At 67.5% G+C, this 115343-nt stretch carries 90 protein-coding genes, 4 pseudogenes and 1 riboswitch (2 of these 95 cut by a window edge); of the genes and pseudogenes, 55 read left to right on the top strand and 39 right to left on the bottom strand.

The genetic code is table 11. The annotated features are described in order from the left end of the window. Nucleotides 1-1128 (top strand): annotated as a pseudogene (locus OED52_RS06110) (IS1380 family transposase) (it extends 265 nt beyond the left edge of the window). Between the two features lie 215 nt (nucleotides 1129-1343). On the opposite strand, the gene OED52_RS06115 reads toward OED52_RS06110, so the two are convergent. Then, on the bottom strand, nucleotides 1344-1934 hold the full coding sequence (locus tag OED52_RS06115; protein ID WP_264153778.1) for an AMIN-like domain-containing (lipo)protein: 591 nt from the start codon (nucleotides 1932-1934) through the stop codon (nucleotides 1344-1346). A gap of 124 nt (nucleotides 1935-2058) precedes the next feature. Between OED52_RS06115 and OED52_RS06120 the strand changes: the two genes are divergently transcribed. The 3 genes from OED52_RS06120 to OED52_RS06130 are packed head-to-tail and all read left to right on the top strand — an operon-like array spanning nucleotide 2059 to nucleotide 4147. After that, entirely contained in the window at nucleotides 2059-2796 is a 738-nt protein-coding gene (locus OED52_RS06120) for an ABC transporter ATP-binding protein (RefSeq protein ID WP_264153779.1), read from the top strand. Beyond that, the gene (locus OED52_RS06125; RefSeq protein WP_264153780.1) at nucleotides 2793-3548 is read left to right on the top strand and encodes an ABC transporter permease; all 756 of its coding nucleotides are present in this window, start codon (nucleotides 2793-2795) and stop codon (nucleotides 3546-3548) included. Before OED52_RS06120 ends, OED52_RS06125 begins: the two co-directional genes overlap by 4 nt. Further along, complete coding sequence (locus OED52_RS06130; protein ID WP_264153781.1) at nucleotides 3545-4147, top strand: TetR/AcrR family transcriptional regulator; 603 nt, start codon at nucleotides 3545-3547, stop codon at nucleotides 4145-4147. Before OED52_RS06125 ends, OED52_RS06130 begins: the two co-directional genes overlap by 4 nt. 68 nt (nucleotides 4148-4215) lie before the next feature. On the opposite strand, the gene OED52_RS06135 is transcribed toward OED52_RS06130, so the two are convergent. Next, the gene (locus tag OED52_RS06135; RefSeq protein ID WP_264153782.1) at nucleotides 4216-4989 is read right to left on the bottom strand and encodes a deoxyribonuclease IV; all 774 of its coding nucleotides are present in this window, start codon (nucleotides 4987-4989) and stop codon (nucleotides 4216-4218) included. 111 nt (nucleotides 4990-5100) lie between these two features. Between OED52_RS06135 and OED52_RS06140 the strand changes: the two genes are divergently transcribed. From OED52_RS06140 to OED52_RS06165, 6 genes are all read left to right on the top strand, one after another. After that, nucleotides 5101-5862 carry an SDR family NAD(P)-dependent oxidoreductase gene (locus OED52_RS06140; protein ID WP_264153783.1) on the top strand — a complete coding sequence of 254 codons (762 nt, stop codon included), beginning with the start codon at nucleotides 5101-5103 and terminating at the stop codon, nucleotides 5860-5862. Between the two features lie 93 nt (nucleotides 5863-5955). Next, a complete protein-coding gene (locus OED52_RS06145; protein WP_264153784.1) occupies nucleotides 5956-6717 on the top strand; it encodes an ABC transporter ATP-binding protein in 762 nt (253 codons plus the stop codon). A gap of 15 nt (nucleotides 6718-6732) precedes the next feature. After that, entirely contained in the window at nucleotides 6733-9264 is a 2532-nt protein-coding gene (locus tag OED52_RS06150; RefSeq protein WP_264153785.1) for an ABC transporter permease, read from the top strand. Between the two features lie 112 nt (nucleotides 9265-9376). Further along, entirely contained in the window at nucleotides 9377-10966 is a 1590-nt protein-coding gene (locus OED52_RS06155; protein WP_264153786.1) for an alpha/beta hydrolase family protein, read from the top strand. Then, on the top strand, nucleotides 10963-11478 hold the full coding sequence (locus OED52_RS06160; RefSeq protein WP_264153787.1) for an LppA family lipoprotein: 516 nt from the start codon (nucleotides 10963-10965) through the stop codon (nucleotides 11476-11478). The genes OED52_RS06155 and OED52_RS06160 overlap by 4 nt, the downstream gene beginning before the upstream one ends. Before the next feature lie 82 nt (nucleotides 11479-11560). Beyond that, complete coding sequence (locus OED52_RS06165; RefSeq protein WP_264153788.1) at nucleotides 11561-12547, top strand: hypothetical protein; 987 nt, start codon at nucleotides 11561-11563, stop codon at nucleotides 12545-12547. A gap of 21 nt (nucleotides 12548-12568) precedes the next feature. Here the strand turns inward: OED52_RS06165 and yidC are convergent, their stop codons facing one another. Genes yidC through OED52_RS06180 form a run of 3 tightly spaced genes read right to left on the bottom strand, consistent with a single transcriptional unit; the run spans nucleotide 12569 to nucleotide 15496 of the window. Next, the gene (gene yidC, locus OED52_RS06170) at nucleotides 12569-13621 is read right to left on the bottom strand and encodes a membrane protein insertase YidC (RefSeq protein WP_264153789.1); all 1053 of its coding nucleotides are present in this window, start codon (nucleotides 13619-13621) and stop codon (nucleotides 12569-12571) included. Between the two features lie 13 nt (nucleotides 13622-13634). Next, the gene (locus tag OED52_RS06175) at nucleotides 13635-14591 is read right to left on the bottom strand and encodes a glycerate kinase family protein (protein ID WP_264153790.1); all 957 of its coding nucleotides are present in this window, start codon (nucleotides 14589-14591) and stop codon (nucleotides 13635-13637) included. Continuing rightward, nucleotides 14591-15496 (bottom strand): beta/alpha barrel domain-containing protein, encoded by a 906-nt coding sequence (locus OED52_RS06180; RefSeq protein WP_264154601.1) that lies wholly within the window; start codon nucleotides 15494-15496, stop codon nucleotides 14591-14593. Before OED52_RS06180 ends, OED52_RS06175 begins: the two co-directional genes overlap by 1 nt. Before the next feature lie 323 nt (nucleotides 15497-15819). On the opposite strand from OED52_RS06180, the gene OED52_RS06185 reads away from it, so the two are divergent. The 8 genes from OED52_RS06185 (at nucleotide 15820) to OED52_RS06220 (ending at nucleotide 25388) form a co-directional block, all read left to right on the top strand. Beyond that, the gene (locus tag OED52_RS06185) at nucleotides 15820-16017 is read left to right on the top strand and encodes a hypothetical protein (RefSeq protein ID WP_264153791.1); all 198 of its coding nucleotides are present in this window, start codon (nucleotides 15820-15822) and stop codon (nucleotides 16015-16017) included. A gap of 116 nt (nucleotides 16018-16133) precedes the next feature. Then, nucleotides 16134-18209, top strand: a complete 2076-nt coding sequence (locus OED52_RS06190) for a hypothetical protein (RefSeq protein WP_264153792.1) — start codon at nucleotides 16134-16136, stop codon at nucleotides 18207-18209. A gap of 55 nt (nucleotides 18210-18264) precedes the next feature. Further along, nucleotides 18265-19218 (top strand): hypothetical protein, encoded by a 954-nt coding sequence (locus tag OED52_RS06195; protein WP_264153793.1) that lies wholly within the window; start codon nucleotides 18265-18267, stop codon nucleotides 19216-19218. A gap of 98 nt (nucleotides 19219-19316) precedes the next feature. Beyond that, nucleotides 19317-19679, top strand: a complete 363-nt coding sequence (locus OED52_RS06200; RefSeq protein ID WP_264153794.1) for a PadR family transcriptional regulator — start codon at nucleotides 19317-19319, stop codon at nucleotides 19677-19679. Then, nucleotides 19679-21022, top strand: a complete 1344-nt coding sequence (locus tag OED52_RS06205; protein WP_264153795.1) for a permease prefix domain 1-containing protein — start codon at nucleotides 19679-19681, stop codon at nucleotides 21020-21022. Before OED52_RS06200 ends, OED52_RS06205 begins: the two co-directional genes overlap by 1 nt. 50 nt (nucleotides 21023-21072) lie before the next feature. After that, nucleotides 21073-22005, top strand: a complete 933-nt coding sequence (locus OED52_RS06210; RefSeq protein ID WP_264153796.1) for a LysR family transcriptional regulator — start codon at nucleotides 21073-21075, stop codon at nucleotides 22003-22005. 152 nt (nucleotides 22006-22157) lie between these two features. Beyond that, the gene (locus OED52_RS06215) at nucleotides 22158-23486 is read left to right on the top strand and encodes an MFS transporter (RefSeq protein ID WP_264153797.1); all 1329 of its coding nucleotides are present in this window, start codon (nucleotides 22158-22160) and stop codon (nucleotides 23484-23486) included. A 3-nt stretch (nucleotides 23487-23489) separates the two neighbouring features. Then, a complete protein-coding gene (locus OED52_RS06220) occupies nucleotides 23490-25388 on the top strand; it encodes an FAD-dependent monooxygenase (protein WP_264153798.1) in 1899 nt (632 codons plus the stop codon). A 60-nt stretch (nucleotides 25389-25448) separates the two neighbouring features. Here the strand turns inward: OED52_RS06220 and OED52_RS06225 are convergent, their stop codons facing one another. Both OED52_RS06225 and OED52_RS06230 read right to left on the bottom strand, forming a co-directional pair. Beyond that, nucleotides 25449-26108 carry an SDR family oxidoreductase gene (locus tag OED52_RS06225; protein ID WP_264153799.1) on the bottom strand — a complete coding sequence of 220 codons (660 nt, stop codon included), beginning with the start codon at nucleotides 26106-26108 and terminating at the stop codon, nucleotides 25449-25451. A gap of 210 nt (nucleotides 26109-26318) precedes the next feature. Then, nucleotides 26319-26489 (bottom strand): hypothetical protein, encoded by a 171-nt coding sequence (locus tag OED52_RS06230; RefSeq protein ID WP_264153800.1) that lies wholly within the window; start codon nucleotides 26487-26489, stop codon nucleotides 26319-26321. Here OED52_RS06230 and OED52_RS06235 point away from each other — a divergent pair. Continuing rightward, nucleotides 26470-26838, top strand: a complete 369-nt coding sequence (locus OED52_RS06235) for a hypothetical protein (protein ID WP_264153801.1) — start codon at nucleotides 26470-26472, stop codon at nucleotides 26836-26838. The two genes, OED52_RS06230 and OED52_RS06235, sit on opposite strands and share 20 nt — an antisense overlap. A 311-nt stretch (nucleotides 26839-27149) precedes the next feature. On the opposite strand, the gene OED52_RS06240 is transcribed toward OED52_RS06235, so the two are convergent. After that, on the bottom strand, nucleotides 27150-28346 hold the full coding sequence (locus tag OED52_RS06240) for an FAD-dependent monooxygenase (RefSeq protein ID WP_264153802.1): 1197 nt from the start codon (nucleotides 28344-28346) through the stop codon (nucleotides 27150-27152). Between the two features lie 50 nt (nucleotides 28347-28396). Then, complete coding sequence (locus OED52_RS06245) at nucleotides 28397-29653, bottom strand: MFS transporter (protein ID WP_413247723.1); 1257 nt, start codon at nucleotides 29651-29653, stop codon at nucleotides 28397-28399. Between the two features lie 48 nt (nucleotides 29654-29701). Here OED52_RS06245 and OED52_RS06250 point away from each other — a divergent pair, with 48 nt between their 5' ends. The 4 genes from OED52_RS06250 to OED52_RS06265 all read left to right on the top strand — a co-directional run bounded on the left by OED52_RS06250 (nucleotide 29702) and on the right by OED52_RS06265 (nucleotide 33276). Continuing rightward, nucleotides 29702-30559, top strand: a complete 858-nt coding sequence (locus OED52_RS06250) for an IclR family transcriptional regulator (RefSeq protein WP_264153803.1) — start codon at nucleotides 29702-29704, stop codon at nucleotides 30557-30559. A gap of 76 nt (nucleotides 30560-30635) precedes the next feature. Next, entirely contained in the window at nucleotides 30636-31721 is a 1086-nt protein-coding gene (locus OED52_RS06255; RefSeq protein WP_264153804.1) for a cupin domain-containing protein, read from the top strand. Nucleotides 31722-31726: 5 nt separating this feature from the next. Next, complete coding sequence (locus OED52_RS06260; protein WP_264153805.1) at nucleotides 31727-32548, top strand: fumarylacetoacetate hydrolase family protein; 822 nt, start codon at nucleotides 31727-31729, stop codon at nucleotides 32546-32548. Nucleotides 32549-32562: 14 nt separating this feature from the next. After that, a complete protein-coding gene (locus tag OED52_RS06265) occupies nucleotides 32563-33276 on the top strand; it encodes a maleylpyruvate isomerase family mycothiol-dependent enzyme (RefSeq protein ID WP_264153806.1) in 714 nt (237 codons plus the stop codon). A 70-nt stretch (nucleotides 33277-33346) separates the two neighbouring features. Here OED52_RS06265 and OED52_RS06270 read toward each other — a convergent pair whose 3' ends face one another. From OED52_RS06270 to OED52_RS06280, 3 genes are all read right to left on the bottom strand, one after another. Continuing rightward, entirely contained in the window at nucleotides 33347-33766 is a 420-nt protein-coding gene (locus OED52_RS06270; protein WP_264153807.1) for an excalibur calcium-binding domain-containing protein, read from the bottom strand. A 191-nt stretch (nucleotides 33767-33957) separates the two neighbouring features. Then, complete coding sequence (locus OED52_RS06275) at nucleotides 33958-35844, bottom strand: 3-oxoacyl-ACP synthase III family protein (RefSeq protein ID WP_264153808.1); 1887 nt, start codon at nucleotides 35842-35844, stop codon at nucleotides 33958-33960. A gap of 45 nt (nucleotides 35845-35889) precedes the next feature. Continuing rightward, a complete protein-coding gene (locus OED52_RS06280) occupies nucleotides 35890-36723 on the bottom strand; it encodes a 3-oxoacyl-ACP reductase family protein (protein WP_264153809.1) in 834 nt (277 codons plus the stop codon). Between the two features lie 662 nt (nucleotides 36724-37385). Between OED52_RS06280 and OED52_RS06285 the strand changes: the two genes are divergently transcribed. Next, nucleotides 37386-38165, top strand: a complete 780-nt coding sequence (locus OED52_RS06285; protein WP_264153810.1) for an alpha/beta fold hydrolase — start codon at nucleotides 37386-37388, stop codon at nucleotides 38163-38165. Between the two features lie 67 nt (nucleotides 38166-38232). On the opposite strand, the gene OED52_RS06290 is transcribed toward OED52_RS06285, so the two are convergent. Further along, nucleotides 38233-43710, bottom strand: coding sequence for an ATP-binding protein (locus OED52_RS06290; protein ID WP_264154603.1), 5478 nt, complete (start codon nucleotides 43708-43710; stop codon nucleotides 38233-38235). A 753-nt stretch (nucleotides 43711-44463) separates the two neighbouring features. Here OED52_RS06290 and OED52_RS06295 point away from each other — a divergent pair. Then, nucleotides 44464-45663 carry a hypothetical protein gene (locus tag OED52_RS06295; RefSeq protein ID WP_264153811.1) on the top strand — a complete coding sequence of 400 codons (1200 nt, stop codon included), beginning with the start codon at nucleotides 44464-44466 and terminating at the stop codon, nucleotides 45661-45663. 104 nt (nucleotides 45664-45767) lie between these two features. Next, nucleotides 45768-46214 carry a hypothetical protein gene (locus OED52_RS06300; protein WP_264153812.1) on the top strand — a complete coding sequence of 149 codons (447 nt, stop codon included), beginning with the start codon at nucleotides 45768-45770 and terminating at the stop codon, nucleotides 46212-46214. 6 nt (nucleotides 46215-46220) lie between these two features. Here the strand turns inward: OED52_RS06300 and OED52_RS06305 are convergent, their stop codons facing one another. Further along, nucleotides 46221-46640 (bottom strand): CoA-binding protein, encoded by a 420-nt coding sequence (locus OED52_RS06305; RefSeq protein ID WP_264153813.1) that lies wholly within the window; start codon nucleotides 46638-46640, stop codon nucleotides 46221-46223. A 135-nt stretch (nucleotides 46641-46775) separates the two neighbouring features. On the opposite strand from OED52_RS06305, the gene OED52_RS06310 reads away from it, so the two are divergent. Further along, on the top strand, nucleotides 46776-47756 hold the full coding sequence (locus OED52_RS06310; protein ID WP_264153814.1) for a TauD/TfdA dioxygenase family protein: 981 nt from the start codon (nucleotides 46776-46778) through the stop codon (nucleotides 47754-47756). A 40-nt stretch (nucleotides 47757-47796) separates the two neighbouring features. Here the strand turns inward: OED52_RS06310 and fadD1 are convergent, their stop codons facing one another. From fadD1 to OED52_RS06325, 3 genes are read right to left on the bottom strand one after another with little or no spacing between them, the layout of a single operon-like run. Further along, the gene (gene fadD1, locus OED52_RS06315) at nucleotides 47797-49365 is read right to left on the bottom strand and encodes a fatty-acid--CoA ligase FadD1 (protein ID WP_264153815.1); all 1569 of its coding nucleotides are present in this window, start codon (nucleotides 49363-49365) and stop codon (nucleotides 47797-47799) included. Between the two features lie 43 nt (nucleotides 49366-49408). Beyond that, nucleotides 49409-50314: an alpha/beta hydrolase gene (locus OED52_RS06320; RefSeq protein WP_264153816.1), complete on the bottom strand. Its 906-nt coding sequence runs from the start codon at nucleotides 50312-50314 to the stop codon at nucleotides 49409-49411. Beyond that, complete coding sequence (locus OED52_RS06325; protein WP_264153817.1) at nucleotides 50311-51639, bottom strand: flavin-containing monooxygenase; 1329 nt, start codon at nucleotides 51637-51639, stop codon at nucleotides 50311-50313. Before OED52_RS06325 ends, OED52_RS06320 begins: the two co-directional genes overlap by 4 nt. Nucleotides 51640-51900: 261 nt before the next feature. On the opposite strand from OED52_RS06325, the gene ctaD reads away from it, so the two are divergent. Next, a complete protein-coding gene (gene ctaD / locus OED52_RS06330; RefSeq protein ID WP_264153818.1) occupies nucleotides 51901-53649 on the top strand; it encodes an aa3-type cytochrome oxidase subunit I in 1749 nt (582 codons plus the stop codon). A 50-nt stretch (nucleotides 53650-53699) separates the two neighbouring features. After that, nucleotides 53700-55253 carry a flavin-containing monooxygenase gene (locus OED52_RS06335; RefSeq protein ID WP_264153819.1) on the top strand — a complete coding sequence of 518 codons (1554 nt, stop codon included), beginning with the start codon at nucleotides 53700-53702 and terminating at the stop codon, nucleotides 55251-55253. Here the strand turns inward: OED52_RS06335 and OED52_RS06340 are convergent. Beyond that, nucleotides 55220-55915: a TetR/AcrR family transcriptional regulator gene (locus OED52_RS06340; RefSeq protein ID WP_264153820.1), complete on the bottom strand. Its 696-nt coding sequence runs from the start codon at nucleotides 55913-55915 to the stop codon at nucleotides 55220-55222. The two genes, OED52_RS06335 and OED52_RS06340, sit on opposite strands and share 34 nt — an antisense overlap. Before the next feature lie 176 nt (nucleotides 55916-56091). On the opposite strand from OED52_RS06340, the gene OED52_RS06345 reads away from it, so the two are divergent. The 4 genes from OED52_RS06345 to OED52_RS06360 all read left to right on the top strand — a co-directional run bounded on the left by OED52_RS06345 (nucleotide 56092) and on the right by OED52_RS06360 (nucleotide 61268). Next, nucleotides 56092-56940, top strand: a complete 849-nt coding sequence (locus tag OED52_RS06345; RefSeq protein ID WP_264153821.1) for an urea amidolyase associated protein UAAP1 — start codon at nucleotides 56092-56094, stop codon at nucleotides 56938-56940. Next, nucleotides 56937-57587: an urea amidolyase associated protein UAAP2 gene (locus tag OED52_RS06350; RefSeq protein ID WP_264153822.1), complete on the top strand. Its 651-nt coding sequence runs from the start codon at nucleotides 56937-56939 to the stop codon at nucleotides 57585-57587. The genes OED52_RS06345 and OED52_RS06350 overlap by 4 nt, the downstream gene beginning before the upstream one ends. Nucleotides 57588-57594: 7 nt before the next feature. Further along, nucleotides 57595-59565, top strand: a complete 1971-nt coding sequence (locus tag OED52_RS06355) for a 5-oxoprolinase/urea amidolyase family protein (RefSeq protein WP_264153823.1) — start codon at nucleotides 57595-57597, stop codon at nucleotides 59563-59565. 221 nt (nucleotides 59566-59786) lie between these two features. Further along, entirely contained in the window at nucleotides 59787-61268 is a 1482-nt protein-coding gene (locus OED52_RS06360; RefSeq protein ID WP_264153824.1) for a high affinity choline transporter 1, read from the top strand. Nucleotides 61269-61321: 53 nt separating this feature from the next. Here the strand turns inward: OED52_RS06360 and OED52_RS06365 are convergent, their stop codons facing one another. The 4 genes from OED52_RS06365 to OED52_RS06380 all read right to left on the bottom strand — a co-directional run bounded on the left by OED52_RS06365 (nucleotide 61322) and on the right by OED52_RS06380 (nucleotide 64445). Then, nucleotides 61322-62224 (bottom strand): type IV toxin-antitoxin system AbiEi family antitoxin domain-containing protein, encoded by a 903-nt coding sequence (locus OED52_RS06365; RefSeq protein WP_264153825.1) that lies wholly within the window; start codon nucleotides 62222-62224, stop codon nucleotides 61322-61324. Between the two features lie 187 nt (nucleotides 62225-62411). Beyond that, a complete protein-coding gene (locus tag OED52_RS06370; RefSeq protein WP_264153826.1) occupies nucleotides 62412-62723 on the bottom strand; it encodes an antibiotic biosynthesis monooxygenase family protein in 312 nt (103 codons plus the stop codon). A 92-nt stretch (nucleotides 62724-62815) separates the two neighbouring features. After that, a complete protein-coding gene (locus OED52_RS06375) occupies nucleotides 62816-63343 on the bottom strand; it encodes a hypothetical protein (protein WP_318841912.1) in 528 nt (175 codons plus the stop codon). Nucleotides 63344-63434: 91 nt separating this feature from the next. Then, on the bottom strand, nucleotides 63435-64445 hold the full coding sequence (locus OED52_RS06380; RefSeq protein WP_264153828.1) for an esterase/lipase family protein: 1011 nt from the start codon (nucleotides 64443-64445) through the stop codon (nucleotides 63435-63437). A gap of 96 nt (nucleotides 64446-64541) precedes the next feature. Between OED52_RS06380 and OED52_RS06385 the strand changes: the two genes are divergently transcribed. Genes OED52_RS06385 through OED52_RS06395 form a run of 3 tightly spaced genes read left to right on the top strand, consistent with a single transcriptional unit; the run spans nucleotide 64542 to nucleotide 66522 of the window. Continuing rightward, entirely contained in the window at nucleotides 64542-65426 is an 885-nt protein-coding gene (locus OED52_RS06385) for an alpha/beta fold hydrolase (protein ID WP_264153829.1), read from the top strand. Between the two features lie 24 nt (nucleotides 65427-65450). Next, nucleotides 65451-65597, top strand: a complete 147-nt coding sequence (locus tag OED52_RS06390; protein ID WP_264153830.1) for a hypothetical protein — start codon at nucleotides 65451-65453, stop codon at nucleotides 65595-65597. A 4-nt stretch (nucleotides 65598-65601) separates the two neighbouring features. Then, on the top strand, nucleotides 65602-66522 hold the full coding sequence (locus OED52_RS06395) for a phosphodiesterase (RefSeq protein ID WP_264153831.1): 921 nt from the start codon (nucleotides 65602-65604) through the stop codon (nucleotides 66520-66522). Nucleotides 66523-66564: 42 nt separating this feature from the next. On the opposite strand, the gene OED52_RS06400 is transcribed toward OED52_RS06395, so the two are convergent. Further along, entirely contained in the window at nucleotides 66565-68046 is a 1482-nt protein-coding gene (locus OED52_RS06400; RefSeq protein WP_264153832.1) for a stealth family protein, read from the bottom strand. A gap of 241 nt (nucleotides 68047-68287) precedes the next feature. Next, nucleotides 68288-68379, top strand: a riboswitch (TPP riboswitch). A 56-nt stretch (nucleotides 68380-68435) separates the two neighbouring features. On the opposite strand from OED52_RS06400, the gene OED52_RS06405 reads away from it, so the two are divergent. Together OED52_RS06405 and OED52_RS06410 are read left to right on the top strand one after the other, a co-directional pair. Further along, a complete protein-coding gene (locus tag OED52_RS06405; RefSeq protein ID WP_264153833.1) occupies nucleotides 68436-69200 on the top strand; it encodes a 3-oxoacyl-ACP reductase in 765 nt (254 codons plus the stop codon). Next, the gene (locus OED52_RS06410) at nucleotides 69200-70504 is read left to right on the top strand and encodes an LLM class flavin-dependent oxidoreductase (protein ID WP_264153834.1); all 1305 of its coding nucleotides are present in this window, start codon (nucleotides 69200-69202) and stop codon (nucleotides 70502-70504) included. The genes OED52_RS06405 and OED52_RS06410 overlap by 1 nt, the downstream gene beginning before the upstream one ends. A gap of 4 nt (nucleotides 70505-70508) precedes the next feature. Here the strand turns inward: OED52_RS06410 and OED52_RS06415 are convergent, their stop codons facing one another. Then, nucleotides 70509-71789, bottom strand: a complete 1281-nt coding sequence (locus OED52_RS06415; RefSeq protein WP_264153835.1) for a serine hydrolase domain-containing protein — start codon at nucleotides 71787-71789, stop codon at nucleotides 70509-70511. 176 nt (nucleotides 71790-71965) lie between these two features. On the opposite strand from OED52_RS06415, the gene OED52_RS06420 reads away from it, so the two are divergent. Beyond that, nucleotides 71966-73012, top strand: coding sequence for a zinc-dependent alcohol dehydrogenase family protein (locus OED52_RS06420; RefSeq protein WP_264153836.1), 1047 nt, complete (start codon nucleotides 71966-71968; stop codon nucleotides 73010-73012). A 1-nt stretch (nucleotide 73013) separates the two neighbouring features. On the opposite strand, the gene OED52_RS06425 is transcribed toward OED52_RS06420, so the two are convergent. Next, nucleotides 73014-75254, bottom strand: coding sequence for a glycoside hydrolase family 3 C-terminal domain-containing protein (locus OED52_RS06425; protein WP_264153837.1), 2241 nt, complete (start codon nucleotides 75252-75254; stop codon nucleotides 73014-73016). Nucleotides 75255-75395: 141 nt separating this feature from the next. Here OED52_RS06425 and OED52_RS06430 point away from each other — a divergent pair, with 141 nt between their 5' ends. Both OED52_RS06430 and OED52_RS06435 read left to right on the top strand, forming a co-directional pair. Further along, nucleotides 75396-77177 (top strand): TerD family protein, encoded by a 1782-nt coding sequence (locus tag OED52_RS06430; RefSeq protein ID WP_264153838.1) that lies wholly within the window; start codon nucleotides 75396-75398, stop codon nucleotides 77175-77177. Nucleotides 77178-77194: 17 nt separating this feature from the next. Then, nucleotides 77195-78844, top strand: a complete 1650-nt coding sequence (locus OED52_RS06435; RefSeq protein ID WP_264153839.1) for a nuclease-related domain-containing DEAD/DEAH box helicase — start codon at nucleotides 77195-77197, stop codon at nucleotides 78842-78844. Between the two features lie 78 nt (nucleotides 78845-78922). Here the strand turns inward: OED52_RS06435 and OED52_RS06440 are convergent, their stop codons facing one another. The 4 genes from OED52_RS06440 to OED52_RS06455 form a co-directional block, all read right to left on the bottom strand. Further along, on the bottom strand, nucleotides 78923-79273 hold the full coding sequence (locus tag OED52_RS06440; RefSeq protein ID WP_264153840.1) for a hypothetical protein: 351 nt from the start codon (nucleotides 79271-79273) through the stop codon (nucleotides 78923-78925). 12 nt (nucleotides 79274-79285) lie between these two features. Beyond that, complete coding sequence (locus tag OED52_RS06445) at nucleotides 79286-79873, bottom strand: DUF3558 domain-containing protein (RefSeq protein WP_264153841.1); 588 nt, start codon at nucleotides 79871-79873, stop codon at nucleotides 79286-79288. Nucleotides 79874-79964: 91 nt separating this feature from the next. Next, complete coding sequence (locus tag OED52_RS06450) at nucleotides 79965-80294, bottom strand: hypothetical protein (protein ID WP_264153842.1); 330 nt, start codon at nucleotides 80292-80294, stop codon at nucleotides 79965-79967. Between the two features lie 16 nt (nucleotides 80295-80310). Further along, the gene (locus OED52_RS06455) at nucleotides 80311-80892 is read right to left on the bottom strand and encodes a DUF3558 domain-containing protein (RefSeq protein WP_264153843.1); all 582 of its coding nucleotides are present in this window, start codon (nucleotides 80890-80892) and stop codon (nucleotides 80311-80313) included. 258 nt (nucleotides 80893-81150) lie between these two features. Between OED52_RS06455 and acnA the strand changes: the two genes are divergently transcribed. Continuing rightward, on the top strand, nucleotides 81151-83946 hold the full coding sequence (gene acnA, locus OED52_RS06460; protein ID WP_264153844.1) for an aconitate hydratase: 2796 nt from the start codon (nucleotides 81151-81153) through the stop codon (nucleotides 83944-83946). A gap of 469 nt (nucleotides 83947-84415) precedes the next feature. After that, nucleotides 84416-84553 (top strand): hypothetical protein, encoded by a 138-nt coding sequence (locus OED52_RS06465; RefSeq protein ID WP_264153845.1) that lies wholly within the window; start codon nucleotides 84416-84418, stop codon nucleotides 84551-84553. A gap of 90 nt (nucleotides 84554-84643) precedes the next feature. On the opposite strand, the gene OED52_RS06470 is transcribed toward OED52_RS06465, so the two are convergent. The 4 genes from OED52_RS06470 to OED52_RS06485 form a co-directional block, all read right to left on the bottom strand. Further along, on the bottom strand, nucleotides 84644-85630 hold the full coding sequence (locus OED52_RS06470; protein ID WP_264153846.1) for a linear amide C-N hydrolase: 987 nt from the start codon (nucleotides 85628-85630) through the stop codon (nucleotides 84644-84646). Nucleotides 85631-85807: 177 nt separating this feature from the next. Further along, complete coding sequence (locus OED52_RS06475; RefSeq protein ID WP_264153847.1) at nucleotides 85808-87547, bottom strand: alpha/beta hydrolase; 1740 nt, start codon at nucleotides 87545-87547, stop codon at nucleotides 85808-85810. Nucleotides 87548-87668: 121 nt separating this feature from the next. After that, a complete protein-coding gene (locus OED52_RS06480; protein ID WP_264153848.1) occupies nucleotides 87669-89372 on the bottom strand; it encodes an alpha/beta hydrolase in 1704 nt (567 codons plus the stop codon). Nucleotides 89373-89433: 61 nt separating this feature from the next. After that, nucleotides 89434-89583, bottom strand: a complete 150-nt coding sequence (locus tag OED52_RS06485; protein WP_264153849.1) for a hypothetical protein — start codon at nucleotides 89581-89583, stop codon at nucleotides 89434-89436. Between the two features lie 324 nt (nucleotides 89584-89907). Between OED52_RS06485 and OED52_RS06490 the strand changes: the two genes are divergently transcribed. The 3 genes and pseudogenes from OED52_RS06490 to OED52_RS06500 all read left to right on the top strand — a co-directional run bounded on the left by OED52_RS06490 (nucleotide 89908) and on the right by OED52_RS06500 (nucleotide 92749). Beyond that, nucleotides 89908-90531, top strand: coding sequence for a hypothetical protein (locus tag OED52_RS06490; RefSeq protein WP_264153850.1), 624 nt, complete (start codon nucleotides 89908-89910; stop codon nucleotides 90529-90531). Nucleotides 90532-90579: 48 nt separating this feature from the next. Then, the gene (locus OED52_RS06495; protein WP_264153851.1) at nucleotides 90580-91035 is read left to right on the top strand and encodes a hypothetical protein; all 456 of its coding nucleotides are present in this window, start codon (nucleotides 90580-90582) and stop codon (nucleotides 91033-91035) included. 86 nt (nucleotides 91036-91121) lie between these two features. After that, nucleotides 91122-92749: pseudogene (locus OED52_RS06500) on the top strand (IS1634 family transposase). A 371-nt stretch (nucleotides 92750-93120) separates the two neighbouring features. Here OED52_RS06500 and OED52_RS06505 read toward each other — a convergent pair. The 4 genes and pseudogenes from OED52_RS06505 to OED52_RS06520 all read right to left on the bottom strand — a co-directional run bounded on the left by OED52_RS06505 (nucleotide 93121) and on the right by OED52_RS06520 (nucleotide 96220). Next, nucleotides 93121-93735 carry a TerD family protein gene (locus OED52_RS06505; protein WP_264154604.1) on the bottom strand — a complete coding sequence of 205 codons (615 nt, stop codon included), beginning with the start codon at nucleotides 93733-93735 and terminating at the stop codon, nucleotides 93121-93123. A gap of 138 nt (nucleotides 93736-93873) precedes the next feature. Continuing rightward, nucleotides 93874-94341 (bottom strand): annotated as a pseudogene (locus OED52_RS06510) (TerD family protein); the annotation flags it as partial. A gap of 87 nt (nucleotides 94342-94428) precedes the next feature. Then, nucleotides 94429-95550: a DUF475 domain-containing protein gene (locus OED52_RS06515; protein ID WP_264153852.1), complete on the bottom strand. Its 1122-nt coding sequence runs from the start codon at nucleotides 95548-95550 to the stop codon at nucleotides 94429-94431. Between the two features lie 91 nt (nucleotides 95551-95641). Continuing rightward, nucleotides 95642-96220, bottom strand: coding sequence for a TerD family protein (locus OED52_RS06520; RefSeq protein ID WP_264153853.1), 579 nt, complete (start codon nucleotides 96218-96220; stop codon nucleotides 95642-95644). A 560-nt stretch (nucleotides 96221-96780) separates the two neighbouring features. On the opposite strand from OED52_RS06520, the gene OED52_RS06525 reads away from it, so the two are divergent. The 4 genes from OED52_RS06525 (at nucleotide 96781) to OED52_RS06540 (ending at nucleotide 106152) form a co-directional block, all read left to right on the top strand. Further along, a complete protein-coding gene (locus OED52_RS06525; protein ID WP_264154605.1) occupies nucleotides 96781-102174 on the top strand; it encodes an AAA domain-containing protein in 5394 nt (1797 codons plus the stop codon). Beyond that, nucleotides 102171-103934: a DEAD/DEAH box helicase family protein gene (locus OED52_RS06530; RefSeq protein WP_264153854.1), complete on the top strand. Its 1764-nt coding sequence runs from the start codon at nucleotides 102171-102173 to the stop codon at nucleotides 103932-103934. Before OED52_RS06525 ends, OED52_RS06530 begins: the two co-directional genes overlap by 4 nt. After that, nucleotides 103934-105148 (top strand): hypothetical protein, encoded by a 1215-nt coding sequence (locus tag OED52_RS06535; protein WP_264153855.1) that lies wholly within the window; start codon nucleotides 103934-103936, stop codon nucleotides 105146-105148. The genes OED52_RS06530 and OED52_RS06535 overlap by 1 nt, the downstream gene beginning before the upstream one ends. 149 nt (nucleotides 105149-105297) lie before the next feature. After that, the gene (locus OED52_RS06540) at nucleotides 105298-106152 is read left to right on the top strand and encodes an HNH endonuclease (protein WP_264153856.1); all 855 of its coding nucleotides are present in this window, start codon (nucleotides 105298-105300) and stop codon (nucleotides 106150-106152) included. A gap of 90 nt (nucleotides 106153-106242) precedes the next feature. On the opposite strand, the gene dndA is transcribed toward OED52_RS06540, so the two are convergent. Then, a complete protein-coding gene (gene dndA / locus OED52_RS06545) occupies nucleotides 106243-107394 on the bottom strand; it encodes a cysteine desulfurase DndA (RefSeq protein WP_264153857.1) in 1152 nt (383 codons plus the stop codon). Nucleotides 107395-107554: 160 nt separating this feature from the next. Between dndA and dndB the strand changes: the two genes are divergently transcribed. From dndB to OED52_RS06570, 5 genes are read left to right on the top strand one after another with little or no spacing between them, the layout of a single operon-like run. Next, a complete protein-coding gene (dndB, locus tag OED52_RS06550) occupies nucleotides 107555-108682 on the top strand; it encodes a DNA sulfur modification protein DndB (RefSeq protein WP_264153858.1) in 1128 nt (375 codons plus the stop codon). Beyond that, the gene (gene dndC / locus OED52_RS06555) at nucleotides 108679-110208 is read left to right on the top strand and encodes a DNA phosphorothioation system sulfurtransferase DndC (protein WP_264153859.1); all 1530 of its coding nucleotides are present in this window, start codon (nucleotides 108679-108681) and stop codon (nucleotides 110206-110208) included. Before dndB ends, dndC begins: the two co-directional genes overlap by 4 nt. Further along, nucleotides 110205-112178 carry a DNA sulfur modification protein DndD gene (gene dndD / locus OED52_RS06560; RefSeq protein WP_264153860.1) on the top strand — a complete coding sequence of 658 codons (1974 nt, stop codon included), beginning with the start codon at nucleotides 110205-110207 and terminating at the stop codon, nucleotides 112176-112178. Before dndC ends, dndD begins: the two co-directional genes overlap by 4 nt. A 4-nt stretch (nucleotides 112179-112182) precedes the next feature. After that, a complete protein-coding gene (gene dndE, locus OED52_RS06565) occupies nucleotides 112183-112563 on the top strand; it encodes a DNA sulfur modification protein DndE (protein ID WP_264153861.1) in 381 nt (126 codons plus the stop codon). A gap of 3 nt (nucleotides 112564-112566) precedes the next feature. Then, nucleotides 112567-114048, top strand: coding sequence for a DNA phosphorothioation-associated putative methyltransferase (locus tag OED52_RS06570; RefSeq protein WP_264153862.1), 1482 nt, complete (start codon nucleotides 112567-112569; stop codon nucleotides 114046-114048). A 678-nt stretch (nucleotides 114049-114726) separates the two neighbouring features. On the opposite strand, the pseudogene OED52_RS06575 reads toward OED52_RS06570, so the two are convergent. Beyond that, a pseudogene (locus tag OED52_RS06575) lies at nucleotides 114727-115343 on the bottom strand (IS1380 family transposase) (it continues 776 nt past the right edge of the window).

Consider the following 115343-nt stretch of genomic DNA (forward strand, 5'->3'; position numbering starts at 1 on the left):
TCGGTGCGGTGGCCTCCGACCCGACCGTCTCCCGCCTGATCAGCAGGTTGGCCGCCGACACCGACACCGCACTGGCCGCGATCGACCGGCCGCGCCACCGCCCGCTCCCACGCCTGGGCCGCTGCCGGCACATCGGCTCCCGACCATGCCATCGACGAAGCGCATCCGCTGGTCCTCGACATCGATGCCACCCTGGTCACCGCGCATTCCGAGAAGGAACAGGCCGCCCCGACGTTCAAGCGAGGGTTCGGTTTCCATCCGTTGTGCGCGTTCGTCGACCACGGCACCGGCGGTACCGGTGAACCCGTCGCGATGCTGCTGCGGCCGGGTAACTCGGGATCGAACACCGCCTCCGATCACATCACCGTGGTGCAGGACGCACTCGCACAGTTGCCGCTCGACCCGGCATACCGGGTCGGGAAGAAGGTACTGGTCCGTATCGACGGCGCCGGCGGTACCCACCACCTGATCGAGTACCTCACCAAGCGTCGCCTATCGTACTCGATCGGATTCGGGTTGACCGACGCCCACGCCGACGCGATCGATCTGGTTCCGGAACAGGCATGGACCCCGACCTACGACGCCGACGGGCAGGTCCGCGACGGTGCCTGGATCACCGAGATCACCGACCTACTCGACCTGTCCACCTGGCCGAAAGGCATGCGGGTGATCGTCCGGAAGGAGCGCCCACACCCCGGTGCGCAGTTGCGGTTCACCGACCGCGACGGCCTACGCCTGACCGCGTTCGTGACGAACACCCGCCGCGGTCAGCTGCCAGATCTGGAGTTGCGGCATCGGCGACGGGCTCGGTGCGAGGACCGGATCCGGGCAGCGAAAGCCACCGGCTTGCAGAATCTTCCGTTGCACGGTTTCGACCAGAACCGCATCTGGTTGGCGCTCGTGCAACTGGCATGCGAGCTGCTCGCGTGGATGCAGATGCTCGCCTTGACCGAGGTTCCAGCGCGGCGGTGGGAACCGAAACGGCTGCGGCTGCGGTTGCTGTCGATCGCCGGGAAGATCGCCCGGCATGCCCGCCGTGTTCGTCTGCGACTGGCTGCGACAGCTCCGGATGTCGATCTTCTCGTGGCCAGCCTGAACCGGCTCGCAGCGCTACCTGCGCCTGCGTGACCTGCATGTACCAGTTTCATCGAGACGAAAGGACACGATTTCCGGGGCCGTGGACCCCGACGCCACCCGACCGTGTCGGGCAGTCGACCGTGGATGCACGCCGGATCCACGGTTTCCACACCCAATCCGAGACCGCTCAGGCCGGCACGCGGTCCGCGCGAAAGATTGAGGTTAGGCCGAGGAGGTAACGGAAACGACGTCCGATGAGCCGCCGGTCAGCGGGCGACGTCGATCACCACGCGCGTCGGGTTCGTCAGCGAGTACACCGTGAACGGGGTGCCGCGTTCGGCGATGCCGACGAACGACTGGGTCACGCCCTCGAAGACCCCCGAGCCGGTGACCTCGACGACCGACCCGCCCGGTTCGGCGACGAGCGGGTCCGGCCCGCCGTACGGTTCGAGGCCGATCTCGAAGGGGTAGGTCGAGCCGTCGATGAGGACCTCGAGCACGGCGTCGCCGGAGACGGCGACCTCGTTGCCGCTGCCCTGTTGCGTCGCCTCGTTCACGTAGCCCACGCGCCAGCCCGGTGTGCCCTCACCGGCGAGTTCGTAGACAACGCGGTCGAAACCGTCGTGGCGACCGGTGCGGATCTCGACGACGGAGAGCCGGGCGTCCTCGCTCGCGGGGGACACCTTGTCCTTCGTGTCGCCGGGCACCTCGGCGGACGCCGATTCGCGGACCGAGGTGGTCGCGGGGTTCGCGATCGAGGCCGCGGGCGACGGCGTCGGATCGTCGGACTCGGCGGAGCACCCCGCCAGGACCAGGGCGGTTGCGGTGACGGCCAGGGCGAGACGGGTGTGCTTCATGAGGCTCATGGTACGTCGGGCCCCTCGGGGACCGGGCGGGCCTCGCGGGGGTTGACCGGATCGATACGCAGGGCGCACAATTCGGTCGGGCGAGAATTTCAACACTCGATGAATTGAGTGGATCATGAACGTCGACTCCTCCGCGAACGCCGTGGACATCCGGGATCTGTGCGTGCGACGCGGCACCCACCGGGCCCTCGAGGACGTGACCGTCCGCGTCCGTCGCGGTTCCATCACCGGTCTGCTCGGCCCCTCCGGCTGCGGCAAGACCACCCTCATGCGCTCGATCGTCGGCACCCAGATCGTCGAGTCCGGCACGGTCACCGTCCTCGACCGGCCCGCCGGCAGCGCCGCCCTGCGCCGCCGCATCGGCTACGTCACCCAGTCGCCGAGCGTCTATCCCGAACTGACGGTCGTCGAGAACGTCACCTACTTCGCCTCCCTCTACGGGAGGAAGGGGACCGCGGTTGCCGACACGATCGCGGCGGTGGGCCTCACCGACCACGCGCAGAACCGCGCGGCCGCCCTGTCCGGCGGCCAGCTCGGGCGGGTCTCGCTCGCGTGCGCGCTGGTCGGGGATCCCGAACTGCTCGTCCTCGACGAACCCACCGTCGGCCTCGATCCGCTGCTGCGGGCCGAGCTGTGGGAGCACTTCCGCGCCCTCGCCGACCGCGGCACCACCCTGCTCGTGTCCAGTCACGTCATGGACGAGGCCGACCACTGCGACGAACTCGTCCTGCTGCGCGAGGGTCGGCTGATCGCCCAGCTGACCCCCGGGGAACTGCGCGAGCGGACGGGGCAGCCGCGCCTCGAGGACGCCTTCCTCCGACTCATCCGCGACCGGACGGGAGCACCGTCATGAGCACCGTCGTCTACGCCACCACGACCACCCGCATCCTGCGTCAGCTGCGCGCCGACCACCGCACGGTCGCGATGATCGTGCTCGTCCCGAGCCTGCTGATGACGCTGCTGTACTTCATGTACCAGAACGTGCCCACCGGCCCGGGTGGGGTGTCGCTGTTCGACCGGATCGCCGTGACGATGCTCGGCATCCTCCCGTTCGTCGTGATGTTCCTGGTCACCTCCATCGCGATGCAGCGCGAACGCAGCTCGGGCACCCTCGAACGGCTGCTCACCACACCGCTGACGAAACTCGATCTGCTCGCCGGCTACGGCAGTGCCTTCTCGCTCGCGGCCGCGGTCCAGGCCGGTCTCGCGTGCGCCGTGGCGTTCGGTCTGCTCGACGTCTCCAGCGCAGGATCGGTGTTCTGGGTGCTGGTCGTGGCGATCCTCGTCGCGGTGCTCGGCGTGTCCCTGGGGCTGTTGTGCAGTGCCTTCGCGCGCACCGAGTTCCAGGCCGTGCAGTTCATGCCGGTCATCGTCATCCCGCAGTTCATGCTGTGCGGGCTGCTCGTGGCCCGCGACGATCTGCCCGACTGGCTGCGATGGATCAGCAACGTCCTGCCGCTGAGTTACGCGGTGGAGGCGCTGCAGGAGATCACCGTGCACCCCGGTGTCACCGGCATCATGGTGCGCGACCTGATCGTCGTCGCCGGGTTCGCGGCGGCCGCCCTCGCGCTCGGTGCGGCGACACTGCGCCGCCGCACCCCGTGACCGACACCGTCCGCCGGCCCGGCCGCCGGCCGGGCAACTCCGGGGCGCGGGACGACATCCTCTCATCGGCACGGGAACTGTTCGCCACCAACGGGTTCGATCGGACGACGGTGCGGGCGATCGCCGCCCGTGCCGGGGTGGACCCCGCGCTCGTGCACCACTACTTCGGTTCCAAACTGCAGTTGTTCACCGCGGCCATCGCGCTGCCCGTCGACCCGCGTGACGTCCTCGCTCCCGTCTACGAGGCGCCGGCCGAGAAACTGGGATGTGCCCTCGTCACCGCCCTGCTCGGGGTGTGGGACTCTCCGCACCGCGACGCGGCCGTCGCGATGTTCCGCGCGCAGATCGCCGGTGACGACGGCGGTCTCGTACGGTCGTTCCTCCTCGAGGTCGCGCTCGCGCCGCTGCTCGACCGGATCGACCATCCCGCCGGGAGTGGCCGGCTGCGCGCCGAACTCGTGGCGACCCAGATGACCGGAATCATGCTGGTGCGCTACATCCTCTGCCTCGAGCCGCTCGCGTCGATGCCCTCCGAGTGGCTCGTCGATATCGTCGCTCCCACCGTGCAGCACTACCTCACCGGCGACCTGCCCACCTGACGTCCGCGCGCCCTGCGGACCGGAACACGGTGTCTGCACGGTGTTTCCGTCCGTGGGGCGCGCAAGGATCAGGTCGACGTGTGCTCACGCAGGAAGGCGATGTCGTCGGCGAGCCCCTCCGCCGGGGTCTCCAGCACGATCGGCGCGTCCGCCCGCGCCGCGATCTCCGCGAGCAGTTGCGGATCGATCGTCCCCTCCGCCAGATTCGCGTGCCGGTCGCGCGCCGAACCGAACTCGTCGCGGGAATTGTTCAGGTGCACCAGATCGATCCGGCCGGTCGTCGCCCGTACCCGGTCGACGACGTCGACGAGTTCCTCACCCGCCGCCCAGGCGTGGCAGGTGTCGAGGCAGAAACCGGGACCGTAGTCGCCGATGGCGTCCCACAACCGGCCGATCGCATCGAGATGGCGGGCCATCGCGAAATCACCCCCGGCGGTGTTCTCCACGAGGATCGGGACGGCGAAACCACCCTTGTCCTCCTGGCGTTCGAACAGCTTGCGCCAGTTCTCCACCCCGACCCGCACGTCCTCGCCCTCCCGGACGTGGCCGCCGTGCACGACCAGCCCGAAGGCGCCGATCCGTGCCGCGGCGTCGGCGTGGTCGGCGACGGCCTTGCGCGAGGGCATCCGCACCCGGTTGTTCAGGCTCGCCACGTTGATCACGTACGGCGCGTGCACCACCACGTCGATGTCCGAGGCGAGGATCTCCTCGGTGCGCGGATGCTCACCGGGTTTCGTCCACTTCTGCGGGTCCGAGAGGAACACCTGCACCAGATCGGCACCGAGATGCTCGCCCTGACCGATCGGATCGTCGTCCTGCCGGACGTGCGCACCTATCCGCATGAGCCACAGAGTAGGGGAGGGTCCCGCCTGCCGGGACCGTTCCGCGCGCCGATCCCCGGAATCCGGTCGACTTCCGGGGGACGACATGCGGACGGCAGAACAGGAGTACCGATGGGCACCCTCGACGGGAAGATCGCGCTGATCACCGGCGCAGGTCAGGGAATCGGCCGCGGCGTCGCGCTCGCCCTGGCACGCGAGGGTGCGGCCGTCGCCGTCACCGGCAGGACCGAATCGAAACTCGTCGACACCGTCGAGGAGATCCGCGCCCTCGGCGGCGACGCCGAACCGATCGTGTGCGACATCTCCGATCTCGACCAGGTCACCGCCACCGTGCAGCGGACCGTCGACCGGTTCGGCGGGATCGACGTCCTCGTCCTCAACGCGAGCCTCAATCCGCTCGGTCCGCTCCTGGGCCTGAAGCCGTCGCTCATGGACAAGGCGTACCGGACGGGCCCGCTCGCCGCGCTGCACGCCATGCAGCTCGTGCACCCGGTCATGAAGGCCCGCGGCGGCGGCTCGATCGTCACCATGGTCACGTCCGCGGCGGTACGGTGGGACACGAGCGGCTACGGCGGGTACGCCTCCGTGAAGGAGGCCCTGCGTTCGCTCACCCGCACCGCGGCCTCCGAGTGGGGCGTGGACGGCATCCGCGTCAACGCAGTCGCCCCCCATGCGCTGTCGCCGGGGCTGAAGTGGTGGACCGAGACGAATCCGGAGGAGGCGGCGGAGTTCGTGAAGTCGATCCCGCTGCGCCGCATCGGCGATCCCGAGCAGGACATCGGGCGGGCCGTCGCCTGGATCGTGAGCGACGAGGCCCGGTACCTGACGGGCGCGACGGTCCCTCTCGACGGCGGGCAGGCGCGCTGGTCCTGAGGATCCCCGGATACCGTACGGTCGTATCCCCGACTCGAAGATCCGGGTACTCCCGGATGGTGAACTTCCCTTCGTGACGGAAAGATATGGGCCATGCCAACGCACTCGGCCCCAGCAGCCCGCGCCCAGAACCTGAAGAAGATCTACGGCTCCGGAGAGACCGCCGTCCACGCCCTCGCCGGGGTGACGGCGGACTTCGCCGCCGGTGAGTTCACCGCCATCATGGGTCCGTCCGGATCCGGCAAGTCGACGCTCATGCACTGCCTCGCCGGTCTCGACAGCGCGACCTCCGGTTCCGTGCTCATCGGCGACACCGACCTGACGACCCTCTCCGACAAGGCCATGACCCAGCTGCGCCGCGACCGCATCGGGTTCGTCTTCCAGGCGTTCAACCTCGTCCCCACCCTCACCGCCCTCGAGAACATCACCCTGCCGCTCGACATCGCCGGCCGCAAGGCCGACAAGGAGTGGCTCGACACCGTCGTCACCCGCCTCGGCCTGCGCGAACGTCTCGACCACCGCCCCGGCGAACTGTCCGGTGGCCAGCAGCAGCGCGTCGCGTGTGCCCGCGCCCTCGCCGGCCGGCCCGAGATCATCTTCGGCGACGAGCCGACCGGCAACCTCGACTCCCGCTCGTCCGGCGAGGTGCTGTCCATCCTCCGCGCCGCCGTCGACGAGTTCGACCAGACCGTCGTGATCGTCACCCACGACCCGCGGGCCGCCGGCTACGCCGACCGCGTCGTGTTCCTGGCCGACGGGCAGATCGTCGACGAGATGCGTGAGCCCACCGCCGACCGCGTGCTCGACCGCATGAAGCAGTTCGACACCGTGTCCGTGGCTCCGGTGGCGGAATAGGAGACCGTCGCGACCATGAGTGGAAACCCCATCCGCAGGGTTGCCCTGCGCAACCTCGCCGCGCACAAGGTGCGGCTCGCACTCACCGTGCTCTCGGTGGTGCTCGGCACCGCCTTCATCACCGGCTCGTTCGTCTTCACCGACACCCTGCAGCGCACCTTCGACGACATCTTCGGTGACGTCGCCCAGGGCGTCGACGTCCGCGTCACCACCGAGCAGTACGGCGCCAACGGCGTGCCCGTCGAGGACGTCGACAGGATCGCCGCCCTGCCCGGCGTCGCCCGCACGTCCCCGTCGATCGACGGCGGCGTCATCCTCCTCGACTCCGAGGGCGCCGCGATCCAGACCGGCGGTGCCCCCGCCGAGGGCTACGCCTACATCCCGCCCGACCGTTTCGTCGGTACCCCGCAGACCTTCGTCCAGGGCGTCCCGCCCGCCGAGGACGGCCAGATCGCGATCAACGAGAGCGCAGCCGAACGCGGCGACCTCACCGTCGGCAGCAAGACCACGGTGCTGACGATCTCCAAGGGCATGGTGCCCGTGACCGTCAGCGGCATCTACGAACTCGACGCCGACACGGGCGGTTACGTCGGTGTGCTGTTCACCGAACAGCAGGCGTCCGAACTGTTCAGCGACGGCAAGCACGTGTCGTACATCGACGTCGCGGGCGACGGCTCGCTCAGCGACGACCAGCTGCGCGACGAGATCGCCGCCGCGGTGCCCGACATGAAGGTGCAGACCGGTGAGCAGGTCGCCGAGGAGACCAAGTCCCAGGTCTCCGAGGCCCTGAACTTCCTCAACTACTTCCTGCTCGCCTTCGGTGCCATCGCGCTGCTCGTCGGCACGTTCATCATCTACAACACCTTCTCGATGATCGTCGCCCAGCGCCTGCGCGAACTCGCCCTGCTCCGCGCCATCGGCGCGAGCCGGCAGCAGGTGGGCCGCTCGGTGACCCTCGAAGCGGTCGTCGTCGGCATCATCGGCAGCGTCATCGGTATCGGCGCGGGTGTCGCCCTCGCCTACGGGCTGCGGGCCGCCCTCAACGCCGCCGACCTCGGTCTGCCGTCCGGTCCGCTGCAGCTGTCGCCGCGCACCGTGATCGTCGCGCTGCTCGTCGGCATCATCGTGACCGTGGTCAGCGCCTACGCCCCGGCCCGCCGCGCGACGCACGTCCCGCCGGTCGCTGCCATGCGCGAGGAGTCCACCGCGACCGTCGAGTCGCTGCGCATCCGCACGATCGTCGGCATCCTGTGCGCCGTCGTCGGTGCCGCCCTCGTCGCGTTCGGTTCTCGGGGAGTCGGCGGCGGTGCCGCCGCCACCGTCGGTATCGGTGCGTTCCTGCTGATCCTCGCGGTGCTGTTCGCCGCACCCGCCCTGTCGCGTCCGGTCGTCGGTGCGCTCGGCGCGGTCTTCGCGCGGCCCTTCGGTGCGGTCGGCCGGCTGGCCCGCACCAACGCCACCCGCAACCCGCGCCGCACCGCGGCCACGGCCTTCGCCCTGACCCTCGGCCTGATGCTCGTGTCCGTGATCGGCGTGTTCGGCTCCTCGGCCAAGGCCAGCGTCGACGCGCTCGTCGACACCGGCGTGAAGGCGGACTTCATGCTCACCGGCCCCGCCGCCTTCGGTGTGCCCGCACCCGCGGCGGAGGCGGTCGGCAAGGTCGCCGCCGTCGAGGAGGTCGTGCCCCTCTACGGCTTCCAGGCCAAGTTCGACCCGAACGACGAGAACTTCGAGTTCGGTGCCGCCGCCGGCGGACCGATCCAGGACGTCGTCGACCTGAAGATCGAGTCGGGCAGCGTCGAGGTGACCGGCAACGAGATCCTGCTGTCGCAGACTGCGGCGAACGACCACGGTGCCCGGACGGGCGCCACCGTGTCGCTCACCGACCGCAACGGCGAAACCGTCGAGGCGACGGTCAAGGGCATCTTCGCCGACAACGACCAGCTGATCGGGCCGTGGGTGGTCTCGCAGCAGATCTACGAGCAGCTCACCCCGCCGACCTCCCGCTCCGCGATGGTGGTCCTGATGAACACCGTCGACGACTCCGACGCCACCCGCGCCGCCATCGAAGAGGCCGTCAAGGAGTACGTGATCGTCCAGGTGCTCGACCGGGAGCAGTTCAAGGGTCAGCAGGCGCAGCAGATCGACATGCTGCTCGCCATCCTCTACGGTCTGCTCGCCCTCGCCGTGGTGATCGCCATCCTCGGCATCGTCAACACCCTGGCGCTGTCGGTGGTGGAGCGCCGCCGGGAGATCGGCATGCTCCGCGCGGTCGGTATGCAGCGCGCCCAGGTGCGCCGCACCATCTACCTGGAGTCGCTGCTCATCGCGGTCTTCGGTGCGGTGGTGGGTGTCGTGCTCGGCCTCGCCTTCGGCTGGGCGTTCGTGCGGACCCTCGCCGATCAGGGCCTCGACATCATCTCGGTGCCGTGGTCCCAGGTGGTCGGCATGCTCATCGCCTCCGGCATCATCGGGGTGCTCGCCGCCCTGTGGCCGGGGCAGCGAGCGGCCAAGACCCCGCCGCTGGAAGCGATCAGCGACGTGTAGACAGGCGAGTTCTCCACAACCGGGGAATCCATCCACAGTCTCGGGCCGCGGAGCGCCGCGGGCCCGAGGCCGTTCGCGGCCCTCTAGGCTGCCGCGGCAGGGGGTGGTGATCGTGCTGCTACGCGATCTGACGGAATGGGATCCGGACGCGCTCGACCGGCTGGGGGACGAGTTGGGGCGCTGCGCCGGGGAACTCGACGCGGTGTCCGACTCGGTGCGCCTGCGGGCACACTTCGGTGGACGCTGGACGGGCGACGCGCACGACCGCGCGGCGGAGGCTCTGGAGCATCGAGGTACGGGGATTGCCGCACAAGCAGATTCGTTCCGACGGGTGGGGCGCTACGCGCAACTCGTCGCGCCACGGCTGCGTGCCCTGCACGCGGAACTTGCCGAATTACGTTCTCGCAGCGGCCCCCTCGCGGACGACGACCCGCACCTGCGGGACCTCCTCGATCGCGCGGCCCTGCTCGACCGGGAGGCGAGCGCCCTGCTCGCCCACGAAACAGACCTGCTCGCCCCGATTCCCGGGAGCGAGCCGGAGTCCGGGGACGGCCCGGTTCTTCATGCGGCCGCACCCCGGTCCCTGCCTGCACTTCCGATGCCACCCGGGGCCGGTACCGATCCGGGGGAGGTGGCGCGGTGGTGGAACGGTCTCGACGACCTCACCCGCACCGCACTGATCGCCGAACGTCCCGAGCACATCGGTGGTCTCGACGGGATTCCCGCCACAGCCCGGGATCTCGCCAACCGGGCCCTGCTCGACACCGAACGGCATCGTCTGGAGGCGGTCGCCACGCGGCTGCAGGCCGAACTCGACGGGACGTTCCTCAGCGGCACCGTGTTCGACCGTCTCGGTGCTCCCGGCTGGTTCACCGACGCCGACGCCGGCCTGGAACAGACACGCCGCAAACTCGCCGCGCTCGACGCGATCGAGACGACCCTCGCCCACGGCGACCGGCAACTGCTCACCCTCGACCTGTCCGGCCGCGAGGCGATGGCGGCGGTCGCCGTCGGCGACGTCGACACCGCCGACCACGTCGCGGTGTTCGTACCCGGCGCGGGCTCCACCGTGCAGGGCAACCTCATCGGATACGACGAGCGCGTCGCCGCCCTGCGCGACGAGGCGCACCTCCGCCTCGCGGAGCACGGCCGGACCGACGAGTCCGTCGCCGCCGTGACCTGGCTGAACTATCAGGCACCCCAGTGGGGCTGGGGACTGGCGTTCACCGAACGCAGCCCCGTCTCGGATCTGGCGGCGCGGATCGCCGAACCCCGCCTCACCGGATTCCTCGACGGACTCGCCGCAGCGCGTGGCGACGACCCGCACGTCACCACCGTCGGCCATTCCTACGGTGCGCTCGTCACCGGCCTGGCACTGCAGAACACGGGGAATGTCGACGCCGCGGTGTTCATGGGAGCACCCGGGATCGGCACCGGCGACCCGGCCGACCTCCGGATCCCGCCGGGCGCGGCGCATCTCGTCGAAGCCGCCCGCGATCCCGTCGCCGACACCGGCACCTTCGGCGGCGACCCCAGCTTCCTCGACGGCCTCGTGCACCTGCCGTCCGGGCCCGGCACCACCGCGGCGGGCGTTCCGCTCGCGGGAGTCACGGGCCACAGCTCCTACCTCGACCCCGGTACCTCCAGCGCCCACCACATCGCGGGGGTCGTCGCCGGCATCCCGATGGGGCGCGCGCGGTGACCGCCCGACGCCTCGGTGATGCGGCCCGGACCGCTCTCGCCTGCGTGGCCACCGTCGTGTGCGCGACGATCCCGACCACAGGATGTACGACGGTCGTCGCCCCCACGGCGCGACCCGCACCCGTCGCCGCGACCAGCACCGGGGCCGTCGAGTTCTACACCGCCGTGCACCGCGACGTCCTCACCGCGCTGTCCGCCGAATTCCCGGAACTGGCCTTCGAACCCCGCTACGCGAGCACCACCGCCGGGTGCACGCTGCCCGACGGAACCGCCGGGGTGACCGTGCACCTGCCGATCCAGGGATCGGACGCTCCCGTGCCCGTGGCCGAACTCGACCGCGCCGCCGCGGTGTTCGAGCGGACCGCAGCGCGCGCAGGCTTCCGCGACCGGCAGGTGCTGCCGCCCGACACCGGATTCACGATCCGGTTGTTCGCCGCGGACGGGTCGTACATCACATTCGGCAGCTACATCGCCGCGACCGTCGGACTCACGGTCGGCTGCTACCGGGAGTGAGCCATCCTGTCGGCTAGGCTCGTTCGAGCGGTGCTCCGTCCGGGCACCGCGGTTCGTCCTGGCAGTGTGAAGGGGCCGACTGATGCGACCGATCCTCGGCATCTCCGTCGACGACGGCGAGGTCTCCGCGGTCCTCGTCGACGCCGACGTCCCCGATCTGGGGCCGTTCGACTCGCAGAGCGGATTCGGTGCCCCCGGCGACACACCCGCAGCGGCCGCCGCGGCCGCCGCCACCGTGATGCTCGAACGCGCCGGGTCCGCCTTCGTGACCCCGGCCGTCGCCGCAGTGGTCACCGGACCGGAGAACGACGAGGACGCCGAACCCGTCGCGGAGGCCGTGCGCGGAGTGCTCGGCCCCGACGTCGAGGTCGACGTCGTCGTGCTGGACGAGGCGCGGCTCGCCTTCCTCGCCGGAGCCCCGGAACTGTCCGGCCTGTCGGTGCTCGCCCTGCACACCCGCACCTACGGCGTCGAATCCGCGTCGATGGTCGACGTGTCCTCCCGCGCGGTGCTGTCCACCGTCAGTCCCGACGGGGACGAGTTCACCCCCTACACCCAATCGCTGCCGGAGGCCATGGACGAGGCGATCGCCCGGGCGGGTCGCTCACCCGAGGCCGTGGTCTTCCTGGACCTGCGGCCCGAGGACGCGGCCGCCGCACGTGAACTGTCGACCGTCCTCGGGGTGCCGTTCGTGACCCCGCACGGCACCCCCTGGTACCGCGCGACCGGCGCTGCGCTCGCGGCGGTTTCGCGCCGGATCCCGGCTCCCGTGCTCGAACCGGCCGGGCGGCACCGCGGCACCGTTCTCATCGCGGCGCTCGTCGCGCTGGTCGCCCTGCTCGGCGGGGGACTGGCCGTCGCCGTGGTGAGCGGGGGAGGACCGGGACGCACCGCACCCGGTGTGCAGCCCGCGGTCGCGCCGCCGCCGTCCCCGGTGCCGCACCCCGAGCGCACGCCCGCCGCGGATCCGTGCGCGTCGGTCAGACCGGCCTCGTGGCCGGCCCGCGTCTCCGATCCGGACCCGAGCCCGCCGGATCCGTGCGCGACGGTGGTACCCACCACGCCGTGACGGCCTCCGCCGCCGTCCCCGTCACTCCTCGGGCTGCTCCGCACGGTGCCGGCCGGGCCGTTCCGCGCCGTGATCTCCGGGCCGTTCCGCGCCGTGATCTCCGGGCCGTTCCGCGCCGTGAACTTCGGGCTGCTCCGCGCCGTGCTCCTCGGGTTCCGGAGCACGGTGCCGACCGGCCTGCTGCTCGCTGTGCTCGGGGGCCTGCTGCGCGCGATGCTCCTCGCGACGACGGTGCCGCTCGTCTTCTTCCCGCTCCACCCGGGCGTACACCAGGTGCTGCTGGGCGTAGGTCCACAGGTTGTTGCTCACCCAGTACAGCAGGACCGCGATCATCAGGACCGGCCCGAACACCAGCGCGCCGAGCGGGAAGACCCACATCGAGATCCTGTGGAGGACGACGGTCGCCGGGCTGGCGAGCTCGGGGTTCTGCCGGGCGGCCGCGGCGCGGGCGTTGAAGTGCGTGGCCAGGCTCGCGATCACCATCAGTGGGACGGCCACCGCCGCGATGTTGCCCACCGTGGGGACACCGCCGTGCGCGCCGAAGGACTCCAGCACCGTCTCGGGGGTGCGGATGGCCACGGAGATCGGCACCCCGAACAGGCGGGCGTCGAGGAAGGACTGGACGTCGGCGACGCTGAAGACGTAGTTGGGGGTGTTCGCGTTCTCCTCGGCGGTCATCCCGAGCTGACCAAGCCCGGTTCCGGTGCGGTTGAACGACCGCAGCACGTGGTACAAGCCGAGGAACACCGGGATCTGCACGAGGGGCGGCAGACAGCCGCCGAGGATGTTGACGTCGTGTTCCTTCCGCAGCTTCTGCGTCTCGAGTGCCAGCCGCTGCCGGTCGTCGCCGTAGTGCTTCTTCAGGGCGTCGAGCTGCGGGCGCAGCCGCTGCATCCGCCGGGTCGTCCGCACCTGCCCGATCGCCGGTCGCAGCAGCAGCAGACGCAGGGTGAACACCAGGAACATCACCGACAGTGCCCAGGCGAATCCGCTGTCCGCACCGAGCACGGACCCGAAGATCTTGTGCCAGAACCACAGCACGGCGGAAACGGGGTAGTAGACGAAGTCGAGCACGACCGGTCCCTTCTCAGGAGTACAGCTCGCGACCGGCCCGCGTGAGTGCGGCGGTGTCGGAGGCGACGACGATATCGGCGAAACGGGAACGATAGTCCCCGAGGTCGTCGCCCACGGAGCCGACCACCGCGATCACGGGTGTGCCGCCGCATCGTGCGAGGATCGCCGAGACGATCTTCCCGGCCCGCGACTGGCTGTCGAGCCGGCCCTCGCCGACCACCACGACGTCGGCGTCCGCCAGGGCCGCGTCGAAACCGACCGCGTCGAGCACGAACTCCGCGCCCGATCGCAGCTCCGCCCCGAACTGCGCCCACATCCCGCCGGAGAAACCGCCGGCCGCACCGGTGCCGTCCACCGCGCGGGGATCCCGCGGCAACGACAGGGCCGTGGCCTCGAGGCGGCGCGTGAGCAGGTCGACGGCGGCGGGATCGGCGCCCTTCTGCGGGCCGAACACCCGCGCCGCGTCGGTGTAGCGGGTGGTGACGTCGGTGAGCACCGTGACCCGGGCGTCGCCGAGACCGCCGCGGTCGAGGATCGCGGTGATCGCGCCCGTCCCGCCGTCGCTGGTCGCCGAGCCACCGGCCGCGACGACGATGTGCCGGGCACCGCGCCGGGCGGCCTCGGCCATGAGCATCCCGGTGCCGTAGGTGTCGGCGGTCACCGCATCACGTGGGCCGTCGTGCGGGGTCGTCATGCCGCTGACGGAGGCGAGTTCGACCACCGCGGTCCCGTCGGGCGACAGCCCGAGCACGCCGCGGCAGGGCACCCGCCAGGGGTTCACGGCCTCGACCTCGACGTGTTCGAGCCGGAGGGGGCCGGTGAGTGCGGCCAGCGTGCCCTCGCCGCCGTCGGCGACCGGCATCCGCACCGCTTCGTGCCCGGCGGCCTCGGCGCCGGTGGCGACGGCCTCGGCGACCTCCGCGGCCGTGTACGTGCCCTTGAAGCTGTCGGGAACGACGAGGACCCGCATCAGCGGAGCACCCAGTCGAAGGCCTCCGCCTCGGACCGGGCGCCCTGCCGGGCCCGGGAGCGGTTCGGCTCGTCGAGTTCGGCGACGATGTCCTCGCCGAGCCGCACCAGCTGCCCGAACACCTCGGGGGTCAGCCAGGACGGCCGCGTCGCGAAGAGCAGGTCCTCGCTGGCGGTGTTGCCGCTCGCCCCGGGCGCGAACGGGCAGCCACCGAGACCGCCCAGTGCGCCGTCGACGACCGTGGCGCCCGCCGCGACCGCGGCGAGGCTGTTCGCGACACCGAGACCCCAGGTGTCGTGCCCGTGGTAGACGATCCGGCGGCCGGGGGACTCGGCGTGCACCCGCCCGATCAGCGACGACACCTGGCCGGGCACGGCTTGGCCGAGGGTGTCGGCGACGACGATGTCGGCGGCGCCGTCGGTGCGCGGGTCACAGGCGATCTCCAGCACCCGGTCGGGATCCACCGGGCCGTCGAACGGGCAGGTGAACGCGGTGGCCAGGCACAGCTGGATGCTGCCGCCGGCGTCGTGGGCGTGTTCGATCGCCGCGGGCATGGCGGCGAGGCTGTCCTCGGTGTCGCGGCCGATGTTGGCGCGGTTGTGGGCGTCGGAGACGGAGAAGCAGTACTGGAAGCGGCGGGCACCGGCGGCGATCGCCTTCTCCACGTGCCGCGGGGTGGCGACCCAGATCCAGCAGCGCTCCAGTTCCTCCTCGTCGAGCTCGGCGACCAGATCGAGGGTGTTGGCCATCGGCGGCACCAGGTCGGCGCGGGCCAGCGAGCCGATCTCGAGTTCGGGCACACCCGCGGCGAGCAACGCCCGGACGATCTCCACCTTGCGTTCGGTGGGCAGCAGCTTGCCGGTCAGCTGCAGTCCGTCGCGGAGGGTCACGTCGCGCAGGATCACGTCCGTGCCGGTCCCGACGGTCCCTCGTCCCACCACCGCTGTGTTCGCCACCGCTGTGTTCGCCACCGTCGGGTTCGTCCCAGCCGTGTTCGTCCCGGCCGTGTTCGCCGCCGCTGTGTCCGTCACCGTTCCGCCTCCCGAATCGCCGGTCCTCGAATCGACCCCTCGAATCGACCCCTCGAGTCGACCCCTCGAGTCGACCCAGTATCCCCGGGTTGCAACGTGAACACGATCGGCGGACACACCGGAAGAGCTCCGGAGTGGTTGTGACGCATACCACTATCCTCGGTCTTCTGTTGGTCATCGCCTGGAGGTGAGGAGAAATGACGACGGTCCTCGCGAAGGTACTGCTCTGGGTCGCTCTGCTGGCAGGACTGATCGGCGCAGGTGCAGCCGTGTACCGGCTCCACGTCCACGCGACGGTCGCCGCGCTCATCGTCGCGTCGGTCGCCGGGCTGGTGCTGTTGCGGTTGCGTGCCGAGGCGCGTGACACACCCGACCGCGACACCGCCGTGAGCTGACCGGTAACGGACCACCCGGACTGTAGGGTGGACAACCGGGCGTCCGGTGGTGACGCCTCGCGCGGAGGACGTTCCGCGACCGTCCCGCCGGGCGTGTGAAGAGGAGCAACGGTTCAGTGACGCTGTGGTCTCGTGCCTTGTCGGTGGACGAACTCGACAGTCGTCTCTGGGTGGAGCTGATGCCCTGGCTCGACCGCTACGGTTCCGCCCGCACCGCCGCACTCGAGGCGCTCACCTCGCAGAAGCGGTGGTGGGAGACCGAGTCGCCGGCCGAGACCGCCGAGCACTCCGAGATCCCCGAACTCTGCGCGGAGCTCGCCCACATCTACGTCGGCGACCATCCCGAACTGCGCTTCGCCGACGGTCTGCTGCGTGAGGACGAGGTGCCCGTCGCGGCACTCGATCTCGGTCCCGCCGCGTCGACCCTCGTCGCCCGGCTCCCGCACGCGCCCACGACCGCCGAGCTGTTCACCCGCAGCCCCGCCGACCTGCTCGCCGTCCGCGGCGCCGACCGCGACGCCGTGGAGGAGATCGTGTGCGCCGCGCTCGTCGCGACCACGCTGCGCGAGCCCGCCACCCTCGAGGCCGATCCCCGGGCCTCCAAGGTCCCGGCCGCCGGGCTTCTGCTCGACGACCTCGCCGCCCTCGCCCGCTGGCATCTGCTCCGCGGGCTCGAGGACGCCCCGCTGCTGCACGCCGAGATCGGTGAGGGCGCACCCGAGGAGGTTCAGGACGCCGCTGCGCGCATCCGGGCTCTCACCGCCCGCGACCTGCCCGTCCCTGCACCCGCGGACCCGATCGCCGAACTCGTCGACTACCTGCAGAGCCTGCCGCCCACCGAGCGCGACGCACTGCGTCGACGGGTGGTCGGCAAGGTCGACGATCCGGGCACCCCGTCCACCTTCCCGTTCGGCACCGCCGTCGGCGATCTGCTCGCCGCGCTGCGCGCGGAGGTGCGGCCGGTCGCGTCGTTCGACCGCATCGTCCGCGAGCATTCCGTCCTGACCAGGACCGTTCCCGGTCTCGACGCACCGCTGTGGAAGGTGCTCGACCGGCTCGACGACCGCTTCGAGGTCGCCGACGGCTGGATCGCCGTCCCCGACCTTCCCGACGCCGAGAAGCAGACCCGCGGGCTGCTCTCCGAGTTCGAGTCCCCCAACGGTGTGGTCGAACCCGCCGCCGTGAAGGACGTGTGGTCGCTGCCCGACGGCGAGTTCGAGGAGTGGATGCGTTACTGCGGCACCACCACCTTCGAGGGCCGGGTGCTCACCCCCGCGGACGGTCTCGCGGGCCGGGCCGCGCAGGTTCTCGAGGTCCTCGGCGACCCGCTGTCGGCGGAGGAGATCATCGCCCGCTCGGGGATCAACGCCGACGCCCACACCCTCACCGCGGAACTGGCCGACGACGAACGGTTCGTCCTCGACGACGACCGCTGGGCACTGGCGACCTGGGCGGCCGATCCCGTCACCGCGGTGCGCAACCGCATCGCCCGCCTGGTCGACGCCCAGCTGGGTGTCGCCGAACTCGACAAGGTTGTCGCCGCGCTCGTCGAGCGGTTCGGCATCTCCGAGGACTCGGCACGCACCTTCGCCGCGGGAGGCGACTTCGAGCTCGTCGAAGGCACGGTGCGCCGCCGGCGCCGCACCCGGGTACCGGTCGGCGCACCGGAACGCACGCGCCGGCTCTACCGGATCGGCGACGCCTGGCGGCTGCGGATCCCCGCGACCCGCGACCATCTGCGCGGCGCGGAGTTCACGGTGCCGTCCGCGGTGGCCGCGCTCGCCGGGTGCGCGCCAGGCCACCATGTCGTGCTCGCCTCGCGGCTCGGCGGCCAGACCCTGCGGTGGACCGGCGCAGCGCCGGCCCTCTCGTCGATCCGGCGATTCCTCGAGGACGTCGGGGTGGAGGAGGGCAACGAACTGCTGCTCGAGATCCGCGCCGACGCCCGCTTCGACGTCCTGCCGCTGCGTACCGTCGCCGACAACGCCGAGCCGCTGCGCAAGGCGCTCTCGCTGATCGGGCACACCGAGCCGGAGACCGTCCCGGAGGACGGCATCGCGGCGGCGCTGGCATCGGCGATCGGGCTCGACGGCGAGTCCCGGGCGCGCCGGATTCTCTCGGCCTATCGCGGTCGACGCGAGGCCGAGGTGGTGGCGCTGCTCGAGCAGGCATGGGTGCGCGGCGCGAACTGACACGCGACCGCCGGAGGACGGTGCGTTCGGCGGCCCGGCGTAGCACCATTGAGAAATGATCGACGCGAGAAATGCCGATGCTCCGGTTCCCACTGCGCCCGACGCCGTCGTGCAGGCCCTCGGTGGTGCCGTCGCCTCGGTGGAGGCCGCGGTCGTCCGCCTCGAGGGCGAGGAGGCCGCGCCGGGTCTCGTCGAGCGGGTGCTCGATCTCGCGGGCGCACCGCATCTGGGCGATGTCGTCGCCACCCACAATGCGCTGACCAGGGCCGCGGCGATCGTCGACCACTCCGGTGGGCTGCCGGACGCCGACTGGGTGTCGCTCGCGGACCTGGGGCCGGTCCTCACCCGCACCGTGGCGCTGCTGCGCACCCACGTTTCGGCGTCCCTCGACGGTCTCGACCCCGAGGATGCCGTCGGGGAGCACGTCGAGCTGCTGCAGAAGATCGCCGTGGACGGTGCGCTGGGGGAGACCCTGCAACTGCTCGTCCTGGTCGAGGACTGCCTGTTCCTGTGGCACCGGATCCGGCTGGCGCGCGCGAACGAGGAGACCGCACCGGTGGCGGAGGCCCGTGCCGCGCTCGCCGGTCACTTCGAGCAGGACGCCGTCCTGCTGCGCCGCGCTCGTGCCGCGCTCGCCCGCTTCGCGGAGGGCACCCCGATCGAGGTGGTGCGCCGCCTGTCCTCCGGTCGCACGACCCGGGTGCTGGCCGGGCTGCGGCAGGATCTCGACGACTTCCGGTGGGCCTGCCGCGCCGACGAGGCGGGCTGGCTGTCCGACGAGGATCCGGTGGTCGCGGAGGCCCTCGACTCCATCGACAGCCCGCTCAAGGCCGTCGGGGGTGTGCTCGGGGACGTCTTCGACCGCGGCCGGGCCCGGGTGGCCGGGACGTGGAGCCGTTCCGACGACACCGCTGCCGGGCCGGAGACCTCCACGGCGCCGGGCACCTCGGAGCCGGACACCTCCACGCCGGATGCTGCCACGGCGGACGGCACCGACACCCGCGACTGACACTCCCTGCCGGAGTTCCTCGGCGATCCCGCCCGACTCTAATACCTAGCTCTGCTAGGGTTACCGCTATCCATAGAACTACTAGGTATTAGGTCGGGATGTTCATCGAGAAGGATCTGGTCGCCGCCGCCGCGACCCCGCTCGTGCTCGGGATACTCGCCGAGGGCGAGTCCTACGGGTACGCCATCATCAAACGGGTCAACGAACTGTCCCGCGGCGAGATGCAGTGGACCGACGGGATGCTCTACCCGCTGCTGCACCGCCTCGAGCGGGCCGGGCACGTCTCGGCCACCTGGCGCACCGGCGACAACGGCCGGCGCCGCAAGCACTACGCCATCACCGATGCCGGACGAGCGGTGCTCGCCGAACGCGCCGCCCAGTGGTCGGTCGTCGCCGACGCCCTGCAACAGGTGTGGCGCTCGGCCCAGCTGCCTCCCGCCGCGGCGCCGGGGTGGGTGTGATGACCGTGGATGCGCACCTCGAATCCCGCATCGCCGACTGGCGCGGTTACGTCGCCGACCATCGGGTGATCGCCCCCGCGGACATCGACGAGATGGAAGACCATCTGCGCGAACAGATCTCCGATCTGATGTCCGTCGGTCTCACCGACGGCGAGGCGTTCCTCGTCGCGGTCGGCCGGATGGGTGGCGTCGACGAACTCTCCCGGGAGTTCGCGCAGGAACACTCCGACCGGCTGTGGAAGCAACTCGTTCTCTCCCGCACCGACCGGGGCGAGAACTCCGGCCGCACCGGGGAACTCGCCGTCGTCCTGGGCCTGGCGCTCGGTGCCGGACTCGCGGTGCGCGCAGGCTTCGAGTGGCTGAGCGAGAGCGCCCTGCTGCGCAACGCCGCCGTCCTGATCCTGCCCTTCCTCGCGGCCTACTTCGCGTGGAAGCGCACGATGCCGGCGAGAACGATTGCCGCACTGGCTGTTCCGTTCATTCTCGCTGCCGTGGTGCTCAACGTGTTCCCCTTCGAACCGGGCGGTGCCACCGAGATCGTCGCGGCGATCCATGCCCCGGTGGTCCTGTGGTTCGCCGTCGGATTCGCCTACACCGGCGGCGACCGGCGCTTGCACCGGCGGCGCATGGACTTCGTGCGGTTCACCGGCGAATGGGCCGTCTACCTGGCGTTGCTCGCGCTCGGCGGGGGAGTGCTCACCGGTCTGACCGCCGGTGCCTTCGACGCGCTGGGCATCGACCTCGAACCGTTCCTCGAACAGTGGATCATCCCCTTCGGCCCCGCCGGGGCGGTGATCGTCGCGGCCTGGCTGGTCGAGGCGAAGCAGCAGGTCGTCGAGAACATCGCACCCGTCCTCACCCGCGTGTTCACGCCGATCACGATCCTCATGCTCGTCGCACTGTTCGTCGCGGTCGTCGCCTCCCACAGCGTCGTCGACGTGGACCGGGGCCTGCTCATCCTCATGGATCTCATCCTCGTGCTCGTGCTCGGCCTGCTGCTCTACTCGATCTCGGCCCGCGACCCGTACGCCCCGCCGAACGTCTTCGACCTGCTGCAGATCGTGCTGATCGTCGCGGCCCTGGCCGTCGACGTGCTCATGCTCGCCGCCATGGCCGGCCGCATCGCGGAGTTCGGGTTCACCGCCAACAAGGTGACCGCCCTCGGCCTGAACCTGGTGCTCATGGTCGACCTGCTGTGGGCGGCGAAGCTCGGAATCTCTTTCCAGCGCGGCCGCTCCGGTTTCGCGGCCGTCGAACGCTGGCAGACGCGCTATCTGCCCGTCTACGCGGTGTGGGCGATGTTCGCCGTGGTGGCGATCCCGCCACTGTTCCGTTTCGTCTGATCGCCGTTGCTCCGCGCGGGGGCCCGGAGGCCGAGGACTAGGGTGGATCCATGGCGAAGACGGACGGCGCCCCCGCGTTCACGATGCGGCAGCTCGCCGCGTTCGTCGCCGTCGCGGAGTGGGGCACCATCACCGCGGCCGCCGACGCCATCCACATGTCGCACTCCGCCCTGTCCTCGGCCATCACCGATCTCGAACACGCCCTCGACGCCAAGCTGCTGGTCCGGCAGCGGGCCCGCGGGGTCAAGCTCACGCCCACCGGGCACGTCGTCCTCGAACGCGCCAAGCTGCTGCTGCACCACGCCTCGGAACTCGAGAGCGACGCCCGGTCGGAGGCGGGCGACGTCGTCGGCCGGGTCTCCGTCGGATGCTATCCCTCGCTCGGGCCCACCCTCCTGCCGCCGCTCATCGCCGACTTCACCCGCGCGCACCCGCGGGCCCAGGTGGACTTCCACGAGGACACCCAGAACCGGCTGACGGGTCTGCTCGCCTCCCACGACCTCGACGTCGCGTTCCTCTACGACATCGACCTCGACCCGGAGCTGGAGCGGATTGCGCTGTCGGTGCGCAAACCGATGGTGCTGCTCGCCACCGATCACCCCCTGGCCGGGGAGCAGGCGGTGGATCTGCGCGACCTCGCGGACGAGCCGATGGTGCTGCTCGACGCGCCCCCGAGTTCCGGACACGCACTGGGGATGTGTGCGGAGGCGGGTTTCACGCCCCTGATCGCCTACCGCACCCAGACCTTCGAGACCGCCCGGTCCTTCGTCGGTCGCGGTCTGGGCTGGACCCTCCTCCTGCAGCGTCCCGTCGGCGACATCACCTACGAGGGGCACGCCCTGGCTCTGCTGCCCATCGCGCATCCGCCCGCCGAACCGGTGAACGTCGTTCTCGCGCGGCGGAAGAACGCCCATCCGAGCCGCGTCGCCCAGGCCTTCGCGGACTTCGTCGTCGCGGCCCACCGAGGCTTCACGGCGCCCTGAGCTGCACGAACGGTCATTCTTCGGTATTTCCGGGGATATTCCCCATCTTTGTGCGCTTTTCAAACATATGTGACCGCGCTCAAATATCACCACTCGCGTCCGAACGCCCGTTAATTCGGACGCCTCCGGATCAATGCCTGGAGGGCACATACATGACCGTTCTCGATGCGACGCCACAGGCGTCGGCAGTGGCCGCGCGCAAAGCCGCGCTCGGCAGCTTCGTCGGTACCGCCATCGAGTGGTACGACTTCTTCATCTACGGCACCGCCGCCGCTCTGGTCCTCGGCCCGCAGTTCTTCCCCGGGACCTCCGAGGTCGCGGGCACCCTGGCCGCCTTCGCCACCCTCGCCGTCGGGTTCATCGCCCGCCCGATCGGTGGCATGGTCATGGGCCACTTCGGCGACCGCGTCGGCCGCAAGTCGATGCTCGTGACGTCCCTGCTGCTCATGGGCTTCGCGACCGTCGCGATCGGTCTGCTGCCCAACTACGCCTCCATCGGTGTCGCCGCCCCGATCCTGCTCGTCGCGCTGCGCTTCGTGCAGGGCCTCGGCGTTGGCGGCGAGTGGGGCGGCGCGGTGCTCGTCGCCACCGAGAACGCCCCGGCCGGCAAGCGCGGCCTGTACGGCGCGGCCCCGCAGATCGGTGTGCCCGCCGGTGTGCTGATCGCCAACCTCGTCTACCTGCCGCTGACGGCGTTCCTGCCCGACGGCGCATTCGAGGCGTGGGGCTGGCGAGTGCCCTTCCTGGCCTCCGCCGTGCTCGTGTTCGTCGCCATGTGGATCCGTCTCGGCCTCGAGGAGAGCGCCGAGTTCCGGGCCGCCAAGGACGCCCCCACCACCGAGCACAAGCTGCCGATCATCGAGGTGCTGACCCAGCACTGGAAGACCGTGCTCCTCGCCGGTGGCACCTTCATCGCCACCAACGGCATCGCGTACGCCTACATGGTCTACGTCCTCAAGTACGGCGAGAAGACCCTCGGCTTCTCCAACACCACGATGCTCATGCTGCTCATCGGCTCGTGCCCGTTCTGGATGGCCGGCATGGCCTACGCCGCCTGGCGCTCCGACCTGGTCGGCCGTCGCACCGTCTACATCCGGTCGTCCTCCGCGCTGGTCGTGGCCGCGGCCCTGTTCTTCCCGCTGATGGACACCGCGGTGCTCCCCGTCATGTTCGTCGCGATGCTCGGCCTCGGCTTCACCCTCGGCTGCTGCGCCGGCCCCCAGTCCGCCCTGTTCGCCGAACTGTTCCCCGCCCAGATCCGCTACAGCGGCGCCTCGCTCGGCTACCAGATCGGCGCCATCCTCGGCGGCGGCCTGGCCCCGATGATCGCGACCTCCCTGTTCGCCGCGACCGGCACGTCGCTGTCGATCACCGGCTACTTCGTGCTCATCGCCCTGATCAGCCTCGTCAGCATCCTGCTGCTCCGCGTGCCCTCCGCCGGGCACACCACCGTCCACAACTCCGTCGAGGAAGGTGCCTGACCCGTGTCGACCTACTACCACCCGCCCAAGTACCCTGCGTCGATCTTCGACTCGATGACCCCCGACGAGGACGCCCTGGCCGTCGTCGTGGTCGGCGCCGGCCCGGTCGGCATGGCGGTCGCCCTGGGCCTGGCCCAGCGCGGCATCCCGGTCACGATCCTCGAGGCGGCGGACCAGGTCTCCTTCGGCTCCCGCGCCATCTGCATCTCCCGGCACAGCCTCGAGGCCGCGGCCCGGCTCGGCTTCGGTGAGGAACTCGAGAAGATCGTGCTGCCGTGGGTCGGTGGCCGCAGCTTCTTCCGCGACCAGCAGGTCCTGCAGTTCCGCATGCCCCTGCGCGACTACGACGTGCGCCCGCCCATGATCAACGTCTCCCAGTCGGAGTTCGAACAGATCATGGTCGACACCATCGAGAAGAACCCGCTGATCACCCTGCACTGGCAGGCATCGATCGCCGGCATCCTGCGCGGCGAGGACGAGGTCACCCTCGAGGTCGACACCGCCGAGGGCAAGCGCCACCTGCGTGCCCGCTGGGTCGTCGCCGCCGACGGCGGCCGCAGCCGCATGCGCGAGCTCGCCGGTCTGCGTCTGCAGGGCACCAGCTACGAGGGCCGCTACGTCATCGCCGACATCCACTGGGAGTCCGACCTGCCGGCCGAACGCATGGTCTGGTTCGATCCGCCGAGCAACCCCGGTTCGACGATCATCATGCACAAGCAGCCCGGCAACATCTGGCGCATCGACTACCAGCTCGACCCGTCCGAGGACGCCGAGATCGAGACGCAGGAGGACGCGATCCGCGCCCGGATCGCCAAGCACCTCGACTGGCTGCAGAACGACCTGCCGTGGACCCTCGAGTGGAAGGGCTTCTACAGCGCCCGCGCCCTCGCACTCGACGAGTTCGCCCACGACCGGATCCTGTTCGCCGGCGACGCCGCCCACCTGGTGCCGATCTTCGGCGTGCGCGGCCTCAACTCCGGCATGGAGGACGCCGAGACCCTCGCCTGGCAGCTGGCCGCCGTCGTCCACGGCAACGCCGAACCGTCGATCCTGAAGGCCTACTCCTTCGAGCGGCACAACGCCTGGGAGCAGAACGTCGCCAACGCCGGCAAGTCCACGCTCATCATGAGCCCGGGCAGCCACGGCTACCGCACCACCCGCGACGCGATCCTCGCCCTCGCGGTGGGCCGCCCCGAGTTCGGTCACCTCATCAACCCGCGTCAGTCCAGCGCCACCCACGCCCGCCTGTCGCCGCTGACCTGGTCGGTCGCGCCCGGCACCGAGGGCGTGCTGCCCGGTGACCCGGTCGAGGACCGCCGCATCCGCGTCGCGGGCGAGGAGTCCTCGCTCAACGTGGCCCGCGGCAACGGCTTCGCGGTCATCGGCTTCGGTCTCGACGAGGCCGGTGCCACCGCGCTGGTCGCCGCCACCGCGGAGCTGGCGAAGGCCTTCGAGCCGGAGAGCTTCCGCACCCTCGTCGTCGACTCCCCGGAGGTGGAGGGCGCCACGTCGATCGACGCCCCCGATCTCGTCGAGGCGCTCGGCGCGACGGCCGGCGAGGCCTTCGTGGTCCGGCCCGACGGGCTGCTGCTGTGCCGCGTCCCGGCCGCCGAGGTCGCCGCTGTCGCCGGGCCGCTGCGCGCCGGTGCCGCCCCCGAAGGCCCGGAGCTGCCCGCCCGTCCGGCGGAGCAGACCACCCCGGAGGAGCAGCACCGCGAGAACGTGTGGCTGGGTCTGTCGACGGCTCTGGACCAGGTCGCCGAGAACGACCGGGAGGGCTTCCTCACCCGCCTGGCGCTGATGCTCGGCTCCCAGGTCGACCACCGGCAGTTCGAGGAGGCCATCGCCGCCGCCGCGGACACCTCCCCGGTGCGTGTCGAGGAGCTGGCTCCGCAGGTCTGACCCCCTCCTGCGCGGCCGCACGACGAGGCCCGGACACCCCGCGGTGTCCGGGCCTCGCCGTCACCCGAGGCCGTCGAGTGCCTCGGTGATGGGGGTGTCGCCGTTGTTGAACTCGATCGTCCGCCCCGCGGTACCGGGACGCTCGAGTACCGCGGCGACCACGGCGGCGACGTCGGCGCGGCTCACCTTCCCCTTGTCCTGCGCGCCGTGCCCCTCGATCTCGATGCGGCCGGTGGGCGGATCGAGCGTCAGGGCGCTCGGGCCGAGGATCGTCCAGTCCAGGTCCGTGCCGCGCAGATGGGTGTCGGCAGCGGCCTTCGCCTCCGCGTAGGCATGGAAGGAGTTGTCCTCGGGCACGCCGTGATCGGGGCGCGAACCGTAGTACGAGACCATCACGTACCGGCGGACCCCGGCCTGCTGCGCGGCGGTCATCGAGGCGATGGCGGCGTCGCGGTCCACCGCGTAGGTGCGCTGCGGGTCGCCGCCTCCGGCACCCGCCGACCACACGACCGCGTCGTGTCCCTTCACCAGATCGGTGAGCTCGGCGAGACCGAGCTTCTCGACGTCGGCCACCACCGGGGTGGCGCCGGCCTCGCGGACGTCGTCGGCGTGGTCGGGATTGCGGATGAACGCACTGGTCTCGTGACCGGCCTCGGCCAGCAACCGCTCGAGGTGCAACGCCACCTTGCCGTGGCCTCCGAAGAGTGCGATCCGTGCCATGGGTCCTCCTGACGACGATGTTCGGTACCCGACCAGCATGCCCCGAACGCGTCGCGGTGAATCCCGTCCCGTACCCGCCGAAGTACAGCAGATCGTCGAGTGCTGCCCGAATCGTCGCGGAAGAGGCCGTCTTCCGTACGGTCCTCCCGGCTCCGGCGGCTTCCACCGTCTTTCCGATCATGGCCTGGTCGGTCACGCCGGACATCGGTATCACGAGCAGTGGCAGCCCGTGGGCGAGTCCCGGAACGCCGTGGCGTGCCCGCCGTGCCCGACGACCGCCGAGCATTCCGGCACGAGTTCGTTGTGCGGCACGTACCGGTGCACGGTCGCATTCGCCGGAACCCGCAGGCCCGCGGGATCGATGGCCGGCCCGGTCGTCACCACGGTCTCCACGTGCAGCGGGGTCGAACAGGGGATCGCAGCACACCAGCAGCAGGTCGGCGTCGAGACCCCTTGCCCGCGCGGCGATTCCGGCGGGCCCGTGCCGGTACGACCCGTCGAACATCGCGTAGATGGTGTGGAACAGCACCGCGTGACGCACCCCGGTGCGTGCCGTGGCGTCGAGCGCACCGAACGACACGGCATCGACGATCACGAGATTCGTCTTCTCCCGGGATATCTCGTCGTGCACGTCGCGATCGACCTGCGGCGAGGTCGTCATCGCGACGAGCATCCGCAGCACGGACGGGGTGCTCAGCTGTATGTGGGAGTCCACTCGGGGGAGTTGTGACAACAACGGAATCCGAGACCGACGGCCTCCGCCGCGGCGCGCTGCGACTCGTGGCCGAGCACCCGCACCCGGTGTCCGCGACGGCACAGCTCACGTCCCACCGCGAATTCCGGGGATGGTTGCCGCCCCTTCGAAGGTGACGATCAGGACGCTCGCCACGTGCGACGCGGTCATTGCCCCGGTATGTGCCCGCCGCGGGTGGTGCCGGTAGCCCCGCACGAACGAAAACGCGCGAACGAGCGCGACGGAAAAGGACGGATGCCACCCGTGATCCGGGGATCACGGGTGGCATCCGGAGGGAAGGGAACCGATCAGCGGTTGCGATCGGAGCTGTAGCCCCACAGCCAGTCGGTGTACTTGTAGCTCGAGGTGTCACGGGTGCGGAACAGCTCGTTGCGGGCCTCGCGGCCGGCGCCGTCGAGGTGCCACAGGTCGCCCCACATGCGGCCGGTGGTGAGGATGCGGTTGCAGCGCGGAGCGCGCTCGGCGTTCACGTCCTGCAGGATCTTCGGCCAGTTCTTCGTGTCGCCCTGCAGATCCTCGGCGGCGTAGTCGGCGAGGCACTTGGCGTCCTCGAGGGCCATGACGGCGCCGGAGGCCAGATACTGCAGTGGCGGGTGCGCGGCGTCGCCGAGCAGGATCATGCGGCCGTCGACCCAGTTGTCGATCGGGTTGCGGTCGAACATCGGCCACCACCGGTCGGTCCACAGGTACTTCAGTGCGCTCTGGACACTCTCGTGGCAGTGGTCGTAGGCGTGCGCGAGTTCCTCGGGGCTGCCCCACATCTCCTCACCGCGCAGGAAGGCCGGCGACTGGAACACCGCAACCTGGTTGAGCATCTCACCCTGGCGCAGCGGGTACTGGATGAAGTGGCAGCGCGGGCCGATGTAGCCCACGACGTCCTCGATCTCCTCGTCGAGCGGGACCTCGTCCATCGGGAAGGTACCGCGGAAGGCGACGTATCCGGAACCGACCGGCTTGTCGTCGGACAGCTTCGGGCGCAGCCGCGAGTGCAGGCCGTCCATGCCGAGCGCGACGTCGCCGACGTGCTCCTCACCGTTCTCGAGGATCACGCGCACGGTGTCGCCCTCGGTGACCACGTCGGTGACGGTGCAGTTCGTGCGCAGGTCGGCGCCGGCCGCGCGGGCCGCGGCGACCAGCACCGAGTGCAGGTCGGAACGGTGCACGACGAAGTACACGCCGCCGTAGTGCTGCTGGTAGTCGCGGCCGAGGTCGACCTTGGTGAGGATCTCCGCGGTGACGGCGTCCCGGAAGACGAGGTTCTTGGGCAGCACGCCCTTGGCGATGACCTCGTCGTACACACCGAGCGACTGCAGGATGCGCGAGCCGTGCGGGCCGATCTGGAGACCGGCACCGACCTCACCGAACTCGGGTGCACGCTCGAACAGCGTGACCTGAGCGCCCTTCTGGGCCAGGGCGAGGGCGTTGGCGACACCGCCGATGCCGCCACCGGCGATGAGAACTCGTGCGTCCTTCAGTGCGGACATGACACTCCTTCGGGTCGTGAAAGCGGGGTAGAAGTGGTCTGGGATCCCGCTCAGTGAGCGGCGAGGGGGCGCACCGTCTCGTGACGGGCGGGGAACTTCTTCCAGATCACCGTCAGCAGCAGCGAGGAGATCAGCGCGCTGACGCCGAAGAGGACGAAGTTCGAGTGCGCACCGAGGCCGGCGGCGAGCAGCCAGCCGCCGATCTGCGGGGCCGCGACGGCGCCGATGCGGCCGACGCCGAGGGCCCAGCCGAGGGCGGTGCCGCGGAGGTGATCGGGATAGTACGAGGCGACCGCCGCGATGATCAGGGCCTGGGTGCCGTGGGTACCCACACCGGCGAGCACGAAGATCAGGTAGACGGTGGCGACCGGCGGGTCGGTCAGCAGCAGGAGCAGGGCCACACCGGCGACGAAGGCCGCGACGATACTCGTGGGCACCGAACCCCAGCGCACCCCGCCCCAGGCGGTGATGAACGAACCGGCGACGGCGCCGAGGTTCAGGGCCAGCGAGAAGGTCAGGGCGTTGCCCAGATCGGTACCTTCACCCTGCATCAGCTTCGGCAACCAGGTGCCCAGGCCGTACCACGCCAGCAGGGTCACCACGGTGACGGCGGCGAACATGATGCTCACGGTGCGGAACTGCGAACCGAGCAGGCTCCTGAAGCCGCCCTCGGAGTTGTCCGGATGGGTCTCGAGTGCCTCGTGCTTCGGCAGCACCTTGACCGCGAGCGGAACGAGGACCAGCAGCGGGACGAGCGCGAACGCGAACATCGGGCGCCAGCCCCAGTTCGGGATGACGGGGATGCCGACGAGCGCGGCGATGGAACCGCCGATCGGGACACCGGACATCATCATGGTGGCGACGGCGGCGCGCCACTTGTCCGGAACGAGTTCGGCGGCAAGGGCGTTCGAGGTCGGCACGAGGCCGCCGAGTCCGATGCCGGCGATCAGGCGCATGATGCCGAAGAGCACCGGTCCGGGGGCCACGGCGCAGAGGGTGGTGAAAACGGACAGGACGACGACGCATCCGATGACGGCCTGTTTGCGTCCGATCGCATCCGAGATCCGGCCCGCGAGGACCGCGCCGATCATCATGCCGACGAACGCGAGGCTCCCGAGGGTGCCGGCGGTCGAGGCGTTGATTCCCCACTCGTCCTGGAGGCTGGAGATGACGTTGCCGTAGACGATGAGGTCGTAGCCGTCGAAGACCACGAAGAGCCAGCAGACGATCACCGCGATCATGTGGGCGCGGGGCAGGGTGATGCTCCCGCCGGCCCGGCTCGGCGAGGTCTCGTGGGAAGGATGCATTCCTCAACGGTGGGCGCGCGGAACCGGACGATGCAATAAAGTTCTGCTATGCAGAACAAACCGATGGGCACGATCCGCAAGCCCACCTACATGCTGGAGTCGGTCGACAACGCCCTTCGCCTGCTCCAGTTGCTGCGGGATGCGGGAGCGATCCGGCTCAAGGACGCCGCCCGGGAACTCGGGACGGCCCCGTCGACGGCACACCGTCTGCTCGCCATGCTCGTCTACCGCGGCTTCGCGGTGCAGGACGAGAAACGGATGTACCACCCGGGCCCGGCGCTGGGGGTCGGGCCGGCGCGGCAGGGCTGGACCCGGGACTTCACCGACATCTGCCGCTCGCACATGGAAGCGCTCGCTGCGCTCACCGACGAGACCGTCAACCTCGTGATCCGCGTCGGCTCGCAGGCCCGCTTCCTCTGGACCGCCGAAGCGGCATCGATCCTGCGTGTGGGCGATCGACGAGGTCAGGTGCTGCCTGCGGAGCTCACCGCGGGCGGCCGCATCCTGCTCGCGGAACTGCCTCGACCGGTGCTCGAGCAGCTCTATCTCCGCCCCGCCGACGAGCCCCACATCGGGCAGGGACCGACCCCGGCCTACGAGTCCGACCGGCGGATGGCGATCGGGGAGTTCGAGGAGTTCGTGCACGAACTCGAGGCCGCCCGCAACGTCGGTTTCGCGGTCAACGTCGAGCAGACGGAGGAGGGCGTCGCGGCCTTCGGGGTGGCCATCCGCAACGGCCGGGGTGTCGCGATCGGGGCGATCACGGTGGCCGTGCCGGTCACCCGTTATCGCCAGCATCTGAGGGGACGGCTGGTCTCCCAGATGCAGGTGGCGGTGCGCGGGATCGAGGTCGACGTCGCCCATATTGCCGGATCGGACGTCCAGAATTCCGCACAGCAGAAATAGATGGCTTCGGGGGGTCGGGGGCACCTAGCGTGGGGACAGCGCCGGACAACGCTGCACCGTTGCCGAGAGGAGAACCATGACTGCCACCGAGCCGACCGCTGCCGAGCCGATCGATCCCGAGCTCCGGAAGCTGTACGACGACTTCGAGGCGGAGAACCTGAATCCGTTGTGGACCCAGCTCGGCGACCTCATGCCGATGGCGCCCACCTCCAAGGCGGTGCCCTTCGTCTGGAAGTGGTCGACGCTCTACCCGCTGGCGCAGCGCGCCGGTGATCTCGTGCCGGTCGGCCGTGGCGGCGAGCGCCGCGCCATCGCGCTGGCGAACCCGGGCCTCGGCGGCGTCCCCTACATCACCCCCACGCTGTGGGCGGCGATCCAGTACCTGGGCCCGAAGGAGACCGCTCCCGAACACCGCCACTCGCAGAACGCCTTCCGCTTCGTGGTCGAGGGTGAGGGCGTGTGGACGGTCGTCAACGGTGATCCGGTCGCCATGCGGCGCGGCGACTTCCTGCTGACTCCGGGCTGGAACTTCCACGGCCACCACAACGAGACCGACCAGCCGATGGCGTGGATCGACGGTCTCGACATCCCGTTCGTCCACTACACCGACACCGGCTTCTTCGAGTTCGGCTCCGACGGTGTGACCGACGAGAGCACCCCCGACATCTCCCGTTCGGAGCGGTTGTGGGTCCACCCGGGCCTGCGTCCGCTGGTCGGCCTCGACCGCAAGTCCAGCTCGCCGATCGCCTGCTACCGCTGGGAGCACACCGACCGCGCGCTGAACGAGCAGCTCGCCCTCGAGGACGAGGGTTACGCCGCAACCCCCGAGCCGGGCCACGCCGCGGTCCGCTACACGAACCCCACCACCGGCGGCGACGTCATGCCGACGATCCGCGCCGAGTTCCACCGGCTGCGGGCCGGCGCGCACACCCGCGCCCGTCGTGACGTCGGTTCGGTGGTCTTCCAGGTCTTCGAAGGCGAAGGCCGCTTCCATCTGGCAGACAAGAGCCACGACGTCACCAAGGGCGACATGATCGTCGTCCCGTCCTGGGTGGAGTGGTCGCTCGAGACCGACAAGGGCGTCGACCTGTTCGCGTTCTCCGACGCGCCGATCGTCGAGCGTCTGCATTTCAACCGCACCATCATCTCCGAAGGAGCCTGACCCTCATGCGACTCGCCACCCTCCGACTCGACGGCGGAACCGCCGCTGTCCGCGTGGACAGCGACTCGAGCGCCACCGTCATCGACGGCTACGCCGACCTGTCCGCCCTGCTGGCCGATCCCGAGTGGAAGTCGGTCGCCGAGAAGGCATCGGGTAAGACCGTCGACCTCGCCGACGCCGACTACGCCCCCGTCGTCCCCGCCCCGGGCAAGATCGTGTGCGTCGGCCTGAACTACGCGACCCACATCAAGGAGATGGGCCGCGACCTGCCGGAGTACCCGACCCTGTTCTCGAAGTTCAAGGAAGCCCTCACCGGCCCCTACGACGACGTGGTCGTGCCCGCCTACGCCGGCTCGCAGCTGGACTGGGAGGCCGAGCTCGCCGTCGTCATCGGCAAGCAGGCCTACCAGGTCGCCGAGGCCGACGCCGCGGAGTACATCGCCGGCTACTCGGTCATCAACGACTACACCATGCGCGACTACCAGTACCGCACGCTGCAGTGGGATCAGGGCAAGACCTTCGAGAAGACCAGCGGTTTCGGTCCGGTCCTCGACACCGACTACCAGCTCGGCACCGCCATCGAGACCCGTCTCGAGGGTGAGGTCATGCAGTCGTCGAACACCAACGACCTGGTGTTCACCCCGGCCAAGCTCGTCGACTACATCTCGCACATCGTCACGCTGCAGCCGGGCGACGTCATCATCACCGGCACCACCGGTGGTGTCGGCCACGCCCGCAAGCCCGCGCGCTACATCCAGAACGGTGAGGTCTGCGAGGTCACCATCGAGGGCCTCGGCACCGTCCGGAACAAGACGATCATCAAGTAGGAGCTGCACCGACCGTGGGATTCAACGATCTCGACCTGTCCGAGCGACTCCTCATCGCCCGGCGCGGCACGGCCTACCTGTCGCAGCGCCTGGCCGAGCTGACCGACGAGGAGCTCGACGGCCCCACCCTGCTCGAGGGGTGGACGCGCCGGCACCTGGTCGCGCACATCGGCTACAACGCCGCGGCGCTGTGCCGTCTGATGGACTGGGCGGCGACCGGTGTGGAGACGCCGATGTACGCCTCGACCGAGCAGCGGGCGCAGGAGATCGCGGAAGGCGCGACGCTGAGTCCCGCGGCTCTGCGGAACCTCTTCTCGCACACCATTGCTCGTCTCGACGAGAAGTGGCGTCACCTGCCGGAGGCGGCCTGGAAGTCCGAGGTCCGCACCGCGCAGGGCCGGCTCGTCCCCGCCGAGGAGACCGCCTGGATGCGCACCCGTGAGGTGTGGATCCACGCGGTGGATCTCGGCAACGGTGGTCGTTTCGGCGACTTCCCGCCGGTCGTGCTCGACTCGCTGCTTGACGACATCGTCGGCATGTGGCGCAGGAAGGAACTCGGTGCCGGTCTGGCACTCGAGGTCGAGGGCCGCGACCCGGTCCTGGTGAACCCCGAGGCCGAGACCTCCCACACGGTGCGCGGCGACCTGCCCGGCGTCGTGCGCTGGGCGGCCGGCCGTGGCGCCGTCGGTGTCACCGGTGGGGAGGCGACCCCGCCCCGCTGGCTCTGATCCGGCACCCCGACGAACGCGAGGGCCCGTCCACTGTCGAGTGGACGGGCCCTCGCGGTGTCGGGACGGGCTACTTGCGCGGATCCTTCTCGCAGCCGATGCCGTCGTTGTCGCGGTCGAGGTGCGGTCCGTAACCCGGATCGTTGCGGCGGACCGGGGCGGCACCGGCGTTCCATGCCTCGGTGCAGTTCTTGTACGACCACGCCTGGGCCGGGGGAGCCGACTGCTGCGGCGCAGGTGCGACGGCCTGCGGCGCGGGCGCGGGCGCCGGGGCGGGTGCCGGTGCCGGTGCCGGGGCGGGAGCAGGAGCAGGAGCCGGGAGGGGGGCCCACGGCAGCGGGACGTCCGGAACGGCCGATCCGGTCGGGATCAGGGCGACGATCTCACGCGGAAGCAGATCGGTGAGAGGCACGGCCGAGGCAGTGGACGGAACGACGGTGGCCAGGGCCACGCCTCCCAGCGTCGCAGCGACGATGCGGCGGAACTTCATGCGCAGAGCCTTTCTGTACTCCTCGTATCGATCCGGGAATGCCGGACTCGAGCGAAATGTCGCTTTCGTGGTACCGCATGTTACCGATACGTTTCGTGCACGCCGATCGGCCCGCCCGCAACCGGATGTTGCGAGCGGGCCGATCATCGCTCCGAGCCTGCCGGGGGACGGGCCGGACGTGTGTGGTGCCCCTAGACGGTGGTGGCGTCCTCACGGAACGGCACGACCACCCGCGGATCGACGCGGAGGACGGTGTAACCCGCCACGGCTCCGGCGCCGAACCCGGGCGCGAAGATGCGCACCGGCCGGGTGATGACGCCGTCGCGCACCGCGTCGTGGATGGCGAGCGGGATGCTCGCCGAGGAGGTGTTGCCGACCTTCTCGATATTGAAGTAGAGCCGGTCGGCGGACAGGCCCGCGTCCGCAGCGAGCTCGACGACCATCGTCTTGTTCGCCTGATGCGGCACGATCAGATCGATGTCGTCGAGGAGCGACCGTCCCGCGTCGTCGGGGGAGGGCAGCGTCCGGATCTCGTCGAGCATCTGGGTGAGATACCGACCGGCGAGCGACTTCACCTCGGGTCCGTAGACCGTGATGGAGTTGTCGAAGTCGGGGTTCGGCCAGATGATCGAGTTGACCTCGCTCGTCGGGCCGCTCGCGTAGCTGTTGAAGAACTCCACGTCGGGTTCCTCGCCCTCGCCCGCGGGCGAGACCAGGATCGCGGCGGCACCGTCACCGAAGATCATCCGGGACGGCCGGACACTGCCGATCTTGTCGGAGAACTTCTCCACGCACACCACGAGGACGGGTCGCTTCACCTGCTGCAGGATGCGGGTCGCCTCGGCGAGGCCGTAGGGCATGCCCGCGCACGCGGCGATCAGGTCGTAGGCCGCGTGGACCTGCCCGATGCCGAGCTCACCCGCGATCCACGTCGCGAGGGACGGGATCGGCCGTGCGCTGGTGCAGGTGCACGCGATCACCGCGCCGATGTCCTCCGGGCCGACCCCCGCGTGGGCGACGGCCTGCTTCGCGGCCGACAGCGCGAGGTCCTCGAAGGTGCCCGAGGTGTACCGGCGCTGCTCGATGCCGGTCTTGGCGGTGATCTCCTCGGCCGACATCGGTGACCAGTTGTAGGCCGTGTTGCGGATCAGGTCCTCGTTGGTGCACACCTGGTCGCCGTGCGCCACCGCGATCGCGGCGATGCGCGGCGCGACGGTGAACTCCGCGCGGACGTCGACGGCCGGATAGGGCGCCGACGGTTCGGCCGGCTCCGGCCGGGTGAACGAGGTGGCCGGCCGGCACCGGCCCGAGGCCGCCCGCTCGATGAACCGCTGCACCTCACGGGTGCGGGGATGGGAGACCACGACGTAGTCGTCGTCCCGCAGGTCCGCGACCCGGACGAGTTCGACGTCCTCGCCGTCCCAGGGCTGCCGGTTGTGCAGCACCATCGACCAGCGGCCCAGCGCCTCGAGTTCGGCGACGTCCTCGTGGCAGTCCAGGATCTCGTCGTATCCGAAGACGGGGAAATTCGGATCGAACCGCCGCAGCCGCATGGTGATGTTCTCCGGATCGGAGAGAAGCTGCGCGACAGTCGGTTTCACGATCGGAAGGTCACCGGCGAAGTGACGGCGGGCGCCGAACACCGCGAACAGGCGGTCGAAGATCCGATCCTCCGCGAGACTGTCCCAGGCGCGGGGGAGCTCGTGATAGGCGTCCTCGACGGCGGCGAGACGCTGTTCGGCGTCGGGCCAGGGCGTCAGGCTGGGCATGTAGACGTCGTCGCGGTTGCGCGGGACGTCACCCCAGCGGGTGACCCGCCGCTCGAACATCACGAGCGAGAAGCGGTCGGCCCAGAACACGTTGAGCGCCATGTCGCGCATGATCTCGAACTTCGACCGGTAGACGCCCTGGGCGTGCCGGGACAGGATCTCGGAGACCGTCGGCGCCTTGGTGTCGAAGTCCCTGCGGATCACCGCGTCGAGCTGGTCGACACCGGTGAGGACGGAGAAGTCCAGCTCCGGAAGGAAATTGGATGGGAAGACGATTCGGCCGTGCCGATTGAGCTCGAAGGATTGCATGTAACGGGGACCCGTTCGATTCGAAGTGGTGGAGGTGGCGGGACGTCACATGTCCAGGCCGCCGTTGACGCCCCACACCTGACCGGTGATGTACGAGGAGGCGTCGGCAGCGAGGAAGTGCACGACCCGGGCGATCTCCTGAGGGTCGGCGAGACGCTTGACCGGGATGCTGTCGGTGATCCGGTCGAGCACCTTGTCCGGGATGGACTCGACCATCTCGGTGGCGACGAAGCCGGGGGTGACGGTGTTGACGGTGACACCGATGCCGTTCGGATCCAGCTTGCCGTTGCGGGCCAGGTGGAAAGCGGCTTCCTTGGCGAGCGTCTTGGTGAGACCGAACAGTCCCGCCTTGGACGCGGCGTAGTTCGCCTGCCCGATGTTGCCGGTCTCGCCGATGACGGACGAGACGTTGACGATGCGGCCGCTGCCGCGCTCGAGCATGTGGTGCAGCGCGGCCTGCGCCAGGTAGAACGCGCCCGAGAGGTTGACGCCGATGACGGTGTTCCAGTCCTCGTCCTGCATCTTCAGGACGGTCCGGTCGATCGTGATCCCGGCGTTGTTGACGAGGATGTCGAGCCGACCGTGCGTGCGGATCACCTCGTCGATGGTGCGCCGGCAGTCCTCCGGGTCGGCGACGTCGCCGCGGTGCACCGAGTAGGTGACGTCCTTGCGGCCGTTCGCCTGCATCTCCGCGAGGAACTGGTCGGCCTGCGCGGTGTTCCGTCCGAAACCTGCTGCGACGGCGGCTCCCTGGCTCGCCAGGCTGCGGCTGATGGCAGCACCGATCCCGCGGGTGCCGCCGGTGACGAAGGCGACGCGGCCGAGGAGTTTGGTTCCGCTCGTGGCGATCTGCGGAGTGGGTTCGATGGTGCTGGTCATGTTGCTCTCCTCGCTGTGCGGGGACGACGACTCCGGCCGACTCCGGCCGGAAGGCGTGCGTGATTCCCCTGCTCCCCTGAATTGTTCGTGGGGCGGCACGTCCCTGGGCCCCCTCGACCCAGGGTGTGCCACCCGCCGGGCCCCGTAGGCCCGAATTCCCTGCGGCACCGATCATGCAGCATCTCGATCGTGTTGTCAGATGAAACACAATCGTGGGTCGGACCCTCGATTTCGCAGTCTTGATTCGAGAAATATTGGGAGAGAAGCGGATTGAACATAAGTCTTCTTTTACCCGCCGGTACGGACAGGGTGCCTGTCGGTCCGGGCGGGTGGAAGAGGCCGGGTGGGCGCTCGGGTCTGGCGCACGGTGTTACTCCGCGGTCAGAATTGGCGTGAAATGCACTGTGTATGTTCAAGAATTGGTCAAGTGATTTCGGAAATCATTGTGTTCCAATTCGATACACATCGGCTCTGCGGGCTCGGGGTGATGCGCGGTGAAGCATTCCGGATGCACTCCGTGCCACGGCGGAGTGAGGATCCGATCGGACATCGGAGCATTCCCCGGGCTGCGAAAAGTCATGCATTCCACGCCTGTGACGTTGAACACAACTCGTCCCGGCTGTGGTGTGACGCGCCCCAAAGAGGGATGCGAGGATGACGACGTGAGCCGAATCCATCTCGTCGAGACCTCCGTCGCCGAACTCGAGGTCCACGTCGACGGCGAGGGACCCGCCGTCGTTCTGCTGCCGTCCCTGGGTCGCGACTCCTACGAGTTCGATCCCATCGCCGAGGACCTCGCGGTAGCCGGGTTCACGGCCCTGCGTCCGCAGCCTCGCGGCGTCGGCCGCAGCCGTGGCCCCCTCACCGGCTTGGACCTGCACGACCTCGCCGGTGACGTCGCCGCCGTCCTCGAACATTTCGACGCCGCACCCGCCGTCCTCGCCGGTCACGCCTTCGGGCACTACGTGGCCCGGGTGCTGGCCGCCGACCGGCCCGAACTCGTCCGCGGCGTCGCGGTGCTCGCAGCCGGAGCGCGCCGGTTCCCGGCCTCGCTGACCGAACGCGTCGCCAAGTGCTCCGACCTGTCGCTGCCCGACGAGGAGCGCCTCGGGCACCTGCGGGACATCTTCTTCGCCGAGGGGCACGATCCGGCGGTCTGGCTCGACGGCTGGTGGCCCGACGCCATCGCCTCGCAACGCGCGGCCATGGCCGCCACCGACAAGGAGTCGTGGTGGACGGTGGCGCCGTCCCCGCTGCTCGACGTCCAGGCCGGTGAGGACGTCTTCCGGCCCGCCGAGACCCGAGACGAGCTCGTCGACGAGTTCGGTGACGACCTGGTGACCACCGCCCTCGTCCCCGGCAGCGGCCACGCCCTCGTCCCCGAGGTGCCCCACGAGGTGGCGCGGGCGCTGATCGACTGGATCCGCACCCGGCTCACCTGAACGGTGCACACGACGACGCGGCCCCCACCGGAACATTCCGGTGGGGGCCGCGTTCTGTCGCATGACGTTACGCCAGCGTGCGGGCCATACCGCGCTCGACGGCCGCGATGATCTGCGGCCGCAGTTCCGCCGCCGGCACGATCGCGTCGACCGAGCCGACCTGCTGTGCGCGCTGGATGTTGTGGATGGCCTCGAACTCGGCGGCCACCTCACCGAGCTTCTCCGACCGCACTGCGGTGCGCAGCGCGTTGAGCTCGACGTTCAGTCGTGCCTTCTCGCCGTCGTCGGCGGCCCGGATACGGCCCTCGAGCTCGACGATCCGCGGGTCGCTCGCGGTGCGCTTGTTCACGTCGCGGGTGAAGACCACCGCCGCGGCGGGTGCGCCGCCGAGCACCGAGGCGAACGAGCCCTCGACCGCGAGGACCTCCATGTTCTCGTTCAGGGCGCCCGAGAACACCACGAAGGCACCGCCGTGGTAGCGCGAGATCACCACGAACACGATGGGACCGTCGAAATTGACGATGGCCCGGCCGATCTCGGCGCCGTACTCCAGCTGGAGATTGCGCAGCGACTCCGGCGACCCGTCGAAGCCCGACAGGTTGGCGAGCACCACGAGCGGGCGGTTGCCGCTCGCCGCGTTGATCGCCCGCGCCGTCTTCTTCGACGACTTCGGGAACAGCGTGCCCGAGGTCCACTGGTCCGGGCCGTCCGTCGGGAACCAGCCCTTGCGCGGGATCGCGCGGGACTCGATACCGATGACCGTCACCGGGTTACCGCCGAGATGAGCGTCGAAGACCACCGAGGTGTCGGCGTCGGCCATGTCGGCCCACCGCTCGAGCACGGCGTGGTCCTGGTCGACCACCGCGCGCATCACAGTGCGGATGTCGAAGGGCTTCTTCCGGTCCGGGTTGGTCTCGGAGGAGAAGATGTCGCCCACCGTGGTGAAGTCGCTCGACGGATGCACGTGCGGGTAGACACACACGTTCCGGTCGACCGGGTCGGTGCTCTCGGCCTTGCGCGGGAACCGTTCACCCGGCGCCACGTACGCGTGAGCGTAGTGGGCGAACAGCGTCTCGATGGCTGCGCTGAGGTTCGGGGCCCAGTACTGCGCCTGCCCGTTCGGGCCCATGACGCGGTCGTAACCACCGATACCGAAGTTGTCCTCGGCGGAGACACCACCCGAGTAGTCGAGCGACTGCTTGCCGGTGAGCACCATCGCGCTGTCCGGGGTCATGACGAGGATGCCCTTGGTGTGCATGAGCATCGTCGCCTCCGCGTTCCAGTACGGCTGCGCACCGACGTTGATGCCCGTGACCACGACGTTGATCTCGCCGCCGGCCTGCGTGAACGTGATGATGCGGCGCAGGGCCCGCGACACCCAGTCCATGTTCTCGGTGCCCGACTCCATCGAGATGGTGGCGCCGGAGGACAGCGCGAACCACTCCACCGGGGCACCGAGGCTCTCGGCCAGATCGATCGCGGCGACGACCCGCGAGCACTCGGCCTCGGCGACCGTGCCGAGCGCCTTGGTGGGATCACCGAACAACGCGACCCGCTTCATGCCCTCCGGGTAGCGCGGCGTCGGGGTGTCGACGAGACCGACGATGAGGCCGGCGGTGTTGCGGCCGTACGGACGGTCGACCGGCACCAGCGTGCCCTGCTCGTCGAGGTCGTACTCGACGAAGGTGCCCTCGCTGCCGGTGAGCAGCGGGATCAGCTCGTACGGGTAGACGGTGCCGCGGGCCCGCGAACGCTGGACCTTCTGCGTGTACTCGTCGAGCGGCTGCAGCGGCTCCTTCGGCGGCTCGGTGACACGGACGATGACACCTGCACCCGAGCGGTAAGAGAAGCGCAGGGCCACTTCGTGTGCCGGCTGCGCCGGATCCTCGCTCCACGACCCGATGACAGTGATCTCCTCGAGCCCGGCACCGACGGTCAGCGGAGCTGCGTTGCGGGCGATGCGCTGCAGGTCCTCCATGTCGAGATCGACGGTCGGCCAGACGTACAGCACCACCCGGTTCGCGTCGAGGCGGCGTCCGCCCCGGCCGGCCTGGGCGCGGCGCATGCCGTCGAGCGAGCTCGCGAGGGCACGCTCGAAGGCCGGCAGGCCCACGATCCGGCCCGACTCGTCGCGCTGCGGCGTCAGGTCGCGCACCTCGGCGAGGGCGATGAACCGCTCGTCGGACGGGTTGTCGCGGGACACCAGGTGGTACAGGTAGGTGTCCGGGTTGGCGGGCAGCCGGGTGCCGTCGAAGTTCTTCAGGCGCCACAGGTCGAGGCGCTGGCCCGTGAGCGGGTGGATGTCGCGGATGTTGGTCTCCTCCGCGTATCCCGACTCGTAGGGCCGGAAGGTGAACACGTGCTCCTCGGCGTTGTCCGTGTGGCAGACCGTCACCGTCACGCGGCGCGCGCCGGCCGTGACCGGACGCTCGGCCAGAACGGACCGCAGGGCCTCGGCCTGCTCGTCCGCGTCGGCGGGAGCGTCGTTCCACGCCAGGTACAGGTCGATCACCAGATCCGCGTCGCCCGGAACCGGGGCGGCCGATTCCGCGACGGCGTCGAGCAGCGAGGCGAGCTCGGCCTGCGGGGCCTCGGCGGAGATCAGGTGCAGGCGGGTGCCGCGCAGATCGAAGTGGCCGGTGACCACCTGGTGCCCGCCGACGACGTCCGAGCGGACGTCCTCGAGGGTGCGGATCGTGTAGGCGCGGCGGGTGATGACCTCGAGCAGCGGGCCGGGAACCGCCTCGGGCCGGACGATCTGCTCGGCGAGCAGGTCGATCAGCGGCTCCGGGGTGGCGACCAGCGCCTCGATGCGCTTGTCGTAGTCGGCGGCCTGCGGGTGCTCGGCCAGGTACGCGAGCGAACCGCGCACTCCGTCGTAGACCTGCTCGCGGGCCTTGCGGATCACCGGCTCCTCGAAGTAGCGGTAGCGCAGGTTGCGGGCGGTGTCGCCGATGACCGGGAAACGGACCTGGGTCGCGACGATCAGGCGGTCGAGGACCTCGTTGAGCTCGTGCGAGATCCCGACCTCGGTGTCGTCGCGTTCGACCCAGCGGTCCAGCAGCGAGGTCACCACCGGCACGTACGACTCGATGCGCTCGAGCGCCAGGAACAGCCGGTAGACCGCTTCCTCCAGCTCGGGGGTGCGCTCGAGGTCGACGACGTCGTAGTGACGCAGCGCGCGGGCCAGCCGGGCACGGAAGCCCTCGGGCAGGCCACCGACCTCGACGTCCAGCGACTGCAGGTAGCCGTGGAAGAACTCGCGCGGGCTGTGGACCCGGTCGTCGCTGTTCTCCTCGGCCGCGGTCGGACGGTTGCGCGACAGCTCGCACACGTCGGCGAAGGTGGTGAGCAGCGCCAGCTCGGCCCGCACGAGAGCGCACGAGTCGATCGAGGAGGCGAGCCGCTCGTACTCGGCCAGCAGCGTCGCGGTGCGCTGGGCGGACACGTCGTAGCCGGTGACCAGGGCCTCGAGCGAGTGGAGGCGGGACAGGGCGTCGGCGGCGACGTCGTCGGTGAGCGCCGGCGCCGGAGCCGGGAACTCGACCCGCTCGACGGCCGCGGTGGCGACCTCCTCGGCGATCTGATCGACGCGCAGCAGCGGCGCACCGGCGTCGACCTGCGCGTTGACGACGGCGAGGATCTCGCGGACCTTGCCGGCGAACGGCGCGCGGACCGCGGTCTCCATCTTCATCGACTCGAGGACGACGAGCGTCTGACCGGCCTCCACCTCGTCGCCGACGGCGACGGGCACCGCGACCACGACGGCGGGTGCGGGGGTGCGCACCACACCGGCCTCGTCCTGGCTGATCTGGTGGCTGACGCCGTCGACCTCGACGAGGAAGTGCGCGGGTCCGGCGATGGAGACGACGTTGTGGCGGCGGCCGTCGAGGGTCAGCCGCGACTCGAAGTCGCTCAGCCGCTCGAGGTCGACGTCGAACTCGGCGCTGCCGGTGTCGACCCGGTAGCGGTGCGGACCGACCTGGCCGACGACGAGTTCGTAGGCCTGGCCCTGGTAGCTCAGCTCGATCTTGCGGCCGACGGTGTGGGCGGCGCGGGGGCGTCCGCCGCGGGCCGCGGTGAGGAAGGCTGCGCGCTCGCGTGCCTGCTCGCTGTCGTAGACGTCGACGGCGGTGGCGATCAGCGCGACGTCGGCGACCTTCGACGGGCCGGTCTCGGTCCCGGCGCCGGTGCGGTCGAGCCAGCCGGTGTCCGCCGTGGCCTCGATGACCTCGGGGCGGTCGAGCAGATCGAGCAGGAACGACTTGGTGGTGGTGCCGCCGTCGAGGACGACGGTGGTCTCCCGCAGGGCGGTGCGCAGACGGGCCAGGGCCTCGTCGCGGTCACGGCCCCACGCGATGATCTTGGCGACCATCGAGTCGTAGTCGGGCGGGATCACGTCGCCCTGGGCGATACCGGTGTCGACGCGCAGACCCGAGCCGAGCGGGAACTTCAGCAGTTCCACGGTGCCCGGGGCGGGGGCGAAGCCGTTGGCGGCGTCCTCGGCGTTCAGGCGGGCCTCGACGGCGTGCCCGAACTCGGTGGGGCACTCACCGGGCAGCTTCTCGCCCGCGGCGACGAGGATCTGCAGCTTGACGAGGTCGATGCCGGTGGTGGCCTCGGTGATGGGGTGCTCGACCTGCAGGCGGGTGTTGACCTCGAGGAAGGTGAAGATCTTCAGGTCCGGCTGGTAGAGGTACTCGACGGTGCCGGCGCCGGCGTAACCGGCGGCGCGGACGAGATCGGCCGAGACCTTGCGCAGGTGATCCGACTGCTCCTTGGTGAGCAGGGGAGAGGCCGACTCCTCGATGACCTTCTGGTTCTTGCGCTGGATCGAGCAGTCGCGCACGCCCGGCGCCCACACGTTGCCGTGCTTGTCGGCGATGACCTGCACCTCGACGTGGCGAGCATCGGTGACGAGCCGCTCGATGAACACGACGGGATCGCCGAAGGACCGCTCGGCCTCACCCTGGGTGCGTTCGAGGGCGAGTTCGAGTTCGTCCTCGGCGTAGACCTTGCGGATACCGCGGCCACCGCCACCGGATCGGGCCTTGATGATGAGCGGGTACCCGATGGCCTGCGCGTGACGCCGCGCGTCGGCGCGGGAGTCGACCGGGCCGCCCGACCACGGGGCGACCGGGACGCCGACCTTCTCGGCGAGGATCTTTGCCTCGACCTTGTCGCCGAGCAGGCGCATGGCCTCGGCGGACGGGCCGATGAAGGTGATGCCCAGACGGGCGCAGAGCTCGGCGAAGGCGGGATCCTCGGCGACGAAGCCCCAGCCGACCCACACGGCGTCGGCCTCGGCCTCGAGAAGGGCGCGCTCGAGCTCGGCGTGGTCGAGATAGGGGGTCGCGGCGGTGGCGGACGGGCGGAGGGTCACGCCCTCGTCAGCCTGGCGGACGAACATCGCCCGCCGCTCGGCCTCGGTGTGCAGAGCGATCGTCTTGATGTCGTGACCGTGCTCGGAGTTGAGCTCCCGGACTGCGCGGATGAGGCGTACGGCCGCCTCACCCCGATTGACCACTGCGATCCGCTTGAACATACTCGTTGCCACCGTTCTCCATGGTTGTGCGCGCATATGGGCGCGCTTATCGAAGCTCCACCCCAATGAGGAAAGCGAAACTGACCGCTGTGGGTTCCACGTCTCGTGCTGGCGACGCGAGCGGGAACATACAGCGGTCGGCTCCTCGTGGTTGGCATGGGCATGCGTGTTCGTCGTGGGTCCGCCGGGCAACTTCCGTGGTGTCCGAAGGACCGCGAACAGATCTCCACAGCAGCGGCCGTCGGTGACGGGCGCGTCCCCCGGGCGGAGGCTCCGTTCGGTAACAGCATGGCCGAAACATGAGGCTTTGTCACGTTTTGCCTCCCGGTGGCGTCCGGGTGTCGCGAGGCGCCCCGGCGTCCGGTGAGGATGCTTGAGGCGCAGGGCTTTTCGGAGGAAACCGGTGGTCGGAGGGGGTGGGGAGGCGCGAGAAGCCCGAAAGTACTGCGCAGTAACACTCGCGGGTAACTTGCGCAGAACTTCCGGTCTGATGCACAGGAGGTGTTGTTTCTGCTGGTACGCACCGGTTTTCGGGAGCGCACCCGGCTCGTTGTAGGCCTCTGTGCAGGGCTTTTGCGAGTCCGTTTCCGGCTGTGACATCTATCACGGACGATGGGCACGGGTGGATCACGGACGCAGCGGCACCACCGGCGCACCGACGTCGAAACCGACATTTCTCCCACAGGCCACGGCGCCCCGCCGCCGGATCTGGAACAGTGGATGGTGCACTGCGGACACCGGCGAGGAGGATCCATGGCCGAATCCGATCGACCCGACGTGCACGACCGCGAGGACGGTCCGGCCGACCGCCACGGCCGCATCGCCGACCACGTGCGCCGATGGTGCGAGAGCTGCACCATCGAGGGCCGGCACGCACCCCTCTCCGACGTCGCCGCCCTCGCTCTCGCCGCGGGCCGCCTCGACGACTCCACCCGGGCCGTCCTGGCCGCACGCCGTCGCGCCGGGCGGCGGCTGCCGACCCTCGGCGGTTTCGGTGAACTGCGCCGGCTGTCCGACGAGCACGCACGCCTCCTCGCACGCATCGCCGAACTGCGTCCCGGCGCCGCCCGCCTGGTGCTCGAACGTCGCGCCGCCGAACTCGCCAAGCGACTCAAGGCCGCGCGGAACACCGTCGTCCACTCCCCGTCGCACCACGCCCAGGGCGTACGGGCGGTCCGCCGCGACCGCCGCGACGGCCTGCACCTCGAGATCGAGCAGCGCGAAGCCCTCTTCGAGGCGCTCTGCCGCACCCCCGCGCCGCTGCCCGTCGCCCCGCTCGACCAGGCGCGCGGCACCGTCCTGTCTGTCGCCGTCGACCGTGTCACCCGCTGGTCCGAACGCACACCCTTCGCCGAGGCGGGCCGCCGCGCCGCCGAGCGGCTCGCCCGGGAGGTGCCCCGCGACGACGACCGCTTCGCCGACCGCTACGACACCCTTCTGTTCCTGGCGGGATCGCTCTACGACCGGATCGAATCGTCGGCGGCCTGGCGGTCGGAGTACTTCGAGGTCCAGCGCAGCCAGCTCGACCTCGTCGAGGAACTCACCCAGATCGCCGTCGACACCGTCGCGCTGCGCGACCTGCTCGGCGAACTGGACCAGGCCATCCGCGCCACCCCGGCCGCGCGTGCCGGGCTCGAGGCCCGCAAGGCCGCCCTGACCCCGGTGTGGGACCAGGTCCTCGCGCGCGTGACCGCCCTCGCCCGGATCGGCGACCTGCTCACCCGCGCCGAGGAACACCTGCACCTCGCGCACGTCGCCCACCGCACCGCCAGCCTCGACCAGCGCATCGACGATCTCATCGGGCGGTCGGGTGCACGCGAATTGTCCGCCGAGAACACCGAATTCGTCGGCGACCAGTTCGGCGCCGCCGCCGAGCTCATGGGCACCCTGCAGCACGCCCTCGGTGTGGACATCGCCGAGCTCACCACCAAGGAGCGACCGGCCGAGATGTGACCCGCTTCACTGGTGCATCCGACTGTTCGGTGGTAGCTTCCTCGCGTCCTATCGGGGGTCGGATGGCAGGGGGCGCGGTGGCGTCGCGGTTCGCGCGAGCAGGGATGACACGAGCAGGGATGATGCTGGGGGTCGCGGCGGTCGTCGCGGTGACGGGATGCACAGGAGCATCGAGCGTGTCGGTGGTCGACGACCCCGGCCTCGAGGCCGGCTTCGACTCCGTCCTCACCGACGGCCGGTCCCGCACCCTCGGTGAGATCACCGCCACCGCCGGAATCCCGTCCTGGGACCGGATGTACTACTTCCGCGTCCCGTTGCTGCGGAGCGACCTCGACCGCATGCTCGGCACGGCGGGCACCAGCTGGGACGGACTGCCCGGTGCCGACGCCGAGGGTGTGATGGTCTTCGTGTCCGGCGACGAGGTGGTGCACGCCGTCGTCGACCGCGAACCGGCGCTGTACCTCAATGGGTTCGCGACCTCCGACTCGACCGTCACGCCGGACTCCCTCGCCGGGATCCCGCGCGTCGCCGTCGAATCCATGGGGCGGTAGGGGCCCTCACGCCTGCTCGCGCTTGCGCCACTCGATGGCGGGGCAGGTGTCCATCACCATCGGCACACCCGCCGCGACCGTCCGCGCGAAGGCGTCCTCGTCGATCACACCGAGCTGGAACCACACGGCCTTCGCGCCGATCCGCACCGCCTGGTCGGCGAATTCCCCTGCCACCTCCGACTTCCGGAAGACGTCCACCACGTCGACGGGGAACGGGATGTCCGCGAGCGAGGCGTAACCCTGCTCCCCGAGGACCGTCGGCGCGCTCGGATGGACGGGCACGATGCGCTTCCCACGTTCCTGCAGCAGCGCCGCGATGCGGTGTGCGGTGCGTTCCGGGTTGTCCGACAGGCCGACGATCGCCCAGGTGTCGCACTCGTCCAGCATGAACGACACGGAACCGGGGTCCTGCCACGAGTCACTCATGGTCCCCACGGTACGCCGCGGTGTTCCGATCCGGCTGAACACAACCATCGACCCGGGCCTCCGATCGCGGTGGACTGGTCGGGCGTCACCGCACACCGATCGACCACACCGTCACGAACACCTCAGGGGGAGAGCATGACCATCACCGAACTCGACCGCGGATCCGTTACCGCGGAGGAGATCTACGCGGCCGGCGGGATCACCGTCACCAAGCTGGGCGAGCACATCGGCGCCCGCATCGACGGGGTCCGGCTGTCCGGATCGCTGCCGAGCGAGACGGTCGAGGCCGTCCGGTACGCGCTCGCCGTGCACAAGGCCGTCGTCTTCCGCGGCCAGGATCATCTCGACGACGAGGAGCAGTGGGCGTTCGCGGGCCTGCTCGGCACGCAGACCCAGTCGCATCCCACGGTCCACTCGAAAGGGAAGCGGTTGCTGCCCATCGAGGGCGCGGCGAACAGCTGGCACACCGACGTCAGCTTCGTCGACCGCATCCCGAAGGCCTCGATCCTGCGTGCGGTGGAACTGCCGCCCTACGGCGGGGCGACGACCTGGGCGTCCACCACCGCCGCCTACGATCAGCTCCCGGATCCGCTGAAGGCGCTGGTCGACAACCTGTGGGCCCTGCACACCAATCTGTACGACTACGCCGAGAAGTACGACGGGGGCGGCTCCGATCCCGCGCTCGACGAGGAGCGGCGCCGTTACCAGGACGAGTTCCGCCGCAACACCTACGAGACGATCCATCCGGTCGTGCGGGTCCACCCGGAGACGGGGGAGCGGACCTTGCTGCTCGGGCACTTCGTCAAGGAGTTCGTCGGTCTGAAGTCGTCCGAGACGACGGCGCTGCTCCAGCTGCTGCAGAGCCGGATCACCAAACTGGAGAACACCTTCCGCTGGGCATGGGCACCCGGTGACGTGGCGATCTGGGACAACCGCGCCACCCAGCACTACGGCATCGCGGACTTCGGCGACCACACCCGCCGCCTGCACCGCATCACCCTCGCCGGCGACATCCCGGTCGGCGTCGACGGCACCGCGAGCCGCGTGGTGCAGGGCGACGCGAGCGAGTACTCGGTGATCGAAACCCCCTCGCGTCTGCCCGGTTTCGGAGACTGACGCTTCGCGACCCCCGGCCCCGGCAGGTGCTGCCCGGTTCTCACACGGCCCGGTACTGCGCTCCGTCGCGGATCCACAGCACCCCGTCACCGGGGGTCGCGCCCTCGTCCTTGAGGGCGCGCTTGAGGATCTTGTTCGTCGCGGTGCTCGGCAGGTCGGAGGCGATCCGCACGTAACGCGGCCACGCCTTCGGCGACAGATCCGCCTGGGCTGCGAGGAACTTCTCGAATTCATCGCAGGACAACGCGCTTTCGTCGCGCAACACGATCGCGGCCATGATCTGGTCGCCGACGTGCTCGTCGGGCACCCCGTAGACGGCGACCCGGCTCAGCTGCGGAAGACGCTGCAGGATGCGCTCGATGGGTGCTGCCGCGAAGTTCTCGCCGTCCACCCGCATCCAGTCGGCGGTGCGCCCGGCCAGGTAGATCCACCCGTCGGCGTCCTTGTACGCCAGATCGCCCGACCAGAACATGCCGTCCCGCAGCCGTTCGTCCGTGGCCTGCGGGTCGTTGTAGTAGCCGGTGAAGAAACCGGCGCCCTGGGTGTTCACCAGTTCCCCGATCGCCTCGTCCCCGTTGAGCAGAGCACCGGTCTCGTCGAATCGCGCAGGAGGACAGAGCTGTACGGTGGCAGGGTCGTAGACCTCGACGCCGGGGAAGCCGCGCCCGATCGACCCCGGAGGGGTGCCCTCCTCGCGGGTGATGATGATGGCCGCCTCCGTCGAGCCGAAACCGTCCCAGACCGTGCAGCCGAACCGCCGGCCGAACTCGTCGATGTCCCGGTCGGTCGCCTCGTTCCCGAACGCCACCCGCAACGGGTTGTCGGCGTCGTCCGGCCGTTCGACGGTCGCGAGGATGTAGGCCAGCGGTTTGCCGACGTAGTTCATGTAGGTCGCACCGTAGCGGCGCACGTCGTCGAGGAACCGCGACGCGGAGAACGTCGCGGGTGCCATCGCGGCACCGCTGCACAACGACACGCACCAGCCGGCGAGGATCGCGTTCGAATGGAACAGCGGCATCGACAGGTACACCACGTCGTCGCTCGTGATCGAGAACCGCGGAACGAGGGTGTTGCCCGAGAACAGCACCATCATGTGCGGCAGCATCACCGGCTTCGGATCACCGCTCGTCCCCGAGGTGAAGATCAGCATGAACGGATCGGCCGGCTGCGCCTCCCGGAACGGTTCGAGCGGACCGGCCCCGTCGACGAGGGAGCGCCACTCGGATCCGGTCACGTCGAACACCCGCACGTCGCCGAGGTCGAGACCGTCGAGCAGCGGGGCGTGCTCGGGATCGGTCAGCAGCACCTGGCAGTCGGCGCGGAGGATGTCGCGGGCCAGCCCCTCACCGCGTCGCGTGTTGTTGATGCCGACCAGGGGGAAACCGCCCAGGGCGGCTCCCGCGATCGCGTGCAGCATGGCGGGGGTGTTGCCGAGGAGCGCGCCGACGTGCACCGGCCGGTCGTGGTCCATCAGCGACAGCAGGGCGGAGGCCTGCGCCGAGGCTTCCGTGAGATGTTCGCGCCAGGTCCGGTTGCCGCTGTCGTGGACGATGGCCGTGGTGTCGTCGTCGAGGAGTGCGCGGAGTGCCTGCTGGACGGTGTCTGCCATGTCTACCTCGGTCGGTGCGAAGGGAAAGGGACGGGCCGAGCTGTCAACGAGCGAGATGCCTGGTGAGGAACGCGATCTGGTGGCCGGCAGCCGGTTCGAACCAGTCCTTGCCGGGCCACACGTCGAAATGGTCGCAGGGATAGTGCCGCACCTCGGCGCGCGCCCGGAAGGCCGCCCGGGCGGCGGCGTGCGGGGGAGCGCTGCGGTCGAAGTCGGCGATCTGGACCAGCACCGGACACGCGACCGAGCCCGCGTGCCGGGCCGGGCGGTACGCACCGAGCGACAGCACGACGCTCGCGTCGATCTCGTTCCGCCAGGTCGGCCCGGCCAGGGACAGATAGTCCTCGTGATAGCCGTCGAGCGACATCGCCGCCGTCGATCCCGGCGGCCCGACGATCGGGATGGTCCGCGCCGCGCCCGTCCGGGCGGTCGCGAGGCGGCTCCGCAGGCCCGCGGCGGTGGACCGGAGCAGCACCGACGGCGGGTGGTGCCGCGCGGCGAGCGCACCCGCGGCCGGTCCGTCGACCAGCGGCGTCAGCGACACCACGGCCGCGACGTGCGGTTCACCCGCCGCGACCGTGAGGACGTGCCCGCCCGACAGCGACACACCCCACAGGACCACGCGGGAGGCGTCGGCGCCGTCGAGACCACGCGCCGTCGCGAGCGCCGCCCGGTAGTCGTCGAGCTGGGCGTCGATGTCGACCCGCTGCCGCACCCTGCCGCCCGACTCGCCGAAACCGCGGTAGTCGAACGCCAGCACGTGCATCCCGGCGGCGGCGAGCCGCTCGGCGAACGGGGCCAGCCCGGAGTCCTTCGTGCCGCCCAGCCCGTGCGCCATCACGACGACGGGAGCGCGTCCGTCCACGGTGAGGACGTCGATGGTGGGGGAGAAGTGCCAGGCGTGGACGGTCTCACCCGCGGACCGGAAGGTGACCGATCGCCGGGTCATGCGCGCCCCCTCGCGGTGGCCCGCGCCAGCCCGGCGGGCAGTTCGCGGGTGCGGATGTCGAACTCGTAGGCGAAGTAGTCGAGCTGCTGCGTGTGTCTCGGGCGGTCGAGCATGTGGCCCGTGTACCTGCGTTCGTCGTCGACGATCACGCGCTCCATCTCCTCCACCGGCGGCAGGGCGTACCGGCCGATCACGTAGGCCGCGATGAGCCGGGCCTGGCATTCGACGAACGGGAACAGCGTCGGGGTCGCCTGCGCGAAACCCGCGAAGGCGAGGTCCGGGATCCCGGGCAGGAAGATCCGCTTGTACAACCCGATCCGGTTGTCGGGGGCGCTGATGAACTCCGGGTCGAAGAACGGGAAGGTGATGTTGTAGCCCGTGGCGTGGACGATGACGTCGAATTCGGCGGACGTGCCGTCCGTGAAGTGCACCGTGCGGTCGTCGAGCCGGGCGATGTCGGGTTTCGGGGTGATGTCGCCGGAACCGAGACGCAGGGGCAGTTCCACCGACTGCGTGGGGTGGGCCTCGAAGAACCGGTGGTTCGGTGTCGGCAGGCCGTACCGTTCCGGCCGCCCCGACAGCAGCGGCTGCCCGAGCTGCACCACCTTCCGCTGCCAGGACAGCGGGATGTAGGGGAGGGTGCGGTAGAACTTGTCGGCCGGCCGGCCCGCGATGTACTTCGGCACGATCCACGCACTCGACCGCGTCGACAGGGTCACCTCGGTCTGCAGTGCCTTCGACGACAGTTCGACCGCGATGTCGGCGGCACTGTTGCCGAGGCCCACCACGAGGATCCGTTTGCCCGCGAAGTCGAGGGGCGTGCGCGGATCGACGTAATGGTGCGAGTGGATGATCTCGCCGGTGAAGGTGCCGGGGAAGTCGGGGAAACGCGGATCCCAGTGGTGCCCGTTGGCGACGACGAGGAAGTCGAACCGCCGGGTGCTGCCGTCCTCGAGGTCGAGTTCCCAGCCGCCCTCGGGCAGGCGGCGGGCGTGGCGGACACCGTTGCGGAACTCGATGTGCTCACGCAGCCCGAACGCGTCGGTGTACCCGTCGAGATATTCCTTGATCTGCGTGTGATGTGGGAAGTCCGGATAGGACTCCGGCATCGGATAGTCCTTGAACGACAACCGGTGCTTCGAGGTGTCGATGTGCAGCGAACGGTAGGCGCTGCTGTGACCGTTGGGATTGCCGAAGGCCCAGTTGCCGCCCACCCGGTCCGAACTCTCGAAACAGGTGTAGGGCACCCCGTAGTCGCAGAGCATCTTCCCGGAGGTCAGGCCGCTGATCCCGGCCCCGATCACCGCAGTGGTCGGTGTCGACATGCACCACCCCTTCGACGTGACGACGGTCACAACATAGGGCGTGTGCCCGATCGGTGCGAGGCCCTTCCCGGACACCGGGAACATGGGCCCGTCCCGGCTGCGGGATCCACCCGGATCGAGGGCACGAAACCCGGCCCGCCCGCGAGCGGAAGGGCCTAGTCTGAGGTCACCTGCATGCATCGCGGGCAGGGTCCGGCATGCGTCCGGCGCACCGGATCCGACCGCACCCGCTGCCACCCGGGGGTGGCTCGAGGAGGCCCGATGAACGCGGTTGTCGCTCCTGTGAAGCCCACGCGGCCCTATCCGCCGCGCGTGAGGTCCAAGGGATCGGTGATCCACGACCTCGTCACCACCACCGATCCGAAGACGCTGGGACTGATGTACATCGTGACATCGTTCTCGTTCTTCCTGTTCGGTGGCCTGCTGGCGCTGCTGATGCGCGCCGAGCTCGCCGTGCCGGGGCTGCAGTTCCTGTCGAACGAGCAGTACAACCAGCTGTTCACCAATCACGGCGGCATCATGCTGCTGATGTACGCGACCCCGGTCGTGTTCGGCTTCGCGAACTACATCCTGCCGTTGCAGATCGGTGCCCCCGACGTCGCCTTCCCGCGTCTGAACGCCTTCAGCTACTGGCTGTTCCTGTTCGGTGCCCTCACCGTGGCGTTCGGGTTCGTCACGCCGGGCGGTGCCGCCGACTTCGGGTGGACCTCCTACATGCCGCTCGCCGACGACGTCCACTCACCGGGCATCGGAGGCAACCTCTGGTTCCTCGGCCTGGCCGTGATGGGTCTGGGCACCATCCTCGGCGGCGTCAACATGATCACCACCGTGGTGTGCATGCGTGCCCCCGGCATGACCATGTTCCGGATGCCGATCTTCACCTGGAACATCTTCATCACGATGCTCCTGGTGCTCCTCGTCTTCCCCCTGCTGGCGGCCGCGTTCATGGGTGCCTTCGTCGACCGGGTGCTCAACGGCAACATCTACGACCCGGCCACCGGCGGTGTCCTGTTGTACCAGCACCTGTTCTGGTTCTTCGGTCACCCCGAGGTGTACGTCATCGCGCTGCCGTTCTTCGGCATCGTCTCGGAGATCTTCCCGGTCTTCAGCCGCAAGCCGATCTTCGGGTACAGCGGTCTCGTGTACGCGACGATCGCCATCGCGGCCCTGTCGATCGCGGTGTGGGCGCACCACATGTACGCCACCGGCGCGGTGCTGCTGCCCTACTTCTCGTTCATGACCTTCCTCATCGCGGTGCCGACCGGCGTGAAGTTCTTCAACTGGATCGGCACCATGTGGAAGGGGCAGATCACCTTCGAGACGCCGATGCTCTTCTCGGTCGGCTTCATCATCACCTTCCTCTTCGGTGGTCTGACCGGTGTCATCCTGGCGAGCCCGCCGCTGGACTTCCACCTGCACGACTCGTACTTCGTGGTCGCCCACTTCCACTACGTGCTCTTCGGCACCATCGTGTTCGCGACCTACGCCGGTATCTACTTCTGGTTCCCGAAGATGACCGGCCGCATGATGGACGAGCAGCTCGGACGGTGGCACTTCTGGCTGACCTTCATCGGCTTCCACACCACCTTCCTGGTCCAGCACTGGCTCGGTGACGAGGGCATGCCGCGTCGCTACGCCGACTACCTGCCGTCCGACGGGTTCACCACGCTGAACACCATCTCCACGGTTGGTGCGTTCATCCTCGGTGCCTCGACGCTGCCGTTCCTGTGGAACGTGGTCAAGAGCTACCGGTACGGCCAGGTCGTCACGGTCGACGACCCGTGGGGCTACGGCAACTCGCTGGAATGGGCGACGACCTGCCCGCCGCCGCGGCACAACTTCTACGAGCTGCCGCGCATCCGGTCGGAGCGTCCCGCCTTCGAGCTGCACTACCCGCACATGGTCGAGACCATCCGTGCCGAGGCGCACGTCGGCTGGGGCAGCGACAAGCACGAGGTGAACGTCCTCGAGGGCGCCGACCGCACACCGGGGGACATCCCACGGGAGTGAGTGGATCCCGGACCAGCAGTCGTCCACGACACCGAGGGAGCGGAAGCCGGATGAACGACGCCGAACGGGACGGATGCCCGCCCGCCGAAGTGGACGTCCTGATCGTGGGTGCCGGGATCTCCGGTATCGGGACGGCCTACCACCTGAAGACCGAGCGGCCGGGCACGAGCTTCGCGGTCGTCGAAGCCCGCGACTCCATCGGCGGGACGTGGGATCTGTTCCGTTATCCGGGGGTGCGGTCCGACTCCGACCTGCACACGCTCGGTTTCGAGTTCAACCCGTGGCGGAAGAAGCACTCCTACGCCGGCGGGGAGGAGATCCTCGAATACCTGCACGAGACCGTCGCCGCGCACGGCCTCGCGCCGTACCTGCATCTCGGCCACCGGGTGGTGCGGGCACGGTTCTCCTCGGACACCGGACGCTGGACCGTCACGCTCCGCCACACGCACGACGGCCAGGACCAAGAGGGCGGGGAGCACACGGTGACCTGCCGGTTCCTCTTCTCCGCCACCGGCTACTACGACTACGACGAGGGTTACACCCCGCCCTTCGAGGGCCGCGACGAGTTCCGCGGCCGGATCGTGCACCCGCAGTTCTGGCCCGACGACCTCGACCACCGCGGCAAACGGGTCGTCGTCATCGGCAGCGGCGCGACCGCCGTGACGCTCGTCCCCGCCCTCGCCGAGGACGCGGCACACGTGACGATGCTGCAGCGCTCCCCGTCGTACGTGCTCGTGTGGCCCCGCGAGAACAAGGTCGTCCACCTGCTGCGGAGCACGCTCCCCGAGGAGTGGGCCGACCGTGCCGTGCGACGGCTGAGCGTGCGTCTCCTGCACGAGCTGTACCGTACGAGCCGGCGCGCACCCGGCCTGTTCAAGGCGTTCCTGCGCCGCCGGATGACGCGCGTGCTACCCGACGACTATCCGGTCGACGTCCACTTCAACCCGTCCTACGAGCCGTGGGACCAGCGGCTGTGCGTCGCCCCCGACGCCGACCTGTTCGAGGTCATCGCCGCCGGGACGGCGTCGGTGGTGACCGACCGCATCGAGCGGTTCACCCCCACGGGCATCGCCCTCGAATCGGGCCGCGAACTCGAGGCCGACATCGTCGTCACCGCCACCGGCCTGAAGATGCTGCCCTTCGGGCGGATCGACCTCGAGGTGGACGGCACCCCCGTCGATCTGCACGAGTGCATCACCTACAAGGCCACCATGCTCACCGGCGTCCCCAACTACGCGTTCGCGTTCGGCTACACCAACTCGTCGTGGACCCTCAAGGTCGACCTCGCCGGACACCACCTGTGCCGGCTGCTCGACCACATGGACCGCCGGGGCTACGCCGTCGTCACCCCCGTCTGCGACGACCCGGCCGTCGGCGGGGAACCCTTCTGGGATCTGACGTCCAACTACATCCTGCGGGCGAAGGACATGTTCCCGCAGTCCGGTAGCGACGGGCCGTGGTCGATGGAGCAGAACTACTATCTCGACCGCGCACGGCTGATCGAGCAGCCCGTCGACCACCCGGCGCTGCGCTTCGAACGGGTCGTCCCGGCCGCGCGCGTCCCGGCCGGTCAGCCGACCTCCGAGGAACGCACCGGCACCTGAACGGCGTCCGGCATCAACTCGCCGGGCACACCGACGACGAGCGCCCGCGCCGCGCCCGTCACCGACGCCGGGTCACCGACGCCGAGGACGGTCAGCGCCGCCGTCGCCACGGTCTCCGGCAGGCTCGCATCCACCTCGCCGGTGTCGGCGCGGGTGGCGATCACCGATTCGACGAGCCGGAACGGCAGGTCGACGCGCGGATCGGAGGCGCCGACGAGCAGGGCCGCCAGCTCCCGGTAACGGAACATGAGGCGCTCACGGTCGCTGCGGAAGGACGCGAACGGCTCCGTGCGGAGCTCCGGCAGGTGGTACAGGGCGCCGAGATTCCAGCGGCCCGCACACAGCTGAGCGGCGTCGAACCACGCCAGCGCGCACAGGCGCACCTCGGGGGAGAGGGTGCCGTCGAGGTCGTCGGCGAAGTCGAGGGTCGGGGCGACGGTGTCCTCGAGCAGGGCGACGAGAATGTCGTTCTTCGTCGCGAAATGGTTGTAGAGGGACGCCTGGCGGATCCCCACGGCCTCGGCGATCAGCCGCGTCGACGTGGTGGCGAACCCGCGGGTGGTGAACAGCTCCGCGGCCGCGTCGAGGATCTCGGCGCGGGCGGTGTTCCCCGGCCGGCGCGGGGCGTGGAGGCGGGGTCGTCCTGGTCCTGCATGACTCACCCCTCCACAGTGGCACACCGAAAACCTCAGTCGCACCAACCCGTTCGAGCCGTGAGGGTTATGTCACCCGGACGAAACACACGACACGGAGACGTTACGCGCCGGTCATTCGCCGAAGACGCGCGATCGGAAAACTGTCGCTCGACAGTTTCCCCGACCGTCCCGATCGGAGTGCCATGACCGAGACCCTCGCGACCGCCACCACGCACGCTGCCCGTGCCCACGCCCGAGCGCAGGCCGGCACCGTCACGGACGCGATGCCGATCGTGCCCGCCTCCGCCTGGTCCACCCCACCCAACGGACGCGCCGCCACGATGACCTGGGCCGAGACCGTGCCCGGCGGCCGCTACGCGAGCAAGGTGCTCGCCCGCGGCACCCGCCTGCGCCTGCGTGATCTCGACGGCGCGGCCTGCGCCCACCTGCTGATCTTCCGCGCCGACGCCCCGCACGAGCGCCTCAACGTCGCCGACACCGTCAAGGTGCCGTGGCAGGCCTATCTCGGCCTCGGCCACCCGCTGCTGTCCGACCAGGGCCGGGTCCTCGCCACCGTCGTCGCCGACACCTCCGGTCGCCACGACGCCCTGTGCGGCACCACCCACCTCGCCGGGAACACCGCGAAGTACGGTGCCGGAGAACTTCATTCGGCGTCCCCCGCTGGACGCGAGCTCTTCACCGTCGCCGCCGCCAAGCACGACCTGCAGCCGCGCGACCTGCCGCCCTCGCTGTCCTTCTTCCACGGAGTGAAGGTCGAGGACGACGGCAGCCTGGTCGGCACCGGCAACGCCGGGGCCGGCGCCCACGTCGACCTGCTCTTCCACCTGCCGGTGATCGTGCTGATCGCCAACACCGCCCATCCGCTCGACCCGAACCCCGAGTTCGGCACCACCAAGCTCGAGGTGCTCGCCTGGCGGGCACCGGAGGAGCTGAACTCGCTGCCGAACGACGACCCCGAATACCAGCGCGCCGTCCTCAACACCGAGGACGCCTGGGCCGCCGCCACGATCGAAACGGAGAACCGCCAGTGACCCTCCTCGCCGAAACCGCAGACCTCGCCCTCGTTCCCGGCCGCGTCGTGCTCGACGAGACCGTGCCGCTGCGCGCCCCCTGGTCGGCGGTCGTCGCCGCCGGCGACGTACTCACCATCGTCGACCTGCACGGCAACCAGGCCGTCGACACCCTGATCTACGACGCCGCCGACCCCACCCGCCGTTACAGCGCCGCCGCCACCGTCACCGCCCAGCAGAACCTCTTCCTCGGCACCGGGTCCGTGCTGCGCGACGCCGACGGCGAACCGCTCATGACGCTCGTCGCCGACGAGGTGGGCAACCACGACACCGTCGGCGGGGCGTGCTCGCAGGAGTCCAACACCCTGCGCTACGGCCACCACACCAAGCACCAGCACGCCTGCGTCGAGAACTTCCTCATCGAGGGCGCCAAGTGGGGCCTGGGGAAGCGCGACCTCGTCTCCAACATCAACTTCTTCATGAACGTGCCCGTCGAGGCGGACGGCACCCTCGGCATCGTCGACGGTCTGTCCGCCCCCGGCAAGCGACTCGCGATCCGGGCCGAGCGCGACGTGCTCGTCCTCGTATCGAACTGCCCCCAGATCAACAACCCGTGCAACGGCTTCGATCCCACGCCGGTGCGCATGATCGTCACGCGCGAGGAGTGAGACAGCCATGACCACCAAGATCGCCGTCGAGCGTCCGGGGATGCTCACCACCGTCCAGGACTATCCGGGTCGCACCGGCTACTGGCAGATCGGTGTCCCGCCGTCGGGACCCATGGACGACCTGTCGTTCCGCCTCGGCAACATCGCCCTCGGCAACGACGAGGGCGCCCCCGGACTCGAGACCACCATGGCCGGCCCGGCCCTGCGCTTCACCGAGGAGACCGAGGTGTGCGTGACCGGGGCGCCCGCCACCGTCCGGGTCGACGGCGTCGTCGTCCCGCAGTGGCGGCCCGTCACCGTCCCGGCGGGTGGTCTGCTCGACGTCGGGGTGGTGTCCGGCCCCGGTCTGCGCGTCTACGTCCTCGTCCGCGGTGGCCTCGACGTTCCCGAATTCCTCGGCAGCGCATCGACCTTCACGCTCGGAACCTTCGGTGGGCACGAGGGCCGCACCCTCCGCGAGGGCGACATCCTCGTCGTCGGCGAGAACGTCACCGGTGCGAGCGCGCCGGTCCCGTCCGAGCACGTGCCCGCTCTGAGCACCCACTGGGAGATCGCGGTCACCGAAGGACCGCACGGCGCACCGGAATTCTTCACCCGCGCAGACATCGACACCCTCTACGCCACCGACTACGAGGTGCACTTCAACTCCGACCGCACCGGCGTGCGGCTCATCGGCCCGAAGCCGGAATGGGCGCGCACCGACGGCGGGGAAGCCGGCCTGCACCCGTCGAACATCCACGACAACGCCTACTCCATCGGCGCCCTCGACTTCACCGGCGACACCCCGATCCTCCTCGGCCCCGACGGCCCGAGCCTCGGCGGCTTCGTGTGCCCGGTGACCGTGGTCTCCGCCGACCGCTGGAAGCTCGGTCAACTCGCCCCCGGCAACACTGTCCGGTTCGTGCCCGTCAAGTCGCAGCACGCCGCGTCCCGCCGCGCACTCGGTGTCGCGCGTCGCGCCGGCCTGTCGCTGGTCACCTCGTCCGGCGGCGACGGCGACGACGGTGTCCTCGCCCGTCGCGACGGGCACACCGCCGTCACCTACCGCCGCAGCGGCGACGACAACGTCCTCGTCGAGTACGGCGACATGACCCTCGACCTGGAACTGCGGGCGCGGGTGCACGCCCTGCACCAGCGGCTCGAAGCGCAGCGTCCCGCGGGTCTGCTCGAACTCACCCCGGGCATCCGGTCGCTGCAGGTCAAGGTCGACCCCGACGTACTGCCCGTGCCGACCCTGCTCGGCCTGCTCGCCGAGGTGGAGGACACCATCGGCGACAGCAGCGAACTCGAGGTCCCCAGCCGGCGGGTGCGCCTGCCGCTGTCCTGGGACGATCCCGCCACCCGCGAGGCCATCCAGCGCTACATGCACGGTGTGCGCGCCGACGCCCCGTGGTGCCCGTGGAACATCGAGTTCATCCGCCGCATGAACGGTCTCGACACCGTCGCCGACGTCTTCGACACGGTCTTCGCCGCCGACTACATGGTCCTCGGGCTCGGCGACGTCTATCTCGGCGCCCCGGTCGCGACCCCGCTCGACCCCCGGCACCGCCTCGTCACCACCAAGTACAACCCCGCCCGCACCTGGACCCCCGAGAACGCCGTGGGCATCGGCGGCGCCTACCTGTGCATCTACGGCATGGAAGGCCCCGGCGGCTACCAGTTCGTCGGCCGCACCACCCAGGTGTGGAACCACCGGCACCCGCAGTCCGCCGGCCCGTTCGAGGACGGAACCCCCTGGCTGCTGCGCTTCTTCGACCGCATCTCCTGGTACCCCGTCGACCCCGACGAACTGCTCGACCTGCGCGCCGATCTCGCGGCCGGTCGCGGGGGCGGAGTGGAGATCACCGACGGCACCTTCTCGCTCGCCGAACACAGGAAGTTCCTGGCAGACAACGCCGCATCGATCACCGACTTCCAGACGACCCAGTCCGTCGCGTTCGCACAGGAGCGGGCGCGCTGGAAGGCGAACGGGTCCTGACGGATTCGATCCGCGAAAATCGTTGATCTGCCGTACATCTGACCGAAGAGATCTTAACGGCGACGTCACATCCGGTGCGTAAGGTTCCTGAGGAACGGTGCTCGTCGCCCCGACCGGAGCCGGGCTTCCTCCCGGCCCGGTCCCCGCAAGTCCTCTACTCGTTCGGACGCGAAGCCCAACGCAGCGCTCCTGCCGTCTGACCCTCTCCACACGGAGCTGCCATGATCATCACCGGTGTCGCCCTGTGCCTCGTCGTACTCCTCGGGGCCGGCTTCTACTCCACCCGCAAGGTCCGCGGGGAGGCCGGGAACTTCCTCCTCGCGGGACGCTCCCTCGGAGCCCCCGTCCTGGCCGTCCTGCTCATGTCCCAGGTCGTCGACTCCAACGCGACGCTCGGATCAGCCGATCTCGCAGCCGGATTCGGTTTCTGGGCCGGCGCGGCGATGCCGCTCGGCATGGCGGTGAGCATCCTGCTCGTCGGCCTGTTCTTCGCCAAGCGCCTGCGCGCCACCGGGGTGGTCACCCTGCCGGAGTTCTTCGCCCGGCGCTTCGGCCGCGGCACCGAGATCATGTCCTCGGCGCTCACCGTCGGCAGCTTCGGCATCCTGCTCGCCGGCAACCTCGTCGCCCTGGGTTACCTGCTGCAGTACTTCCTCGGCCTGAACTACACGGCGGCGGTCCTGGTCATCATCCCGCTCGTGCTCGCCTACACGATGGCGGGCGGCATGTTCGCCAGCGTCTACACCGGTCTCGTGCAATTCGCGGTCATGGCCGTCGGTATCGTCTCGTTGCTCGCCTGGGTCGCCTTCGTTCCCGGCTTCACCCACGGCGAGGGGCTCGGCATCGGCGATCTCGGTCAGCTCACCGACCCGGCGCAGGGCGCTGCGATCAACTGGGCCACCATCACCGCCCTCGGTCTCGGCAACCTCGTCGCCATCGACCTGATGCAGCGCGTGTTCTCCGCCAAGTCCCCGGCCGCCGCCCAGCGGGCCTGCTTCGGTGCGGCCACCGGCATCATCGTCCTGTGCGTGCCGCTGTCCTTCGTCGCCCTCGCCGCGGTGTCGATCGTCGGCGACACGGCGGGCGCCCCGATCCTGTACGTCCTGCTCGGCGAGTACACCCCGAAGGTGCTGTCGATCCTGGTGCTCTCCGGCCTGGTGACGGCCTCGCTGACCACCATCAGCGGTGTGCTGCTGTCCACCGCGACAGTCCTGGTGCGCAACGTTTTCCGTGTCGGCGGTGAGAACGCCGCGATGTCCTCGGACGTCATGAAGGCCACCCGCCTGTGCATGCTCCCGATGGCGGCCTTCGGTGCGCTCGTCGCCCTGCGTGTCCCGCAGACCGGCATCCTGCTCACCCTCACCTTCGACCTGCTGCTCGCCTCGCTGGTCGTGCCGTTCATCCTCGGCCTGTTCTGGTCGCGCGGTGACGGTCGCGCCGTGGTGGCCGCCGCGATCGCCGGCATCACCGTCCGCGTCGGCTTCTTCGTCCTGACCCCGACGATCTACGGCGTCGACAACACCCTGCTCTACATCCCCAACTCCCTGGTGACCTCCGAGGTCGACGGCTGGACCACCTTCCTCGGCGTCCTGGTCTCCCTGGCCGTGTACGTGACGGTCGCGCTGGTGCGCCGTCCCGCTCCTGTCGCCACCACCCCCGAGCCGGTCGTCGTCCCGGCCGCCCGACAGCCGGTAGCGGTGTAAGTTTGCCCGCCGAAACGAGGTTCGCCCCTGCTGCAGTGGGGGCGAACCTCGTTTCAGCGCGTCAGGCTCGCGGCCGCGGCGCGTCGTGCCGCCTTCCGCAACCGTTCCGCGACGACGTCGAACCGTTCGAGTTCCGCCCACGTCCACCGCACCACCTCGAAACCCGCGTCGCGGATCGCGTCCTGCCGCAGCTTCTCGTCGAACAACGCTCGCGAGTCGGTGTACTTCATCCGCCCGTCGAACTCCCCGACGACACCGTTCTCCCAGTAGAAGTCGACGCGGTAGCGGCGGCCGTCGGCCGTGACGATCTCGTGCTGCAGGATCGGACGCGGCAGTCCCGCCTCCGCGATCCGGATGCGCGACAACGACTCCCCGACGCTCTCGCTCCGCCCGTCCAGGAACGGCACGACGGCACGGGCCTTCGCGAGGCCGTGCCTCTGCCCGGAATCGGCGAGCACCCGGGGCAGGTCCGACGCGACGTCCGGATACAGCCGCAGGGCCGAGTCACCCACGACGACGGCCTGATCCCTCGGCAGCGTGCGGGCCAGATCGACGACCGTCCGTGCCGCCGACGTCACCGGCAGACCGTCGACGAGAACGACGTCGTCACCGAGTTCGGTCGGGTGCACATGGATCTGCGAGGTCATCCGTCCGTGGCGGTGCGGTGGCCGGGAGACGTGGACGTGTTCGAGCGGCACCGTCCACAGGTCGAGACCGTGCAGGGCCGCCGCGGAGACATGGCTCAGAACCGTTCCCGCGGAGAGCTGCCGGCCGAAGTGCCGTGCCCGGACACGGTGCACCCCGACCTCGCCGAGCGCGTCGACGTCCAATCGATGCAGGTACATGCCGCGTCCGACGCGGACGAGATCTCCGGTCCTGGCTGCCCTGCGGATGTCGTTGTCGGACAGGCCGGATGCCGTCAGGGTCGCGGTGGTGAGTATCGGTGGATCGCCCATGAGGCGATCGTCGCAGCCCGTGCGGATGCCGGAGCGCCGCAGAGCGGTCGCGGATGCATTCTGTGGATGAATGCCTATGCTGTGGAGAACCCGTGCGCTACAGCAGTTCGCCCGACGTACCGTACTTCGCCTGTGCTACAGGTGGGGCGAAATACGGTACGGCGGGCGGGAGTCTGCCGAGCAGTGACTACTTCTCGAAGACGATGTCCTCGATGAGGGTGTGCTGCTCGACCGCGGACGGAGCCTGCATGCCCGGGGCCTGGTCGTCGGAGTGCGACTTCTTGAACGAGTCCGAACGCAGCCACGCCAGGAAGTCCTCCTTGGAGTCGAACTCCATGGTGGACACGTAGGGCAGGCCGTCGGCTGCGGGACGGAGCAGGGTCGTGCGGTTGAGGCCCGGCACGCCGTCGAGCGTCGAACGCATGCTCTCGACGAAGACCTTCTCGAATGCTTCGGCGGTGTCGGCAGGAACGTCGATGCGGTTGGTGATGACGTACACGGTGGCCCTTTCTGAGATGTCGTGACGGGCCCGGGGGAGCCCACGGGAAATTATAACGACACCCTGTCGAGAACCTGTGGAACGTGCTGCTCTCAGCGCCGCACGACGTCGATCGTGCCCTGGCACACCGCGTTCTGGGTGTTGACGAACCACCATCCGCCCCCGGTCTGGACGGTGACGGTGAAGTCCACGGTGCCCGTCCCGGTCCAGGTGCGGTTGACCGGGATGCCCGGCTTCTGCTGCCAGGCCGCCTGGTCGCTGACACTACGGCCGGACTCGCCGGTGGTGCGGTTGTGCCAGTCGACGAGCACCTGCGTGCCGTACCAGTCGAGACCGAGGCTCGGGAACAGGCCGGCCGGGGGAGCGGGCAGTTCGTTGCCGCCGCTGAGCAGGATGGCGGGTTCGAGTTCGCCACCCGGGGGTCGGGACTCGCCCGACGACGCGGTGACCGTCCACGTGAACGGCGGCGCCCAGAACAGCGGGTTCTGGCTCGAACAGTGCATCGTCGTCGACGTCGGTGCCGCCGACGCGACCCCACCACCCATCCCGATCACAGCAGTGGCCACCGCACCTGCGGTGGCCACTGCCGCTCCTGCACGTCGTACTGCTCGCCTCGCCATGAACCCTCCTCGTCTCGACCACTCGGAACACGCTCTGTCGGTCTGCAACCTACCGGCCGGGAGAGCGGGGTTCGGCGGGAACGGCGGAATGTCAGGCCCCGGAGGTCTCTTCGGTGACAGGAGTGACCACGGGCTCCGGGCTCCAGCCGGTGATCGGCGGGACGAACACGCACTCGAGCGGTCCGGCCCCGCCCGGATCGAGGGCGTCGAGGACGAACCACGCCGCGTTCGGGTCGTTGACGATGCCGGCGTGTTCGACGAAGTCGTTCGCACAGTGGTCCTGGAGCACGATGTTCCGTGCGTTGGGGGCCTCGCGGTAGCCGCTGGTGTACGGCAGGACGATCTCCTCGTACCGCGTCATGATGTTCGTGTACGTCACCTCGTCGGCGTACACGCCCGCTTCCTGGATGGTGCGGATCCAGTCCGACCCGGCGAGCACCTGTGGACACGCACCGCAACCGAGGGCATGGACGAGATTCTCCATGTCCTGCCGCACGCCGAGGTGCCCGAACGCCTCGAACGACGCCGCGATGAGGAACGCGTGGCTGCCCTCGTAGACCGGACCCAACGAGATGTAGTCGTCGACCTTCTCGTTGCCGCCGAGGAACCTGACGTACCAGACCGGCATGAGCGTGCCCTGCGAGTGACCGACGAGGTCGACCTTCTCGGCTCCCGTCGCGGCGAGGACCTCGTCGACGAAGTCCGACAGCTGCTGCGCGCTCTCCTCCATCGGCAGCAGCCCGCCGACGGCGTTCAGCGGCCAGGGCAGATCGGCATGGTTGCCGTAGGTGAGCGCGAAGACGCAGTACCCCTCGTTGGCGAGGAGCGGACCGAGATACGACCAGTTGTCCTGCCTGTTGAGCACCGTGCCGTGGACGAGTACCACCGGATCGGGGTGTTCCTCCGACGGCGTGCAGTCCCAGTCGTTCGTGCCGAGCGCGTTGCCGTTCGGGTTGCCGAGTTCGTGGGCCAGCCCGTCCAGGAACGTCTTTCCCACCGGGAGCGGTGGACGATTCTCCTCGGCTGTCGCCGTTCCGGCCCCGAACACCGCAAACGCCGCGGCGAGCACCGTGGCGGTAATCGTGCGTAGACGCATCCCCATCCCCTTCGCCTGCGTTGATGGAGTCGAAAGTTAACAAGAATTCTCCGCTCGAGGCAGGATCGGTCCCACCTGTCGCTCCGACACGGGAGGACCCCGATGCCGCGCACTCCGTTCTTCGACTCCGCCACCGGCCGCGCTTTCCGTCGCAGCTACGACGCCGTCCTGGCGAAATGGCCCGACGGCACCACCGTCGACGACGTCCCCTCGCGGTTCGGTACCACCCGCGTCACCGCCTGCGGACCGGACGGGGCGCCACCCGTCGTGCTCCTTCCCGGTGGCGGCGCGACCTCCACGGTCTGGTTCGCCCACGCGGTCGCGCTGAGTGCGTCCCATCGGGTGTTCGCCGTGGACCTCATCGGCGACGTCGGGCGCAGCGTCCCCTCGGGTGATCCGGTTCGCACGGTCGACGACCTGCTCGACTGGCTCCGTTCGGTCCTAGACGGCCTCGGCCTCGCGCGACCGTCGCTCGTGGGTCACTCGTACGGCGCCATGATCGCCCTCGCCTTCGTACTGCGGGAACCGGACCGGGTGGACCGGTCGGTGCTGCTCGACCCGAACTCGTGCTTCGCCGGCATGAAACCCGGCTACCTGTTGCGGGCGTTGCCGACTCTCGTCCGCCCGACCGAGGCGCGGCAGCGTGCCTTCCTGGCATGGGAGACGGCCGGGGCTCCGCTCGACGCGGACTGGCTCGACCTCGCGGCCCACGGCGCACGCTTTCCGACGGGGAAGACGGTCGTGCCGAAGCGACCCTCCGTGACTGCGCTGCGTCGCCTGACTGCGGACACGACCGTCGTCCTCGCTCCGCACAGCCGGGTCCACGACGCCGCGACCGTGGCCCGCACCGTCCGGGAGGTGTCGCCCGTCTGCCGGGTCGTCGTGCTGTCGTCGGGCACCCATCACAGCCTGCCGATGCACCCGCGGGACGAAGTGGAGGCGGCTTTGCGCGAGGCCCTCGGCGAGGGTCGATCCGCAGAGAAGTGATCTAGATCACATATACTGAAGTGTGTGGAGTATGTGCTGGTCACCACGACGTTTCCCGCCGCGGGCCCGCGATTCTCCTCGCCGCAGAGGTCCGGCAACGTTGGAGACGTGGAACCGGCCTCGGTACCGTTGATGGCGATCGACCTGCCCGAAACGGGCGAATGGAAGTGAGACCATGGGCAGCTCTTCGGGTACAGAGCGCATTGCGGAATACCCCAGACCCTCGCACACCCTCCTCCACCTCACCGACACCCATCTCGTGGGTGGAGAAGAACGCCTCTACGGCGCGGTGGACGCCGACACCCGGCTCGGACAGATCCTCGACGACATCCGGGCGTCGCAGGTCAAGCCGGACGCACTCGTCTTCACCGGCGACCTGGCCGACCGCGGTCAGTCCGACGCCTACCGCAAGCTCCGAGACCTCGTCGAGCCGCTCGCCGAGGCGCTCGACGCGGAGATCGTGTGGGCGATGGGCAACCACGACGACCGCGCGACCTTCCGCACCCAGCTGCTCGACCAGGAACCGACGGGCGCGCCGATCGACCGGGTGCACGACATCAACGGCCTGCGCGTCGTCGTGCTCGACACCTCGGTTCCGGGACACCACCACGGCGAGGTGACCGCCGAGCAGCTGTCCTGGCTCGCCGACGAACTCGACACCACCGCCCGGTTCGGAACCGTTCTGGCCCTTCACCATCCGCCGGTGCCGAGCGTGTTCGACATGGCGGTTCTCGTCGAGCTCCGCGACCAGGCGGGCCTCGCCGAGGTGCTGCGCGGCACCGACGTGCGGGCCATCCTCGGCGGGCACCTGCACTACTCCACCTCGGCGACCTTCGCGGGCATCCCGGTGTCGGTGGCGTCGTCGACCTGCTACACCCAGGACCTCAACGTGCCGGTCGGCTCGCAGCGCGGGCACGACGGGGCGCAAGGCTTCAACCTCGTGCACGTCTATCCCGACACGATCGTGCACTCGGTGGTCCCGGCGGGCAGCTACGCCACCGTCGGGCAGCCGCACTCCGCGGAGGATGCAGAGCGTCTCCTCGCCGAGGCCGGAATCCGCATCCCGGAGAACCCCGACCTGACGGTGCGTATCTAGCCGGACCCGGCAGGACCGCAACGGTCCCGCCGGGTTCGCGTATCAGCCCGGGTAGTCGGTCTCCCAGGGCGCAGGGATCGGGTAGTACCGCTCGAGGAACTGCGTGACCTTCGCCGTCCGCAGCTCCAGGTCCACCTCGGGCGTGCTGCCGTCGTTGAGGCAGAACATGTCGAGCTTGCGCTTCGCGAGGATCGTGTCGAGTTCGCGCAGCCCGGCGTACGAGGTGGTGTCGACGTACTGCACCTTCGCCGTGGTCTGCTGCACCGCCCGACCGGTCATCAGCGCGTAGTAGTGGTAGAAGGAGTTCGTCACCGAGATGTTCTCGGCGCCGCGGAACTGGCTGGCCGCCGTCGCCGCGAACTCCTTAGGGAACTCGCGTTCCATCTCCGCCATGATCGACCGCCGCAGGGGCACCGGCGAGTGTTCGAGGTGCCGGGTGATCGTCACCCCGAAGCGTTCCTTCAGCAACCGGCGGTTCACGCGCGCCGAATTCTCGAACCCGCTGCGCGCGGCGTGGTTCCGGCCCAGACCGATCCGCACGTCGCATTCGACGAACTTGCTGACTCCGCCGCCGGTGAAGAACAGGCTCGGGCTCACGGGACGGCCGAGGAACATGTCGTCGTTCGAGTACAGGAAGTACTCGGACAGTCCCGGGATGTGGTGCAGCTGCGACTCCACCGCCATCGAGTTGTAGGTGGGCAGCACCGTCGGATCGGCGAAGAACTCCTCGCTGCGCACGAACGTCACCCGCGGGTCGTCGGCCAGCCAGGCCGGCCTGGGGGAATCGGTCGCGACGAAGATGCGACGCACCCACGGCGCGTACATGTGCACCGCGCGCAGCGCGTACTTGAGCTCGTCGATCTGCCGGTATCGCGCCGGTGAATCGTCACCCTCGCCGACGACGTAGTTCTGCATCAGCCGGGCACGCTCGGCCTGGAACGACTTCGACGATCCGTCGACCCACGAGAAGACCATATCGATCTCGAAGGGGACGTCCCAGGGATGCAGGTCGAACATTCCTTCGATGGTCGGCCACAGCTGCCCGTACCGTTCGACCGTCGTGCGGCGCATCTCGTCGCGCAGGGCGGTCTCCCGGCTCAGGGCGTTCGGACGCGGCATGATCACCTCGTCGTCGGTGTACGACCACAGTTCGATCTGCACACCGTTCGACGCGCCGTAGCGCAGACCGCTGGTCAGTTCCACCCGCGGGCGGAACAGCCGCAGGACCCGCGCCTTGCTGCGGTGCGACAGGCGACCGTCCGCGATCAGCAGCGGGCGGTGCTTCGACCCGACCGTCTTCGCGTAGAACGGCTCGGATCCGCACCCGTCCACGAGGGCGGTGAGCAGCCGCTTCCGGTCGGCCCAGTCGATTGCGAGGATCGGCCGGGTGGTCTCGTCGCGCACCAGCAGGTAGTCGATCCCGGCGTCGTCGAGTACCCGGCGCAGGAAGAGCAGGTCCTCGATCTGTGCCTGGTGCGGGGTCGTGGTGGTGATCGGGATGGCGTAGCGGTCCTCGAACCACACCGACTCCGGACGGCACGTGGGGGTGCCGTGGACGCGCGGCGGGGTGTCTCCGACGGGCTGCGGAAGGGAGACGTAGGAAGCATTGTGTGGGGCCGGCGGGTGCGTCGGAATCTCCTTTCGTGCGTCGGGACGGGAATGGCATATTTTAACGTGGATCTGAGCTAAGTGCTCGCCGTGAGGATGTGACGATCCCGTGAACCGGTAGCGGATGCCCGCGGCCCCGCGGTGTAGCCTGTGCCCAGGACTCGACACGGGGTGCCGGAAACGGCTGAGAGAACACCCGTCGAACCTGATCTCGATCATGCGAGCGAAGGGATGCCGAGCCGGCGAACGGGCCAGAGGTCCGTCGCTGTCACGCACCCTTCCCGACAGAAGGGAAGGCACGGAACATGTCCTTGCAGAACCAGGTCGTACTCGTCACCGGCGCCGGCCGCGGACTCGGCCGCGCCATCGCGCAGGCGTTCGCCGACGAAGGGGCCGCCGTGGTCCTCGACTACCGCACCAGCGGCGACGCCGCCCGCGAACTGGCCGAGAAGATCGGCGCCGACCGCGCGGTCGCGCTCCGGGCCGACGTCACCGACCGCGCCCAGGTCGACGCCCTGTTCGCGCAGGCCCGCGAGCACTTCGGACGCCCGGTCACCGCCGTCGTCAACAACGCCCTGCCGGACTTCTCCTTCAACGGCGACGCCCGCGACAAGGCCGACGAGATCGCCTACGGCGCGTTCGGAGCCCAGTTCGACGGCGTGATCGCCGGCGCCCTCAACGTCATCCAGGCGGCGCTGCCCGGCATGCGGGAGGTCGGGGGCGGCAGCATCGTCAACGTCGGCACCAACCTCGTCCAGAACCCGGTGGTCCCGTACCACGACTACACCGCGGCCAAGGCGGCCCTGCTGTCGCTGACCCGCACCTTCGCTGCCGACCTCGGCCCCGACGGCATCCGCGTCAACATGGTCTCCGGCGGTCTGCTGCGCACCACCGACGCGTCCGCCGCGACCCCCGAGGCGGTCTTCGACCTCATCGCCTCGTCCACGCCGCTGCGGAAGGTGACCACCCCCGAGGACTTCGCCGCGGCGATGCTGTTCTTCGTCTCCGACTGGTCGCGCGCCGTGACCGGCCAGAACCTCGTGGTCGACGGCGGTCTGGTGATGAACTGATGGCCGCACCCCGCAGCCTGCACCTCAACGCCTTCCTCTACGGCGTCGGACACCACTCCTCGGCGTGGCGGCACCCCGATTCGGCCGCCGAACGGCTCGGCGACATCGCCTGGTTCGAGGACCTCGCCCGCACCGCCGAACGCGGATGCCTCGACGCGGTGTTCTTCGCCGACGGGCACAGCGTCGACCCGAAGTACACCGCCGGCACCACCTGGTTCCTCGAGCCGATCACCGCGCTGTCCGCGATGGCCCGCGCCACCACCCGCATCGGCCTGGTCACCACGGTCTCGGCGAGTTTCTTCACGCCCTTCCACGCGGCGCGGATGCTCGCCTCGCTCGACCACATCAGCGGGGGACGGGTCGGTGCGAACATCGTCACCTCGATGTTCGACGAGGAGGCCCGCAACCACGGCTTCGACGCGCTGCCGCCGCACGCCGAGCGGTACGCGCGCGCAGAGGAATTCATCGAGGTGCTCTGCGCCCTGTGGGATTCCTGGGACGACGGTGCCCTGATCGTCGACCGGGAGGGCGGCCGCTATCTCGACGCCGAGACGATCCGCCCGATCGACCACCGCGGCAAGCACTTCCGCGTCGACGGACCGCTCACCGTGCCGCGCTGCCCGCAGGGCCGTCCGGTGCTGTTCCAGGCCGGAGCGTCGGAGACGGGCCGCGACCTCGCCGCGCGGCACGCCGAGGCGGTCTACTCCGTCGCCTGGGACATGTCCGCCGCCCTCGACTACGCCACCGACCTGCGCGCCCGGATATCCTCCGCGGGACGCGATCCCGGCTCGGTTGCGATCCTGCCCGGCCTCGTCACCTATGTCGGGCGCACCGAGGAGGAGGCGTGGGCGAAGAAGGCCGACCTCGACGCGTTCCTCGACGTCGACGCGGCCCTCACCCAGCTCGGCGTGTTCACCGGGCAGGACTACACCGGGCACGACCTCGACGCGCCGGTCGCCGACCTGCCACCCATCGAGGAGTTCACCGGACCGCAGGGCCGCTACGCGACGGTGCAGCGGATCATCGAGACCCGCCGCCCCACGCTGCGGGAACTGCTCGGCTACCTCGCGGCGGGCGGTGGACACGCCACGATGATCGGCACCCCCGAATCCGTCGCCGACAGCATCGAGGAGTGGTTCACCTCCGGCGCCTGCGACGGCTTCAACCTCATGTGCCCGGCCTATCCCGACTCGCTCGACGACTTCGTCGACCTCGTCGTCCCGGAGTTGCAGCGGCGCGGGCTGTTCCGCACCGAATATCCCGGGACGACGCTGCGGGACTCGCTCGGGCTGAAACGGGTCTAGCGGATCAGCCGCCCGGTGTGGGCGCCGGCGTGCTCGCCTCCGTTCCGGGGGCGCGCGCCGGGTCGCCCGGCGGCTGGTACTGCGAGCCGTAGAAGATCGGCAGGATGCCCTTGACGAGGGTCAGCGCCGAACCCTCACCCGAGGGCACCGCCGACAGGTTGGTGAGCACGACGATCGTCAGGTCGGTCTCCGGGTCGTGGCCCATGAAGGTCATGAAGCCCGGTAGCTGACCGTCGTGCCCGAGCAGCGGGCCGAACTGGGCCATGCCGAGCCCGTAACCGGCGGTGGCCGCCCCCACCGGCTGGATACTGTCGAGCCGGGTCTGCTGCATCCGCTCGTCGAGCAGGCCACCGTCGACGAGAGCCTGCACGTAGGTGGTCAGGTCGTCGGCGGTCGAGATCGCCGCACCGGCCGTCCAGCCCCAGGACGGGTTGTCGTCGGTGTGGTCGTTCGGCTTCAACGTGCCCGCGACCGCCTCGGCCTGTTCCTCCTCGGGCAGCACGGAGGTCTCGAGGGTGGAGACGTTGGTACCGAACATGTAGCCCCGCGGGTGCGGATCCGGAATCGACGCGTCGTCGATCGCCGGGAACGAGGTGTCCTCGAGCCCGAGCGGGGTGAAGATGCGCTCTTCGAAGACCTCCGCGATCGGCTTGCCCGTCAGCTCCTCCACGACCAGCCCCAGCAGGACCGTGTTGGTGTTGCTGTACTCGAACTTCTCACCGGGCGCGAAGTTCACCGGATAGGAGAACGCGATCTCCAGCAGCTCCTCCTGCGTCCACGCCTTGCCCGGGTCGTCGTCCAGCGTCGCGTTGAGACCGGGATCGAAGCTGTAGCTGGGCAGGCCGCTGCGCATCTCGGCAAGCTGCGCGATGGTGATCTCGTCGCCGTTCGGGACCCCCTCGATGTACGTCGAGATCGGGTCGTCGAGCGACAGCAGACCCTCCTGCGCCAGCTGCAGGACGGCCGTGACCGTCATCGTCTTGGTGTTGCTGCCGACGCGGAAGTGGTCGTCGGCGGAGATCGGCTCACCCGTGTCGAGATCGCCCACCCCGAACGTCCCGGTCCAGTCGCCGAGTTCGGGGGAGCTGACCTGAACCACCGCACCGGGGATCGCGTTGTCGCGCATCAGCTGCTCGACCGTCGACTCGACATCCGCCACGTAGTCGGGTACCGCCTGGTCCGCGGGGGTCGACGACGGTTCGGACGCGGACTCGGTATCGCCGGAGCTGCACGCCGCGGCGGCCAGTAACGCCACCGTCGCGAGCGACGCTGCGAGGATCTTCATGTGTGGTCCGCCTTCGGGATCGGAGGGCCCGGAACAACGAGGGCGTTGTCATCGTGCCACGGATTCGGACATTTCCAGCGGTGACGGGTGAATTTTCACCCTGCCGGTCCGGCCTTCTCTTCGGTAGACTCGTGCCATCCTGGAACGGACCGAATCCGCCGGCGGAGGGCCGAACGATGAAGGCACTGGTATTCCACGGACCGGGGAAACGTTCCTGGGAGGACGTCCCCGACGCACGGATCCAGGACACCACCGATGCCGTGGTCCGCGTCGACGCGGTCACCATCTGCGGCACCGACCTCCACATCCTCGGTGGCGACGTACCCGAGGTGACCGACGGCCGCATCCTCGGGCACGAAGCGGTCGGCACGGTGGTCGAGGTGGGGGAGGGCGTACAGACCCTCGCTCCGGGAGACCGGGTGCTCGTCTCCTGCATCACCGCGTGCGGCACCTGCCGATTCTGCCGCGAGAGCCGGTACGGGCAGTGCATCGGTGGGGGCGGCTGGATCCTCGGGCACCTGATCGACGGCACCCAGGCCGAACTGGTCCGGGTTCCCTACGCCGACAACTCGACCCACCGCATCCCCGATGGGGTGAGCGACGAGCAGATGTTGATGCTCGCCGACATCCTGCCCACGTCCTACGAGGTGGGTGTGCTCAACGGCTGCCTGCGCCCCGCCGACGTCGTCGTGATCATCGGAGCCGGACCCATCGGGCTCGCCGCGGTCCTGTCCGCCCGATTGTTCAGCCCCAGCCGCATCGTCGCAGTCGACCTCGCCGACAGCCGCCTCGACGCCGCGCAGGCGTTCGGCGCGAACGTCGTGATCAACAGCGGTCGCGACGACGTGGCCGCCGTGGTCCGCGACCTCACCGGTGGTCTCGGCGCCGACGTCACCATCGAGGCGGTCGGCTACCCGGAGACCTTCGAGCAGGCGGTCGCGCTGGTGCGGCCGTGCGGGCACGTCGCCAACGTCGGTGTGCACGGCAGACCCGCGACCCTGCACCTCGAGGACATCTGGATCAAGAACCTGACCATCACCACCGGCCTGGTCGACACCTACTCCACCCCGACTCTCATCGGCCTGGTGCAGAGCGGGCAGCTCGACACCTCACCGATGATCACGCACCGCTTCGCCCTCGACGAGTTCGAGGAGGCCTACGACGTGTTCGCCCGAGCGGGGGAGACAGGTGCGCTGAAGGTGCTGCTCACCGCCGACCGCTGACTCACGCCCGGTTCGCGGCGTCCAGCAACTGCTGGATCTGCTCGCGGCTCACCCCGGGCACGAACCCGACGATCCGCCCGATCGGCATCGACGACGCCATCTTCAGGACGCTCTCGTCGATGCCGGCGTCGCCCAGCGCCCCGAACGCCTGCGCGAGGATGTCCGCCGCCGCGGGATTCTCGAGCAGTTCCCCGATCGACGAGTCCATGCTCAGCGGCAGGCGCACCGGATCGCCCGGCACGTCGACCGTGCACCGCTGCCGGATGTCGCGGCTCGACGCCCCGATCTCCACCGTGTACGTGCCGCCCTCGACGATCCACGAGTCCACGCGGGTGTCCCAGTAGGCCAGATCGTCGCGGCGTACGGGGATCTCGACGCGCCGCGACTCTCCGGGGTCGAGGTGGACCTTGGCGAACCCCTTCAGCTCCCGCGGCGGCCTCGTCACCGACGACGACGGCAACCCCACGTACACCTGCACGACCTCCGCGCCGGCCCGCGACCCCGTGTTCGCCACCGTCACGCGGACGGTGAGATCGGCGTCCCCCGAGGCATCGTCCACCGTGGCATCGGAGTACCCGAAGGTCGTGTACGACAGGCCGTGCCCGAAGGGGAAGGCCACGTCGAGATCCCGCGCGTCGTACCAGCGGTAACCGACGTGGAGGCCCTCGCCGTAGCGGACGTGCCCGAGCTCGCCGGGGAAGTTCCCGAAGGCCGGGGTGTCCTCGAGCCGGACGGGCACCGTCTCCGCGAGCCGGCCCGACGGGTTCACCACCCCGAACAGCACGTCCGCGACCGCACCACCACCGGCCTGCCCGAGCAGCCAGCCCTCCACGATCGCCGGAACCCGGTCGGCGAACCCGCTGAGCCGCACCACACCCCCGTTCGACAGCACGACCACGGTGCTCGGGTTCGCCGCCACCACCGCGTCGAGCAGCGCCGTCTGGTTCGCGGGCAGCTCGAGATCGTCGCGGTCGAAGCCCTCCGATTCCAGCTCGGCGGGCACCCCGAGGAACACGACGGCGACGTCGGCGGTGCGGGCCAGAGCGACGGCCTCGTCGACGAGCCCGGCCGAATCCGACCCGTCCGCGGCGTATCCGGCGGCGAACGCCACGTCGTTCGCCGCGAGCGCCCGGATCTCGTCGAGCGCATCGTCCAGGCGGGTCGGGTTGATCCGCGACGACCCGGCGCCCTGATAACGCGGATCGCGCGCGAGTTCCCCGATCACGGCGAGGCGGGTGTCCGGGGCGAGTGGGAGCAGGTCGTCGTCGTTCTTCAACAGGACGATGCATTGCCCGGCGACCTCCCGGGCCAGGACGTGGTGCGCGTCGGCGTCGAAGGACGCCTCCGGATCGGCCCCGGTGACGGCCCGGTCCACCAGCTCCAGCACGCGGATCGCGGCGGTGTCGAGGAGCGACTCGTCCAGCTCACCCGCCCGTACCGCGGCGACGATCTGCGCGTCGGTGCGGCCACCGGTGGACGGCATCTCGAGATCCAGACCCGCCGCGAGGGCGGCCACGCGGTCGTCGACGGCGCCCCAGTCGCTCACCACCAGACCCTCGAAACCCCACTGCTCACGCAGCAGCTCCGTGAGCAGCCACCGGTTGCGGGAAGCGAACACCCCGTTGATGCGGTTGTACGAGCACATCACCGTCCACGGCTGCGCCTCACGCACGACCCGCCGGAAACCGCGCAGGTAGATCTCGTGCAGAGGACGGGGATCGACGTCGGCGGAGACCCGCATCCGGTCGGTCTCCTGGTTGTTCACCGCGAAGTGCTTGAGCGACGCGCCCACACCCTGCGACTGGATACCGCGCACCAGGGCCGTGCCGAGGATGCCGGAGAGCAGCGGATCCTCCGACAGGTACTCGAAGTTCCGCCCGCACAGCGGCGACCGCTTGATGTTGATGCCCGGCCCGAGCAGCACCCCGACCTGCAGCGCCTGCGCCTCCTCACCGAGCGCCCGGCCGACCCGCTCGAGCAGGTCCGGATCGAACGAACACCCCAGCGCGACGGCCGGCGGGAAGCAGGTCGCCGGGACGGACGCATTCAGGCCCAGATGGTCACCGCCACCGGTCTGCTTCCGGACTCCGTGCGGGCCGTCGGTGAGCATGATCGACGGAACGTTCTCCCGCGGAACCGCTTCGGTGGACCAGAAGTCGCGGCCGCTGGTGAGCGACGCCTTCTCCTCCAGCGACAGTCGCGCCATGGTCTCCGCGGGGGAGCGACGAGTCGATTCGGTCATGCTGCTCCTTCACGCGGAATCGTGCCGACGTCCGTGACCATATCGGGGGTGGTGACCATGTTGTCGGAGGGACGGTCGAGAATGTCCGATCGTGCCGGAAATTTCCCGGGAGCAGGACGGTCGGAGGTCGACGTGATGGAGATGAGCGCACTCGCGAGCGGGGTGGCGGTACTGCCTCGTGACCACCGGTGGGTGGTCGTCGACGTCGAGACGTCGGGCATCCGTCCCAACGCCCACCGGGTGCTCAGCGTCGCCGCTCTGGTACTGCGCGAGGACGGCTCCGTCGAGAAGGAGTTCTCCACCCTCGTCGACCCCGGCTGCGATCCCGGGCCCGTGCACATCCACCGGCTCACTCGCGAACGGCTCGCCGGCTCCCCGCGCTTCGAGGACATCGCCTCCGACCTCGCCGAGGTCCTCGACGGTGCCACACTCGTCGCCCACAACGCGTCCTTCGACTACGGCTTCCTCGACGCCGAGTTCCGGCGGGCCGGTGGTGTCCTCCCGGCGAACCACCGCCTGTGCACGCTGGCGCTGTCGAGGCGGCTCGAACTCGACGTGCCGAACTACAAGCTGTCCACCCTCGCGCAACACTGGCAGGTGCAGCAGCTCCAGGAACACGACGCCTACGACGACGCGCGCGTGCTCTCCGAGGTGTTCGTGCGCAGCGCCGCGATGGCGGAGAACCTGCAGCTGCCGCTGCCCGTCGTGGACTGCCGCCGGCGCCGCACCGTCTATCCCGAGTCCGTGCCCCGGGTGCCGTGTGCGTGGAAGAACCCCGGCCGGCTCACCGAGGCGGGTCTCGTGCAGGGCATGAAGGTCGTGATCACCGGCCCGACCGCCACCCCACGGGTCGCGCTCGCCAACCGCATGACCGAGGCCGGGCTCGAGGTCATGAACAACGTGAGCCGGCAGACCGGCGTCGTCGTCTGCAACGACCCGGGCACCCGGACCACGAAGATCCGCAAGGCCCTCGCCGAGGGCATCCCGGTCATTTCCGAGCAGCGCCTCGAGGAACTGCTCACCCGGGTCCTGCCCGGTGAACCGAAGGTGACGACCACCGTCGACGTCGCCCCCGCCCCGAAGGCCGACCCGCAGCCACGGCTCCTGCAGGGACACAAGCCGAAGCTGTGGGCCGGTCGCCGGGTGCTGCTGCTCGGCGGCACCCACCTGCAGGCGGTGATGATGCGCTCGCGCCTCACCCAGCTCGGCGCGCGGCCCGCCCTCAACTTCACGGCCGCGGTCACCGACGTGCTGATCCTCGAGGGAGGGGAAGCCGACAAGCGCATGGCACGGGTCGTCGAGCGGCAGCTGCCGATCCTGCGACCGGAGGACGTCGATGCCGCCGTCGAGAAAGGAGTCGTCCCGCCGCACATGCGAACCGAGTCGCGGCTGACGGCACCGGTGTTGTCCCGCGGTGAGGTCATCGACCTGCCGTCGAAGACCCACCGCTGGGCCGTGAACGTCGCGTGGAAGGCCGAGGCGCTCGGCGACGAATTCGACCTCGACGTCGTCGCCTTCCTCCTCGGCGCCGACGAGAAGGTCGACACCGACGACGATTTCGTCTTCTACAACAACCCGCTCTACGACGACGGGGTGGTGGAGCTGACCCTCGACGGCAGCAGCGAGCAGTGCGTTCGTGTCGACCTCGCCGAACTTCCCGACGAGTGCGAACGCATCGCCGTCGCCGCCGCGATCGACGACGCCCGCACCTTCGGTGAACTCGGGGCCGTATCGGTCAGCGTCGACGGCGACGGCGGAACCGCAGCAACCTTCGTGCTCGACGCCGGGACCACCGAACGCACCATGGTGCTCACCGAGATCTACCGGCGCGCCGGCAAGTGGCGGCTGCGTGCGGTGGGGCAGGGGTACGACGACGACCTCGCCGCGCTCGCGCGCCGGTACGGTGTCGACGTCGAGGAGTGACGGCGAGGAGAACTGTTGTGAGCATTCGTATCCCGGAACAGCCGCGGTTCGCGCACGCCACGGAGGAGATCGTGTGGCGTGCCCTGGTCGAGCAGCTGGGCCCGAACGACCTCGTCGTCGCCAACCAGCGCGTCACCGACCACGACAAGGACCACGAGATCGACTTCGTCGTCGCCCTCGACGGCTACGGCGTGATCTGCCTCGAGGTCAAGGGAGGGGAGATCTGGTGCGAGAACGGCGACTGGTACCAGCACCGCCGCAGCGGCCCGACGGTCATCGATCCCGTCGAGCAGGTCCGCCGTGCCATGTACGCCCTGCGCCGGTACGTCGACAAGGACCCGCGGTGGACGCACGGGCACGTGCGGTGGGATCACGTCGTCGTCTTCCCCAACAGCAGCTTCGCCCCCGACTTCGCGATGCCGGAGTGCCCGCGCTGGAAGGTCGTCGACCGCGACGACCTCGCCGGGATCGTCGGCCGGTTGATGAAGGTGCTCGTCGACCAGGCGGTCGCGAAACCCGGCATCGACACCGACGGTATCGGTGAGCTGGCCGAGGTGCTGTCCGGGCGGGGAATGCCGCAGCGCGACGTGGTGGCGCGGGCCCTGGAGAACGAGGACACCTGCGACGTCCTCACCGCGCAGCAGGCGACGATCCTCGATGCGACCCGGCTGCTTCCGCGCGTCGAGGTGCGCGGCGGGGCGGGGAGCGGCAAGACCTTCCTCGCTCTGGAGAAGGCCCGGCGGCTCACGCGTGTCGGCAAACGTGTTGCCCTGATCTGTTATTCGCACGGACTCGCGTCGTATCTGGCGCGGATCACCGCGACCTGGCCCCGCAAGCACCGGCCCGCCTATGTCGGGGAGTTCCACGAACTCGGCCGGCTGTGGGGTGCACCCGAAGGCCCGCCGGAGAGTCTGCGCACCGAGCAGACCGTGCACTTCTGGGAACACGAACTCCCCGCTCGCATGGCCGAACTCGCCGCCGAGTTGCCCGACGGGCAACGGTTCGACGCCGTGGTCGTCGACGAGGCACAGGACTTCGCCGACGACTGGTGGCGCCCCGTCCTTGCGGCCCTGCGCGACGAGGACGCGGGGGAGATCTACGTCTTCAGCGACGAGGGGCAGCGGGTCTTCGACCGGCAGGGAGTGCCCCCGGTCGACCTGGTGCCGCTGGTACTGGACCAGAACATGCGCAACACCAAACAGATCGCCGGTTCCTTCGTCCCGCTGGTCGGCCAGCGCATGCGACTGCTCGGCGGCGACGGTCCCGAGGTCCGCTTCGTGCCCTGTCCCGCCGACGAGGCCCTGAACCGGGCCGACGACGCGATCGACGAACTGCTCGACGAGGGCTGGCGTCCCGAGGACGTCGCCCTGCTGGCGACGGGAAGCCGCCACCCCGAGCAGGTCGAGCGGCAGGCGGCGGGCCCCAAGGCGTACTGGGAGAGCTTCTGGGACACCGACCAGGTCTTCTACGGCCACGTCCTCGGCTTCAAGGGCCTGGAGCGACGCGCCGTGGTGCTGGCGGTGAACGAATCGACGCCCCAGGACCGTTCACGCGAACGGTTGTACGTCGGCCTGTCGCGTGCCCGCGACCAGCTCGTGGTGTGCGGCGACCCCGACTACATCCGCCAGGTCGGCGGGGAGGAGTTGCTGGGTCGCCTGGGTGGGTGACGGGCTCGCCGCGTCGGTGCTGTATGGGAATCCGCGCACGAGTTGGTCATTTGCACAGGTTGTGGAGGGCTCGAATGACTAGCTCGGTAGCGGATGCGATCCGTTGTCCGGGTCGATGGCGCCGAGTTGGCGGGCCAGTTCGGAGTTGGTGTCGAGAAACGCCTCGCCGCCGGCAGCGAAGGCGTCGCGGAGCTGGGTGAGCGCATCGATGAACTGCTCGACGCGTTCCACGGCGGATTCGGGTGTCCCAGATGCCTTGCGTCGGTAACCGGCAGCAAGTTGCTTGGCGGACTCAAACTCGCCGAAACCCTCTGTCCTCGAGAGTCGGTGAGCTTGTCTACGTGCATCTTCGAGCTCTGTAAGCATCGCGCCGCAGATGCGAACGACTTGATCGACGACGCTGGGCTCGAGCCTGACGAAGTCCACCATGGCAACTCCTTGTCAGTCCTGGATGTACGGCTCAATGGAGGTAACGAATTCGTCCATCCCTATGCACCACTCATTCTCTGGTGCAGGTCCAGGATGGTCGGTGTTGTAGAGCCGGGTGATGAAGACGACCCCGAAGGTCGTCTCAAGCGCATAGGTACATGCATCTCTGATGCTCGAGTCGACTTCCAGGAGTGCTGGGCGACCGTTGATGCTGGTGTGGGTCGCAAAGTGGCCGTTCTTATCTAGTTCTTCTTCGAGTGAGACGTTTCCGGCAAGGATGTTTAGACCGTATCCGCGTCTTACCCCGGGGATGTAGTCCTCTTTGCTGTAGGTGCAGCCGAGAAAGGTGTACCAACCCATGGGCATGTCTGCGAGTTCTTTTCCTGTGGCGTCGTACCCCTCCGCTTCCATCACCTCGTCGGGGATGTCGTAGCAAGGGTCGAAGATGACGGGCGGGCGGCCGGAGTCGTCGGTGATGCGAGGGGCGCGGGTGGTGGTCGTAACCGCCTCGCTTGCCTCGACTTCCGCGGCCGGACTCGGACCGCATCCAGTTACCGCTTCCCCGATCAATGCGAGTGCGACGATCGCCCGCCTGGCCATGTTCCCCCGATCTTGCCGTACGTTTGCTCACGAACTGGTTGTTCGTGCGCGTTCCGAAGTTGTGTGAGTGTCTATTTCGTTCGCGGACGGGTCAGGTGTCCGGGGCGATGGCACCGATCCGACGAGCCCACTCGGAGTTGGTGTCGAGAAAGGCCTCACCCCCGGCCGCGAAGGCATCGCGGAGTTCGGTGAGTGCTTCGATGAATTGCTCGACACGTTCCTTCGCGGACTCGGGGGTTCCTGCCGCCTTGCGTCGGTAGCCCGCAGCGAGTTGTTTTGCCGACTCGAAGTCACCGAACCCCTCTGTGACGGTCAGTTTCTCTGAGACTCGTGCCGCATCTCGAAGTTCAGCGAGCATGATGTTGCAGAGGCGCACGATCTCGTCGACGACGTGGGGCTCGAGGCGAACGATGTCATTCATGATCTTCCTGCGTTGATCAGGCTTGGATGAACGTTTCCAAAGTGCGCACGAGATCTTTGAACCCGGCGCACCATTCGTCCTGAGGGACGGGGCCGGCATGATCTTTGTGATGTATACGGCTGAATCCCACCATGCCGAAATCGGTCTGCAGGAAGTATCTGCATGTATCCCTGGTGCTCGGATCGACTTCGAGTAGAGCGCGCCGCCCGTTCACCTGTGTTTCTTCCGCAATGGTTCCGTTCTTTTCCAGTTCCTCGTCGAGTGAGACGTTGCCTGCCAGGACGAGGAGGTCGTAGCGAGCCAAGACCCCTGGGACACTGACCGTTCCTTCGTACCCGCATCCGAGGAAGGTGTACGAACCCATCGGCATGTCCTCGAGTTCCTTGCTCCCCGCGTCGTACCCCAGGTCTTCCATCACCTCGTCGGGGATGTCGTAGCAGGGGTCGAAGGTGACGGGTGGGCGGCCGGAGTCGTCGGTGATGCGAGGGGTGCGGGCGGTGGTCGTCTCACTCGCCTCGATCTCTACCGCTGGACTCGTGCTGCACGCTGAAATCGCAGCTGCGACGAATACGAGCGCGAGCGTTCCCCACCTGCTCATACGACCCCCCGATCGAATAGTCGCGGAGACGTTAGCACAGCGCACGCGAGTGGTGGAGAAGCGCGGACGGACGCATCCATCCGCTCACGAAATCGTCATCCGCGCGCGGCACGACACGCACGAACGACCAGCCGGCGAGCGGATACAGAGGGCCGGGGAGCAGGTCCGGCGCTTAACCGACACCGGGTGATTGCCGCGCAGCGGAACGGGCTACCCATTCGGGTAACCACAGAAGAATCGCAGTCGGGAGGCACGGTCATGAGTGACGACAGCTTCGGCGCGCAGGACATCCTGAAGGTCGACGGCACCGACTACCGGATCCACCGGATCGACAAGGTGCCCGGTTCGGAGCGCCTGCCCTACAGCCTCAAGGTTCTGCTCGAGAACCTGCTGCGCAACGAGGACGGACGGCTGGTGACCCGCGACCAGATCGAGGCGGTCGCAGGCTGGGACCCCAAGTCCGAACACAACCCGGAGATCCAGTTCTCCCCGGCCCGTGTGCTGATGCAGGACTTCACCGGCGTGCCCTGCGTGGTGGACCTCGTCGCGATGCGCGACGCCATGACCACCCAGGGCGGCGACCCGAAGCGGATCAACCCGCTGATCCCCACCGAGCTGGTCATCGATCACTCCGTGATCGCCGACGTCTTCGGCCGCGAGGACGCCTTCCGGATCAACACGGCTCTCGAGTTCGAACGCAACCGTGAGCGCTACGAGCTGCTGCGCTGGGCGCAGGGCGCGTTCGACGGGTTCAAGGTCGTCCCGCCCGGCACCGGCATCTGCCATCAGGTCAACCTCGAATACCTGGCCCGCGTCGTGTTCACCCGCGAGGACACCGACGGCATGCTCGTCGCCTATCCCGACTCCCTCGTCGGCACCGACTCGCACACCCCGATGATCAACGGCCTCGGTGTCGTCGGATGGGGTGTGGGCGGCATCGAGGCGGAGGCGGCGATGCTCGGCCAGCCCGCGTCGATGCTCATCCCGCAGGTGGTGGGGTTCAAGCTCACCGGGGAGCTGCGGGAGGGCACCACCGCCACCGACCTCGTGCTCACCGTCGCGGAGAAGTTGCGTAAGACGGGGGTGGTGGGCAAGTTCGTCGAGTTCTTCGGCCCGGGCGTGGCGAACGTGCCGCTCGCCAACCGCGCGACCATCGGCAACATGAGCCCCGAATACGGCTCGACGATCTCGATCTTCCCCATCGACGACGCGACCCTCGACTACCTGCGACTCACCGGCCGCCCCGCGGACCGCATCGCCCTCGTCGAGGCGTACGCGAAGGAACAGGGGCTGTGGCACGACCCCGACCGTGAACCCGAGTACAGCCAGGTCGTCGAACTCGACCTGTCCACCGTGCGACCGTCCATCGCCGGACCCAAGCGACCCCAGGATCGCATCCCCGTCGCGCTCGCTCCCGACGCCGTCACCGCCCTGCTCAACGGCGAGGAGGTACCCGACGTCGTCTCTCGGATGCAGACCAGCGACGTCGACGAGGGGTCGATCGAATCGTTCCCCGCGAGCGATCCGGTGTCGGTGAAGGGTGAGGACACGAGCGCACCGCCGCGCGAACCGGTGCCCGACGAGGCCGACACGTCGGCGCCGCCGTCGAAGAAGGTCCCGGTGCGCATCGGTGACGGCGACGAGTTCGAACTCGACCACGGGCACGTCGTGATCGCCGCGATCACCTCGTGCACCAATACGTCGAACCCGTCGGTGATGATCGGCGCGGCGCTGCTCGCCAAGAACGCCGTCGAGAGGGGACTGCGCAGCAAACCCTGGGTGAAGACGTCCCTCGCGCCCGGCTCGCGCATTGTCACCGACTACTACGAGCACGCGGGCCTGACGCCCTATCTCGAGAAGCTCGGCTTCCACCTCGTCGGTTACGGCTGCACGACCTGCATCGGCAATTCCGGTCCGCTACCGGAGGAGATCGCGGCCGCGATCGACGAGAACGACCTCGACGTCTCGGCCGTGCTGTCGGGCAACCGCAACTTCGAGGGTCGCATCCATCCGCAGACGAAGATGAACTTCCTCGCGTCCCCGCCGCTGGTCATCGCCTACGCCCTCGCCGGGTCGATGCTCGTCGACCTGTTCGACGACCCGCTCGGCACCGACGCCGACGGCAACGACGTCCACCTCCGCGACATCTGGCCGACCACCCAGCAGATACAGGAGGTCATCGACGACTGCGTCCGCGCGGAGATGTTCGACTCCGGCTACCAGGACGTCTACACGGGCGACGAGACGTGGCGGAACCTCGACGTCCCCGACAGCGAGGTGTTCGAGTGGAAGGAGGAGTCGACGTACGTGCGGCGGCCTCCGTACTTCGAGAACATGCCGGCAGACCCCGAGCCGCTGCGCGACATCGAAGGAGCGCGCGTGCTGGCGCTGCTCGGCGACTCGGTGACCACCGACCACATCTCCCCGGCCGGTTCCATCCGACGCGACAGCCCCGCCGGTCGCTACCTGCAGGAACACGGAGTCGAGCAGTCGGACTTCAACTCCTACGGATCGCGACGCGGCAACCACGAGGTGATGATCCGCGGCACCTTCGCGAACATCCGGCTGCGCAACCGGCTGGTGCCGGACGTCGAAGGTGGCGTCACCCGCTACCTGCCGACCGACGAGCAGATGAGCATCTACGACGCCGCGCAGAAGTACGCCGAGGACGGCACCCCGCTGATCGTTCTCGCCGGCGTCGAGTACGGATCGGGCTCGTCCCGCGACTGGGCCGCCAAGGGCACCCTCCTGCTGGGGGTGCGTGCGGTGATCGCGCAGTCGTACGAGCGCATCCACCGTTCCAACCTGATCGGCATGGGTGTCCTGCCGCTGCAGTTCCCCGACGGCGAATCCGCCGAGAGCCTGGGACTGACGGGGGAGGAGGAGTTCACGATCACCGGGCTGGCCGGCAGCGACGACATTCCGGAGACCGTGCGCGTGCGCGCGGGGGACAACGAGTTCGACGCGACAGTGCGGATCGACACCCCCGCGGAAGGCGAGTACTTCCGCCACGGCGGGATTCTGCGCTACGTTCTCCGGCAGCTCGCGGAATAGCCCGGATACACCCGTCTGTACACCTGTCGGATTTCTGTCGTCCGAACGGATGATGGAAATCCGACAGTTCTTCTTCTATCGAAGGCAAGTTCCGGACGTTACAGTCATATTTCTCACAAGGGATGGTGGAGTCGGGTCGAGGTATCTCGTCGTGCTCGTGAAGCTGCAGTCGGTCTGATGGAGTTCGAGCCTCCTGCCGAGTAACCCGTACACGGCTCGATCTTTCGGATCTCGCCCCGTCCAACCTGATTCGGTATGAATGCTCGGAGTACGAGGGTGTACGGAGTGGCGGCTTGACACTTCTCGGAATTGAAACCTGCGCGCCGTCTCGATGTTCTCCATCGGTCAATTCGTATGGATGTGATGGGAATCACAGCGTGGCATGTTGGCGGTAATTCCGCGGGACGTCATCATTAGTGCCGTAATGTCCCTTACGGCATTGACCGTTCCCCTACGTTAGGAGACACATATGTTCGACGAACTCGCGGAGCTGCTCGACGGCGGCGCGGTCGAGACCCTGGTCGACCTGCTGAAGCTCGTCAGCAGCCTGTCGGACGTCATCGGCAGCGTCTCTGATCTGGCCAGCGGAAGCGCTGACGCTCAGTAGTCTCAGCTCCACGAATGAGCCCCGGAGACCTTGTCTCCGGGGCTCATTCGTTCGGGGAAGTCTTGTGCGGAGGAACCGCACACGCATTCACTATGGCATCGAGATGAAGGTCAACGGGTCGGCCTTCTCGAAGCGACCCGAAACATTGCCTGCGAGTCCACCTTCCAGGGCTGTGTCGCCGAGGAGGTCGAGCTTCCCCGCCGGCGCACCTTCGGAGAAGTCCAGCTCGTCGAGATCGACCCACACGATGTTGGGGCGCGTCGTCGACTCGAACACATAGCGCTTGTTGGTGAGATCGGCGACCGTCTGCCAGATCGTCTGCGACACGAACGGCTTACCCGGTGCGGGTGTTCGGAACGGCTGCGCGACGTTCCGGATGACGCTGAACATCCCCGCGATCGCCTGCACCCGGCTCTGTGGCTCCGGGAGTCGTTCGACGTAATGTGCTGCGCGAGCGAACCTGTCGGTCGCGCTGCCGGTTCCGCCGATCGGTTCGTCGCCGCCGAAGCCCCGCACCTGTTTCAGTAAGTCCAGCTGCTCGCCGTAGGCGGGGGAGTTGGTCATGACGGCGTAGTCGTGGCTGTGCCACACCGTCGGGGTGCCGTCGAGATACTCGATAACAGCGGAATCGCCCGTCGCGTCGTCGAGGGCGAGATGCACGGCCGGCACCTCACCGGTGGCCGGGTCGCCGAGCGGCACGACCTGCACCTGCGTCTTCTCGATCCACTCGACCGCCTCCGCGACGGTCGCGAAGTTGTCGAGGAAGTACTGCATCCACACGGCGACGCTGAGGGCGGGTCGGCTCTTGTCGTATGTCCCGTAGTCGGATTCGGTCAGCCACAGGATGTGGCCGCCGAGTCCCGCTTCGTTCATGCCGTCGACGGTCATCATGTCGTAGGCAGCGGCGACGACACTGCCGTACTTCGCCGTCCACGACAGGTGCCCGCCGACCCCGTCGTCGCGTTCGATCCCGCGGGGCAGGGACCACAGGTTGGTGGCCGTGTCGCGGTGGTAGTCCATGTTCCGTCCGACGAGCACGTCGCCGGACGGTCCGGTCCACACGACACGGGTGCACATATTCGACACCTTTCCGCGCACGGTGTACGTCACCTGTATGAAAGCCTCGCGCGGCGACATCGGGCTCGCATTCCTTGTCGCCGCACGAGGTTCGTGTGAAGTTGTATCACGCAGCAGACGCGATCGATGCCGTGGTGGGGACCGACGCGGGTTAAGCCCGGGGGTGAATTCCCGGTCTCACCACGAGCCGGAAACCAGCGCCTCGTGAATCCGCTCGACCCGCTCGTCGTCCTCGACCCCGAGGATGTCCGCCCAGAAGTACACGGCCTCGTCGGTGTAGGCATGGCCGTGCCCGCCGGGGACCTCGGCGGCGAACACCATGTCCAGGGTGACCTGCCAGAAGGTCACGAACGGGATCCACGTCATGCCCTTGTCGATGTCGGTGCCGCGCTCTTCCTTCAGCCAATCGGGGCGGTGCCGGATCAGGCGGGTGGACCACCACACGATCGGGTCGCTGGGATGCTGCCAGTACACGATGCGGGGGAACTCCCAGTCGCGCAGACCGTCGACGTCGGTCAGGTCGGCGGGGGTCGCGGCGAAGCGCACGTTCTGCCCGCCGTAGACGACGGGCAGGATCTCCCGGCTGCCGGGGTCGCGTGAATCGGTGATGCGGCGCCACTGCTCCGTGAAGTTCGGTGTGCCCATCCACAGTGCGCCGTCGGAACGGGTGATCATGTCCTGTGCCCCGGAGAACGCCGACTGGCCACCGTAGGAGCCCAGGGACTCACCGAAGAGAAGCAGCTTCGGGCGGCTCTCCGGGTCGAGGGTGCTCCACTTCGCGTAGACCGCTTCGAAGAGTGCGCGACCCGCGTTGCGGGGTGAGACGCGGTCGGCGAGGAACGCCAGCGGGCTCGCCAGGAAGGAGTACTGCATCGCGGCGATCGCCGAGTTCCCGTCTGCCAGGAATTCGAGGCCCGCCGCGACGTTCTGGTTGACCCAGCCGCGGCCGGTGGTCGTCACGACGGCGAGGTAGTCGCGGTCGAAGGCGTCAGTGCGCTCGAGCTCGGCGACCACGCGGGAGGCGAGGAAGTCCATCTCCCCGGTCTCCGACAGGTCACCGGCGTCGTCGAGAGCGCGGTAGCCCGCATACACGCGGATCGGCATCATCGCCGGCCGGCCGGTCGCGGCGGTGATCTCCTCCGGCGTCGGCCCTCCGGCGACGAACGTGCGACCCTCACGACCCAGCGAATCCCACGACTCGTTCGACGCCGGGGAGCCGGAACGCTCGGGTGCCTGCGGCTGCTCCACACCGTCGGCCGTTCCCTCGTCGACGGCCCGCGCCGACCCGTTCGCGATGCGCGCGATCTCGACGGTGAGGATGCCGTCCACCGCGAGGGCGACGACGAGCCCGACCACCACGACGCTCACCACCCGCGCGACCGGGGTCGGCAATACCCGGGTGACCAGCCGCGTCAGCGCCTGTGCGAGACGTCGCAGGCCACGGCCGATGACCAGCAGGAGCAACGCCACGACCAGCGTGACGGCCAGGACCCCGAGATAGTCCCAGCCGCTTCCCGGTTCCAGACCCACGAGTTCACGGCTGATGTCCTGCCACCACGACCCGAGGACGAGGAAGGTCGGCACGACCACCACAGCCACCGCCGCGAGCAGGTACCAGCCGATCCTTTTCAGCGTCGGCGACCAGTCCGTGACGAACCCGCACTTGCGCCCTACCCACGCGACCAGCACCCCGAGTCCGTAGCCCGTCACCACACTGATGCCCGTCGCGACACCCTGCAGATACCAGGCGCGGGGGAGCAACGACGGCGACAGCGACCAGCAGTAGAACAGCAACGCGACGGCCAGCCCCACCGGGTGGAAACGCGCGAGCCGGCGCAGCAGTCCGGCCCGGAAGCGGGCGGCGAACGACGGTGCGGGCTCCGGGGGCGCGGGTGGTGTTCCGAGGGTCGAGGTCATCGGCATCGCCTTCGTCGGATCGGTCGGGTCCTACGGGTTCGTAGGAGGATATGGCGAACTGACGGAATGCGAGGCCGTGGTACGGAAACCTAGCAGACGACGAAGCGCACTCCCGCGCCCGCTACTCCTCCTCGAGATGGGCGACGGCCTCGGCGACACGCTGGGTGTCGGCGAAGGTCCAACCCTCGGGTGAGGACACCGCGGCCCAGCCGTACGGGATGAGGTCCTCGTAGTTGTGGCCGTGCCCGACCGGGGGCGCCGTGCCGACCATGATGTCGGCAGCAACCTGCGCGAAGGTGACGATCGGATACCAGCGCATCGCCGGCGATCGGTCCGAGCCGGCCGGTTCGGCCAGCCAGTCCGGCCGCTCGAACAGCAGACTCGGGCCCCACCAGACCACCGGATCGGAGGCGTGCTGCAGATACAGCACCCGCGGATCCTCCCACGGACCGTCGATCGACTCCAGCTGATGGAGGCTCGACGCGAACCGCACCGCCATCCCGTCCTCGTAGACCGGCAGGACCTCGGGGGAACCGGCGTCACGGTTCGCGACGATGTTGCCCCACAGCTCGTTCGAGTTGGGCGGTCCGACGAACAGGGCGCCGTCGATGTCGTTGCGCAGGTCGGCGAGATCGTCGAAGGCGGCTTCGGCGGACTGCGAGCCGAGGCTCTCGCCGTAGACCAGCAGCTTCGGGCGCTGGTCCTCGGGAAGCTGCAGCCACCGCTCGTGGACACCGTTGATGAGCGCATCACCCGCGGCCTTCGCGGCCGCACCGTCGACGAGGAAGGAGATCCAGCTGGGGAGGAAGGAGTACTGGATCGCAGCGATCGCCGTGTTGCCGTTGTAGATCATCTCGATCGAATCGGCGGCCACAGGATTGATCCACCCGGTGCCCGTGGTGCCGGAGACCACCAGCACCTCGCGCTCCCACGCCTTCGTGCGGTCGAGTTCGTCGAGGATCAGCTGCACCTGTTCCTCGGTGGTGCCGTCGGCCTCCAGCCCCGCATACACCCGGATGGGTTCGCGCGCCGGTTCGCCGTTGAAGGCGGTCAGCTCCTCGGCATCCATACCGCCGGCGACGAACGTGCGTCCCTGTCGGCCGAGACTCTCCCAGGACGACGCCGACGCCGCGCTGCCCGACCGCTCCGGCACGGCCGGCTGTTCCACCCCGGGATCGGTGCTGTTGTTGTCCCCGGAGAACACGATGCGCGCAGCAGTGGAACTGCTCGCGAGGAGCACCTGGTCGACGAAGAGGAACACCGCGACCGCGATGATCACCGGGGCCAGCACACCGGCGGCCGCGACGGGCACGTGCAGCCGGGTCGCGAGGAACCGCGCGAACCGGCGCCCCATCCACCGCAGTCCTCGCGCGATGTAGAGGACGAGGGCGAAGATCGCGATGCTCACCAGTCCTGTCCGCAGGTAGGCGAAACCCGTGGTGTCCTCGATCCCCATGAGGGCGCGGATCTCGTTCTGCCAGTCCGCGGCGAACAGCAGGCTCACGATCACAGTCCCGAGCGCCAAGACGGCGACCACCACCTGGGCGATGAAACGGACGGTGTGGCGGCGCCGCCACCACGTCAGGTGCGGGGCGATCCACCGGCGCGCGGGGAAGGCGAGCAGCACACCGATCCCGTAGCCGACGATGCTCGTCACCCCGCTGACGAGCCCCTGGAAGTACCACTCGCGGGGGATGAGGGAGGGGCTCAGGCTCCACGCGAAGAAGAACAGGGCGACGACGAGGCCGACGAAGTCGAGACCGAAGACGGAGAGGTGGCGAGGGCCGTCTTCGACGGATTCGTCAGAAGAAGTGGGGACGTTCACGGCGCGACAGTATCTGTTACGGAACACAAGCGCGCGTGCGCGCGTGCAATCATGCCTTCGGCTACATCCGATCGGTGTCAGCCGCGATCGAGACCATGTGCTCCCGAGTCTTCCGCACCGCCCGGAGCGCGGCCGAGAAATCGTCGCTTATCACCTTCAGCACGTCTGCTGTGACCGTATCCGAGAGAGTGCCGAGTTCGGGGTCGATCATCTGGATACCGGAGGGATCGAGTGCTGCGAACTGGGGATTGCAAACTCGACGAGCATCTCGGCCGACTCGAGCGCGTCGGCCGTGACTCGTATGTTTGCAGAGAGCGTGTTGATATCACCAGGGGAAGGGATGGGGACAGGATGCATTTCCGACATACGTGATTCCTGGACCGCATGGTCTGCGAGCCCGGAGAGGCACGCGAACCAGGCAGTGGATGTAACGTGCCCAGGTGGTTGAGGTATCAATAAGGTGTGAAAGCTGACATACCGGTTACGACGGGGGCGGTTTCGTTTCGAGGGGACTGTGCACGATGGGGACGCGCCGTTGAAGACACCGGTATCGAACGCTCAGATATTGCGTGAGCTTGCAGACGACCAGCGGTGCGCTCGACGCGCCGACGATCTCAGAGATCTGGCGGATTGTCTTGAAAAGGGCGAGACTGACAGCTGGGCCGGCATCGACCTCCTCTCGGCTTTCCCCCCGTCGGCGACCATTTCGAACTCTCGATCCGCGGGTCCTCTCGAGCTGCTCGTCGGCACTTTCGCTGCACTTTCGGTGTTCGCTCCAGTCGCCTGGACCTGGTACAGCCTTCACCAGGCTTCCCGGGCGTATTCGGAGATGATCGGCAGCGGCATCGAACCGACCGACACATTTCTGGGTCTGTGGATTTCAGGATTCGAAGGATATCTCGGGGGTATACACACCCTCGTGCCGATGGCGGTAACGTCGGTTATCTTGATCATCCTTGCAGCGTTGTTGATGATCGGACACCGCTTTGCCGCCGCGGCCGAGGAGCGTCGTGCCGACAAGTCGGACGCCGAAATCGAAGCCCGACTGGTCAGCGCACTGTGCGGAGCGCAGCGAGAGATCGGCAGCCTGAACGCCGCCGACCCGACCGCAATCGAGGCGATCGTTCGGCGGTCGATCAAGCAGCTTTCGGAAGCGTAGGATGCCACTCGAGAAGGGATCGATCGGCTCAATGGAACTGTTTCCGGTTTGGAGACCGCTGCCACTACGTTGACCGAGGCGGCCAACGCGGCGAAGTCCTCAACCGAGGTGGTCGAGTTGGCCTCCGTCTCCTTGACCGAGGCATCCGACGAGAGTCAGCGCCGCATCGCGTCGACCCTGAGCGCATTCAGTGACAGTATGAGTGACCAGGTATCCAAGACGCAGAAGGACACCGTGGCGGCGATCTCCAGGTCCAGTGATGCAGTCAGATCGACCATCGATGATCTTGTCAACGGGGTTCGGCGTTTCGAAGCCGCGCAGAGCGCGGTGGCGTCCAGCTTGGATGCAATGGACACACGAAGCGCTGCCAATGCCCAGGACATGGTGGTGGCAGTGCAACATCTCCAGGACGCCGTACGCAGAATCGAGAAATCTCTCGTTCGTCACGAAAGCGCTATGCAGGCCCAAGCTTCCGACCCGAGTTGGCTCATGTTTTCGGGATGATCGACAGCTCACGTCTGTGACCTGCTGGTTTTCGTCGGGATCGGCCTGATTTCACGCACTAACGGCGCTGGTTCTAGGCTCGGCAAGTGGTGTTTGTCAGGAAGGTGCGCACCAAGTCCGGGGCCACGGCCGTGCAGATCGCCCGCTATGTGGGCGGTCGGCAGGAGATCGTCAAGCACATCGGTTCCGCGCATACCGACGTCGAACTCGGCATGCTGCTCGAGCGCGCCCGGGCCTGGCTCGAACCCGACCAGCAAGTCCTCGACCTCGGCGTCACCCGGCAGGTCCCGGTCGAAAAGCCCCTGGCCGGCGGGCAGAGCACCCTGTTCGAGCCCACACCCGGACCCGTGCAGGTGGATACGCCGGGACGGACGGAATCGACCGGGTCGGTGCTGCTGCGCCAGGTCTTGGTCGACGTCTACGACCAGCTTGGGTTCGGCATCCTCGGCGACACGGTGTTCCGGGACCTGGTGATCGCCCGGATCGTCGAACCCGGCTCGAAACTCGACGCCGGCCGGGTCCTACAGGACCTCGGGACGGATCCACCGAGCTACGCGACGATCAAACGCCACCTGAAGCAGATCGTCGACCGTGAGTATCGAGGCAAGATCGCCGAGCAATGCTTCGCCCATGCCGCCGAATCCGGCGGTCTGAGCCTGTTGTTGTACGACGTGACGACCTTGTACTTCGAGGCCGAAAAGGAAGATGACCTGCGCAAAGTCGGGTACTCGAAGGAACGCCGGGTCGACCCGCAGATCGTCGTCGGGCTGCTGGTGGACCGCACCGGTTTCCCGCTCGAGATCGGCTGCTACGAAGGCAACTCCGCCGAAACCCGCACCATCGTCCCGATCGTGCGGCAGTTCCAGGCCGCCATGACCTCGACGGGGTCGAGATGGTCGTCGCCGCGGACGCCGGAATGCTGTCCGCGTCCAATCTCGCAGCGCTGGACGAGGCGGGGCTGAAGTTCATCGTCGGCTCCCGCGCCACGAAAGCGCCTGGTGATCTCGCCTCCCACTTTCATTGGAACGGCAATGTTTTCACCGATGGGCAGATCATCGACACGATCACGCCACGGCACGGCCGCTCCGTGGTCAACAACCGCCGGCGACGAGCCGAGCCCGTCTGGAACGAGACGGACCATCCGAATGCGTGGCGGGCGATCTGGCAGTACTCCCGCAGCCGCGCCGCCCGGGACGAGAAAACACTCAACGCACAAGAAGCCCGCGCCCGGGCCGTGGTCGACGGGGACACCGCACCGAAGTCGACGCGATTCGTGAAGACGACTGCGAAAGGCCGGCGGCTGGACACTGCCTCGCTCGAACGCGCCAGGATGCTCGTCGGCCTGAAAGGCTATGTCACCAACCTTCCTGTCTCCCTGATGGATCCGAGCGAAATCATCGGTAAATATCACGAGTTGTGGCATGTCGAGCAGTCGTTCCGGATGTCGAAGACCGATCTGCGGGCCCGGCCGATCTTCCACCGCACCCGCGATGCGATCGAGGCGCACCTGACGGTGGTGTTCGCGGCATTGGCGGTCTCCCGGGTGGTGCAGGAACGCAGCGATCTCGCGATCGGCAAGGTCGTCAAGCTGTTGCGGCCGCTGCGGTCGGCGACCATCGCGATCAACGGCACCCGACACACGTTCCCGCCGCAGGTCGAGGCCGATATGCAGGTGCTGCTCGATCGGATTTCAGGTACCGAAATCACGCACTAACGAAATGAGCCAACTCGGGTCGGGTTCGGTTGTGACGAGAGTTGATTCCGATCGCTACAAGTTCGCACTCTTGGCATACCGGATGCTGGTCGCGAAGAGCTTGGACGCAACGATCGATGACGATTTCGAAGTCCCGCTGATGGAGGGATCGGATCGTGAGCAACTGTGCAACTTGTGGATGCGCTCGCGAGGACCGGCTGGAACGCGCCCGCAGATCTCCGAGTGGCTGAACGTTCTCGAGTCCGTTCGAGTCTGATTCACCGACCTGCCACTGAAGGCCTCCTGGTAATGGTGTCGAACTCTGTGGTCGACGGCTCTGGCGCTGCATCCTCCTGTATATGCAGCGCCAGAACTCGGGTTGGAAAGTGAGATTACTTGCTTCCGGGGGTCCAGCGCAGTCCCCAGTTGTAGGCTCGGTCCAAGTCCTCCTGATCTCCACGGATGTAGCGGACTTCTCGCCGAACTTGAATCTCACCGCCCATGTTCTCGAGTAGAGCGATCGCGCACATGGGCGCTCGATTGTCGCCGGAGTCCAACCGGACTTCGATCTCGGGTCCGGTTGTGCGGTAGAGCGTAACTACCCCGTCGGCTGCTGCCCAGTTAGGCACACCCTCGTAGATGTACGCGAATATGAGGACGCGCTTGAAGTTCTCCGGATTCGTCAGATTGATGAAGAGATTCTCGCCGCTTTCGATTGCTCCTGTCCGATCATCACCGTCCAGAGCGATGTACGGGGCGCGGTGCTGATTCCCGAAAGCTTCGCCGAGAGCCTGGATCACACCTTTCCGTCCGTTCGACAACTCGTACAGGCAGCCGAGATCGAGATCGATGCCATTGCTGCTCCCCATGAGGCGGCCCAGAAAGCCTTTGGGGGAGCTTTGCGAACTCCAGTTCAGATTGACCCGCATGATGCCCTGTTTTTCGCCGGCTTTCACAAGGCTTACAGAGTGGGTGTTCTGGTCGAGGGTGATCTTGGAGAGATTCACCGGTGGGGTCGACGGTACCGAAGGGGCTGCAGGTGTTGCGGCCGGACTGGGCGAGGCGACCGGCTTCGGGGTGGGAGTAGGTGGGGGAGTCGGTGCAGGAGGTGCCGGTCGGGTGACGTCGACCCCGAAGTTCGTCGCGAGTGCAGACAGTCCTGCGCTCCATCCTTGCGAAACGTTCCGGATCTTCCACGTTCCGTTTCGGCGGTAGACCTCCAGCAGAATTGCAGCGCGTTCGGACTGCAGGCCCTGTGCGGGTGCCTCCACGACGAGACCGGTCGGCTGTTCGAGGGTCACTCCGAGGCCGGGAACGGCTGCGAGTGTTCCGCTCACGCTGTCGTCCAACGCGACGGTGATCGCCAGGGTGTGGATGTCGGCCGGCACTCTCGTCAAGTCCAGCGCGATGCGATCGGCACCGATCATCCGGACAGCGCCTTCCGGAGACTTCGGCTGATTGTAGAAGACGAAATCGTCGTCGTTCCGTACACGCTGGTTCGGTGTGAGCTGGAAGGCCATCAAATCGACCGTTCCTTGACGGGCGCCGGTGACCGACAGGGTGGCGGTGCCGTCGTGGATGACCGTGTTGGCTCCGGGCTGCAGTGCGGGCATGGTGTTTCCGGCCTGACGGCCGACTCCTTTCAGCAGATATGGGTGTGGGCAGCCGGACGTCGCCGACTGCCCACACGTCGGGTCCTGTCAGGCGTTGACCGAGACGGTCTCTGCCTGCGGATCCTCGTCCGCGTCTGTTCCCACATCAGGATTGTTCTTGTTCCGGATGATGCTGGTGATCAGGGCCGCCAGAATCAGGAACACGCCGGTCAGACCCGAGACGAGCTCGCTGACGTGGTGGCCGATCGAGTAGAACAGGATGAACGCGAGTGCGCCGATCGCCCAGTGAGCGCCGTGCTCGAGGTACACGTACTCGGCGAGAGTGCCCTTGCGGACGAGATAGACGGTGATCGAGCGAACGAACATCGCGCCGATGAATCCGAGGCCGAGGGCGATGATGACGGGGTCCGAGGTGACCGCGAAGGCGCCGATCACGCCGTCGAACGAGAAGGACGCGTCGAGAACCTCGAGGTAGAGGAACAGGAAGAAGCCTGCCTTGCCTGCTGCCTTCGCGAGTTCGGACGGACCGCCGGACGTGCCCTCTTCCTCGTCGACGTTGAACAGCTCACCGAGCCCGTTGACGAGGATGTAGGTGATCATGCCGAGTACGCCCGCGATCATCACCGTCAAGGACTTGCCCTCGGGCGCGATGAAGGTTGCGGTGAGCACGAGGATAGCGCTGGCAACCACCACCGAGAGCTGGTCGAGTTTGCCGATCCGCTCCAGCGGACGCTCGAGCCAGGACAGCCAGGTGATCTCCTTCTCCTCGAAGATGAAGTCGAGGAACAGCATCAGGAGGAACATGCCGCCGAATGCTGCGATCTGCGGATGCGCGTCCGTGATCAGGGTTTCGTAGCTCGCTCGCCCGTCGGGGAAGTATGCGGCGCCGTCGGCCGGCGGATTCAAGGCCAGGTCGAGTGCTGCCACGGGTCCGAGCCCCGACGCGGCCCACACGATGATCAGCGGGAACACGAGGCGCATGCCGAAGACGGCGATGAGGACACCGATGGTGAGGAAGATCTTCTGCCAGAACTCGTTCATCCGCTGCAACACGGTCGCGTTGATGACCGCGTTGTCGAACGACAACGACACTTCCAGGACACCGAGGATGGCGGCGAGGAGGAGGGCCTGGGGACCGCCGTAGAGGAAGGCGACGACCAGGGCTACAACTGTTACGGCAAACGATGCGCCGAATATGCGCATAACCACGGACGTGGCCTTTCTCTATACGGGTGGAACGATCGGTGGGATGCCCATCGTGGCGAGCATCCCACCGAGGATGTCCTGGAGGAAACGAGGATCAGGCGACGTTGACGCCGTAGTCCAGCGCGATACCGCGCAGGCCGGACGCGTATCCCTGGCCGACGGCGCGGAACTTCCACTCGTTGTTGTAGCGGTACACCTCGCCGAAGATCATGGCCGTCTCCGTGGAGGCGTCCTCGGTGAGGTCGTAGCGAGCCAGCTCAAGGCCGGTGACACGGTCGACGATCCGGATGTACGCATTGCGAACGTGGCCGAAGGACTGTCCGCGGACATCGGCGTCGTAGATCGACACCGCGAAGAAGATGTTCGTGGCCTCCGGCGGCAGAGCGGCGAGGTCGACGTGGATCGACTCGTCGTCGCCGTCGCCATCACCGGTGAGGTTGTCGCCGGTGTGCTCGACCGTGCCGTCGGGGGAGGAGAGGTTGCCGTAGAAGACGAAGTGCTTGTCGGAAAGGACCTTGAGGTTCTGCCCGGTGATCAGCGCGGACGCATCGAGGTCGTAGGGAGCACCGGTGGTGGTGCGCTCGTCCCAGCCGAGACCGACCGTGATGGCGGTGAGATTGTCCGTGGCCTTGGACAGGGAGACGTTTCCGCCTTTTGCGAGTGAGACGCTCATACGAATCCTTTCGAAAAGCTGCACAGAAGGAGGTGCAGGGTGCTGCTCCTGAGTGCGTTACTGGGTTCCTACCGGCCAAGGGGTCGGTACGTATGCGGGACGAATCAGGGGCGAACGCCCGTGATCCGTGGAGCGCGCCAGAGTCGTTCTCTGGACGCGTGTTGATGACCAATCAACCACGTCGTACGGGCGGAACTCCTTCTACTGCTGCAACTTCCGGAGACGGCGTGCGCAGGGATCGCCGCGTCGCGTCGTCATCTCCAGCCCCCGACAGACTGACGTGCGAAAACATAGCAGGTCCGACTTGTTGCCGGAAGCAAAGGTCCACCCGAGTGTCGTGGAATTTCGGTCACCGGTGCATTTCGGCGCCAGCGTTCCAAGATCGAAGACTTGAACGTAACGATTCACAGGTGGGAAAAGATGTAGGGCATGTCGTGGAAAGGAGCGTTACGGGAGGTCGACGCCCGATCGGTATACCCGCGAGGGTGTTGTCGTATCCACTATCTATTGTGGTCAGCGATTGCTTCGTGCCGGAAACGGAGCGTCGTCGCAGGAGCGGGGTGGTTGTGGATTCGAGGGAGAACGATCCTGAACTGAAGGATCGCGTCCAACGTCTGTTGACCTTCTTGTCCGAACTCGTCAAAGCTCGTAGTGCGCCGGTCCGGCTTCTGGAGAAGCACAGAGGCACGTTCTCGCTCGACGAGGGGAATGTTGCTATCGGCCTGCGTACGGACGCAGCAGCCGGTGACATCGTGCTCAAGGCGCGACGGGTCCACCTCGAAGAGCCTCCGCTGCCCCCCGAGCGGATTGCGTCGTGGGTGCGTGGCGACATCGGCGACTCGAACGCAGAGCCCACCCTCGCTCCGGATGCTCCGGCGCCCGGTGACTTCGACGCATGGCTGCAGCAATGGCGTGCCTGGGCCGCCGTCGATCGGGAACGGCGCCCGGCCTGGCGCCTCTACACGTTCCTTCAGCGAGCGATGCTGGACCTGGAAGCCCAGCCGGAGTCGCTCGAGCTGGTGGTCGCCTCGGGTTTGCTCCAGATGTCCGCGGACGTCGCCGGCGAGCCGGTTCGGACGCACCTCATCACTCAGTCTGCGCTGGTCGAGCGGGACGCTGCATCCGGCGACCTGCTGGTTCGCCTCGATCCGGAAGCCGGTCCCGCACTCGAGGACACACAGCTGCTCACCGGGCTCACGGTGTTCGATCCGTCCGGTACCCGTACCCTGCACGAATCCCTCGCAGCCAGGGTGAGCTCGCCGGTGGATCCGGCGGCCAAGGTCTTCCTCAAAGATTGGGCGGATCGAGCTCTCACCACCGGCCTCGAGGTCGTCGAGCACGTGGAGGAGGCGCAGTCCACGGATCGCGTTCTTACGCCGGCTCCGGCGTTGGTGCTGCGCAAGCGTGGTGCGTATGCGCTGATCGAGTACTACGACCGCATGACCGCTGCTGCCACGGACGACACGACCCCGGTGCCTCTGGGGCTTGCGCAGCTGGTGGAGGCGATCGAACCCAAGGACCGTGTCGCCTGGCTCGATCGCACCGGATCGTCGTCGGCGTTGCTGGCCGAGGATCCTCTCTTCCCGCTGCCCGCAAACCAGGAACAGCGCGACATCATCGATCGTCTCGCCGGCGACAGTGGCGTCGTGGTGGAGGGGCCGCCCGGCACGGGCAAGACCCACACCATCGCCAACCTCGTGTCGGCGCTGCTCGCCCGCGGCCAGCGGGTGTTGGTCACCAGCGAGAAGGCGCAGGCGCTGCGAGTGCTCCGCGACAAGCTGCCCGCTGAGCTCCAGGAACTGTGTGTCTCGGTGACCGACGTAGCCAAGGGCGGCTCCGCCGAGCTCAATCGCAGTGTCAGTGAGATCGCCACGCGGAAGGCCCAGTTCGACCCGCGGCGGACCACCGACCGGATCGCTGACGTCGCACGGCAGAGGGATGCCGCGCTGAGCCGCCGCGCGACTCTGACGGAGCGGCTCCGTCAGTTCCGCGTAGCCGAGACCGCGACGCACACGATCGCTCCGGGCTACGCGGGGACCCCGGCGGAGATCGTCCGGAAGGTCGCGGCACAGCGGGCCAACCACGACTGGTTGCGTGGACCCCTCCATACCGAGGAGCCACCGCTCACCCACGAGGAGTTCCGGACCCTTCTCGCCCTCACGGAGCGATCCCGTCCGGGGCGCGCCACCCGGCGGCAACAGCACTTCCCGGACTTGGGGCTGCCCGAACTCTCCGAACTCGAGCAGGCGTGCGCAGCCGTCCACAATGCCCCCCGGCCGGACGGTGTGTCCTCTGCGGGTCTCCTGCGGATGCTGGACGGCGCCACCCCACAGACCCTCGAGTGGATCCGTGAGCGGTGCGACGACCTGCACCGTGCCCTGATCGACGTCGACCGGCTCGACCCCGCCTATCGGAGCCTTGGGGACGCGGTCCTTTCCGGCCGTATCGACTACCTCTGGGACAAGACCGTCCACATACGTGAACTGGTCACCACTGCATACAACGCGGACATGTTCCTGGGTACTACGACGGTCGTGGAGCCCCCCGTCGTCGGCCGGGCGGCTCTGCACGCATACGACGCTCTCGCCAGGGCGCTCGAAAACGGCGAGGTCTGGCGCAGCGGACTCGGCAGGTTCCGCCGGAGCAACGAGCAGACGGCGGTCGAAGCATTGGGGCCCGTCGCCACTGTCGACGGGGTGCCGGCAACCACGGCCCCGGTGGCCCGGGCCGTGGCCGAACATCTGCGCGCGCTCGATGCCATCCACTCCGTGTCAGCGATCCTCCGTGATCTCGGGGTGAACCTCGATACATCGGGATCGCGCAGCCAGATGATCGGCGAGGCGTCCCGAGCTGCTCAGGCACGCGACCTAGTGGAGAATCTGATCGCACGCGTCCGGGACGTGGAGCAGGCGCTCCAGCAGGTCAGCCCAGGTGCGCCGCGTATCGCAAGCCTGGACCAGGCCCGCTCGGTGGCTACGGCAGCACAGGCGCTTGCCATGGCCGGCCACGCGGAGGCCAATCGGTCCTGGCTGGCGGAGGTTGCCTCTCAGGTTCGTGCTCGGCTGACCCACGGGGTTCCTCCGGAAGGACTCGTCCTGGTTCGAGCTCTCGAATCGGCCGAGTTCAACCGGATCCGAGTGGCGGTCGATTCCTGGGGTGCAGCTGTCCGGGAAACCCAGGAAGAACTACATCTCGCCTCGCTGCAGACCCGGTTGACCGACGCGGCTCCGGTATTGGCCCAGGAGATCGCCGAAACGCCCAGTTCGGCAGAGTGGTCCGTCCGTCTGGACTACATCGATCAGGCATGGGCATGGCGGCGCGCCTACGACTGGGTGCAGGCGGCGGGGCACTCCGACGAGCAGAATCTCGATCGCGAACTCGACGGGGTCGAGAAGGACATCGCTCGGCTCACTGCGCAGCTGGCCGCTGAGAGGGCATGGCACGCCTGCCTCGAACGAACCACTGCCGAACAGGTTCAGGCGCTCCAGACCTATCGAGACCATGTCGCCAGCATCGGCAAGGGGACCGGCAAGTATGCCGAGCGCTTCCGTGCCGGCGCCCGTGAAGCGATGCAGGTGGCCCAGGAAGCCGTCCCGGCCTGGGTGATGCCGTTGCAGCAGGTGCTCTCGTCGATCCCACCGAAGCAGAACTCGTTCGACGTCGTCATCGTCGACGAGGCAAGCCAGGCGGACATCAGCAGCCTGTTCCTGCTCTGGCTCGCCCCGCGGGTGATCGTGGTGGGCGACGACAAGCAGTGTGCGCCGAGCGATGTGTCGTCGGGCGCTCTCGAGGGCGTGTTCACACGGCTCGATTCCTACCTGCCCGATATCCCGAAATACCTGCGCGACAGCTTCACACCGCGCTCTAGCGTATTCTCGCTGCTCCGCTCGAGGTTCGGCAGTGTCATTCGTCTGCGTGAGCACTTTCGGTGCATGCCCGAGATCATCAACTGGTCCAGCGGGCAGTTCTACTCCGATGCGCCCTTGGTTCCCGTACGCCAGTTCGGCGCCGACCGTCTCCCGCCGCTGCGGACCACCTACGTTGAAGGCGGTGTGGTCACAGGCCGGAATGCCACCCTGGTGAACCGCGTCGAAGCCCGCGCGATCGCCGACACCATCCAGCGGTGCCTGTCCGACAAGGACTACGACGGGAAAACCTTCGGCGTTGTAGTGCTGCAAGGGCAGTCGCAAGTCGACGTCATCACGAACGAGCTGCTCGACCGGTTGACTCCCGATCAGTGGGAGGAGCGTCGGCTTCGTGTCGGGACCCCACCGGACTTCCAGGGGGACGAGCGCCATGTGGTGTTCCTGTCCATGGTCGTGGCACCGGAGCAGAACATCTCGGCGATGACGAAGACCGAGTACCAACGCCGCTTCAATGTTGCGGCGTCGCGAGCCCAGGACCAGATGTGGTTGTTCCACTCGCGCACCGCCGACTCGCTGAGGTCAACCGATCTGCGGCACTCACTGCTCACCTACATGCAGTCCACTTCGCCTGCACCAGCAGACCCCATGCCGGAAGGCGTGCAGCGCGACGAGCGTCACGAGGCGTTCGACAGCCTCTTCGAACAGCGGGTGTTCCTCGATATCAAGGCACGCGGCTACCACGTGAACCCGCAGGTCGAAGCCAACGGGCGACGTATCGATCTGGTGATCACCGGAGCGTCCGGCAAGCTGGCCGTGGAGTGCGACGGAGACCACTGGCATTCCAGCCCGGAGCAACAACGAGCCGACCTCGAGCGGGAACGTGAACTGCAGCGTTGCGGCTGGAAGTTCTGGCGCATCCGCGAGTCCGAGTACTACCTCGACCCGGTCGGCTCGATGCAGGGACTGTGGGAGGAGCTGGACCAGCGCGGTATCAAACCGCATGTCGTCGGAGTTTCCGATGTCGTAGCCGCTCCCGCTGAGAGTTGGGAGCCTGTCGACCTTATCGACGACGACTCTCCGGTGGAGGATGTCGTCGACTCCACCGAGATTCCGATCGTCCAGCCGGAACCAGCCGTAGCCGAGGTGCCGCCGGTCTCGCACCCGATTCCTGACCCGGTCGAGGAAACTGACACCGCAGACGATGCGCCGGTTGTGCCCGATCCGCAGCCGGCGGTCCTGCCCGGCGCAGCGGCCACGCTGCCGTCCACGGAAGCATCGGTGAAACAGGAGGGGACCGGAGACAAACATGCCCTTACACTCCAAGATTCGATCGTCCAGGAACTGCGGGTCGAGGCACTTCCGGTTCGGATCCTTTCGGGGCGTCTGGGCGAGCACTGGCGAACGATTCAATCCGAGCTCGATCGCCTTCGGATCGACGGTCTTGTCGAGGAGATCACCGATTACGGCAAGCTGACCCATTACCGGCTTCTCGGCGAAGCGTTCCCGGAGGAAGCCGTCGAGGTATCGGAGGATCTCCGATCCGCCGGTGATGTCGGCTGGTCGCCTGTACAAGAGCCGGAGGTGGCCGGTGGATGGCAGGTCATGCCTCTGGAAGCCGTGGAGACGCTTCCTCCGAGCCTGGGGTCGCGCATCATCGAGCGTCTCACGTCCGGGCCGGTTTCCCTCGCGGACCTCGAATACAGGCTGAACGAGCCACGGGATCGCATCGAAGCGGTGATGGGGGAGCTCATCGCTCAGGGCCGGGCCAAGTGGATGCCCGAACGAGGACCTCGCGTGTACGGGCTGGCGGACGAGGGTTCTTCTCCGGCTGAACCCGGCGTACTCGCGCAGCCATCGGCGCGTGACACGATCACTGTCGCAGACCTCCCGCCGGCTCACGCTGACTCCGTCACCGAAGTCCTTCTGGCGGCTGCCGGCCGTGCGCCCTTGTCGCTGGAACGAGCCAGAAAGCTGACCCGGATCGGCGATGAGCATCTCCTGGTCATCCTCACGAACCTGGAATCGGAGGGGCGATTGCTCAAGAGTTCCGGCGATGCGGGCATCACGTGGACAAGGGTGGGACGATGACTGCGATCGCTCTCGCCGGGCCGCCGTTGCGGGACTGGCAGCGGGAAGCATTCGAAGCCTGGGTGGCTGCGGATCGAAGTGCCGTCGTCGAAGCGGTGACCGGTACCGGAAAAACGACGCTGGGTATAGCTGCGGCCGCGGACGCGATTGCTCGCGATATGAACGTGCTGGTCGTGGTGCCGGGTATCGAATTGCTCGATCAGTGGTACCGGGCGATCCGGCGTGTCCTCCCCGACATCCCGATCGGGCGTAGGGGTGGTGGCTTCACCGATACCTTCCGGGGAAATAGGATTCTTGTCAGCACCGTGCAATCGGCGATCAGCCGGTCCGCGCCGAGGGCCGTCCGCTCGACACTGCTCGTCGCGGATGAGGTACACCGATACGGTGCGCTCACCTTCTCCCGTCTGCTGACGGATTCCTTTGTTGAAAGGATCGGCCTGACCGCCACATTCGAACGGTCGGACGACGGCGTCGAGCGGCACTTGCTGCCGTACTTCCGGACGGTGATCGACGGCTGCGACTACAAGCGTGGTCATGCCGACGGGATACTGGCGCCGGTGCGGGTCATGCTCGTCGCAGTGCCGTTCGATGAGATCGAAGCAGCCGAGTATCAGGAATACGACGAGGTTGCGCGGCAGCTCCGCGGCGACCTCATCGAGAAGTTCGGATGTGCCGGCGAGCCGTTCGGCGACTTCATGCGCGACGTCCAGTTGCTGAGCGGTGGGGAGAGCGCCGAGAGCGCAACGTGGGTTGCACGCAAGTACCTGTACGCCTTCTCGAAGCGCCGGGCTCTGCTGGCCGAATGCCGTGGGAAGCTCGAAGCGCTCCGAGACCTCGGATCAGTACTCAAGGAAAGCGGGCGGGCGCTAACTTTTTCGGAGACCAAGGACTCCTCGCGTGCCGCCGCCGAGGTACTTCTCCAGGAGGGAGTTCTCGCTGCACCGTTCACCAGTGATCTGAGCCGTTCGGATCGGGCGCGGCTTCTCACCGAGTTCAAGAACGGTCGGCTGACAACTCTAGTCGCTCCGAAAGTGCTCGATGAAGGCGTCGATGTCCCGGAGGCCGATGTAGGGATCATCCTGGCCAGCAGCAAGAGCCGCCGCCAGATGATTCAGCGCATGGGCAGAATCATCCGTCCGAAGAGCGACGGACGTCCGGCCTCGTTCCTCGTGATGTTCGCGGCGAACAGCTCGGAGGACCCGAGCAACGGTGCGCACGGTACTTTCCTCGATCAGCTCACCGGGATCGCATCGGAAGTCGTGACCGTCGGCCCGGACGAAGCACCGGATTTGCTGCGGAAGTGGATGCGGGCCGAATCGGATGCGGTCGACGAGACTTCTCCGCCGACCGAGCCGCCTCATGCGTCGGAATCGGGTACCGAGGCTGTACCCGTCGATGAGGTCGTAACTATTGCGCAACGGCTCATCGAGGACGATGCCCCAGAGGACGACTTCGGCTCAGGTAGCGAGAACGCCGAAATCGGCCGTGTCCTCCTTGCAGTGGGGGAGTACGGGACGGATGACGATTTCGATATCGTTCTCGCCTGCCTGTCGATTCTCGAGCCGCGTCAGGTATCCGTTTTGGTCATGCGATACGGGCTGGACGGTCAGCAGCCCAGGCGCCAGGCGAAGGTCGGTGCACGATTGGGAATCTCTGCACGGCAAGTGAACAGGATCGAACGAACGGCGATCGAGTATCTCGGTGACACTGTCGCAAGGGAACTTCTCTCGGACGTGATGGCACGGATGGAGAGCGCGTAGTGGCTCAGTGGTTCGAAGGGTTCGACGGGCAGTTCGTACTCGACGACGACTATGTCTGGATAGTCCGCCAAGGTATTCCCGCCACCCTTCTTCCAGGAAACCCGGGCAGCCCGCTCAGGGCATTACGCAGCGATGTCGTCGGAACAGAGTTCAGGCCGGCGACCGAGTCCGGATTGGGTTTCCTTCGTATCCGGCTGGCGCTCGGTTCGAAAACGGCAGCTGCCCTCGCAGGACAAGATGTCGTTCGCTTCTCAGCCGTGAGCAACGACCGCTTTTCGGCGCTCAACCTGCTGCTGGGCGGGAGTTCGGAACCGGCTACCGAGACAATGGCTGTGGGAGATCAGCTCCGTGCAGCCCTGGACGGCTTCGATGGAATTGCAACTCGGGCAGAGCTGGCAGAGGTTCTGGGTGCAGAGCCGGATGTCCTGCACGCACATGAAGGCGTCACCTGGAACTCGGTGGGGACGCTTTGGGTGGCTGCCGGCGGAACCGGTGATGAAACACCTGACGGACGCCTGGAACGGATCCGGGCACTTGATGCTCTGACTCGGCGCCTGCCGGCGAACTCAGGAATCAAGGCCCTGCAGAACGCTGTGAAGAGCACCTCGCTCGAGTATCTGGATGCTCAGCGGATCGGCACTTTGTGGGAAGCCGTCATGTCGGAAGCTTTGCCCGATGTAATTTCGGTTGCCGATCAGACTGATAGTCCACCAGCGTCCCAGCGAGAACTTACGGTGGCGGCCCCACCCAAGGGTAAGACTTCACGACGTCCGCGGACACGAGTCTGGAACAAGTGGGATCGTCAGGATTCGATGCGGAGGTCTCTACGCGATCCGAAACCGTACGTAGATGCTGATGCTCGCACCGATGCTGCGAATAATTCAATGGTGGCGGATACGGAAGCTGTACCCCAACGACAATCGACACGTCGGATCAATGCGCTGAGTGGGAAGAGGGTTCGGGTGTTTCTCGATTGCGAGGGGCATCGAGTCAAGGCTCTGTTCGACCCTGACACACAAGCAATGGAAGTGACGGTGGCGCCAATTCGCGTACTGCTCGGCGCGACCTATCCGGATCCGAATTCTGCTGCCAAGGCTGTGGTTTCCACATTCAGACTGGGTGACGACGGGCCATTCGACGGGTGGGAGTTATGGCGCGTTGACGATGCCAGTATGAAGTCCCTCGGAGAGTCTGTGAATAAGTCGTCCACCTAGAAGTGCTTCAATAGAGACTCTCTACCTCGGTATCGCCTTGTGACGGTCCGCGGTGGAACTGGTGAGCAGGAGGACTTGTGGCAGGCAGTTCTTGGGATGGAGACGGTTTCGATGCTCGTCTCCGTCGAGAGGCAATGAGATGGCTGTCAGTGCGCACGAATGATGGCCTGGAACCGATCAGTCGCCAGGACCTTCTCGACTTCTCGATCGATGGAAAAATGTTTCGGCTGATGGATCCGACCCGGGGAATCCGCAAGCCGAAGGAACTCTCGTCTGCCCTGTCCATCAGTACTACGTATAGGGCTCCCGGCGCGAAGCGTCCTTACGAGGATCAGGTGGGTCCTGACGGGCTCCTGCGTTATAAGTGGTCGGGATTCGACCCCGAGAACATGGACAATCGTGGGCTGCGTACTGCTATGAACGAGGGTGTCCCGCTGATCTGGTTCTATGGGGTTGGCCCTAGCCTCTTCCAGCCGATCTATCCAGTCTTCATTGTTGGAGAGGAGCCAGACGAGCACCAATTCGTCATCGCTACTGAAGTCGCACGTGACCTGCACCGCCCTGATTCGGAGGCCGAAGCGCAGATCCGCAGATATGTTCTTGCGGAAACGAAGCGGCGACTTCATCAGCCGGTATTTCGTGCGACCGTTATGCGGGCATATGAAACTCGCTGTGCAGTATGCGCGCTTGGGCACGGTGAACTCCTTGATGCAGCGCATATTGTTCCGGACTCGGAGGATAGAGGTATTGCATCGGTCACCAACGGTATTGCGTTGTGCAAGATTCACCACGCTGCATACGACGTGAAGATCCTCGGAATCACCCCCGACTTAGTTGTGGAGATCCGGAAGGATCTTCTGGATGAAATCGACGGGCCGATGCTTGAGCATGGTCTGAAAGAACGGCACGGGCAACGGTTGATGGTGGTTCCTGCCGCCCGTAACGAGCGTCCAGATCCGGATCTCCTGGCGCTCAGCTACGAGCGGTTGCGTTTCGCTGGGTGATAGGATTCCGAGTGCAATGCGAATTGCATTTACTTAGGAATATTGAATTTTTCGGAGTCTTGATCAGGGCTTCTCTATTGATTTCCAAAATCAGGGCCGGACTACGAGGTCTGAAAGTCGCTCAGCGAGGACTTTCCACTGGGGCTCTTCGGTGAGGTGGGACCATGAAACTCGAATAGCGCCGTGAATGGTGTCGTCGTCAAGATCCATCGCCGTCAATACATGGCTGGGTTCGTAGCTCTGCGACGTGCATGCTGAGCCATTCGACACTGCCACTACATCCTTGAGTGCAAGGATTGCAGCCTCTCCGTCCACTCCCGGGACGGAGAAGTTGAGGGTGCTTTCGAGACTGTTGGTGGGGGAGCCGTTGATCTGTACCTCGAGTGGGGCAAGGGCTTCGAGCAGGCCGGAGCGAAGCTCGGTGACCCGCGCAGACCGTGTGGCACGGTCCTTTAGAGCGGTGGACACTGCTGTTCCCAGCCCGGCGATCAGTGGAACCGGGAGAGTGCCCGGCCGGAGCCCTCGTTCCTGCCCGCCTCCAACCATCAGAGGTGTGAGGGGAACGCGTCGGTATCCGCGGCGGCGGACAATCAAGGCACCGATGCCTTTCGGCGCATACAACTTGTGACCCGAGATGCTGATCATGTCGATGCGCTTGTCCGACACGATGTTATCCACCTTGCCGAAGGCTTGTGCTGCATCAACATGGAAGTATGCCTCGTGGCTGTCCAGGGACTGTGCGATCTGGGCAATCGGTTGAATTGCTCCGGTCTCGTTGTTGGCGGCCATTACAGAGACCAGCGCTGTGTCGGGTCGTACGGCTTCCATGATCGCGTCGACCGACACCCGTCCGTCGCGCTCGGGCTTGACAAGAGTTGTTTCGAAGCCGCGTTGCGTCAGGCGCTCGACTGGTTCGAGGACGGCTTTGTGTTCGATCGCGGTCGTGACGATGTGCATTTTGCCCGATTTGCGGGCGTGGTCTTCGAGCCCAAGGATGGCGAGGTTGTCGCTTTCGGTGGCACCACTGGTGAAGATGACCTCTTCCGGTTTGGCATCGGCGCCGGCCGCGACCTCCTCACGTGCACGGTTGACGCGTTCCTTCGCTCGCTGACCGTAGGTGTGCGTACGGCTGCCGGCATTGCCGTACTCGTCGCGCATGAAGTGGATCACTTCGTCCAGTACTGCAGGGTCGACCGGGGTGGTGGCATTGCAGTCGAGGTAAACAGGCCCTGAGCTGGTCATATGGCTGAATTCTCCCGTGTCGGACGGTGCATCTATCGTTCCTCACTGTACGCGCAGAGGATCGTCGTGTTCGTATGACTCGGGGGTGTGTTCGGATGTGCATTTCCGTACAAGTGAAGGTAGGGTTCCGTGCAGCTGGAGACGATAGGACAGGTGTGCGGTGAGCGAACGTAGAGGTACCCCGCGTCGCGGGGAGTTCGAATACGTGTTCCCGGCTATCCGGGGTGTTCAGGCTGGGCGAGAGTACTACGCGACCATGTTTCCGCTTCGTATGATCCCCCGCCTGTTCTCGTTCGACGATGAAGAGCTCCTTCCAGAACAGCGCGCACAGCGCACGCTCAACCGCTCGCGCGTACCGGAGATGGCGCGTTACATCGTGGAGAATCCTGATAGTTATGTGTTCTCGGCCCTGACTGCGTCCGTCAGCACGGACGTGGTGTTCGATCCGATCACTGACGGCGCCGGCCCGAGTGATCGCATCGGAACACTGCGTATACCGATGGACACACGTTTCGTCATCAACGACGGGCAGCACCGGCGGGCAGCTATTGAAGAGGCGCTCACCATGAACCCCGACATCGGGGACGAGACGATTTCGATCGTCCTTTTCATCGATGTCGGGCTGGCTCGTTGCCAGCAGATGTTCGCCGACCTCAATCGGTACGCGGTTCGCCCGGCGCGGTCCATCAGTGTTCTCTACGATCACCGTGACGACTTGTCGGCGGTCACTCGGATGGCGGTGTTCAGTTCGGATTTCTATCGAGATCTCACCGAGACCGAGACGAGTAATCTTGCGGCCCGATCTCGCAAACTGTTCACGCTGTCGGCGATGTACAACGCGAACAAGGCGCTTCTGGACGGGGTCGAAGAAGATTCCCTCGAGAAGCGGGCCGAGCTCGTTGGCAATTACTGGGCTGTGGTGGCGAAGCAATTTCCGGAATGGGGGCAGGTACGCGCCCGAGAAGTCACGGCGGGGGAGATTCGTCGAGATTTCATTCACAGCCACGGGATCGTTCTTCATGCGTTGGGCAAGGTGGGAAACGCTCTTCTCGAACGAAGCAGGGACAAACGGTCCTGGGATCGGGCTCTCCGCCCATTACGTGAAATCGACTGGCACAGATCGAACTCGGAGCTCTGGGAAGGCCGAGCTCTATCCGGGGGGCGTGTCTCCAAGAGCACAGGAAATGTTTTGTTGACAACTGCACTTCTCAGGAATCGCTTGAACCTTCCGCTGCCGGAGGACGAGAAAAAGGCCGAAGACAACTTTCGACGAGGTGACTCACGATGACCCGCAACCTGCCGATCCGCCCGCGGTCGGCGTTCGATGAACTCGGATTGTCCGGAACCATCGAGTCTCTGGTCGAGCAGACGCAGAAGCTCTATCTCGAGGATGCGATCCCATGGGTGGTCGGCTACTCGGGGGGCAAGGACTCCACTGCGGTTCTGCAACTGGTGTGGATGTCGCTTGCACAGCTTGAGCCGGAGAAGCGCACCAAGCCTGTCCACGTGATCAGCACAGACACGCTCGTCGAGAACCCGGTGGTCGCTGCATGGGTCACTCATTCGCTGAACACAATGGCCGACGCTGCCCGAGAACAGGGACTCCCCATCGAGCCCCATCGGCTCACGCCGGCAGTGTCGGATACGTTCTGGGTGAATCTTGCGGGTCGGGGATATCCCGCGCCCCGACCTAAGTTTCGATGGTGTACTGAGCGTTTGAAGATCAAGCCTTCCAACAACTTCATCATCAACATGGTGAAGTCTCACGGCGAGGCGATTCTCGTTCTCGGTACGCGAAAGGCAGAGAGCTCGGGACGGTCACATCGGATGACCGAGCTGGAGAGCAAGCGTGTGAGGGACATGCTGAGCCCGAACGGCTCCCTTCCCAATTGCCTCGTGTACTCGCCGGTCGAGGATTGGTCCAACGACGATGTCTGGACTTTCCTCATGCAGACCAAGAATCCCTGGGGTTACTCGAACAAGGAACTCCTCACGATGTACCAGGGGGCATCGTCCGATGGAGAGTGCCCTCTCGTTGTCGACTCGTCCACGCCCAGCTGCGGTGACAGTCGATTCGGGTGCTGGACGTGCACGCTTGTCGAGAAGGACAAGTCGATGTCGGCGATGATCCAGAACGACGAGGAGAAGGAATGGATGTTGCCGCTCCTCGAACTTCGCGATGAACTCGATGTGCAGGACGATCGTCACCTGCGTGACTTCCGCCGGATGAACGGATCGGTGCAGCTGTTCAACGGCCGAAACATCCCCGGCCCGTACACTCAGGAGTCCCGCGAGCGGTGGGTGCGCAAGCTGCTCGAAGCGCAGACGTGGATTCGGGAGAACGGACCCGCATACGTTCAGGATCTTGAGCTCATCACCTTGGATGAGCTCGAAGAGATCCGCCGCATTTGGGTGGTGGACAAGCACGAGTTCGAGGACAGCCTTCCCACCATCTACAAGGAAGCAACAGGCTCGGAGTATCCGGGGCGCCCGCTGGACGAGCACCTACCGCTCGGCCCGGATACCGTGGAGATCCTTCGGGAAGTGGTCGGCGACGATCGGGTCCACTTCGAGCTCGTCCGAGAGCTGCTCGATGTCGAGCAACGTCACCGCTCCCAAGCACGCCGTGCAGGACTGTTCGATTCGCTGACGAAGGCGTTGCGTAAAGGCTTCTACGAGAATGAGGGGGACGCTCTGCAGCGCGCTACAGATCGAGCAGGCGCAGTGGACCGACTGCGTGCTGCCGATGGTCTGGACGAACTCGATATCGCTGACGGTTACGTGCAGCCCGTCCGCGCAGGTGTCGAGCGATGATCCTCGACGAATTGGTCCTTCAGAACGTAGGTACGTTCTCCGGTCGCCACACGATCACGCTGACCCCGAAATCGAAGACGAAGCCCGTTGTACTTGTCGGTGGCCTGAACGGTGCCGGCAAGACCACCGTGCTGGAAGCGATCCATCTCGCGCTGTACGGTGCGCTGGCTCAGCCGAATGGACGCCGGGCGGGTGGATACGAAAACTATCTGATCGGATTGACCCATCGCGGAGCCCCGGAAAAGTCGATTTCAGCGGTTGAATTGGAGTTCCGGGCCTTCCAGCAGGGTAAGGAGCACGTCTATCGGATCAGCCGACGGTGGGGTGGGGCGAAGGCTCCGGGCCGCGAGAGCCTCGATGTAGAAGTCGACGGTCGCCTCGACCGTGCCCTCACATCCACATGGAGTGAGCACGTCGAGACGTTTCTGCCCCGGGGAATTGCAGGCTTGTTCTTCTTCGATGGAGAACAGATCGAGGCGCTCGCAGACCTGGAGAAGTCCCGCGAGGTTCTGGCGTCGGCACTTTCTTCGCTTCTCGGACTCGATCTTGTCGATCGGCTCGCCACGGACCTGTCGGTCCTACGCAGACGGCACCGTGCGAACCAGGTTCCTGAATCCCTGAAGTCCGAAGTCGAGGCAAAGCGGGAGCTCGTCACGCGTGCGCGCCAACTCGAAGAGGGAGTCGTCCAGGCTCTGGCCGAGGCGCGTGTCGAGCTCGAACGGGCTGACAAGGCGCGCTCCGAAGCCAGGTCGAGTTACCAGGCGCGAGGTGGGGAGATCGCCGAGACACGGACAGAGACCGAAAAGGCTGCCGAGAAGCTCCGACAAGCCTTGGATCAGGTCGATGACGACCTGCGGGCTGAGGCAGCCGATGTTGCTCCTTTGCTTCTCGTGACCGACCTCCTCCAGGAAGTCGAATCCCGTGCAGCTGACGAGTCGACCTCTTGGAACCGTCGTGCCGTGGCCGGCGTGCTTGCCACCCGTGACGACTCGATTCTCAACGCGCTTCGTGAAAGTGGAGCGGGAGACAACTTGGTGACCGCGATCTCGGACTTCCTTGAACGAGATCGCGCAGAGCGAAGCAGGGATGACGACGTCGAAGACGTCACCGGACTTGGACGACCGGACTCGATTCGAGTTCTACGGGAGACGGCGCTTCCTTCCAGTCGCCGCAGACTCGCAGAGCTGGTGGAGCGTCGACATCGGGTCCGTGAAGAACTCGACCAGATCGAGCGCGTACTGGTGGCCATGCCTGACCCGGAGTCGCTGGAAGAGGTCCGTCGACAACTGGACGAGGCCTCCGACCGCTACATACGTGCTCAATCCCGAGTGATGACCCTGGACGAGGATCTTGCAGCTCGGCGGACCGAACGTTCGAAAGCCGACGCTGACTATGAGCGCAGTATCGAGAAGTATGCCCAGGCCAACATGGCACTCGAGGACGACACTCGGATCGTTGAGCATGTGGACAAGGTCCGCAATACCCTGGAAGCGTTGCAGGTAGCTGCAAAGAAGCGCTACCTCGGGCGAATCGGCGAATATGTTCTCGAAGCGCTCCACCGGTTACTTCGTAAGAGCAACTTGGTAACGGCCATTCAGATCGACCCTGAGACATACACAGTCGAACTCACTGGGCCGGGGGGCAAGCAGCTCTCTGCGAATCAACTGTCTGCCGGTGAACGGCAGCTGCTGGCAGTGTCTCTTCTCTGGGGCCTTGCCCGAGCTTCCGGACAACCGCTCCCGGTTGTTGTCGACACGCCCCTGGGCCGGCTCGACGGAGAGCATCGCGAGCACCTCATCGAACGCTATTTTCCCTTCGCAAGCCACCAGGTTGTTCTGCTTTCGACCGATACGGAGATCGACGAGCAGGCGTTCCGGCGAATCAAGAAGCATGTCGGACGGTCGTACTGTCTCGACTACGACTATGAAAGTGCGTCCACCTCGGTTCGATCCGGATACTTCTGGGAGTAACACAGTGACTGTCGAGCATGTCCGCCTATCGAAGACGGCACGCGATCACCTGATGACCTTGAGAAGGCGTACCGGTATCGGCCAGTGGAACATCCTCTGTCGCTGGGCGCTCTGTCGTTCGCTGGCCGAACCGTCGGTACCACCCGCGGCCAAGATCGTGACCGACAGCAACGTCGAGATGACCTGGAAAGTGTTCGCCGGCACCCACGGCGATGTCTTATGGGCAGCGTTGAGGGTCAGATGCCATAAGGATGGCCTCGGCCTGGATGATGACACATTGGCGACTCAGTTCCGCCTCCATCTCCATCGAGGTATCGGATACTTGATCGGGGACACACGCTCCTCCGATATCGAAGGGCTCGTGGAGCTGGCACTCGTGGAGTGACATATGACAACGATCGGACCTATAGCCCGTCACAAGACAGCCATGGTCCGGTCGGCCTTGTCACGACCGATGGGGCTTGCACTCGCGGACGGTCTCATCGCACGAGGAGTAACGGTCTTCGACTATGGATGCGGCCGAGGCGGCGACATCCGCCAACTGGAGGCGCTTGGGTTCGAGGCGTTGGGGTGGGACCCGGCGCATCGGCCGGACGCTGAGAAGATCCCTTCGAACGTGGTCAACCTCGGATATGTGGTGAACGTGATCGAGGATCCAGTCGAAAGAGTTCACGTTCTTGAGTCTGCCTGGGATCTGACTCGAAATGTACTCGTAGTTTCGGCTCGTTTGACCTGGGAGGCGCGTGAGCTAGCGGGGCGCCGCGTAGGGGACGGGATTGTTACCCGTCTGGGGACATTTCAAAAGTTCTACGACCAGTTGGAACTTGCGGGCTGGATCGAGTCGGTACTCGGAACGAAACCGATAGCCGCGGCACCGGGTGTGTTCTATGTTTTCCGGGACGAGGCCGGCCAGCAGGACTTCCTTGCGAACCGGGTATACCGGTACCGGCCGCGCATCACTGTCGATCCTCACGAGGTGTACGAGCAGAACCGCGAGAAACTTGCACAATTGTTCGACTTCCTCACGGCGCACGCCAGGCCCCCCAAACAGGGTGAGTTGAGCGCTGAAGCCGAAGCATCCGCCTTGGATGCAAGTGGGACCCTCGGCCGCGCGGTTAACCTGATTTACCGAGTAACGGATGATTCCCACTGGGAAGAGGTGCGGACCCAACGTCGGTCCGAACTCCTTGTATACGCAGCAATGTCACGATTCAGCGGAAAGCCGAGATTCTCTCAGCTTGGACCGACTCTTCAGCGGGACATAAAGGCGCATTTTGGTACCTATCGGGAGCTTACGAACCAAGGCGACCGACTCCTGGCTGCGGTAGGAAACAAGATGATGGTATTGATGTCTGCGCGAAGCTCCAAGATAGGGAAGCAAACTCCCTCTGCGTTGTATGTTCACCGATCAGCACTGGCTGAACTCTCACCGATCATGCAAGTCTACGAAGGATGTGCGCGGGTTCTGGCCGGAACGGTTGAGCGGGCTAATATGATCAAGTTTTCGGTAACTGAGCCTCAAATTTCGTATTTGACCTACCCAGGATTCGATCGAGATGCACACCCGGTTCTAGATTCTGCGGTTACGGTAAATCTGCGTAAACTGACGGTAGATTGGCGGGATTATTCCAAGTCGGTTAATCCTCCGCTGCTGCACCGAAAGGAGGAGTTCATCGGGCGTGAAGACCGAAGAAGAGATTTGTATGAGCGACTTACGGCGGCTGAAGTGCGTGCTGGATTGTATGCACATCCGGAACAAATCGGATCTCTGAAAGGGTGGGAGCGTACCCTGCGGGAATGCGGTTGCCGTATACGTGGGCACCGTCTGGAGCGCGTGCACGCCAGACATGTGAGCCGCCCCATCCGGTAGGAAATTCAATCGTCGACTACAGCGAATCTGAAAATTCGCCGCCCCTTATTGTCAGGTTAAGATCAATTTCAAAATCGTTAATTTCCTGCAGATTGGATGCATCTAGAGCTGTTTCGCACATACATGTGTGTGACTTGAATTCATATGATCGAACAGGGGCGGATGCGAACTCGCATTGGCTCCGAAATTGATTCGATGTCACTGATATATTGGACGTGCCCGGATATTGTATCTAGGGTGTTGTCGCGAAGATCATCCGAAGAACTCTGGACTGACGGTGGTGGGGCTTGAGTGTTACTGAGTCGGTTGAATTGATTTTGTCCGGTATGGATTTAAGTGAGCATTGCGCCCATTCACACCCATTGAAGGTTTCCGCCCGGAATGCCGCTTGCAACTGTTGGTAACGATGGTGTCCATCCATAAGCGACACGTGCATATTCATGATTCCAGACCCTCCGTTGGTGGGGAATCATGAATATGCAGGAAAACTATTGTACAGCGGTCTAGCCTCAATCTTTCGCGCGGACCGCGTGCCGGCCTGAGCGGTCTCGGATTGGGTGTGGAAACCGTGGATCCGGCGTGCATCCACGGTCGACTGCCCGACACGGTCGGGTGGCGTCGGGGTCCACGGCCCCGGAAATCGTGTCCTTTCGTCTCGATGAAACTGGTACATGCAGGTCACGCAGGCGCAGGTAGCGCTGCGAGCCGGTTCAGGCTGGCCACGAGAAGATCGACATCCGGAGCTGTCGCAGCCAGTCGCAGACGAACACGGCGGGCATGCCGGGCGATCTTCCCGGCGATCGACAGCAACCGCAGCCGCAGCCGTTTCGGTTCCCACCGCCGCGCTGGAACCTCGGTCAAGGCGAGCATCTGCATCCACGCGAGCAGCTCGCATGCCAGTTGCACGAGCGCCAACCAGATGCGGTTCTGGTCGAAACCGTGCAACGGAAGATTCTGCAAGCCGGTGGCTTTCGCTGCCCGGATCCGGTCCTCGCACCGAGCCCGTCGCCGATGCCGCAACTCCAGATCTGGCAGCTGACCGCGGCGGGTGTTCGTCACGAACGCGGTCAGGCGTAGGCCGTCGCGGTCGGTGAACCGCAACTGCGCACCGGGGTGTGGGCGCTCCTTCCGGACGATCACCCGCATGCCTTTCGGCCAGGTGGACAGGTCGAGTAGGTCGGTGATCTCGGTGATCCAGGCACCGTCGCGGACCTGCCCGTCGGCGTCGTAGCCGGGGTCCATGCCTGTTCCGGAACCAGATCGATCGCGTCGGCGTGGGCGTCGGTCAACCCGAA

Source organism: Rhodococcus sp. Z13 (assembly GCF_025837095.1).
Classification (GTDB): Bacteria; Actinomycetota; Actinomycetes; order Mycobacteriales; family Mycobacteriaceae; genus Rhodococcus; species Rhodococcus sacchari.

Excerpts from the sequence above, each read along its gene's own strand:
- OED52_RS06405 (WP_264153833.1), top strand. The coding sequence starts at position 68,436 with ATGTCCTTGCAGAACCAGGTCGTACTCGTCACCGGCGCCGGCCGCGGA.
- OED52_RS06135 (WP_264153782.1), bottom strand. The coding sequence starts at position 4,989 with ATGCGGATAGGTGCGCACGTCCGGCAGGACGACGATCCGATCGGTCAG.
- OED52_RS06290 (WP_264154603.1), bottom strand. The coding sequence starts at position 43,710 with ATGTTCAAGCGGATCGCAGTGGTCAATCGGGGTGAGGCGGCCGTACGC.
- OED52_RS06360 (WP_264153824.1), top strand. The coding sequence starts at position 59,787 with ATGATCATCACCGGTGTCGCCCTGTGCCTCGTCGTACTCCTCGGGGCC.
- OED52_RS06450 (WP_264153842.1), bottom strand. The coding sequence starts at position 80,294 with ATGAATGACATCGTTCGCCTCGAGCCCCACGTCGTCGACGAGATCGTG.
- OED52_RS06520 (WP_264153853.1), bottom strand. The coding sequence starts at position 96,220 with ATGAGCGTCTCACTCGCAAAAGGCGGAAACGTCTCCCTGTCCAAGGCC.
- OED52_RS06415 (WP_264153835.1), bottom strand. The coding sequence starts at position 71,789 with ATGAAGATCCTCGCAGCGTCGCTCGCGACGGTGGCGTTACTGGCCGCC.
- acnA (WP_264153844.1), top strand. The coding sequence starts at position 81,151 with ATGAGTGACGACAGCTTCGGCGCGCAGGACATCCTGAAGGTCGACGGC.
- OED52_RS06465 (WP_264153845.1), top strand. The coding sequence starts at position 84,416 with ATGTTCGACGAACTCGCGGAGCTGCTCGACGGCGGCGCGGTCGAGACC.
- OED52_RS06455 (WP_264153843.1), bottom strand. The coding sequence starts at position 80,892 with ATGAGCAGGTGGGGAACGCTCGCGCTCGTATTCGTCGCAGCTGCGATT.
- OED52_RS06295 (WP_264153811.1), top strand. The coding sequence starts at position 44,464 with ATGGCCGAATCCGATCGACCCGACGTGCACGACCGCGAGGACGGTCCG.
- OED52_RS06485 (WP_264153849.1), bottom strand. The coding sequence starts at position 89,583 with ATGATCGACCCCGAACTCGGCACTCTCTCGGATACGGTCACAGCAGAC.
- dndC (WP_264153859.1), top strand. The coding sequence starts at position 108,679 with ATGACCCGCAACCTGCCGATCCGCCCGCGGTCGGCGTTCGATGAACTC.
- OED52_RS06475 (WP_264153847.1), bottom strand. The coding sequence starts at position 87,547 with ATGACCTCGACCCTCGGAACACCACCCGCGCCCCCGGAGCCCGCACCG.
- OED52_RS06275 (WP_264153808.1), bottom strand. The coding sequence starts at position 35,844 with ATGCAATCCTTCGAGCTCAATCGGCACGGCCGAATCGTCTTCCCATCC.
- OED52_RS06440 (WP_264153840.1), bottom strand. The coding sequence starts at position 79,273 with ATGGTGGACTTCGTCAGGCTCGAGCCCAGCGTCGTCGATCAAGTCGTT.
- OED52_RS06305 (WP_264153813.1), bottom strand. The coding sequence starts at position 46,640 with ATGAGTGACTCGTGGCAGGACCCCGGTTCCGTGTCGTTCATGCTGGAC.
- OED52_RS06210 (WP_264153796.1), top strand. The coding sequence starts at position 21,073 with ATGGCGAAGACGGACGGCGCCCCCGCGTTCACGATGCGGCAGCTCGCC.
- OED52_RS06570 (WP_264153862.1), top strand. The coding sequence starts at position 112,567 with ATGACAACGATCGGACCTATAGCCCGTCACAAGACAGCCATGGTCCGG.
- fadD1 (WP_264153815.1), bottom strand. The coding sequence starts at position 49,365 with ATGGCAGACACCGTCCAGCAGGCACTCCGCGCACTCCTCGACGACGAC.
- OED52_RS06280 (WP_264153809.1), bottom strand. The coding sequence starts at position 36,723 with ATGACCAGCACCATCGAACCCACTCCGCAGATCGCCACGAGCGGAACC.
- OED52_RS06235 (WP_264153801.1), top strand. The coding sequence starts at position 26,470 with ATGGCCGGCCCGGTCGTCACCACGGTCTCCACGTGCAGCGGGGTCGAA.
- OED52_RS06385 (WP_264153829.1), top strand. The coding sequence starts at position 64,542 with ATGCCGCGCACTCCGTTCTTCGACTCCGCCACCGGCCGCGCTTTCCGT.
- OED52_RS06420 (WP_264153836.1), top strand. The coding sequence starts at position 71,966 with ATGAAGGCACTGGTATTCCACGGACCGGGGAAACGTTCCTGGGAGGAC.
- OED52_RS06225 (WP_264153799.1), bottom strand. The coding sequence starts at position 26,108 with ATGGCACGGATCGCACTCTTCGGAGGCCACGGCAAGGTGGCGTTGCAC.
- OED52_RS06205 (WP_264153795.1), top strand. The coding sequence starts at position 19,679 with ATGACCGTGGATGCGCACCTCGAATCCCGCATCGCCGACTGGCGCGGT.
- OED52_RS06115 (WP_264153778.1), bottom strand. The coding sequence starts at position 1,934 with ATGAAGCACACCCGTCTCGCCCTGGCCGTCACCGCAACCGCCCTGGTC.
- OED52_RS06215 (WP_264153797.1), top strand. The coding sequence starts at position 22,158 with ATGACCGTTCTCGATGCGACGCCACAGGCGTCGGCAGTGGCCGCGCGC.
- OED52_RS06355 (WP_264153823.1), top strand. The coding sequence starts at position 57,595 with ATGACCACCAAGATCGCCGTCGAGCGTCCGGGGATGCTCACCACCGTC.
- OED52_RS06445 (WP_264153841.1), bottom strand. The coding sequence starts at position 79,873 with ATGGCCAGGCGGGCGATCGTCGCACTCGCATTGATCGGGGAAGCGGTA.
- OED52_RS06430 (WP_264153838.1), top strand. The coding sequence starts at position 75,396 with ATGAGCGCACTCGCGAGCGGGGTGGCGGTACTGCCTCGTGACCACCGG.
- OED52_RS06470 (WP_264153846.1), bottom strand. The coding sequence starts at position 85,630 with ATGTGCACCCGTGTCGTGTGGACCGGACCGTCCGGCGACGTGCTCGTC.
- OED52_RS06530 (WP_264153854.1), top strand. The coding sequence starts at position 102,171 with ATGACTGCGATCGCTCTCGCCGGGCCGCCGTTGCGGGACTGGCAGCGG.
- OED52_RS06425 (WP_264153837.1), bottom strand. The coding sequence starts at position 75,254 with ATGACCGAATCGACTCGTCGCTCCCCCGCGGAGACCATGGCGCGACTG.
- OED52_RS06260 (WP_264153805.1), top strand. The coding sequence starts at position 31,727 with ATGCGACTCGCCACCCTCCGACTCGACGGCGGAACCGCCGCTGTCCGC.
- OED52_RS06120 (WP_264153779.1), top strand. The coding sequence starts at position 2,059 with ATGAACGTCGACTCCTCCGCGAACGCCGTGGACATCCGGGATCTGTGC.
- OED52_RS06365 (WP_264153825.1), bottom strand. The coding sequence starts at position 62,224 with ATGGGCGATCCACCGATACTCACCACCGCGACCCTGACGGCATCCGGC.
- OED52_RS06245 (WP_413247723.1), bottom strand. The coding sequence starts at position 29,653 with ATGCATCCTTCCCACGAGACCTCGCCGAGCCGGGCCGGCGGGAGCATC.
- OED52_RS06375 (WP_318841912.1), bottom strand. The coding sequence starts at position 63,343 with ATGGCGAGGCGAGCAGTACGACGTGCAGGAGCGGCAGTGGCCACCGCA.
- OED52_RS06145 (WP_264153784.1), top strand. The coding sequence starts at position 5,956 with ATGCCAACGCACTCGGCCCCAGCAGCCCGCGCCCAGAACCTGAAGAAG.
- OED52_RS06250 (WP_264153803.1), top strand. The coding sequence starts at position 29,702 with ATGCAGAACAAACCGATGGGCACGATCCGCAAGCCCACCTACATGCTG.
- OED52_RS06185 (WP_264153791.1), top strand. The coding sequence starts at position 15,820 with ATGACGACGGTCCTCGCGAAGGTACTGCTCTGGGTCGCTCTGCTGGCA.
- OED52_RS06150 (WP_264153785.1), top strand. The coding sequence starts at position 6,733 with ATGAGTGGAAACCCCATCCGCAGGGTTGCCCTGCGCAACCTCGCCGCG.
- OED52_RS06345 (WP_264153821.1), top strand. The coding sequence starts at position 56,092 with ATGACCGAGACCCTCGCGACCGCCACCACGCACGCTGCCCGTGCCCAC.
- OED52_RS06395 (WP_264153831.1), top strand. The coding sequence starts at position 65,602 with ATGGGCAGCTCTTCGGGTACAGAGCGCATTGCGGAATACCCCAGACCC.
- OED52_RS06175 (WP_264153790.1), bottom strand. The coding sequence starts at position 14,591 with ATGCGGGTCCTCGTCGTTCCCGACAGCTTCAAGGGCACGTACACGGCC.
- dndA (WP_264153857.1), bottom strand. The coding sequence starts at position 107,394 with ATGACCAGCTCAGGGCCTGTTTACCTCGACTGCAATGCCACCACCCCG.
- OED52_RS06255 (WP_264153804.1), top strand. The coding sequence starts at position 30,636 with ATGACTGCCACCGAGCCGACCGCTGCCGAGCCGATCGATCCCGAGCTC.
- ctaD (WP_264153818.1), top strand. The coding sequence starts at position 51,901 with ATGAACGCGGTTGTCGCTCCTGTGAAGCCCACGCGGCCCTATCCGCCG.
- OED52_RS06310 (WP_264153814.1), top strand. The coding sequence starts at position 46,776 with ATGACCATCACCGAACTCGACCGCGGATCCGTTACCGCGGAGGAGATC.
- OED52_RS06270 (WP_264153807.1), bottom strand. The coding sequence starts at position 33,766 with ATGAAGTTCCGCCGCATCGTCGCTGCGACGCTGGGAGGCGTGGCCCTG.
- OED52_RS06140 (WP_264153783.1), top strand. The coding sequence starts at position 5,101 with ATGGGCACCCTCGACGGGAAGATCGCGCTGATCACCGGCGCAGGTCAG.
- dndD (WP_264153860.1), top strand. The coding sequence starts at position 110,205 with ATGATCCTCGACGAATTGGTCCTTCAGAACGTAGGTACGTTCTCCGGT.
- OED52_RS06325 (WP_264153817.1), bottom strand. The coding sequence starts at position 51,639 with ATGTCGACACCGACCACTGCGGTGATCGGGGCCGGGATCAGCGGCCTG.
- OED52_RS06410 (WP_264153834.1), top strand. The coding sequence starts at position 69,200 with ATGGCCGCACCCCGCAGCCTGCACCTCAACGCCTTCCTCTACGGCGTC.
- OED52_RS06200 (WP_264153794.1), top strand. The coding sequence starts at position 19,317 with ATGTTCATCGAGAAGGATCTGGTCGCCGCCGCCGCGACCCCGCTCGTG.
- OED52_RS06125 (WP_264153780.1), top strand. The coding sequence starts at position 2,793 with ATGAGCACCGTCGTCTACGCCACCACGACCACCCGCATCCTGCGTCAG.
- OED52_RS06335 (WP_264153819.1), top strand. The coding sequence starts at position 53,700 with ATGAACGACGCCGAACGGGACGGATGCCCGCCCGCCGAAGTGGACGTC.
- OED52_RS06195 (WP_264153793.1), top strand. The coding sequence starts at position 18,265 with ATGATCGACGCGAGAAATGCCGATGCTCCGGTTCCCACTGCGCCCGAC.
- OED52_RS06165 (WP_264153788.1), top strand. The coding sequence starts at position 11,561 with ATGCGACCGATCCTCGGCATCTCCGTCGACGACGGCGAGGTCTCCGCG.
- OED52_RS06300 (WP_264153812.1), top strand. The coding sequence starts at position 45,768 with ATGACACGAGCAGGGATGATGCTGGGGGTCGCGGCGGTCGTCGCGGTG.
- OED52_RS06320 (WP_264153816.1), bottom strand. The coding sequence starts at position 50,314 with ATGACCCGGCGATCGGTCACCTTCCGGTCCGCGGGTGAGACCGTCCAC.
- OED52_RS06380 (WP_264153828.1), bottom strand. The coding sequence starts at position 64,445 with ATGGGGATGCGTCTACGCACGATTACCGCCACGGTGCTCGCCGCGGCG.
- OED52_RS06240 (WP_264153802.1), bottom strand. The coding sequence starts at position 28,346 with ATGTCCGCACTGAAGGACGCACGAGTTCTCATCGCCGGTGGCGGCATC.